The sequence below is a fragment of the Photorhabdus akhurstii genome, assembly GCF_018448925.1.
GTDB classification, from domain to species: Bacteria; Pseudomonadota; Gammaproteobacteria; order Enterobacterales; family Enterobacteriaceae; genus Photorhabdus; species Photorhabdus akhurstii.
This window is the reverse complement of the sequence record NZ_RCWE01000009.1, coordinates 1-115,343: the sequence shown is the minus strand read 5'-3', so window position 1 is coordinate 115,343 and position 115,343 is coordinate 1. Positions and strand designations below refer to the sequence as shown.

Genomic DNA, 115,343 nt, shown 5'->3' with positions numbered 1-115,343 from the left:
ATACAGCATGATTGCTAATTGAAATTAAATGTAGTGTTTCTTTATAGCATGGGACTGGTTTTATTAAAAACATAAATGTGTTTTCTACCAAATGCACCTAAAATTAGGAAGAACGTAAATATTTACGTTCTTCCTGTTACTATTTAAATAAATTATTTTGAAATTAAAGAGTCTATATCTTATAAATAAATGTGGTTTATTTTAGGTAATGTTTTAACGGTAATAATTATATAGCAAACAATCACATTAACTCTATTTTACAATCCTTAAATTTAATTCCTTTACAAATTTAAATGTCCATATATTATTGCTCGCAGACAAATTTATATTCTTATTTTAGAGTTATAAAATTACAGTGAAACTATAAAGTTGTTTTTTATATTATTACCTTGGTTGAACGTTTTATAACGGAAAAATAAATTTTTTAACAGTTTTTTACTGTTTTAAATAGCCAATATTATGGTTTGTTGTTGGATTTTTTAAGCGAGAAGATATGTAAATTCACAATATTATGTATGATGATATATTGAAATTGAATTTTTTCTAAGAGGTTTATATTGATGGAAATAGGGTCGCGATTAATACAATTGTTATAGTTTTAAAGCGACATAATATTAAAATATCAGGAGACGACATGCTTGATTCAAATGTAACAGATTGTAATAGTAAGAATACTTCCCCAGTTTGTTCTTTTAATGAATGGGACCCACTTGAGGAGGTTATTGTCGGTGTAGTTGATGGCGCCAGATTTCCCGGCTGGCATATGGCGATAGAGCCGATATTGCCACCGAATCAAATTACTAATTTTTATCGGTATGCAGGTCGGGCATTTCCGCAAGAACAAATTGATGCAGCATCTAGAGAGTTAGAAGAATTTGTCCATATTCTTGAAGGTGAAGGTGTGACAGTACGTCGTCCAGATCCGCAAGACCAATCTCAGGTATTTGGTGCGCCAGGCTGGAGTAGTACAGGGTTTTATTGTGCAATGCCTCGCGATGTGCTGTTAGTTATTGGAAATGATATTATTGAATGCCCGCTAGCATGGCGTTCCCGTTATTTTGAGACGGCGGCATATAAGACTTTACTTAAAGATTACTTTAAGAAAGGTGCAAAATGGAGCGCCGGGCCAAAACCACAGCTGATCGAGGAACAATATAATTTCGAATGGCATCAGCCTAATAGCGAGGAGCGTGTTCCCCTTGCGATAACTGAATTTGAACCGACTTTTGATGCTGCGGATTTTATCCGATGTGGGCGAGATATCATTGCTCAAAAGAGCCATGTCACAAATGAATTTGGTATTGAATGGCTTCGTCGTCATATAGGTGATGAATATCGTATTCATGTTTTTGAATTTAACGATGATAGCCCTATGCACATTGATGCTACCTTTGTTCCTATGGCGCCAGGAAAACTGTTGATTAACCCCAAAAAGGTGTTAAAAATTCCTGAATTGTTTAGGAACTGGGACGTATTACATGCACCTGACCCAGTTATTCCTGATGATCATCCTCTATATACCACCAGTAAATGGATCAACATGAATATTCTGATGTTGGATGAGCAGCGAGTGATTGTTGAAAAACAGGATGAGCCAATGATTGCTGCCATGAAACGTTGGGGCTTTACGCCTATTCCATGTAATTTCAGGAATTTTAATACCTTCGGTGGTTCTTTCCATTGTGCAACCGTGGATGTAAGACGGCGCGGAACTTTACAATCTTATCTTGACTAGGAGTAAAGATGGCTATCTGAAGATATTCCCTTTGGGATGCAGTAATGTTTGCATTAAGTATCTTGCATATGATAGCCACTGTTACACTGGTTGTGTATTGGAATGATTTCACTATTGTAAAAGTGATTGTGATATTGAAAGTTTCCCCAATATTTGACCATAGCTAAATATGCCTCTACATTTATATACGACTGATGTAAATGTTAGAGATAAATACCCGCATGCACACAGTTAAGATCAATCGCAGTGTGTGCATGCGTTTTGCTTGTATTTCTCCCCCCTCCTTCCTATCATTTCTATAATTATGAATAGTAACAGGTTATTTAATTCTGGATTTAAGTATGAGTTCTGAAATAATTGCTGGTAGTGAATCGCTGCCAGCATGAATTCATCTATTCCGATGAGTGACCGTAGTCACTTTCTGTTTCTCTTTATATATTAAATGATAATAGTTATTACTTGGATGTTGGTTATTTACGTCTTACAGTACTGCCCATATATATTGCTATCAGACTGCATATATATGTCTTGTTTTATAATTTTATATAAGGAAATTCATGATGAAATCGATGATATCTAAAGATAATATTCAGTTGTTTATCAATAAAATAGATGAATTGGTTAATGTTGAAAATGAAAAAAAAGGTGGGGCTCTCGCAGTCGCTATTATCCACGATGATAAGATAATTTATCAGCGTCATATCGGGCAAGCTAGCATTGAACATGCTGTTGCTATACAGACTAATACTAAATTCTATTTAGCGAGTGCTTCAAAACAATTCACGGCTTTTTGCATCGCCTTGCTAGAAAAAGAAGGAAAGCTTTGCGTCAAGGATAAAGTCAGACAATATTTGGATTATTTACCCGCACATTTCTCTGATATTACCATTGAGCATCTTATTCATCACACCAGTGGGTTACGGGATGTATTTTTGCTTTATAGTCTGGCAGGTAAAAACTCGAGTTTTGACTACTGCCATGCTGATTTAGTGAAAAAATTGATCCAACGACAACAGACACTTAACGCCCCCATTGGGGAATATAATATTTATAGCAACACGGGCTATTATTTACTAGGGGAAATCGTCAGCGTAGTTTCAGGAAAGTCGTTAAAAGAATATGCAGAAGAAAATGTTTTCGCTCCATTAGAGATGAAAGATACTATTATCTGTGATGATATAACCGAGATTATCTCTAATCGGGCGATGGGTTACACTTATAATGAAAATTCGCAACAGTGGATAAGAAGTGATATTAACAATTCTGTGATGGGTAGTGCAGCGGTTCACTCCACAGTGAATGATTTATGTCGTTGGGCTAAAGCGTTTTATTCGCCATCGATTGTTCAGGAGCTACTGCCTCAATTATCCCGTACACCAGATTTAACTAATGGCAATCGTAACAATTATGGTTACGGTTTGATTATCGACCAACGTGCGGGGCAAACGATAATACAACATAGTGGTACCTATGCTGGTTTCAGAGCTAGTATTTGTATTTTACCAAACGCTAAATTAGGTATCGCGATGACTGATGCACGCGATGTTGATGTTGGTAAATGGACGGATCAGTATATTGATATATTGCTTAATACTGATGTTGAGCCAGAAAAATCACATTGCCTAACCAGTGATATTGATATCACCGGTATTTTCCGAGGGTTAGAGCCTTATCCTTATATTATTACCAAAGAAGATGTTTATTTATTAGGTAATTTATTTACAAAAGGTAACCCGATTATTTTTAACTCTGACGGTACATTCCAAGAACAAGGAAGTAGAATCCAGTTCAGGCCAGTCATTGAAAATGACAGTGTTATCGCACTGGAACATATTGATGAAGTTGGTAACATTTTTTATTTGAAGAAGATGAACAATGAAAGTAGCGTCGATATTAAACTATTGTCAGGGCGCTATTATAGCCATGAAACAGAGGCGATAATTAATATTATATCGTCTGGTGATGACATTTATATTGATGGGATTATCCATCCTGTAAAAAAAGAGGCTTTGCGACATATTTATGGGAATAGTTATTTCTCACCCAGTGCTGAGTTTGTTGTTGATTTTAAATTTGATCCTGATACCAATAAACCTCGTCTCTATGTCGGTAATGCGCGTTGCTTGAATGTAGAATTCGTTGCAGTTTAATTGTCAGATTAGTAAATATAAATTTAGAACAGCATTTCATTAGCAGGATAGAACTAATGTTATTGAGGGCCTAAAGATATTTTCTATTAGATGCACTTTGTTCCAGACAGAACTATTATATTTATGTTCTGTCTGTTTTTTATAAATAAGGTTTTATAAATAAGGTTTTATAATAGTGCTACACTCATTTTTTGTCTTCCTGGCTTTTGCTGTGATGAAAACGATGCCAAAAAGTCATCAACATAATTAAGCAACTGCTACATAAATTGACAACAATAATTTCGCGTTATTGTCTCATGGAGCGATTGCCATAACCGTTCTATTTTATTTAGCCACGGTGAATAGACGGGTGAAAACAACAGGGTAAATTTGGGATGTCGTGCCGGCCAGTCCTGTTAGTCCGCGCCGATTTTCGGATTTAAATCAATATCTACCTATCTTCATAAAAAACGGGATGTTTTTCTGAAATATTCGCTTTGGCTTCCGTGATCTTTGCCATTTTTTCATCATATTCAGGATCGGGTTGTTTTACTGTTGTACCGCTCTGCGCCAGGCAATCCCCACCTGAGCAAAGTAACGATGAGGACATTTTGTGTCAGAGAGAGGTTGAGTCATTCATTAAGGGTATGAGTCATGAACTCAAGGCTCCAGCGAGAGCAAAGATAGCCGAACTCTTGGGGAGATTGCTGTAATAAACAAAGCAACAGGTTATAGAGAGGGGGAAGATCCCAGACAGCAGGTCGGCCAGCCGGTAAACTTTTGAGTCCTTCGAGTCCATATAATGTAAACCACTCAACCCAACGATTAATGGAATAACATGCTGAATGTTATGTTTTTTTAGACATAAATCACCATAAATCTCCTCATTGTTCATCAATAATGCCGTCAATCGACGGGAATAATTTTTATCACGGGTTTTATGGATAAGTTTTCTCATTTTCTGGCATTCATTTTAAGGTATGGGTACTATGATAGACATCACTCAGTCCGTGTTAGGGTTTGGGATTTTTCGCAATTGATCAGATCGCAAAAATCGGACTGAGTTCCCTTCCAACGATCTACTATTTTGAAAGTTTATTTATTAGGAGATTGATGATGAAACTGACAATATCCGCAGATAATATTAAACTCTTTATCAAGAAAATAGACGAATTAGTTAATATTGAGAATAAAAAAAAGGGGGGCGCTCTCGCCGTTGCGGTTATCCACGGCAATAAAATCATTTATCAGCGTCATATCGGAAAAGCTAGCATTGAACATGCTGTGGTTGTAAAACCTAAAACTAAATTCTATTTAGCGAGTGTTTCAAAACAATTCACGGCTTTTTGTATAGCTTTGCTGGAGAAAGAAGGAAAGATTAACGTCAAGGATAAAGTTAGACAATATTTGGATTATTTACCCGCGTATTTCTCTAATATTACTATTGAACATCTTATTCACCACACCAGCGGGTTGCGGGATATGTTTTTACTTTATGGTCTGGCAGGTAAAAACTCAGATTTTGACTACTGCCATGCTGACTTATTGAAAAAGCTGATCCAACGACAGCAGGCACTTAACGTCCCGTCTGGGGAATATTATCTTTATAGCAACACGGGCTATTATTTATTGGGGGAAATCGTTAGCCTGGTTTCAGGCCAGTCGTTGAAAAAATATGTAGAAGAAAATGTTTTCGTCCCATTAAAGATGAAAAATACCTTTATCTGCGATGATGTAACCGAGATTATCTCTGACAGGGCGATGGGGTACGCTTATAATAAGGATTCACAACGGTGGATAAGAAGCGATATCAACAATGCTGTGGTGGGTAGTGCAGGGGTTCACTCCACCGTGAATGATTTGTGTCGTTGGATGAGAGCATTTTATTCACCATCGATTGTTCAGGATCTGTTGCCTCAATTATTCCGTACACCAGATTTAACCAATGGTAATCGTAATAATTATGCTTATGGTTTGATTATCAACCGACGTTCAGGGCAAACGATAATACAACACGGTGGTACTTATGCTGGCTTCAGAGCAATTATTTGTATTTTACCGGATGCGGAATTAGGTATCGTGATTACCACTGCAACAGGTGTTGATGTTGCTAAATGGGTGGATCGGTATATTAATATATTGCTTAACTCCGATGTTGAGTCAGAGAAGTCGCATTATCTAACCAGTGATATTGATATCGCCGGTATTTTCCGTGGGATAGAATCTTATCCTTATATTATTACCAAAGAAGATGTTTATTTCTTAGGTAATGTATTTGATAAAGGTAATCCGATTACTTTTAACTCTGATGGTACATTCCAAGAACAAGGAGGTAAAACTCGATTCATGCCTATCATTGAAAATGACAATGTTATCGCACTGAAACAGATTGATGAAAATGGTAATATTTTTTATTTTAAAAAAATGAACGATGAGGGTAGTATCGATATTAAGCTATTGTCAGGGCGATATTATAGTTATGAAACAGAGGCGATAATTAATATTATATTGTCTGGTAAAGATATTTATATTGATGGGATTATCCATCCTATGAAAGGAGAGGTCTTACGGCATATTTATGGGAATAGTTATTTGTCAACAGGAACTAATCTTATTATTGATTTTAAGTTTTATCCTGATGAAAATAAATGTCGCCTCTATGTCAGTAATTCGCGTTGCTTGAATTTGGAATTCATTGCAGTTTAATGGACACGTTAGTAAATACAGATTTAGAGCAGTATTTAGCTAGCAAGATAGGATTGATGCTATTGTGAGAACTTGGAGATATTTTCTATTAGATACACTTTATTCTAGGCAGAACGGTTATATTTATGTTCTGCCTGTTTTTGTAAATATTAGATCCAAAATGATTTCTGAAAGAAAATAATGTTTATAAAATTTAGATAATTTTAATTTTCGTCCGCAGTTACTTTATATTGTCATTCACACATTAAATGATAGTCATTATTACTTGGATATTTCTTGTTTACGTCTTACAGTACTGCCCATATATGTACTTCTATCAAGTTGTATATATATGTTCTGTTTTGTAACCTTAAATAGGGAAATTAATGATGGAATCGATGATATCTAAAGATAATATTCAGTTGTTTATCAATAAAATAGATGAGCTGGTTAATATTGAAAATGAAAAAAAAGGTGGAGCTCTCGCAGTCGCTATTATCCACGATGATAAGATAATTTATCAGCGTCATATCGGGCAAGCTAGCATTGAACATGCTGTTGCTATACAGCCTAATACTAAATTCTATTTGGCGAGTACTTCAAAACAATTCACGGCTTTTTGCATAGCTTTGCTGGAGAAAGAAGGAAAGCTCAACGTTAAGGATAAAATCAGACAATATTTGGATTATTTACCCGAACATTTCGCTGATATTACTATTGAGCATCTTATTCATCACACCAGTGGATTACGGGATGTATTTTTACTTTATAGTTTGGTAGGTAAAAACTCAAGTTTTGACTACTGCAATGCTGATTTGATGGAAAAACTGGTCCAACGACAACAGACATTTAACGCCCCTGCTGGGGAATATTATATTTATAGCAATACGGGCTATTATTTATTGGGGGAAATTATCAATGTGGTTTCAGGTAAGTCGTTAAGAGAATATGCCGAAGAAAATATTTTCGCTCCATTAAAGATGAAAGATACCATTATCTGTGATGATATAACCGAGATTATCTCTAATCGGGCGATGGGTTACACTTATAATGAGAATTCGCAACAGTGGATAAGAAGCGATATCAACAATTCTGTGATGGGTAGTGCAGCGGTTCACTCCACTGTGAATGATTTATGTCGTTGGGCTAGAGCGTTTTATTCGCCATCGATTGTTCAGGATCTACTGCCTCAATTATCCCGTACACCAGATTTAACCAATGGCAATCGTAACAATTATGCTTACGGTTTGATTATCGAACAACGTGAAGGGCAAAGGATAATACAACATAATGGTACCTTTGCTGGCTTCCGAGCGAATATTTGTATTTTACCGGATGCTAAATTAGGTATGGCGATGACTTCTGCAACTGATGCTGATGTTGATCAATGGACGGATAAGTATATGGATATCTTGTTTAACACCCATATTGAACCGGAAAAACCATATTGCCTAACCAGTGATATTGATATCACCGGTATTTTCCGAGGGATAGAACCTTATCCTTATATTATTACCAAAGAAGATGTTTATTTTTTAGGTGATTTATTCGAAAAAGGTAACCCGATTATTTTTAACTCTGACGGTACGTTCCAGGAGCAAGGAAGTAAAATTCAGTTCAGACCCGTCATCGAAAATGACAGTGTTATCGCACTGGAGCATATTGATGAAAATGGTAATGTTTTTTATTTGAAAAAGATGAACAATGAAAGTAGTGTCGATATTAAGTTATTATCAGGGCGCTATTATAGTCACGAAACAGAGGCAATAATTAATATTATATCATCTGGTGATGATCTTTATATTGATGGGATTATCCATCCTGTAAAAAAAGAGGCTTTGCGACATATTTATGGCAATAGTTATTTCTCATCCAGTACTGAATCTGTTATTGATTTTGAATTTGATCCTGAAACAAATAAATATCGTATTTATATTGGTAATTCACGTTGTTTGAATCTGGAATTTGTTGCAGTTTAATTGGCTAGTTAATATACCCTATGGATTTCAAGATGGATCGCGACGTCAAGGGAACGAATCCCCGGGAGCATAGATAACTATGTTACCGGGGTGAGTGAGTGCAGCCAACAAAGAGGCAACTTGAAAGATGACGGGTATAAATATAAATTTAGAATAGAGTTTCACTAGCAGGATAGCATTAATGCTATTGAGAGATTAAAGATATTTTCTATTAGATGCACTTTGTTCCAGACAGAACTATTATATTTATGTTCTGTCTGTTTTCTGTAAATATCAGCTTCGGTAGTTACTTTATATTGTCCCTCATATATTAAATGATAATCATTATCGCTTGGATGTTTCCTGTTTACATTTTACAGTACTGCCCGCATATGTATTGCTATTAGATTGAATATATATGTTCTGTTTTATACCCTTAAATGAAATGAGGAAATTAATAATGGAGTTCACTATATCTACAGATAAGATTAAGTTGTTTCTCAAGAAAATAGACGAATTAGTTAATGTTGAAAATAAAAAAAGAGGTGGCGCTCTTGCCATTGCTGTTACCCACGGTAATAAAACCATTTATCAGCGTCATATCGGGCAAGCTAGCATTGAACATGCTGTAGCGATAAAACCTAATACTAAATTCTATTTAGCAAGTGTTTCAAAACAATTCACCGCTTTTTGCATAGCTTTATTGGAGAAAGAAGGAAAGCTCAGCGTCAAGGATAAAGTCGGACAATATTTGGATTATTTCCCCGCAGAATTCTCTGACATTACCATTGAACATCTTATTCACCATACCAGTGGGTTACGGGATGAATTTTTACTTTATCACCTGGCAGGTAAAAATTCAGACTTTGATCACCGCCATATTAATTTGGTGAGAAAACTGGTCCAACGGCAACAGGCACTTAATTTCATGTCTGGGGAGTATTATCTCTATAGCAACACGGGCTATAGTTTACTGGCGGAAATAGTCAGAGTAATTTCAGGTAAATCGTTGAGGAAATATGCGGAAGAAAATATTTTCGTCCCATTAAAGATGAAAGATACCTTTTTCTATGATGACATAACCGAGATTATTTCTGATCGAGCTATGGGTTGTGTTTATAACGAGAAGCTGCACCAGTGGGTAAGAGATGATATCAACAATTCTGCTGTGGGTGGCGGCGGGGTTCACTCCACGGTGAATGACTTGTGTCGTTGGATTAGAGCATTTTATTCACCATCGATTGTTCAGGATCTGTTGCCTCAATTATCCCGGACACCAGATTTAACCAATGGCAATCGCAATAATTATGCTTACGGTTTGATTATCAGTCAACGCGAAGGACAAAAGATAATACAACATGGTGGTGCTTATGCTGGCTTCAGGTCTCACATTTATATTTTACCGGATGCTAAATTAGGTATCGCAATTACCACTGCAACAGGTGTTAATGTTTCTGCATGGGTGGAGCAGAATATTGATATATTGTTTAACACCCATATTGAACTGGAAAAACCGCATTGCTTAACCAGTGATATCGATATCACCGGTATTTTTCGAGGGGAAGAACCTTATCCTTATATTATTACCAAGGAGGATTGCTATTTATTGGGTAATGTATTCGAAAAAGGCAATCCGATTACTTTTAACTCTGACGGTACATTCCAAGAGGAAGGGGGTAAAATCCGATTCAGACCTATCATTAAAAATGACCGTGTTATCGCATTGGAACAGATTAATGAAAATGGCAATGTTTTTTATCTTGAAAAGAGGGTTGATGAAGGTGGTGTCGATATTCAGCAATTATCAGGACGTTATTATAACGGTGAAACAGAAGCAACGATGATTGTTTCCGCTTCTGGCAATGGGATTTATATTGATGGAGTTGTCTATCCTGGTAAAAAGGAAGTCTTACGTCGGATTTACGGGAATAGTTATTTTTCTCCCAGCACTGAACTGATTATTGATTTTGAATTAGATCCTAATACTAATAAACCTCATCTCTATGTCAGCAATTCACGTTGTTGGAAGATAGAATTTATCACAGTTTAATTTATAAAGTGATAAATTAGAATGAAGAACGACATGGTTATAGCAGAATGGAATTAATGCTATTGAGGGACTAAAGATATTTTCTATTAGATGCATTTTACTCCAGGCAGAACTATTATATTTATGTTCTGTCTGTTTTTTTAAACATCATCTCCGGTAGTCACTTTATATTGCCCACCATATATTAAATGATAATCATTATCACTTGGATGTTTCCTATTTACGTTTTACAGTACTGCCTACATATGTATTGCTATTAGATTGAATATATATGTTCTGTTTTATAACCTTAAATAAGGAAGTTAATGATGGAAGTTACTATATCTACAGATAAGATTAAGTTGTTTCTCAAGAAAATAGACGAACTGGTTAATATTGAGAATAAAAAAAAGGGTGGAGCCCTCGCCGTTGCTGTTACCCTCGGCAATAAAACCATTTATCAGCGTCATATCGGACAAGTTAGCATTGAACATGCTGTTGCAGTAAAACCTAATACTAAATTCTATTTAGCTAGTGTTTCAAAACAATTCGCCGCTTTTTGTATCGCATTGTTGGAAAAAGCAGGGAAGCTTTGCGTCAAGGATAAAGTTGGACAATATTTGGATTATTTCCCTGCCGAATTCTCTGACATTACCATTGAACATCTTATTCACCATACCAGCGGGTTACGGGATGAATTTGGGCTTTATGAGTTGGCAGGTAAAAATTCAGACTTTGACCACCGTCATATTGATTTGGTGAGAAAACTCACTCAACGGCAAAAAGCGCTTAATTATACGCCTGGCGAATACTATCTCTATAGTAATACGGGCTATAATTTGCTAGCAGAAATAGTTAGAGTGGTTTCAGGTAAATCGTTAAGAGAATATGCGGAAGAAAATGTTTTTGCCCCATTAAAGATGAAAGATACTTTTTTCTATGATGACATAACTGAGATTATTCCTGATCGAGCGATGGGTTACGCTTATAACGAGGAGTTGCACCGGTGGGTAAGAGATGATCTCAACGATGTGGTAGTCGGTGGTTCAGGGCTTCATTCTACGGTAAATGATTTGTGTCGTTGGATGAGAGCATTTTATTCACCATCGATTGTTCAGGATCTGCTGCCTCAATTATCCCGTACACCAGATTTGACTAATGGTAATCGTAATAATTATGCTTACGGTTTTATTATCAGCCAACGAGAAGGGCAAAAGATAATACAACACGGTGGTTCCTATACTGGTTTCAAATCCCATGTTTGTATTTTACCGGATACTAAATTAGGTATCGCGATTACCGCTGCAACAGGTGTTGATGTTTCTGCATGGGTGGAGCAGAATATTGATATCTTGTTTAACATCGATATTAAGCCAGAAGAACCGTATTGCCTAACTAGTGATATCGATATTACCGGTATTTTCCGAGGGGCAGAGCCTTATCCTTATATTATTACCAAGGAAGAGACTTATTTGTTGGGTAATTTATTCGAAAAAGGCAACCCGATTACCTTTAACTCTGACGGTACATTCCAAGAGAAAGGTGGTAAAATCCGGTTCAGGCCAATTATTGAAAATGATAGTGTTATTGCATTAGAACAAATTGATGAAAATGGCAATGTTTTTTATTTTAAAAAAATGATTGATGAGGGTGGTGTCGATATTCAGCGATTGTCAGGGCGTTATTATAATCATGAAACAGAAGCAACGATGACTGTTTCCGTTTCTGGCGATGGGATTTATATTGATGGAGTTGTTTATATTGGTAAAAAGGAAGTCTTACGGCGAATTTATGGGAATAGTTATTTCTCGCCCAGTACTGAACTGATTATTGATTTTAAATTAGATCCTGATACCAATAAACCTCATCTCTATACCAGTACTTCACGTTGTTGGAGGATAGAATTCGTTGCAGTTTAATTTTCAAAGTGATAAATCAGAATGAAGAATGGCATTGTTATAACAGGGTGTAATTAATGCTATTGAAGGTCTAAAGATATTTTCCATTAGATGCATTTTATTCCAGGCAGAACTATTATATTTATGTTCTGTCTGTTTTTTGAAAATATCAGCTTCTGTAGTTACTTTATATTGCCATTCATATATTAAATGATGATGATTATCACTTGGATGATTTGCTATTTACGTCTTACAGTAATTACTTGTATATGATATTGCTATCAGATCGTATATATGTTCTGTTTTATAATTTTAAAATAAGGAAGTTCATGATGGAATCTACTATACCTACAGATAAAGTTAAGTTGCTCCTCAAGAAAATAGATGAATTGGTTGATATTGAAAATAAGAAAAAGGGTGGCGCTCTTGCTATTGCTGTGACCCACGGTAATAAAACGATTTATCAGCGCCATATCGGAAAGGCTAATATTGAACATGCTGTGGCTGCAAAACCTAATACTAAATTCTATTTAGCGAGTGTTTCAAAACAATTCACCGCTTTTTGCATAGCCTTATTAGAGAAAGAAGGAAAGCTCAGCGTCAAGGATAAAGTCGGGCAATATCTGGATTATTTCCCGGTAGAATTCTCTGATATTACTATTGAACATCTTATTCATCATACCAGTGGATTACGTGATGAATCTTTACTTTATCGTCTGGCAGGTAAAAACTCGCGTTTTGATTACCATAATATTGATTTGATAAGAAAGCTGACTCAGCGGCAACGAGCACTTAATTTTACACCTGGCGAATATTATGCTTATAGCAATACTGGCTATTATTTGCTGGCTGAAATAGTCAGTGTGGTTTCAGGTAAATCATTGAGAGAATATACAGAAGAAAATATTTTCGCTCCGTTAAAGATGAAAGATACTGCTTTCTATGATGATGTCACAGAGATTATTTTTGATCGGGCGATGGGTTACACTTATAACAAGGAACCGAACCGGTGGGCAAGATATGATCTCAATGGTTCCGTAGTAGGTGGCACAGGGCTTTATTCTACGGTGAATGATTTGTGTCGTTGGATCAGAGCATTTTATTCACCATCGATTGTTCAGGAGCTGTTGCCTCAATTATCTCGTACACCAGATTTAACTAATGGCAATCACAATAATTATGCTTACGGCTTGATTATCAGCCAACGAGAAGGGCAAAAAATAATACAGCATGATGGTTCCTATGCTGGTTTCAAATCTGATATTTGTATTTTGCCTGACGCTAAATTAGGTATCGCTATTACCTCTGCAACAAATATTAATGTCATTCAATGGATTGAACAGTGTCTTGATGTGTTGTTTAACACGAATATAATTGAACCGGAAAAACCACATTGTCTAACCTGTGATATCGATATCACAGGAATTTTCCGAGGGGCAACGCCTTATCCTTATATTATCACCAAGGAGGATTGCTATTTATTGGGTAGTTTATTTGGAAAAGGCGAGCCGATTACTTTTAACTCTGATGGTTCATTCCAACAGCAGGGAAGTAAAACCCGATTCAAACCTATCATTGAAAATAATAGTGTTATCGCATTGGAACAGATTGATGAAAATGGCAATGTTTTTTATTTTAACAAGATGACTGATGACGATATTATCGATATTAAGAGATTGTCAGGGAATTATTATAGTCATGAAATAGAAGCAACGGTGACTATTTCTGCTTCTGGAGATGAAATTTATATTGATGGGGTTACTTATCCTGAGAACAAAGAGGTTTTACGGCGGATTTACGGTAATAGTTATTTCTCCCCGAGTACTGAATTTGTTATCGATTTTGAATTGGACTCTGATATGAATAAGCCTCACCTTTATATCAATGACTGGGGTTGCTGGAGGGTAGAATTTGTTGCAGTTTAATTTTTAAAGTGATAAATCAGAATGAAGAATGGTATTGTTATAACAGGGTGTAATTAATGCTGTTGAGGGCCTAAAGATATTTTCCATTAGATGCATTTTGTTCCAGGCAGAACTATTATATTTATGTTCTGTCTGTTTTTTGAAAACATCAGCTTCCGTAGTTACTTTATATTGCCATTCATATATTAAATGATAGTCATTATCACTTGGATGTTTCCTGTTTACGTCTTATAGTACTGCCCATATATGTATTGCTATTAGGTTGAATATATATGTCCTGTCTTATAACCTTAAATAAGGAAATTCATGATGGAATCAACGATATCTGCAAATAATATTAACTCTTTTATCAAAAAAATAGACGAACTGGTTAATATTGAAAATAAAAAAAAGGGAGGCGCATTCGCTGTTGCTGTTACTCACGGTAATAAAACAATTTATCAGCGCCATATCGGAAAGGCTAACATTGGACATGCTGTTGCTGTGAAACCTAATACTAAATTCTATTTGGCGAGCGTTTCAAAACAATTCACGGCTTTTTGCATTGCTTTGTTGGAGAAAGAAGGAAAGCTTTGCGTTAAGGATAAAGTTGGACAATATTTGGATTATTTCCCCGCAGAATTCTCTGATATTACCATTGAACATCTTATTCACCATACCAGTGGATTACGTGATCAATTTTTACTTTATAGCCTGGCAGGTAAAAATTCAGCCTTTGACCATCGTCATATTGATTTGGTGAGAAAACTGACGCAACGACAACAAGCGCTTAATTTTACGCCTGGAGAATATTATCTCTATAGCAACACGGGTTATAATTTAATGGCGGAAATAGTCAGAGTAGTTTCAGGCCAGTCGCTGAGAGAATATGCAGAAGAAAATGTTTTCGTCCCATTAAAGATGAAAGATACCTTTTTCTATGATGATGTTACCGAGATTATTTTTGACCGGGCAATGGGGTACTCCTATAACGAGGACTCGAACCGATGGATAAGAGAAGATCTCAATGATGCGGCGGTAGGAGGTTCGGGGCTATATTCTACAGTGAATGATTTGTGTCGCTGGATGAGAGCGTTTTATTCGCCATCGATTGTTCAGGATCTATTGCCTCAATTATCTCGTACGCCAGATTTAACTAATGGCAATCGTAACAATTATGCTTACGGTTTTGCGATCAGCCAACGTGAAGGGCAAAAGATAATACGACATGATGGTGGTTATGGTGGCTTCAGATCAGAAGTTTGTATTTTGCCTGATGCTGAATTAGGTATTGCTGTTACTTCTGCAATGAATACTAATGTCTCTAAGCTTGTTCGACAATGTTTTGACGTATTGTTTAATCCCAATGGTACTAAACTAGAAAAACAGCCTTGTCGGACTGATGATATTGATATTACGGGTATATTCAAAGGAATACAACCTTATCCTTATATTATTACCAAAGAAGATTGCTATTTATTAGGTAATTTATTCGAGAAAGGCAACCCGATTATCTTTAATTCTGATGGAACATTCCAAGAGGTGGATGGGAAAATTCGGTTCAGACCTATCATTGAAAATGACAGTATTATTGCATTGGAGCAGATTAATGAAAATGGCAATGTTTTTTATCTAGATAAGATGATTGATGATGGTGGTACCGATATTCAGCTACTATTAGGATATTATTATAACCACGAAACAGAATCTGTGCTCACTGTTACAGCTTCTGAAGATGAGCTTTATATCGATGCCATTATTTCTCCTGAAAGAAAAGAGGTCTTACATCGGGTTTATGGGAACAGTTATTTTTCTCCTAGCACAGAGATTATTATTGATTTTGAATTAAACTCTGACACGAATGAACCTTATCTTTATCTCAGTAATGGTCGTTGCTGGAATATAGAATTCGTCCCAGTTTAATTGATAGTGTTGTGAACACGAGTTGAGAATAGTGTTTTTCCGGTAGAATTGATTGAATTATATTAGGCAGAATTTCCATATTATTATTCTGCCTTATCATACTGTATATATGTTATTTTTATATAACCTTAAATAAGGGAGTTAATGATGGAATCTACTATATCTAAAAATAAAATTAAGTTGCTTCTCAAGAAAATAGACGAATTGGTTAATATTGAAAATAAGAAAAATGGCGGTGCCCTCGCAGTTGCTGTTACCCACGGAGATGAAACCATTTATAAGCGATATATCGGGCAAGCCAGCATTGAACATGCTGTTGCCATAACCCCAAATACGAAATTCTATATGGCGAGTGTTTCGAAACAATTCACCGCTTTTTGTATAGCCTTGTTGGAGAAAGAAGGAAAGATTAACGTCAAGGATAAAGTTGAAAAATATGTGGATTATTTCCCGAAACATTTCTCTGGTATTACCATTGAGCATCTTATTCATCATACCAGTGGGCTACGGGATAAATATGTTCCTTATGGCTTTGCCGGTAAAAATTCAGATTTTGACCACCGCAGTATAGATTTATTGAGAAAACTGATCCAACGGCAACAAAATCTTAATTTTACGCCCGGGGAATATTTTCGCTATAGCAATACAGGCTATAATTTGTTGGCAGAAATCATCAAAGTGGTTTCGGGTAAATCGTTAAGAGAATATGCGAAAGAGAATATCTTTATTCCATTAAAGATGAATAATACCTCTTTCTATGATGATGTTACTGAGATTATCTCTGATCGGGCGATAGGTTATGTCTATAACGAAGATTCAAATCAATGGATAAGATATGATCACAACGATTCAACTATAGGTAGTGCGGGGCTGCGTTCTACAGTGAGTGATTTATGCCGCTGGATGAAAGCATTTTATTCACCATCGATTGTTCGGGATATGTTGCCTCATTTATCTCGTATGCCAAATTTAGCCAATGGCAATCGCAACAATTATGCTTACGGTTTGATGATCAGCCAACGTGAAGGGCAAAAGATAATACGGCACGATGGCGCCTATGGTGGTTTTAAAGCTGATGTTTGTGTTTTACCTGATGCTAAATTAGGTATTGTGATTACTGCTGCAACAGGTATTAATAGTGTTGAGTTTACTAATCAATGTCTCAATGTATTATTTAACACTGGTATGATTGAGTCAGAGCATTGCCTAACCAGTAATATTGATATTACCGGTATGTTCAAGGGGGCTGATCCCTATCCCTATATTATTACCAAGGAAGATTGCTATTTATTAGGTAATTTATTCGAGAAAGGTAATCCGATTATCTTTAACGCCGATGGAACATTCCAAGAGAAGGGTGGAGAAATCCGGTTCAGACCGATCATTGAAAATAACAGTGTTATCGCACTGGAACAGATTGATGAAAATGACAATGTTTTCTATTTGAAGAAGATGACTGGTAAAGGTGATATTGATATTCATCGATTATCAGGTCGCTATTATAATAACGAAACGGAATCAATTGTCAATATTGAAGCATCCGGTCATGATCTTTATATTGATGCGATTGTCTTGCCTGGAAAAAAAGAGGTCTTACGATGGGCTTATGAGAATAGTTATTTATCTACCAGTACTCAACTTATTATTGATTTCGAATTAAATCATGACACAAATAAACCTCGTCTTTATGTCAATGATTCACGTTGTTGGAAGATAGAGTTTGTCCCGGTTTAATTGATAGGGATGTAAATATGAACTAAGAACGATGTTTTTTGTAGGATGAAGAGGTTCGATTGAGAGCATAAAGATATTTTCTATCTAATCTATTTATTTTCAGGCAGAACTATTTTGATTATGTTCTGCCTGTCCGACACATTTTTATATTTTAATTGCTTCATGGATTGTTTTTGGTTTATATTCTCATCGTCTTTGATACGTCAGGGATACCTCTTCCCTCTAATTGGAGATATAATTTAGTCTTTATTATAATAGAATGGAGGTGAATTTACGAAAAAGGGTAAATTATGTAGTGTTAATTAATCTTTCCTAACTTGGTGTTAGAAGAATAGTTTAAATCGTAATGTACAGGGTATAGTAAATAAAAAATCTATATTTAGCTGCGAAATTATATTTGTTTGAATGTTATTATCCATTTTTTATAAATATAATTAATGGCTATTTTAAGTAGAGTAAAACGATAATAGGCAGAAATATTTAACATGATTAATATAAATAAAACATATCTATCTGAGAATAATCAGATGCTTTGTGATTTTGATTCTGAGGTCGTTATTGGGTTAGTTGGTGCTGTAGGAACGGATTTGGAAATAATTAAAGACTCTATAACACAGAAACTTAATGCGTTCAGGTATGATGTACAGGAGATAAGAATATCTTCTGAAATCATCTCGGTATTAAGAGATATTCCCTCAACAAAGAATAATTATGAGAGGATAAGTTGTTTAATGTCAGAAGGTAATTATTTACGAGAGACTAGCAAGGATAATTCTATATTGGCATTAGCTGCTGTGGCAGAAATAAATAAAAGAAGGAAAAAAAAGAATTTTTCATCAATACCATCTATTAGGAGGGCGTATATTATACATTCCCTCAAACACCCGGATGAAGTCAATGCATTAAGGGAGATTTATGCAAATGGGTTTTTCTTGATAGGTGTATATACGAGTGAATCTCAGAGATTAAGAAATCTTATCGTTGATAAATGTATTGATGAAGTAAAAGCTAGAGAATTGATTAATCGTGATTCCAATGAAGGGAATAAGTGGGGACAGCGTACTCGAGATACTTATGAGTTATCAGATTTCTTTATAAATTATGATGGAAATAAAAATAAGACCGATAATAATATATGGAGAATATTAGATCTTATTTTTGGTAACCCATATGTCACACCAACCTTTGATGAATACGCTATGTTTATGGCTTTTTCTGCTTCTTTGCGATCAGGAGATCTTTCCCGTCAGGTTGGTGCTGTGTTAACGAAAGATAAAAACATAATCTCAACTGGAGCTAATGATGTGCCACGATTTGGCGGAGGATTATATTGGCCTGATTATGTAGGAGATTCAATTGAAGATGTTGAAAATGGTAGAGATTATAAGATAGGTGAAGATTCAAATGCTAAAGAGAAAGGATTAATTATTGAAGATATACTTGGAGATATTGAAGAGGAACAAAAAGAAAAGTTTAGAGGATGTCTCCTAAATAGCAAGATAAAGGATATTACCGAATATGGTAGGGTTGTACATGCTGAGATGGAAGCTATCTTGGCATGTGCAAGAAGTAACATTAGCACTCATAATGGGATACTATATTGTACTACATTTCCTTGCCATAACTGTGCAAAACATATTGTCGCTAGTGGCATACGGCGGGTCGTATATATTGAGCCTTATCCTAAAAGTAAAGCTTTTGATTTTCACCCTGACTCTATTTCGACATTTGAAGAAGAGTCTTATGATAATAAAGTAATTTTTGAACCATTTGTGGGTGTTGGACCTCGCTGTTTTTTTAATTTATTTTCAATAAATCTGGGGATAGGATATAAAATAAAAAGAAAAAATAAGAATGGAAAAATTATTAGATGGCATAGAAAGGATGGAAGGCTGAGAATGAAGATGTTATCATTATCTTATATAGAAAAAGAAACCGAATCAGCAGCTAACGTAGATAACTTAATAAAGGAGTTAAAGAAATGACTAAGAGAGAGGAGTTTTTGGCTTATTTAAGTGAAGCGAGTAAAATAGTTGAACAATGGCCAGATTGGAAGAAAGGTGGATTGAGAGCCTATCGTAACCTACAGACATCTGGTGAAAATAAATCTAAGGATTATACGACAGGTGAGGCTGAAAATAAGTTGGCATAACCTATTATTATTTATTGGAAAATAAAAAGCCCGATAAAAATTTTATGTTTTCACCTCCAATTTATATATTAATAAATCAACTAAAATAATAAATTAAAATTTTAGCTTAAATTGAGCTTGTATATAAAGTTGTAGTCAATTGCTTTAACGTGGCTTCATCTAAATAAAGTAACCCTTTTTAGGGTTACTAGTAAATATAGTGAATAACTTAAATTCATTATTTATTTTCAAAAAACGCTCGTCTTAAACCTAATTCCAGACCACGAATTTCTGCCAAACCTTTTAATCGGCCAATGCAGGAATAACCGGGATTAGTCTGTTTTCTTAGGTCATCAATTATTTGATGGCCGTGATCAGGACGCATAGGTATCAAACGGTTATCTCCAGCTTGTTTACGGCGATATTCTTCACGCAGGATTTCCATCACTACGTTATACATATCCACATCACCTGCTAAATGAGAGGCTTCATGGAAAGTTTTGCTGTTCTCTTCCCGTTGGGTGGAGCGCAGGTGAGTAAAATAGATTCGGTTGCCATAACATTTAATCATTTCAACCAAATCATTATCACCACGAACACCGTAGGAGCCGGTGCACATGGTAATGCCGTTAACTGGGCTTGGTTCAATGGTGGTCAGCCATTCAATATCTTCAATGGTGGAAATGATACGTGGTAAGCCCAGAATAGGGCGGGGCGGATCATCCGGGTGAATTGCCAGACGTAAATTATATTCCTCACAAACAGGAACAATCTGGTGTAGAAAATAAGCCAAATGTTCACGCAGCTTATCGCGGGTAATATCTTTGTAGCGATCTAATTGCGCCTGAAATTCTGCTAACGTATATCCCTCTTCGGCCCCCGGCAGACCGGCAATAATATTAGTGGTGAGTTTCCTAATATCAGCAGCAGACATGTTGTCGTAATAGACTTTTGCCTGAGCTTGTTCTTCGACGGTGTAATCAGCTTCTGCATTTGGACGTTTGAGAATATAGATTTCAAATGCGGCAAAGGCAATTTGATCAAAACGTAAGGCTTTGGAACCATCAGGGAGTGAGTATTCCAGATCGGTGCGTGTCCAATCCAATACAGGCATAAAGTTATAGCAAACGGTATCGATGCCACATTCTGCTAAATTTTTCAGTGAAGTTTTGTAGTTATTAATCCATTGTTGATAGTGACCGGTCTGAGTTTTAATCTCTTCATGGACAGGCACGCTTTCAACAACTGACCAGATAAGCCCCTTATTTTCGATAAGGGCTTTACGGGCCAAGATTTCGTCTTTGTTCCAAACGTATCCGTTAGGCATATGGTGTAATGCGGTAACGATGCCGGTTGCACCAGCCTGACGAATATCATCTAAAGAAACAGGATCATTTGGGCCGAACCAACGCCAGGTTTGTTCCATTGTTATCTACCTTATATACAAACGCTAGAATAAAAACTTATTTACAGGGATATGAATTAAAGAGATAACCGTCGAAATAGGGATCGTCAACATCAGACAATTCCAGTAAACGTAATTTCACATTCTCTAAATGTTGCCACATTGCTTGTTTAGCTGCCGCCGGATCTTTCTTGATCATGGCGGATAAAATGATCTGATGGTCGTGCAGCCACTCTTTACGATAATCTTTATCGGTAATTCGCGTGTGCAGTTTCTGCCACATAGGATTATTTTCCCGCCATGCCCAAGATTGCTTAAGCAGCTCAACTAACATACTGTTATGGGTGGCTTCCGCAATCGCCAGATGGAACTCTCTGTCACCGGATTCATCTTCACCGGAGGCCAAATCTTCGGATTCTTTTTGCAATGCTCGACGCATATTAGCAATGTTATTTGGTGTCACTTGCATGGCGGCAAATTCGGCAATATTACTTTCCAGTAATTGGCGAGCTTGTAATAGTTCAAAAGGTCCCGCTGCGTTAACTGAGCATGAAGAAGAAGTTGGCAGGTGAGAACGGTTAATAATATAGATTCCGGAACCTTTGCGGACTTCAATAAGGTTTTCGAGTTCGAGCATAATTAATGCTTCACGCACAACCGTTCTGGAAACCCCTAATAATTCAGCAAGTTCTCGCTCCGGCGGTAGGCGATCCCCAATACGATATTTCTGGTTGGCAATCATCTCTCTTAATGTGATGCCGACTTCTTGATAAGGACGTTTTGGCTCAAATAAGTGCTTCATGGTGTCGCTATTGTTGTCATGATTATCGATGCTATTGTGTAGATAATAGTCAGAAATGGAAATTGGTCAACCAAAAATGCCGTTTAAAGGCGAAGGCCATTTGGCCTTCGCCAATGATTATCTGACTGCGCGGATACGTTCTACCATACGGTAAAGCATTGGATCGCTTTTCTTAATATCGTCATACATAGGTTTGACCGCTTCTTCAAACGATTTTTGATCCACATCGACGAACTGGACCCCAATTTTCTCTGCATTCTGGCGCTCTTTCTCTTCTGATTTTTCCCATAATTTGGTCATATATTCCGAAGAGTGGGTTGCCGCATTTATGAGGATTTTTTGTTGTTCTGATGACAGCTTATTTAGCGATTTAGTAGAAATAACAAGGACATCTGGCACCATCGTATGTTTATCCAGTGAGAAGTATCTGGCAACTTCACTGTGACGGCTCAGACTAAAAGAGGGAATATTATTTTCTGCGGCATCTACGACACCCTGTTGTAGAGCAGTATACAGCTCGCCGTAAGCCAATGGTGTTGGATTACCGCCTAAGTTTTTCACCATTGAAATGGCGGTTGGGCTAGGCTGAACCCGAATTTTCATACCTTTTAGATCATCAGGCGTGCGGATCGGTTTTTTGGCGTAGAAGCTGCGAGCGTCGGCTTCATAGTAGGTTATGCCAATAAAGCCGCGGTTTTTGCTGGATGCCAGAATCTCTTTGCCAATCTCGCCGTTTTTAATTTTTTCGTAATGGACTTTATCACGGAACAGATAAGGTAAGTTAAAAGCAGAATAAGCGGGCGAGAAAGCTTCCAGTTCTGCGGCATTGGATTTGACTAAATCCAGTGCGCCATTTTGCATCAGTTCCATCGATTCCCGTTGATTACCCAATTGTGCGTCTGGATAGATCCGAATACGAACATCACCATTCGTTTTTTGGCGAACTTCATCAGCAAACTGAGTCATTGCCTTGTGTACTGCATGGTCGCGGTTGTGGTTATGGCTGAGTTTTAATGTTGTTACTGCCATAACTTGTGACGCGCCTAAGGCAAATATCGCTCCGATTACAGTAGATAAAATACGCTTAGCATTGCTCATTATTCGTTCTCCAATTGTTGTAAATAGGTTACGGGCACAACTGAACTGACGGTCAAACCATAAGCATCACTTCGGATTTCGTCAAAAAGTAAAAGCAATTTGGTTGACCAATATCACAAAATAATCGGCACAATGGGTGAACCAGTCAGTTTGTGATCCCGCTCACTGGATGTTTTTTTGACCTGGATCTTATAATCCAAGCAACGTAAAGCTTCCTTTACTGATTTTGGTCAGACAGTTTGTCCATTTGGTCAATCAAATAGGGCATACATTGAGGCCAATAAGGATAAAGCCCCGTGAAAAACCTTGTGTATTGCATCAATAAAGGTTTGGCATTTTTTACCGTCAGCCTTTCCGTTTTTTTGGTGTTTTGTGTCACATGGCAGGTGGTTTCCCGCTATGTGTTTGGTGCGCCGAGTACGGTAACTGATGAGCTCGCTCGTTATCTGTTTATGTGGGTTGCCATGATTGGCGCGGCGTATACCACAGGTCAGCATCGCCATTTAGCTATCGACCTGTTAACGATGAAACTTAAGGGAATAGGCAAAAATAGTGTGGGTTTGGTGATCCAGGCCGCGATCGCGCTGTTTGCTTCGATCGTGTTGGTATATGGCGGATCGATATTGGTGATCTCAACTCTTAAAACCGGACAAATTACGCCCGCGCTAGGGCTACCGATGGGATATGTCTATTTATGTCTGCCAATTAGTGGTGTTCTGATGATTTGCTATGTGCTGGTAGACATTGTTGAGCTTATTCAGAATTTTTCAGGTAAAGACACGGTTGTTTCTGAAAATCAATAAAGTCACCAGGCGGAAGAGGATGAGCTTATGGATTGGCAAGTGGTTTTAGCGTTGTTCGGTAGTTTTGCTGTGTTGTTGGCACTGGGCGTACCGGTATCCTTTGCGATTGGTCTGTCATCATTACTGGCAATTATGATGACGTTGCCAATGGAGGCGGCGATTACGGTGGTTGCTCAACGTATGGCAGTAGGTGTTGATAATTTCTCTTTACTGGCTATTCCATTCTTTATTCTGGCGGGAAATATTATGAATCAGGGGGGAATCGCCGCCCGCCTGATTAATCTGGCAAAAGTTATGGGCGGCCGTTTGCCCGGCTCTCTGGTGCACGTCAATATTATGGCGAATATGTTTTTCGGCGCGATTTCAGGCTCAGCGGTGGCATCGGCTGCGGCGGTCGGCGGAACGATGGCGCCAATGCAGAAAAAAGAGGGTTACGAGCCGGAATACTCCGCTGCGGTAAACATTGCTTCCTGCCCTGCGGGTTTGTTGATCCCGCCAAGTAACACTTTGATTGTTTACTCACTGGTTTCTGGCGGCACATCAATTGCCGCACTGTTTTTGGCGGGTTATATTCCCGGCATTTTGATGGGCGTATCCTTGATGATTGTGGCGGCAATTATTGCCAAACGCCGAGGTTATCCGGTATCACCCAAGCCGACATGGAACGAGTTTTTCACCACATTGGTTCGCGCATTGCCTTCCCTGATGCTGGTTGTGGTCATTATGGGAGGGATCATTGCCGGTATTTTTACCGCCACAGAAGCCTCGGCGATTGCCGTGTTATACAGCTTTGTATTAGCAGTATTGATTTACCGTGAAGTCAGTATCGCCAAACTACCAAAAATCATTCTCGATTCTGCGGTGACTACCTCCATTGTTTTGTTGCTGATTGGTGCATCGATGGGAATGTCTTGGGCAATGGCGAATGCGGATCTGCCCTATTTGATCGCTGATGCGCTAATGGCGGTTTCTGAGAATCCACTGGTTATTCTGCTGGTCATTAATATCATTCTGTTGCTGGTCGGAACTTTTATGGATATGACTCCGGCGATTCTGATTTTTACGCCGATTTTCCTGCCGGTAGCGCAGAATATGGGGGTTGATCCGGTACATTTCGGTATCATTATGACCTTCAACCTGGCTATTGGTATTTGTACGCCGCCGGTAGGGAGTGCGCTGTTTGTGGGTTGTTCCATCGGTGATGTCAGCATTAATAAGGTATTGAAACCTTTGGTACCCATGTATTGCGCTTTGGTTATCGCGTTGATGTTGGTGACTTTTATACCGCAACTGAGCTTGTGGCTGCCTCAGATGTTACTGAATTACTAAGCATTTAAGTAATCTGCGTCAATAGAAAGGAACTATTTTATGCTCCGTAATATTGCTAATTGCAAAATTGATTCTGTTGTTCCTCTCCCTTCTTATGATCGCCAAAAATTGGTTACTCGTATTGTTCATTTGGGATGTGGCGCTTTTCATCGGGCGCATCAAGCGGTTTTTACTCACCATATGTTGGAAAAAACGGGCAGTGACTGGGGAATTTGTGAAGTTAGTTTATTCTCCGGTCATAAGTTGATTCAGCAACTTAAACAGCAGGATTGCTTGTGTACCATTGCGGAAAAAGGGGCGGAGAAAACCGAGCTAAAAATTATCGGCTCTATGATTGATGCTTTGCATCCTGAGTTTGTGGGTCAGCAAGGTATTTTGGAAACGATAGCGCAGCCGCAAGTGGTGATTATTTCTCTGACGATTACCGAAAAAGGGTATTGTATCGATGCAGCCAGCGGCAAGCTGGATGTGAATAATGTATTAATTCAACAGGATTTGGCTAACCCAACCGAACCAACATCGGCTATTGGTTATATTGTCGAGGCGATCCGTCTGCGTTATGAACGTAACTTGCCGCCATTGACGGTGATGTCCTGCGATAATGTCAGAGAAAATGGCAAAGTTGCCCGTGAAGCGGTGGTGGGTTTTGCCCGTTTACGTGATGAGAAGTTAGCCCAATGGATTGAACTGAATGTGACTTTTCCATGCACAATGGTTGACCGTATTGTTCCTGCGGCTACGCCAGAATCGTTGGAAGAGATAGCTGAACAGTTGGGGGTATACGATCCCTGTGCAATCACTTGTGAACCTTTCCGTCAGTGGGTGATTGAGGATAACTTTGCCAATGGTCGCCCAAACTGGGATGTGGCAGGCGCCCAATTCGTTAAAGATGTGGTGCCTTTTGAAACCATGAAATTACGCATGCTAAACGGTAGCCATTCATTTCTAGCTTATCTGGGCTATTTGGCAGGATATACGCATATTGCGGACGCAATGGCGAACCCCGATTACCGGCAAGCCGCTTTGGATCTGATGCTGAAAGAGCAGGCGCCAACTCTGACAATGCCGACAGGAACCGATCTTTTTCAATATGCTCACCGGCTAATTGAGCGTTTTAGTAACCCTAACCTTAAGCACCAAACCTGGCAGATAGCAATGGATGGTAGCCAGAAACTGCCACAACGCATGTTTGATTCTGTGGCTTATCATCTGGCAAATAGCAGTGATTACCGTCACTTGGCATTGGGTATCGCTGGCTGGATGCGTTATATCAGCGGTAAAGATGAACAAGGCAAATTGATTGATGTGCGCGATCCGTTGGTTGACCAATTTAAACCCATTTACCAGCAATATGGGTTGTCTGTTGATGTGGTGCCTGCATTGTTGGCGATTTTTGGCAATCCATTGTCAGCCGATCCGCATTTTGTTCGCGTAGTTACCGAAGCTTACCAGCTATTATTGGAGCGCGGCGCCTGCCACGCTGTGGCGACACTTTGATTTGGCTGACAGGAAAAAGATATGAAAAATTTTATGGGTGATGATTTTCTGCTGAACAATGAAACTGCCCATCAGCTATATCATGAGCATGCCGCCGATATGCCGATTTATGATTATCATTGTCATCTTAATCCGCGTGAAATTGCTGAAAATCGCCGGTTTGATAACCTTGGTCAGATTTGGTTAGAGGGTGATCACTATAAATGGCGGGCTATGCGCTGTGCGGGTATTGATGAATCGTTGATCACAGGTAAGCAAGCCCGTGATTATGGAAAATATCAGGCATGGGCAAAAACAGTACCGTTGACCTTAGGCAATCCGCTTTATCACTGGACACATCTGGAATTACGTCGTCCATTTGGTATTACCGGGAAATTGTTCGGGCCGCAAACCGCTGATGAAATCTGGCATCAATGCAACGAAAAGCTGGCAACACCGGAATTTTCAGTTCGTGGCATTATGCAGCAAATGAATGTACGTATGGTGGGAACCACGGATGATCCGGTAGATTCTCTGCAATATCACCGTCAAATTGCGATAGATGAGAGTTTCGATATCGAAGTATTACCAAGCTGGCGTCCTGATCGGGTATTTAAAATTGAGTTGGTGGGTTTCGTTGACTATATCAAACAGCTTGAGGCTGTAGCTGATGTATCGATCACTGCTTTTGCTGATGTGTTGAACGCGTTGGAGCGTCGCCTTGAGCATTTTGCTACTCATGGCTGCCGGGCGGCTGATCACGGTATAGAAAATCTGCGCTATGCTCCGATTCCTGATGAAACGGTATTAAATGGCATCCTGCAAAAACGGTTGACTGGGGGCACTCTCTCTGATCTTGAAATTGCGCAGTACACCACGGCGATTCTGGTATGGCTTGGCCGACAATATGCCGCCCGTGGTTGGGTGATGCAAATGCATATCGGCGCGATTCGCAACAATAATAGCCGGATGTTCCGCTTAATTGGCGCGGATAGCGGCTTTGATTCCATTGGGGATAACAATATCGCTTGGCCGTTATCTCGCCTGCTGGATAGCATGGATGTGACGGATGAGTTGCCGAAAACGATTCTTTACTGTCTGAACCCACGAGATAACGAAGTGATTGCTACGATGGCCGGTAACTTTCAAGGTGGCGGTATCGCCGGTAAAGTTCAGTTTGGTTCGGGCTGGTGGTTCAATGATCAGAAAGATGGCATGTTGCGTCAGCTTGAACAACTTTCCCAACTTGGGCTGCTAAGTCAATTTGTTGGGATGTTGACCGATTCTCGCAGCTTTCTTTCATACACACGGCATGAATATTTTCGTCGCATTCTGTGTAATTTGTTAGGTCAGTGGGCAGAAAAGGGCGAAATTCCTAACAACAAAGCAATGTTAGGGCAGATGGTTGAGGATATTTGCTTTAATAACGCCCGCCGTTATTTTGCCTTGCCGGGGGAAAATCCATGAAGCAGATTGCATTCCTTGGTGAATGTATGATTGAACTCAACGGCGCCCCTTTCGCTACCATGCATCAGGCTTTTGGTGGTGATGTCTTGAATAGTGCGGTTTATTTAGCCCGTGCAAGCCGACAGAAGATTGATGTTCATTTTGTGACTGCGTTGGGGATGGATTCCCTCAGTAAAGGAATGATTAAACGTTGGCAGGACGAAGGTATTCATACCCATCTGGTTTTGCGTGATCCGGCTCATCAGCCGGGATTGTATTTGATTCAACTTGATGAACAGGGAGAACGCACCTTTTTGTACTGGCGCAATGATTCCGCTGCCCGTTATATGGTGCGCCATCCTGATTTCTCTTCGGTTATTCAAGCGTTGCAGCAGATGGATGTCATTTATCTCAGTGGTATCAGCCTGGCTATCTTGCCTGCCGATGATCGAGAAAAGTTACTGAACTTGTTGGCTGAACTGGCTGCGCAAGGAAAAACCATTGTTTTCGACAGTAATTATCGTCCGGCATTGTGGGAAAGTGTGGCACAAACCCAAGTTTGTTATCAGAAATTACTCTCCTTTACCTCACTGGCACTGGTGACCGATGACGATGAATGCAAGCTGTGGGGCGATAAATCGGTTACAGCAACCATGACTCGCCTTAAACAAGCAGGCGTTAAAGAAGCCGTGATTAAAGCGGGTGCTGCCGGTTGTTATTATCAGCATTTGGTACAGGATACTCCGATTGAGCTGATCCCAACGGCGCCGGTTGTTAACGTAGTCGATACCACGGCGGCGGGAGACGCCTTTAATGCCGGGTTTCTGGCAGGATTTCTGACAGATTGCCCGATACAACAAGCGGCAATCATGGGGCATCGTCTGGCTGGTACCGTTATTCAGCATAAAGGGGCGATTATTCCAATTAGTGCAACTCAAGCAGTGACTGACAGTTTCTTTTAACAGCGGGGGAAAATCGATGAAACAGATGATTGAGCAGTTACGCCAATTGAAAATTGTACCTGTAATTACTGTTGAGCGTGCGGAAGACATTATACCGTTAGGTAAGGCATTAGCTGATAATGGCTTGCCGGTAGCGGAAATTACTTTCCGTTCTGCGGCCGCGGCGGAAGCGATTCGTCTACTGAAAGAGACTCTGCCGGATATGCTGATTGGCGCGGGTACTGTTCTGAATCGTGAACAGGTAGTTGCTGCAAAGCAGGCGGGCGCTGATTTTATGGTTTCTCCCGGTTTTAATCCAAATACAGTCAAAGCTTGTCAGCAATTGAATATTCCTATTATTCCAGGTGTGAATAATCCAAGCGCGATTGAAGGCGCGATGGAGTTGGGATTAAAACTGTTGAAATTCTTTCCGGCGGAACCTTCCGGCGGTTTGCCAATGATTAAAGCGATATTAGCGCCTTATACTGAATTGCAAATTATGCCGACTGGGGGAATCGGACCAAACAATATCCGCGATTATCTTGCTGTACCGCGTATTGTGGCGTGTGGTGGCTCATGGATGGTCAGTAAGGCGCTGGTGGATGACCGGAATTGGCAGGAAATTGGTCGTCTGACTCGCGAGGCGGTGGATTTGGTTAATACTTAAGGAATAGTGGTTCTTGTATTTATCAATGCGGCGATCAACATCCAGAGCAAGGGCACGAGAGAATTACAAGCGGCGGGACTCGTCGTCTCTGCCCACGGAGGCCAGCGTCAATCCGTCATAAAGACGGTGGCGGCCTGAGAAGTGGGAAGCCTCGCCGTTTTTTACGGCGGGGAGCAGTCACTTCTGTTTGCCTAATGGAAGCATTAGCGTGTATGGCTCCAACGGTGACTGGGCGAAGCCAAGACGCGTATAGAACGTTCGAGCGCTCTCATCAAGTGCGTGGACGATTATAGCTGAAATACCCACCTGTTCTGCCGTGCTGGCGACACGCTTCCAAGCATCTTGGAGAAGCAATGCCCCGAGCTTCTTCCCCTGATATTCCACATCGACAGCCAGACGGCCGAGAAGCACTACAGGGATAGGATCTGGCATATTGCGTTTAAGCGATGGTGTAGATTCAATATGATTAATTGAACCGGCGCTTAGACAATAATAACCGATAACGTCTTTTGTGCCTTTCTTGCAAATAACAAATGTGCGGCTCGCGCCGAGCTTATTATTTTTTAACGCCCGGCGTGAAAGCCATTCGTTTAATGTTTCATGCTGGCAATAAAAATCATTTATATTATGTTCAGCCGTTAATATTTCAGGTGTGCTTATTCCCACGGCGCTTTATATCCCATCAGTTTTTTAAAACCTTCATTATCAGAAAGTGGTTGCTCCAGCATCTGCATGAACGCATGGTATTTTTCGTCGTTAACGAAAAAGTGGCGCTGATCGAGTATGGCATCTTCGGCTGCGCGGCAGGCAGCATCCAAGATGAAATCAGTTCGGGTCTTTGAGAGCAGGTTTGCTGCATGGTCAATAAGCTCCCGCTGGAAGGCTTTCGCCCGGATGTTGATCGGTGTTTCTTTAGGTTGTGTTCTCATAAATCACCTGTGTAGCAAATTGGTAGACAGTCATTGTAGCAGTTGTGTAATTAATAGATATACATTTAGCGTCTCCATTTGAAATCTTATGAAACGTAAGCATGCTGGATATATCCAAAATATATATACCCGTTATCTTTCAAGCCGCCTCTTTGTTGGCTGCACTCGCTCACCCCGGTCACATAGCTATCTATGCTCCCGGGGATTCACTCCCTTGCCGTCGCGATGCAACTTGAAATCCATAGGGTATAGTGGCCGGTCTTCTGCTCCGTAAACACCAAATCATCCCAATCAAGGATATACTGTCAGAGCTCTATTACAGGATTGATACTTTTTTGCTGATAATAGCCCAGTCTGGGCTTGGTGTGATATAGGATAAAACAACCAGAAGAAGATAAAAATAAAGTAGGTCGAGATTCATGACTTTATACTCTGCAATGAGTTGTTACTTGAATAAAATCAGCAGATTCACCGATCTTTATTTCAACATTTACTTTTTTGACTTCATTGATATTATTTATGTGTGTGCCTCCGCATGGGATAGTGACTACCTTAGAGTCAATAGTCGATTTCCATAATCTAGTGTCATTAATCTCTTTTGATTTATATTCAATGGTTATTTCCGCACCCTGAGATAACCAATTGTTGAGTGTGTTATTAACTTCTCTATTAATTTTATCTAGATTTTCAATTAATATATTTTTATCAAATCCTTTCTTTTTGAGCGATTTACCAAAGCGATAAATATCAACGGATTTAAGTTCTGTAATAGAAGATTGGTAAATGGCGGCTTTATCTAAATTATAACTCCCTAAATCATCGGTATCGTATACTTTGGACCATATGTGATTAGTTGCTTTATTTAAAGCAAGGGACATAAAGTGGGCCATCGAGTGTGCGGCACTTACCTTATACCTTGTTTCATCGTTCACAGATAGAGTTACCGTTTTCCCTATGAGATCTCTTTCAGAGATTCCGTGTAAATCAGGTAAGTAGTGTGCTGGCATAATTTTGTCTGGAGACGTTGTTTGTTTCGTTATTTCCTGATCTATATATAAATGACTATCAATAAGACCAGCGGTGTAAACTTTTGTCACAGCAAGTTCTTTATCGCCTATTGAAATTATTCCATTATCATGTAGTTGGTCTGGCCACTTATAGTTCTTTGGGTAGAATGGACTATCTTGGGTTATCAAAAGGGTGCCATCTTCGTATCTCATAACCCCGATAATGTTGGATTCTAACGTCAGGGTTCCTAGCATAAATGAAGCTTCTGCTTTTAAGAGTTCATCAATATTTATATCAGTAGTCATGTAATATCTCACAAGTTATAATTTTGGGGCATCTATTGCTACCAGGTTGTTTGTTAAGTTCATTCCCTAAAAATAACTTAACAATTTGTTTTTATTTGAATTTTTATCTAATCAAAGATAGGGTTAAACAGTACCGATATGTATGTAACAGCTTTATTTATAGGTTATTTTAGGTATTGTTGCAAATGGAAAAGTCACATGTTTTAAATGTTTTGTTTACATGATCAATAGATATTTTCAGAGTAAAATCTGTTGATTAGTTATCACAATAATTTTTTGGATCAAAAAATAGACAATCGAACTAATGAGGTATATGATAAGGGGAAATAAATATGGTTGCTATGGTAAGAATTAATATAGATCTGCCAGAAGAAACAATTAGAAAGCTCGAGATTTTAAAGGAGCGTTCTCCCGATAAGTCACGTGCTGCACAGATCCGGAAAGCAATAGATGCTTACCTTGATGCTAATATTTCAGAACAGAATAACAGTGCTTTTGGTTTGTGGGGGGATAAAAAATTGGATGGATTGGAATATCAAAATAATTTACGCAAGGAATGGCAATGATTGCTATGAAGTCGTTATTTGATACTAATATATTGATTATTTAAATGGATATGAAAAAGCTAATGTAGATAACGGTTATGGTGGGAGCTAAGACTCTGGATAGGGACAAAGAAAATGTAACAAGAATCTAGGTAGTAAAACGTGCAGTAATTGTCTGTCATGAAAAAAAGATAAAGCTGCCTGATGCAATAATCTGGGCAACGGCTTAGAAAAATGGGTGGTTATTGATTACTAGAAATCCTAAATATGATAATTGGGTTATTCTTCTTTGAGAGCTGTTCGGTTGTTTTATACCTTATTCATGATATAAAATGTTCGATGAACTTATTCTGGGACTTTACGTTTCGATAAACAATGTTGTTGTTTGTTGAATAAGTTATTCGTTCTGTAGGGTGGAGATTATTTTTTTAATAAATGACTGGGGAATATTTAAATAACAAAATTATATTTGTCTATCTGATATCTGTAATTACAGTTAAGTTGAGCGTAAATAAGTAAAAAAATAGGCACAATATATAATTTTGCGCCTAAGTTTATATTAGCTATCTTTATATTGATTTAATTTTAACTCACAATGGCTTAGCATTCTCCGCCAGCCATGTTGCAATACGTTGTTTCTGTTCTTCTTTCAGCCACATACCCAATTTGGTACGGCGCCAGATTGCGTCATCTAGTTCAACAACCCACTCATTATCGGCCAGATAACGAAGCTCTGCTTCATACAGGCCGTGACCGAAGGATTCACCTAGATCTGTCAGATTATTAGCGCCTTGCAGAATCAGTTCGCTGTTACTGCCGTAAGTACGCGCATAACGTACCGCAACACCTTCCGGCAACCAGTTGTAACGTTTACGCAATAAACGGGCATAACCATCGCGATCGCACCCTTCCAAGTTACCACCCGGTAACTGACCATTTTTGGTCCAGGCTTTTCCGGCATTGGGATAGTACTGCATTAGCTTCTCGGTTGCGTGTTCCGCCAGCTTACGGTAAGTGGTTAACTTACCGCCAAACACAGATAGTAATGGCGCTTTGCCGTGTTCATCATGAATGTCAAGGGTATAATCGCGCGTAATGGCCTGAGGTGAGTCGGATTCATCATCGCACAGTGGACGTACGCCAGAATAGGTCCAGACGATATCGTCACGGCTAAGTTGTTTCTTGAAGTGATCGTTATAAACTCTCAGCAGATAATTAATCTCCTGATCGTCAATCTTCGCTTCTTTTGGATCTCCTTGATATTCCACATCGGTGGTTCCGATAATGGAAAATTCATCCATCCAAGGAATAACAAATACGATACGATGATCTTCGTTTTGCAGAATATAAGCTTGCGGCTCATCATGCACTCTTGGCACCACAATATGACTGCCTTTGATCAGGCGAATACCATAAGGTGATTTTAATTTCAGACCATCGTCAAAGAACTCTTTAACCCAAGGGCCGGTAGCATTAACCAGACCTTTTGCTCGCCAGGTATAGGTCTTACCTGTCCGCAGATCTTCGGCTTCAACCATCCAACCCTCTTGTTCGCGCCATGCACGGGTTACTTTTGTCCGGGTTCGAACTTCCCCGCCATGTTTTTTAACTTCCTGAGCGTTAAGGACAACTAAACGAGCATCATCAACCCAGCAGTCAGAATATTCGAAGCCACGGACCAATTCTGGTTTCAGAACAGAATTGGTACCGAATTTCAGCCCTTTACTGCGGGGTAGGCTGACACGTTTGCCTAGATTGTCATAAAGGAACAGGCCAATACGTATCATCCATGCTGGACGCAGATGTGGCTGATGCGGCAGGCGGAAACGCATCGGAAAAGCGATGTGTGGTGCAAGGTTCAGTAAAACTTCACGTTCTGCCAGCGCTTCGCCGACCAAACGGAATTCATAATGTTCCAGATAGCGTAAGCCGCCGTGGATCAGTTTTGAACTGGCGGATGATGTGGCTTTGGCTAAATCTTGTGCTTCCAGCAACAGAACAGAAAGCCCCCGGCCAGCAGCATCTGCCGCAATCCCGGCGCCGTTGATCCCGCCGCCGATCACAATCAAGTCTTTAGTTTCCATGCATCCCCCTAAAAATGTTCGAAACAGTTCTTTAATGCTCGTTTTCGCTCACGATTGTAATCAGAAATCGATCAATAGCCAACTATTTGTTAAGAAAAAACATGTTCACGTGATATAGATAACAAATATTGTCATGCCCATATAATTTACATGGTATTAATAAAGAAGTTTAACTATGGAGCGATAAGGGGAGGTAGGGGATAGTGTTATCCCCCGAATATAGAGAAAATTCTTAGCAGAGTTCGAGCTGTACGTTATGCTGCTCAATGACTTTATGGATGCTTGGCGGGGGAAGCTGGTCAGTAAATAGATGATCAATGAGATTCATATTGCCCAGATTGACCATAGCATTACGACCAAATTTAGAATGGTCAGTGACTAACATAACGCAACGGGAGTTTTCGATAATTGCGCGTTTTACGCGCACTTCATGGTAATCAAATTCCAGTAGTGAGCCATCCATGTCAATGCCACTGATGCCGAGAATGCCGTAATCGAGCCGAAACTGGGAGATAAAATCCAGTGTGGCTTCACCGATAATGCCGCCGTCACGGGAACGAATTTCCCCTCCCGCCAAAATTAAACGGAAGTCTTCTTTTGTCATCAACAGAGTAGCGACGTTGAGGTTGTTAGTGACAATCCGCAGATCTTTATGATTTAACAATGCGTGAGCGACAGCTTCTGGCGTCGTGCCAATATCAATAAACAGCGTTGCGCCATCCGGGATATGGCTAGCAACACGTTGCGCAATACGTGCTTTCTCTTCTGACCACATGATCTTGCGGTCGTGATAAGCAGTATTAACCGAACTTGATGGCAATGCGGCTCCGCCGTGATGCCGCTGTATTTTGTTTTTATCTGCCAAATCGTTCAAATCACGGCGGATAGTCTGGGGGCTGACATTAAAGTGTTCAACCAACTCTTCAGTGCTGACGTAGCCCTGAAGGCGCACCAGCTCAACTATTGCATCATGCCGTTGAGTTTGCTTCACGATAGTCCTCTAAGTGTCTAAAAGTGTCGGTTATTATTTTTGAATGTATGACGGTTATCCCACAACGCCATGAGTAAACCGATAATTAAACCGGAGAAATGAGCAGCGTTGGCAATAGATAGTCCAAATGCATCGAAGTATCCAACAATCAGCCAGAAGATTGAAAAAGCCATCAAACCACGGGGGATGCCAATACCCTGTCCGGGCGCCCGCTCACCGGTTAGCCAGACATAACCAATTAAAGCGTAAACAACCCCAGAAAGGCCGCCAAAATGAGAACCACTGAATAATGATTGCCCCCAGCCGCTGAAAACAGCGGAAACAATCATAATGACAAATAGTTTTCCTGTACCGAGGTGCTTTTCTGTTTGCCCGCCAAGATACCACCACCACATGAGATTAAAGATGATATGCAGCAGTGAGAAGTGTAGTAAGCCATGAGTGACCCAACGCCATAGCTCCATATGTTGGCTATCGTCAGGCCAGGCTAGCCAAGACATCACTTGATAATCCCCGGCAAATTGCATCCAGAGATAAACGACGATATTTAGGAGTAAAACGGTAATGGTTAATGGGCCAGCCTGACGACTTAAATATTGCCAATTCAGATTATTGTGGTACTTCAATGGGTGATTCACATCACCAGATTGCCAGCTGGCCGCTTGATAACGTTCATTTAGCGGATCGCGAGTAAATTGCTCCAGCTCTTGCTGAACGATAGTCAGTTTAGTGTCATCTTCTAGCCACAGTTCGACATGTTGCCCATCGTGGCTGGGACGCATAGTGAGATGGACCTGATGGGTTGCCATATAATCGATAAAGGCTTGCGCTAGACGCGGGTTTGAAATAGTGATTACACGGATCATAAGGTGTGTTATGCCGGATTAGATAAGGAGTCAACAGCGTGAGGATAGTCTCTACGCCAGGCTTCAAAGCCGCCATTAATGCTGTAGACAGTTTCAAAACCGATGTTTAATAAATACTGAGCGGCGCTCTGGCTGCTATGACCGTGATAACACATAACCATAACCGGCTGCTCGAAATTGGCCTGCAACATAAATTCATTCAATGTGTCATTAGTCAAATGAAAAGCGCCGCGGACATGGCCTGCCCGGAAACTTTGTGGATCACGAATATCCACCATAATGGCGAATTTATCTTGCCAGTGTTGATAAGCCTGCTCAGGGCTGATGGTTTGAAAATGTTCCATATATATTTTGACTTGCTCTTGAAAACTTAGAGATTATCCCGTTAGATTATTATTGTAATAATGTTTTCCCGACGATTATCCGAACGGGAAAATTTGTTATCAGTAATATGTTATTAGTAATACGTTATCAGTAATAAGAGTGTTCACCGCGCTGGTGTTCAGTTAAGTCTTTTACCCCTTTTAGTTCTGGGAACATGTTTAGCAACTCTTTTTCAATCCCTTCTTTCAGAGTGACATCAACCATTGAACAGCCATTACAGCCGCCGCCGAATTGAAGGATAGCGAAACCATTATCAGTGATTTCCATCAGACTGACGCGGCCGCCGTGACCGGCTAATTGTGGATTAATTTGTGACTGCAAAACGTATTCCACACGTTCGACAAGTGGGGCATCGTCAGAAACTTTACGCATTTTGGCGTTAGGGGCTTTTAATGTTAGCTGAGAGCCTAACTGATCGGTGACAAAATCAATCTCAGCTTCTTCAAGGAAAGGGGCGCTCAGTTCATCGACGTAAGCTGACAGTTGATCAAATTTCAGTTCAGTATCTGTCGCTTCAACGGCATCAGGCGGGCAGTAAGATACGCCGCACTCAGCGGTAGGTGTACCTGGATTGATGACAAATACGCGAATTTGTGTGCCTGGTTCTTGGTTTGCCAGTAATTTGGCAAAATGAGCTTGCGCTGCTTCAGTAATATTAATCATATCATTTGCTCAATAGTTGACTGCTATAGTTGGTTATAATACGCCCATTTTCGTATTGACTACAAGGTTCGACAAATCGCCCAAACCTGTACTGAACGGGCGCCAGCACGAATTAACAAACGGGAAATTTCAGTCATGGTCGCACCGGTGGTAATCACATCATCCAGTATGGCGACATGTTGTCCTGCGACTGGGCCACAAAGCTGAAATGCTTTCCTGAGATTAACCTTACGCCGTGCTGCCGATAAATTTCTTTGTGGTAGTGTAGCATGCGTCCGCTGTAGAAAGCTTTGCTGGTAATCGCATTGTAGCCATTCTGATAATAGCTTTGCCATTAATACACTTTGATCAAATCCTCGTTTCCATCGCCGGTGCCGATGCAGTGGCACACTGAGCAGAATGTTGGGTTTATGCCATCGTCCATCACGATAGCCCTGTTGCCAATGCAGCAGAAACAGACGCGCTAGCACTGACGCAAGTTGTGGGGTGCTGTGATATTTATAGCGACGAATTAGGCCGCTCAATGGTGGGCAGTAGTCGGTAATCGCTATCATATTCTCCCATAGAGGCGGTTTTTTGAGGCAGCGTCCACAAGGCAATGAAGGGAGTTCTGAGGGCAGAGCGCAACACGGGCACATGTTTGTCAACCGTTTCAACCGCTTGTTGCAAAAGCTGCATACTCCATGATGTGGAAACCAAAGAGGCTGACGGCATAGCCAACAGTACCCAACCATTGTTAGCATAGAGTTCTTCCTTGATGGCAAATAAAGTTGAGAATAACAATGGCTGATCTGTTTTGGCAGACTTCTGATGAAGGTTCACGTGATCTTGTGCTGTTGCACGGATGGGGGTTGAATGCGGAAGTCTGGCGTTCCATTGAAATGCGATGTGCTCCGCATTTTCGTTTACATTTGGTGGATTTGCCGGGTTATGGCCGTAGCCAGAAATATGGCCCGATGAATCTTGCCGATATGGCGGATGAAGTTTGGCGATATGCGCCTGAAAATGCGTTATGGCTAGGCTGGTCGTTGGGAGGATTAGTTGCCAGCCGGATCGCGCTTGACCATCAGGATAAGGTTGCCGGATTAATTACCGTGGCTTCTTCACCGCATTTCAGCGCAGAAAGTGACTGGCCGGGGATTAAGCCGGAAGTTTTGCGTGATTTCGAACATCAGCTTAGTGAAGATTTCCAGCGCACAGTGGAGCGTTTTCTTGCTTTACAGACGTTGGGCACAGATAGCGCTCGTCAGGATGCGCGGCTGCTGAAATCCGTTGTGCTGGCACAGCCGATGCCTTCTGTTGAAGTACTGCATGTTGGACTAGAAATTTTGCGTACAGAAGATTTAAGGGAGCCTTTGGCTGAACTTGCCATACCGTTCCTGCGGATTTACGGTTATCTGGATGGGTTGGCGCCAAGAAAAATCCTCAACATTCTTGATGAAAAATGGCCGCGTTCAGTTTCAGCCATGATGCGCCATGCCGCTCATGCGCCTTTTATTTCTCATCCTGATGAGTTTGTTGGGTTATTGACTGAATTTGTTAGTAGAGAAGCGCTGTGAGTTTGATGAGTTCTTAAAATAGTAAAGCGCCCGTCGCTTATGATGCGACGGTTCAGTTTTTACATGAAGACTATGCTGGAATTAACAGAGATCATAAGAAGCGGTTAGTTTTGGGAACTGCCGTTTCTGGTGTAGAACACGAAGAATTCTGATTACTCTCCCATCGAAGTCGTAATAAATGTTAAAGGGAACGGCTGTGAGTATGAAACATCTTCCCTTAACTCCTTCTTTACAGACGCCTGCGAGAGGACTTGATATTAAAATATCTTCGATGGATTCAATAATCTCATCAGTCTTATCTGCCGAAATAGGATTGAATTCATAGAGGTACTCAAAAATATTTTCCCGATCATTTAGAGCATCAAGCTCCCAGACTAGAGAAATATCGTCTTCCATGAAGAATCTCCTTACATTTCTTTGTCTTCAATAACCAACTTAAAAATGACTCCTCCATCTTTGTATAGGAGGCTGTCTTCGTCACATTCTCGTTTGATTGGAAGAAGTGTTTTCTCCTCAGTGAATCTCGTATGACCTTTCTTTAATGTATAACGGACCAATCCAGTGGCTGCTCCTTGTTTTCCTGAGATAGTAAATCCGTTATTTCCGCAAGGTTTAACCATCCATAGATCTTCTTCTTGGTCGTATAAAACATCAACCTTTCCACCAATTTTTGTTTTAATTGAATCTATAACATCTGACGAAATCCTTACGGATAATTCTTGAGAGTTTGTAGACTGCTTGTAGGTTTGTGAGACTACAATAGATGCAGATGATTTTCTTCGAGATGAAACTTTACTTTCTTGCAATTGACTTTTGAATGCCATAAATCCTCCATTTCTGAGTATAAATAAATGTTATAAAAAAATTTTCTCATTTTGAGCTATATTTGTATGGTAATTAATCTTGTAATTTTGTGTACTAATACTCTAAGAGTCCAAATGTAATCTACTAGAGTGGAAAAATAAATTTTTTAAATTCAATAAATTAGAAATATTTAAAATTGTAGAACTAGATTTTTTCCTCTAATAATGTGAAAAATAACTTTTTGTCATCACAATTGTGCTAACATCGGTGCACTCTTAGAAGGAGTTTTTTATGGAATCTCGTATTCAGTTCCGCATTGGTAATGAAACTAAAAAGCTGGCTCAACAATCAGCAGAGAGAGAAGGTGTAACACTCAGCGATGTATGTAGGAGATTTGTTGAGAGTCTTGCAGAAGGACAACGCAAATTAGGTGAACATGAGCAATGGTTAAAGACAGAAGTCGATACTGCCTTTGAAAAGTTAGCGGCAGGCGAATCACAATTTTTATCTCGTCAAAAAGCAAAATTGCGAATGGAAGAAAAGAAAGCTGCAATAAGATCTAAATGAAACGCATAACACCAATATAATTAAAGGATTAGTATCCCCCAGCGATCCGATAAACCGTCGCATCACATTTCTGTGTTTCAGGGCATTGTTTGCAACTGCCGCTTAGGCGAGCAGTTGTATCAACTTTTTCCAGTTTGTCCATTACGGTGATTTGTTCAAGTATCCCTTCATGGTGACAGTTTCTACTGGAACAGTGGAAGCTATATTGGCTGTTGCTGATAAAGATTATTCTAATCAATCAGTTAAAAAATCAGGGAAAAAAGTAATAATTCTGCATAAATCAAACGAGAAAGCCTGGTCTGAATGATCTCAAATAAATCGGACAATAATTTAATGGTACTATTTAAATGATTTTTAAAGGCGATAATGGAGATGTTAGGCGGTTAAAAAACATGAGTTGTTTCACAATAATAAAATTTTCACTTTAACATCTAATTTACATGGAGAAAGATTGTTGCTTATATTTAAATTCCCCCACGGGAAATAAGTAAATATCAACCTCTGGCTAGCCTCATGTGGGTGATAACCAATGAAAAAATACATTAGTATAGGTGTCCATGAACTTGATACTTATCTTGATTACGCTATTTTAAGCATCATAGCTATATATAGCCTTCATGCGACTCCATCCGAAATGGGGATATTGGGTGCTTGCTTCGCTGTTCCATTTCTGGTGGCAAGTGGATTATTCGGCAAGCTGTTTGACAACGGAAATGTATTAAATTGGAGGACATTGCTGTTCTTTATTAATGGCATTGTCATGCCTTTTTTATCTGTAGCTGATCCAATTATATTTCTTTATGTCATTACATTAATCAAAACAACCTGTCGGTGTGGGCTTGGAATATCAAACACAAAATTGAATGTAGATGATAGTGAATCTCAAAGATTTTATGAAATTTATGGATATATCATCAACTGTAGCAGAATAGCCATTCCCTTGTTTGTTGTATATTTAAACACGAACTATGGGTTATGGTTTGTCCTATTATTATCAATGACATTTAACCTGGTTGGCATGTTGACATCATACTTTGATGATACTTTTCGGCTTGATATAAATGCAAGCGTAAGTTCTGCTGCTGTAGAACGTTTTTCATTCATACAGCAATTAAAGAATAAACCGGATTTATATTTACTTGTTTCAGCTTATACTTTGTCAAACTTAGCCTTTTTTCTTAGCAACGATATGCTCGGTATCTTCTTTGAGAGGATTGGGCAAAATGAAAGTAGCATAGGCTACATAATTTCACTTCTCGGGGTTGGTGGCATAGTAGGAACACGAGTTTCTGGTTGGTTACTTAAAAAATTGTCAGCCAAGAATGTTTTGTTATTTTCCATTATGATTAATTTTGTGGCCTTTTGGGGATTTGGTTTTTTAGACGCAAAAACACATCATTATGCCACATACTATTTGTTGGTTTTCCTTGTTGGTACGGCCTCTGGTGTCACATTTTTCGCAATTAGATATGGTGTAAGAAATATCATTGGTTTTGAACACGTAGGGAAAGCGACTGGAGACATACAGAAGATTTCATCTGTAGTGGCAATTTTGATGCCAGTTATTGGTGGGTATACTGCAAAAATCATTTCTATCGAGTTTACTTTCAAATTAACAAGCATTCTGCTTGCGGTGATATTCCTGTATTTTTTATTTAAAAAGCATAAATTAACTGGGGAAAGGAGTAAATATGTACAATCCAAATAAGCTTAGCAAGATTGATTTTATCAATGCAAAACACTATGACTTGTACCTGAAAGGAAAAACTAAGCAAACATGGGATAGCAATCTGAATTGGGACTTGGCTGGGAAAGATTTAATCCCTGAGAATTTAAAGGCAGAAGTCAATGCTCCTTTGAGAAATTAGCGGCGAGCGAATCATAATTTTTATCTCGTCAAAAAGCAAAATTGCGAATGCTTCATGGCAGAGTTTTGTGTCAAAACTGGCCTATAAATCGGAACAGAAAGGCATTTATTTGGTCAAACTGGACTGGTGGTATGCGAGTTCTAAAAACCGCCAATGCTGCGGTCATAAAATGCCAGAAATGCCGTTAAAAGTGCGCCTCTGGTCATACCCAGCATGTGGAGTGGCGCATGATCGAGATATCAATGCGGCGTTAAACATCAAACAGAAGGATATTGATGAACTGAGAGTGGCGGGACTAGTCGAGTCGTTTCTGCTCACTGAGGCTTGTGTCAGACTGGTCAAGCATGAGCAACAGCCGATAACGTGAGACTTGCTGGTAGAGCGGTAAGCAGTCACATATTAGTTTAAAATAAGGAACAATCCTAAATTGATTAAATTATGATGATTTAGGAGTGTTATTCCTATCTGTCGATCTTTTCAACTCCTTCATGGCATAAGGTTTGAAGGGATATTTCAATAAAATTATTCGTTATCAATCATATGATTCAATTCGTAAGGTTTACTTATTTTTACAATTATTAACCGCTGGTTTAGTTGCATATCACTTTTTGTTCGTTTTACACTGCAAACGCTTTAGTTTATTTGTCTGAAAATTTAATTATTGGTGGATCATCTAATCAGCCTATATTGTGTATTCAGGTAAATGAAATGTGCTTATCTGTAGGACCTATTTTTTATCTAAAAGATTCAATGGATTAAATGACACAGGTTCCATTTGGCAAAAAAAAGAGATTAAAAATAGGTATGTAATAACAGGAATATCTGATGACAGAAATAGAGACACAAATTAATTATGATTTTTCTCCCGATATGATAAACCAGCAGAAAGTCTGTTTACTGACGGATCTAAATACAGTGTTTAATCAGCATAACGGGCAAGGGCTATTAATGGTTGATACGGCGGTTTTTCTGGATCGCCGTCAGGAAGAATGGTTTCCTAAGGCAGTCCTTAATCATCAGCCAGCGGCAATACCGACCCAAATAAATCATCTCCGTTATGCATCTCGTTATTCTCCCTGGCTGATACCGCTAGATATTAATCGGTCTGAGGATGCTGAATTGTTGGTGTTAAGCGTCACTCAAGCGTTACAGGAAGCTGATCCCGCAGAGTTGATCACCGGGCGTGGCCGGATGGTTTGCGGCTGGCTGTTCAGTACCAGTCCAGTCCCTGTGATTGCGCAACATATCAGCATGACTGCGGTACAGAAACTATCATCAGTACAGGAAATCATGCTGCGTTTTTATGATCCGGCTGTGAATAATGCCATATGGCCGATTCTGGATAGTTGGCAGCGCTCGCGTCTGCTGGGACCATTGACAGACTGGTATCTGGTTGATGGCGACGGTCAGTTACTGCATCGGGACAATGCACAGTCTGCGAGGGAACTTTACACCTTTTCACTGGGCCTCTCCTCGGAAGAAGTGACAGAAATAACTTGGTCAGGTCCGATGAACCGGGCACTGCGCCAATATCGTCAGGCACACCGTAACCGGTTACGCCGAACAGAGACTGAACTATTGGATGTCATACTGACCTTATTGCGTCGGATAACTAAGCACTATTCCTTTAGTGATGTTCTGGATCTGGAAGTTTGTGCATTGCATGGTTTGTTATATCACCCAGCGATTGATTTACACCCTCGGATACAGTCGCTGTTGTCTGCCGAAGAGGGTAATAGTACTGGTAGCTATATCGAGCGTACAGCCAGACTGACAGACGAAGAGTGGCAGGTTTTGGCCCATGAATGTTGCCATCTCAATGTTTCTACTATTCCTTCAAAGAACAAGGAGATTCTGTAATGGATCGACTATCGTGCCAGATGTGTGAAGTAACCGGACCGGCGCTTTTGCCCGTGCGTTATAGCGTGGTGCCTGATCGTGTTGGTGAAACTTTACCGATGTGGGCAGAAACTCTGACTCCCTCGGCTCAAGGCTACCATTATGCCCTGCGTGCCTTACGACAAGGGTTTTTATATGTTTATTACACCAACTCTGGACCCTTGGTTCAGTATTGCTGGGAAACCTGGAGCGTTAGCGAGGATGGTGCGCTGTGGAAGCAGCCAAATGCCTTTAGTGTGTTTGGTAAGAAAACAGCGGATTGTTATGCGCCGACCCATCAAAGTACTAATGTGGAATTTATTGTGTTGAGAGATATGGCTTTACGTCAAGATGTCTGGTTGGCCTTTTCTCCCTCTGTCTGGAGTCAAGAAACAATCCAGTACTATCACAACCACCCTGAAGCACGGCAAAAACGCATGCAGTGTGTGAAACCGTGGCAGTGGCGCGGAGTGCCTGAGGGTGTTGGCATCAGTCAGGCTACCGTGGATAACTTGAATACAGTGATGGATTACCATAAGGAGGATGACTCCGCCGCTAAATACATTCTGCCTTACAACCCTAAAGTGAGACGGATCAGCCGGACAAGTGAAAAAGCGCCATATTATACCTTTGACCCTAACACTGTTGGTCCACAGGGAACACTCTATCCGTGGAGTGAAAAGCGGTCAGGGAATGCAGAGGCTACCGTTAAAGCCATGCAAAAACGAGGATCGGCAGCGGATGATAGTTCGGTCTCTCCAGTGTTAATTGCTTTGCATGATCCGATTGGTATTGTTCATGAGCTGGCTGGGTGGAGTGATGACATCGCTGGAGAACACTCTGCTTGGTTAGATGACTTGTCGATTGAATTTATGACCCAGCAATCACTGAATGGAGCTAAGAATCAAATTCAGCAGGTTGAAAAAGCTAGGGTAGAGCAGCAGACGTTGGATGCTTATAAAAGTACGGCCAACTACGGTATGGACAAGGTTTTGGTGAAAATCCCCTCGGTGGCGATGTCACAGCGGCAAAGTACGCTTGATGCATTGATGGTGAAGGCAAAGCAAGTCGCGGAACAGGATGGGGAGATAGCACTGGCGACCAGTTGGAATAAATATGAGGCAGAACTGAATCTGGCTAAACGGCAGGCGTTTTCAGATTGTTATGACAAATTCTGCCATACGATCGCCAGCCAGTTAGAGTCTTTGGCTGAATTTCGGGTAAGCTGGTTAAAAGAAGAACGATTGATAACTCATTGCCATGATTTTTATTCAACTCAGGTCTCTGACAACCTTAGTTATCGGGAGGTAGTGGATTATGCAATGGCCTCACTTAATGTTACGGATAGCGGTAGTGCCTTTTTGGATGAATTAATAGGACAATATTCGGCAAAACCAGAGGGTAATTTTGTTTGGCGCTCTCTGTTATTGAATAACCCGGAAGTGATGGCTGAGACCGAAGCGTTGTTATATAAAATGAAGGCCAGCAAAAACAATACATTACCTGCTGCTGAATCTGATTATCTTTCTGTTGTGCAGAAATGTTTTGGCAAACTGGTTGATGCATATGATAAGGCGAATGAAGCACTGGAAGCGCCTATATCGTCAAACTCGTCTTTTTCTCGTGCTATGCTGGCATGTGATAGACGTTTATCCACGATTGGGCAGCGTGTATTTCGGCTTTCTGGTTTGGATAGTGCGCTGAATAGTTTGAATATATTACTGAATAAGACAATATTTTCTGTCGCATCTGGTGTACCGTTGGATAGAATTCAGGAACTTTGTCTTGCAGATATTCAAAGTGGTAATTCATGTAGACAGGCAATTTCTCGTGGTCTTCAGACTTATAAATCTTCGAAAGATCTTGAAAAACTAAATAATTATAAACAGCAATTTGATAAATTTGCACAAAGCGCCGAAGGCGAAAAAACCTTAAGAGCCTCACGAATAAAAATTCTGGTTCTGTTTTTTAACGGGATGGAGTTTGCTGATCAACTGAAAGAAAGTAAAGGAGATGTTAAGGGGTATGCTCAGGTTACTTCGGCGTTTCTAAGCACACTGAGCACGGTTGCTGATGTGATCAAACCAGCTATTGAATTCGGGATAAAAAATCAAGCAGCAACTAAGTCGATTAAATTTGTGGGAGCCAGCGCTGGAGCGGTAGCGTCTGTATTGAATTTAGGGATTGATGGTAGTGATGTTGTCAGAGAATGGAGAAAAGAAGATACTCGCTGGTCTTTCTTTGGGTTGTCTCTTCTAAAATCATCGGCGGATGTGGGTTTACTTGTGAAATCAATGAGTGGCTTATTAGAAGTGTTGGTTAAGCGTGAGTTTAGTAATAAGATAATAGAATTAGCATTTGACCAAATAGGTAAGATCGCGGCTTGGCGTATTATTGGATTCTTCGCTAGCTGGCAGTTCATGATAATAATATTTGTTCTTGATGAATTATATACTCTTTTTATTGATAATGATTTGCAGGATTGGTGCCGTAATAGTGTTTTTGGTAAAGAACCGGATAAATATCTCGTTTCAACTATATTGATTGAGACACAGGATAAACGTAATGAGCTTTATCAAAAACAAAGCGAAAAGTTAGGCGAAGCTTTGGGGGCAGTATTATGACTAAACGCAGAGAGATGAAAGAGTTTATTAATTTCGAAAAAATCAGAAACGAATTATCAGATGCAAAATTTTATATGGGATTAAGTTCTTATGGTAGTGTTGAGGAAAGAAATAAAGCTGCTGAAGCAGAGAAAAAAATTCCAGAATTAGAAGCGCTACTTGCTAAAGAGCCGCCACCGCCAGAATTACCCCCGAAAGTACCATTGATTAAAGTGACCGGAACTCTGGAAGAATTTAGTGTAATAAAAGTATGGGGTTATTTTACTGATCGTGAATATGATCCGGAGGGATTTGCACGGCAGGAAAAACGTGCTCAAGTAGGTGCATTACTACTTGCTATCGCAGGGAATGCCGCAGCAGCGGCAGTGACATCACAGAGTCGAGAAAGGAGGAGTGATCCTAGTGATTTTGTTCGTGGAAAAATTAACGGTATTCCATTTCATGGTTGGTTAGGGATGACCAATGCCAAAGTTGGTGATTATGTTGAATTAGCTGTAGCGCCTAAAGATAATCATTATGTTGTTTATGCCTTAGCTAATCCTTATACAAGGATTATTTCAATGACTCCTCGTTGTGAATGTGGTCTTGATGGATATATCAAGTTTGGTACGAAAGTTAATCATGGATTAGCATTGTTTTTATTTTTAATGACTCTTTCTTTCATGCTTTACGGGAATGCAGAAAAAGTGACAATGGTGGTTTTCTTGTCTCTTGTTTTTATCTTTATTCTTGTCGATGTTTTATTCTATTTTAAAGGTAAAAATCTTGAGAAAAAAGATCCAAAACCGACAATACTATTAGCTGAAAGAATATTTATAGCTTTGGGGTTTCCTGAACCATCTTTGGTTGATTTAAATATTTCAACTAAGAAAAAGCTTAAGGGTTTAAAACTACAAGGAAAATATGTCGATCCTGATAGTGACGAAGGGCAAAATATTCCTTGCAAATGGTATCGCCTGGAGTTTTTTTATTACTATTAATTAAAAGAAAAGTAAAAAGTTAGCAGAAGTTTTGGGGTAGTATTATGACCAAACTCAGAGAATGAAAGAGTTTATCGACTTTGGAAAAGATAGAAATCCACTAATCCCGCCGATAATTTGATGTTATCGCAGATGTTAGTTCGAGTAATCTATCGTATTTTTACGAGTCTAAATGGCGACTGTACATTGATTAGTCGTTTTAGACAATTTCAACACTCCCCAGCGATCCGATAAACCGCCGTATCACATTTCTGTGTTTCAGGGCATTGTTTGCAACTGCCGCTTAGGCAAGCAGTTGCATCAATTTTTTCCAATTTGCCCATTACGGTGAGTTGTTCAAGCATCGCTTCTACCATCGATAATGAAGCAGAAAGCTGGTGGCTCAACAACTTAGCATCTGCCTGTCCATTCAGCGCGACTGCATCCCTTACTTGTAATAGGCTAATCATTTTCAATTCCTAGTGACAGTTTCCACTGGAGCAGTGGCAGCTATTTCCCGGGGTGCTGATTAATTTCATGGTCACACGGCTGCGCGCCCGACGCAGGAAGTAGAACACCAGCGCGTTAAACATGACGACGGTCAGAATGGTAATCAGGCTGCTTTGTGGATGTTGTGAGAAAGTCACCATCTGGTAGAACAGCGCTGAAATTGAATAAGCCACATTCAGTCCCCACAGAATGGAGAATGTCATCCAACCACGGCTTGTTTCGCGAGCAATCGCGCCCATCACCGAAACACAAGGCACATATAACAGAACAAAGATTAGATAGCTGTAAGCTGAAATAGCGGAGCCAAATTTGGCGCTCATGGTTCCCATAGAACCGCTATCCATCTCACCGTCGCCTTTATTAGCTTCGATTGGGTTGGCAAGTACGCTCAGAGTAAATGTCTCTTTCAGGCTATCCCAGGTTTCACCAATTGCATCTTTCAGCTCATCAAGCAGGTTGAATTCATCTGCATTAAACGGCTCATTAGCAATGCTTTCTGCGGTATATAGGGTATTCAGCGTCCCAACCACCACTTCTTTTGCCATTGCACCGGTTATCAGACCCACAGTTGCTTGCCAGTTATCTGAGTGAACGCCAATTGGCTGTAATATTGGCGTAATAATCTTGCTAACCGAAGCCAGAGCGGATTGGTTGATGCTATCCACCGCCTTACCAGAGAATGAGAAACTGTTAAGAGCGCCGATGAACATACTGGCGATAACGATCACTTTACCGGCACGGATAACAAAACCTTTCAGACGTTGCCAGGTTTGCAGAAGCAGGGTTTTTAGATGTGGAATATGGTAAACCGGGAGTTCCATAACAAACGGTGAAGCTTCGCCGCGCATAATGGTGTATTTCAACATCAGGCCAGTCAGAATAGCGACGACAATACCCAATATATAAAGGGAAAAAACAAAAGTTGCCCCATTTTTGCCAAAGAATGCGGCGGCAAATACGGCAAAGATGGCTAATCGCGCACCACAAGACATAAAGGGCGCCATCATAATCGTGATCAAACGTTCACGCGGAGCATCCAGCGTTCTCGCCCCCATAATGGATGGCACGTTACAACCGAAGCCAACGATCAGCGGGACAAACGATTTACCCGGCAGTCCCAAAACTTGCATCAGACGATCCATGACAAAAGCCGCCCGCGCCATATAACCGGAGTCCTCAAGGAAAGAGAGGAATAGATACATCATGCCGATTTGTGGGACCAGCGGCAGAACGGTGTTGATACCGCCGCCGATACCTTGTGCGAGGAAAACCGTCAGCCATTCAGGAAAATTTAAGGTATGACCAAGCCATTGAACCCCATGAATGAAAACCGCGATAGAACCACTGTCAAAGATAGGTTGTAACGCACCACCGATATTAATTGCCAGTACGAACATTAAATACATGACAGCCAGGAAAATGGGTACGCCTAACCAACGATTGAGGATAATTTTATCGATTGCCTGGGTGAGTTTATTTGGCATGGCTTTTTGGGTATCAATCACGGCCATGCACAATGTGTTGATGCTTTGATAGCGCGCATCGGCAATCAACAGTTCGGGTTCTTCATATTGCTGTTGTTGCAAGCGTTGTTTGGATTCAGCCAGTGTTGAGGTAGTAAGGCCGGAACGTTCCAAGCTGTAAATATCCCCTTCAAGCATCTGAAGCGCTAACCAACGGCGTTGTTGAGTATGAAAATTTTCTGAAATCGCACCAGATAACGTCTCAACTTCTTGCAACAGGCAGTCAGGGTAGTGAATCAGTGACTGCCTGACATTCTGCTTATGACGATCAATCGCCTGTTTTAGCTCATTCACTCCAGTTGCTCGGGTCGAAACCATTGGAATGACTGGGCAGCCAAGGCGCTGTTCCAGTTCGGCAATATCAATGTGGATATGCTGACTATCTGCGATATCCAACATATTGAGCGCGACGATGCATGGAATGCCTAATTCCAACAGTTGTAACGTCAGATAGAGATTTCGCTCAAGGTTAGAAGCATCTACGACGTTAATCAGCATGTCAGCATCACCGCTCAGGATGTAGTGGCAGGCTATCTGCTCATCCAGTGATGTTTGTTCAGAAATCGTGGTCAGAGAGTAGGTTCCCGGCAGGTCAACTAACTCAATTTTATGTTCTGCGGTGGTAAAACGGCCAACTTTTCGTTCTACTGTAACGCCAGCCCAGTTGCCTACACGTTGTCGGGAGCCAGTAAGTTGGTTAAATAATGTTGTTTTGCCGGCATTGGGGTTGCCAATTAAGCCAATAGTCAGTGCTTTCATGTTTTTGGTGCCAGATTAAATTAGGAGTAACCGTTTCGTTGCTTGCAACGGATTATGCGTTGCATTGAGTGTTGTCTAATGTGAGAAATTCCAAGTCTTTTTTTCTCAGAATTAGGCTGACTCTGCGAGTCTCAATTTGTATCGGATCACCTAAAGGCGCTAAGCGGACAACATGAAAAGAAGAACCAGGCAACATACCTAATGACAGTAATTTCTGTCGGTAAGCTGGGCTGATCTTCGGAGAAAAGCCAATGATCTTGTAACTATGGTCTGGAAGAAGTTGCATATGACCTTCCGGGATATGTGATAAGTAAAGTAATACCGAGAATTAGTTGCACTCATTCATTATGAAGTGTAATTTTTAATCCAATTCATACTAATTGCAAATAAAAATAATAACCATCATTAATTTCAATGTTAATCCTATTTTCATTGTTGGTGTTAATTTGATCACTTAGTCACTCAGGTTGACATGAATCTTCTTTCTGACAGAAACGGTGAAATATGCACTGCCGAAGCAGTGCATCTGTTTATAGTGATAGAAGTTACAGCGATAGAAGTTTTAACGTTTTTTTCCGAATGCGGCGGCTAGTGCATCGCTCATAGCACTGTTTCCGGCTGAGATACCAGCTGAGATAGAAGAACGGGAAGTGTTACGGTTCCTGTCATTACGTTCAGGGCGGCGGTCAGTTTGCGTATTATTACTGCGACGTGATTGGGTTTCTCCCGGTTGTTCATCAAGACGCATGGTCAGAGCGATGCGCTTACGGTTCAGATCAACTTCCAGCACTTTTACTTTAACGATATCACCCGCTTTGACCACGGTGTGAGGATCTTCTACAAAGCGATCGGACAGCGAAGAGATATGCACTAAGCCATCTTGATGAACGCCGATATCGACAAACGCGCCAAAATTGGTCACGTTAGTGACGGCACCTTCCAGCACCATTCCCGGACGCAGATCATTCATAGTTTCCACGCCTTCCGCGAAAGTCGCGGTTTTAAACTCCGGACGTGGATCACGGCCAGGTTTTTCCAGCTCTTTCAAAATATCGGTAACGGTTGGAACACCAAATTGCTCGGTGGTGAAATTCTGAGGTTGCAGCCCACGCAGTGAAGCAGAGTTACCCATCAATTCCTGGAGTTTCTGCTCAGTGGCCGCCAAAATTTTTTCAACTATTGGATAAGCTTCCGGATGAACGGTCGATGCATCCAGCGGGTTATCACCGTGATTAATCCGCAAGAATCCAGCACATTGCTCAAAAGCCTTTGGCCCAAGGCGACTGACTTTCAGTAATTGTGTACGGTTATTGAAACGGCCATTCTCATCGCGCCAGTTGACGATGTTCTGGGCAATCATACGGGTCAATCCGGCAACTCTGGTTAGCAGTGGAACAGAAGCGGTATTGAGATCCACGCCGACGGCGTTTACACAATCTTCAACGACGGCATCCAGTTTTTTGGCAAGCTGAGTCTGGCTGACATCATGTTGATATTGACCCACGCCGATGGATTTCGGATCGATTTTCACTAATTCAGCGAGAGGATCTTGCAAGCGGCGGGCGATAGAGACTGCCCCGCGTAGTGAAACATCCAGGTCGGGAAATTCCTGTGCCGCCAGCTCAGAAGCAGAGTAAACCGATGCTCCTGCCTCACTGACAATCACTTTTTGGGCTTTTATCTCTGAGAACTGTTTTTGCACATCCGCGAAGAAACGTTCTGTTTCACGGGAAGCCGTTCCGTTACCGATGGCGACCAGTTCTACTTGATGTTTGATACACAATGCCGCCACGCTGGCGGCGGCTTTAGCCGCTTGCCCGGTGTGTGGATAGATCGTGTCTGTGGCAATCAGTTTGCCGGTTGCATCGATAACGGCCACTTTGACGCCGGTACGCAGACCCGGATCGAGCCCCATTGTTGCACGCATGCCCGCAGGTGCGGCCATCAATAGATCTTGCAGGTTGCGGGCGAATACTTTAATAGCTTCATCTTCCGATTTCTCACGCAAGGTACTCATCAATTCAGTTTCAAGATGCAGCAATACCTTGACGCGCCAGGTCCAATTCACCACGGCTTTGCGCCAGCTATCTGCCGGCGCATTGTTCAAGCGCAGATTAAGATGCTGCGTAATAATCTGTTCGCCGTAACTCTCTTTCGGTGGTTCATCAAACTGGGGATCGGCATTTAGGGAAAGTTGCAGTATGCCTTCATTACGGCCGCGGAACATAGCCAATGCACGGTGAGAAGGGATTTGTGCGATAGGTTCATGGTGATCAAAATAGTCGCGGAATTTAGCGCCTTCCTCTTCTTTTCCTGCAACGACTTTAGCGACCAGATGGGCATTTTTCCATAGATAGTCACGTACTTTTGCCAATAATGCGGCATCTTCGGCAAAACGTTCCATCAGGATATAACGCGCGCCATCCAGCGCAGCTTTGGTATCAGCGACACCTTTATCAGGATCAATAAAAGTAGCGGCAACCTGCTCCGGTTCTTGTTGTGGATCTTGCCACAAGGAATCCGCTAGTGGTTCAAGACCCGCTTCAATAGCGATTTGTCCACGGGTACGGCGTTTCGGTTTATATGGCAGATAAAGATCTTCCAGCTCTGTTTTGCTTAGAGTGCCATTAATGGCTGCGGCCAGTTCTGGGGTCAGCTTACCTTGCTCGTCAATGGATTTAAGAATGGTTTGGCGGCGGTCCGATAGTTCGCGCAGGTAACTAAGGCGGGTCTCAAGTTGGCGAAGTTGAGTGTCATCCAGACCGCCAGTGACTTCTTTACGATATCGTGCGATAAAAGGGACAGTATTCCCTTCATCAAGCAGGCTAATGGCAGAAAGTACCTGTTGTGGCTGCGCTTGTAGCTCACTTGCAATAATTTGGTTCAGAGATTGATTCATGTTGCGTTTTCTTCTGGTGGATAAGCTTCAAATTTCAAATATTCACAAAACTCCTTTATACGTTTTGAGAGGAATAATTTCCAGTTTACGTCTAATCTTATTTTGACGTATTGCGATATCATTCAACGAATTTGTTGCCGGTTACGCTATAGCAACTGCGATTGAACTCAAATGTGAAAAGTTATCGCTGGAACCATAGGCGTGTTACCGAACTTTCTATGAGCTGTTTCTGAATATACAAATTCAACTGAAAGAACGGCTAAAGTAGGAAAAATCTGAGCTTCATAGTGTTGCCCATGAAGTCAGTAAGCTAATGAATGATAAATCTACTTTCGACTTTCGTTAAAAATAGAGAGATTACCTAAAGAATTTATTTAATGGAATTGTTCTGACCTACTTAGATATTTATAACCAACTAAATGAATCTTATTTTAAAGTGATTTTATTGTTTTGTTAATTAAGGCTGGAAGATTATTTAATCTTCCAGCCTTATTGAATTATTTAGGCGAACATCGACTCCAGCTTAGTCAGCCATATAATGGCTCCAGGAATATATTCCTAATTTTGTGCACAATTCGACTCGTTTTAGCTGGCTTGGTAAAAATATGTCCTAAAATTTAAACGACATTGCAGCGAAAACCATTCCACCACTTCCGGCCCATCCCATGCAGAATTGGTCTTTCTCCAGTATGCCTTTATGAACAGCATCAATGATTCCAAAAGGAATAGATGTAGTAATAATGTTACCTGTTTTATGTCCAACGTGATGCATCTTATTATCAACCCCGATTGAATGTCCAAGCTTATGCCACATTTTAGGTGAACCTGTATGAATAAAGATTTTGTGAATATCGTTGCTGGAAACATTGTGCTGATTAAATACCCCGATTGCATCTTCCCAACCATATTCATTTAGCAAGGCTGCATATGAATTAAATAGATATTGTCCACCAAGCGGTGAAATGCGTTTGACATCAGAATCGTTACAAAACAGTTCCCAGCCCGGTAAGGAGATGGTCGACAAGTCGCTTAAATCTGGCCTGTTGATATAAGAAAACTTGAAATTATCAGGTGATTCATTACTCAGTATGGTGACGGCTGTGGCTTCTCCTATGGTAAAACTTGCAAATTTGTAAGCCAGTTCCGATGGAGAAGACAAAGAGAAGTTCTTTGGAAAGAGAGGTCCTCCATCGGACATACCAAATTCCATGTTAACGATAGCGGCATGGCGTATTTCACCTGCTTTCATTTTACTATTGATAATGTCCATCGCCGTCACCCAACCATTACAGGCGTCTGAAACGTCGTAATTCCTGCAATTTAATCCTAGAGCCTTTGCAATAAAAGTACTGTTGGCTGGTTCGGTGAAACCACGAGTGACATTGGGATAGAGTAAGAGATCAATTTCGGCTTTGCTTATATTAGCTTGCGCTAAAGCGCGATCAAACGCCGCTTCCATCAGTTGCATAGGCTTTTCACCCTTGTTTAGCCAATGCCGGGTTTTTATACCGCTTGTATCGAGTAACTTTCTGATCGTCTGTAAGGTTTTAGGTAAATTTCCCTGGAAGGTATTTCTTGAGTATTGATCAATTAAATCGATAACTTCCTGATTTGTAACCAGTCGTGACGGAAGTAATCCTGATATACCTGCTATTTTCATTTACACATTCCTCTGGATAAATATTTTTAATATTCTATTTTTATGGTGTCTTAATAATTACATTGAATTTAATTTCTACTTGCACAGATTTTTATTTAAAAAATTAGACACTCTATTTTCAGAAAGCCTAAATAAAATATTCACGTATCAGTGAGTTTTTTATAATGTTAATTTTCTCCATTGAAATAACTTGATGATTTATATTTCTATCATAATTTATATCTGATTCAAGGTATCGATACTATTTTTCATCCTTACATTTTGGATTTTTGTAAACTTTAAAATACATTTATTACTGTGCTGTTTTGTTTATATCAGTGATTATATTTTTATTAATTAAATATAATCAATTTTACCCATTGCAGCATGGCATGTGACACGTCGGCAAGAAAATGTTTTTCATTCTGATCCAACGAGGGAATACACTTTTGTTGTCAGCTATAAGTGCTAATCAGCACGTTTGTTGGTATTTCACGGTACTGAAATACCAGCCTGAATTGGCGTATGATTAGCCAATCATTCACTATCGTTGTTCTCAAGGAGGTTTCGATGTTAGCTCAGTTGCCACACACTGCAATACAACTAGAAACCGACGTTAAGCGTAAGAAATCCCCACGTAAAACGGCTGCTTTTGATGTGAAACGTGCAGCAGAACAGGGTGATAAGAATTTCCAGTATTTTCTTAAAAGCGGAAAGTTGCCAGTTTCCAGGTGAGTTCAATGGCCTGCGTATATATTTCTGACTTTATTTAAATGTCTTCTAATTAGGCGTCGTTTTTACACTGATTTTTATAATCATAAAATATGTGGCGATATAATTGATTATCTTGGTCGTGATGCTAAGAGTAAAACATAAGAATAAAACAATAGTACTATTTCACGTTCATTTAATTCTGGTCTCCTGTATTAAATTCCGCTTCGCAGAGTGAATGAATCGTTAGCGTGCGATTCATTCAGTTGTTATTCTTCGATATGTTGTTATTCTTCGATATATAGCGCTAACGACGTCATGTCGAAAGAGTATACCGGCTATTTCATGTATTCGATCTCGTTCACATACCACAATACTTTTCCAGTTGGTGTCTGAACGATTGCACTGTCTCCAACTTCTTTCTTCAATAAAGCTCGGGCCATTGGAGAATCGATTGATATGTAGTCTTTGCGACCAAAAATTTCGTCGTACCCAACAATACGGAAGCGTTTAATCTCGCCTTGATCATTTTCGATCTCGACCCATGCGCCAAAGAATACTCGCCCATCTTGTTGGGGGGAATAATCAACACACCGCAACTCTTCCAGGCTCTTGGTTAGATATCGGACTCTGCGATCAATCTCCCGTAGCCTCTTCTTGTTATATTGATAATCTGCGTTTTCACTCCGGTCACCGAGGCTTGCTGCCCAAGTGACTTTTTTAGTCACTTCTGGGCGCTCTTCACGCCAGAGATAATCCAATTCTTCCTTTAATTTGTTGTAGCCTTCGCGGGTTATCAGTTTAGTCTTCATTTTATGTTGATGTAGATACCGTAGTTAACCTCATAAATGTATAAAACAGCCCATTTTGGTAGATGTCAAATTAAGACTCGGTTTTTAGTCGTTAATCAATAAATCCCGGCTGTTTTGCAAGATTAACGTATTAGTTACATTCAGCTAGTCGTTGGTTGAATAAATTTATCACTGTTGATGGATTATCGGCTACATGGCAGCAAATATGACAGGCTCCCACTGCGATGAGTACGGGTTTAAAACGAGAGATAAGCGGTTAACAGACGGTTTCGAGTTAGCATTATCGGTAACAAGATTGCTTTACCTGTCCACTCATTATGATATTTGGCTCTAATATTTATAACGTTCATCATATAATTTATGGTTCTGTGTACTGAATAGTATGTATGCTGTGAATCTTGTTGGTGATGGGACAGGCTATTAAGGTTTAAGTGGAGAAAAAACAAGCGAAATTGTTTACTATAGTAACGAAAGGTGACGAAAAATCGACCGCTGAGTGGTTTCTTGCCCAAACGTTGGTGAGCTGAACATGATCGATCCAGATCCTCGTTAGTAAGGAATAGCCGAAAACCGTGGCGGTGGTAAGAAGGTAATATGCAGCAAAAGGCAATTTTCGTTTAGTCTGCCTGATGAATTTAATCCAACTAATAAATGGATTTCTATCAATTTGCCGGTCGCCAGGGCGCTAATTGATAGGTTGGCGGATGGCGAAATAGCGGTAGAAATTCGATAGTTGACAGTGAATTACTTTGTTCTCGTTGTCAGTAATAAACCACTAAATTAATCATTATAATTAATAACAGTGGAAATAAGTCCTATTAGGAATAGTCTCAAAATACAGATATCTGGTTTCTATCTTTGGGTTAATCTCTTTCAAAATGATAAATTTATCAAAGCATGTAGTGTTTTTTGGAGTTTGATAATGCAAGTAGATAACAAGATCCTTGTGGTGGATGATGACATGCGTTTACGAACGTTATTAGAGCGTTATCTAACAGAACAAGGTTTTCAGGTACGTAGTGCCGCTAATGCGGAGCAGATGGACCGTTTACTAACACGGGAATCTGTTAGCTTAATCGTATTGGATTTAATGTTACCAGGAGAGGATGGGCTTTCTGTTTGTCAAAGGCTGAGAAACCAAAGTAATCCGGTACCGATTATTATGGTGACGGCGAGGGGAGAAGAGGTAGATCGTATTGTTGGGTTGGAAATTGGCGCTGATGATTATATTCCGAAGCCATTTAATCCTCGTGAGTTATTGGCGCGTATCCGGGCGGTATTGCGTCGTCAGGCGAATAAGTTATTGGGTCTGCCGGTTGAGGATGATGCGATTATTAATTTTGGCAAGTTTAGCCTCAATTTGAGTACGCGGGAGATGTTTCAGGGAGATGAACATATTCAATTAACCAGTGGGGAATTTGCCGTATTGAAAGTACTGGTTTCTTATCCTGGCGTGCCACTGTCCCGTAATAAGCTGATGAGTTTAGCTCATGGTCGGGAATATAGCACGATGAAGCGATCTATTGATGTCTTGGTTTCACGTCTGCGCCGTGTGATTGAAGAAGATCCTACACATCCTCGTTATATCCAGACTATCTGGGGTCTGGGTTATGTCTTTGTGCCTGACGGAATTCGTGTATGAGATTATTGCGATTTTCCCCTCGCAGCACGTTTACCCATATTTTATTCCTGATTATGGCTATGCTGTTTATCAGTCTGGTAACCAGCTACTTGGTTGTTGTGAATTTCGTTATCATGCCAAGCTTGCAGCAATTCAATAAGGTATTAGCGTATGAAGTCCGTACCCTAATGGCTGAGAAGTTGAAGCTGGAAGATGGCTCTTTTCTGGTGATATCGCCGGTAGTTCGCCGGGAGATTTATCAAGAATTGGGTATTACGCTCTATTCTGAATCTGACGCGGAGATACAAGGTTTACGTTGGGCCAGACGTTATGATTTCTTGAGTGAGAAGATGGGCGAGTACCTTGGCGGCAAGGCTGATCTTCGTCTGGAAATAAACACAGATAGCCCTATACTTTGGCTTAATTCCTATCTGGCCCCCGATATTTGGGTCAGAGTTCCTCTGACTGAGATCGAACAAAATCAATTCTCGCCTATTTTCCGCTATACACTGGCAATTCTATTACTGATATTTGGTTGTATCTGGCTTTATATCCGTTTTCAGAATCGGCCTTTACTGGAAATGGAGTATGCGGCCAGGCAAACAGGTAAAGGTATTATGATGCCGTCGGTGCGGGAAGCGGGTTCTCTGGAAGTTCGAGCAGCCATTCGCTCATTTAACCAAATGTCCGCCGGGATAAAGTTATTGGAAAGTGACCGTACGATATTAATTGCTGGCGTAAGCCATGATTTGCGTACTCCGCTGACACGTATTCGACTGGCAACAGAAATGATGAGCAAGGAAGATGCTTATCTGTCTGAATCGATCAATAAAGATATTGAAGAGTGTAACGCGATTATTGAGCAATTCATTGATTATCTCCGTACCGGGCAAGAGATGCCAATGGAGTTCTGCGAACTGAACGCTATTCTCAAAGAGGTTATTTCCGCAGAGAATGGCTATGAGCAAGATATTGAAAACCATCTCTCTCTTAACCCAATAACCGTTAACGCCAATCCGATTTCTATTAAACGAGCGTTGGCTAATATGTTGGTTAATGCCAATCGTTATGGTAACGGCTGGATTAAAGTGAGTAGTGGTCAGACAAATAAATTTGCCTGGTTTCAGGTAGAAGATAATGGAGCCGGCATTAAGCAGGAAGATTTGCCACGGTTATTTCAGCCATTCGTTCGCGGCGAAAGAGCGCGCAGCAGCAGTGGAACAGGGTTAGGTCTGGCGATTGTTCAGCGAATTATTGATGCTCATGATGGAAAAATTGAAATGGGCGCCAGCCCTAGAGGGGGATTATCTATCCGTGTCTGTATTCCTGTCGTGGAAGATAATTTTTAACGGCTTGATAATCATCTCCTATATTCGATTTTAACGGTGTGTGGAGATGACAGTTTTATGTCAGTCTCAGGTTAAGCGACCATTGCGCTGTCATAAAAATGTCATAATTGAGACATTTTGCTGTAATTAAATTAATCTATTTTCCCTCCTGCACCTTATTTTGAATTTGACGAATAGATTTCTTTGTTGATTCTCAATATCCCATTAGGAGGGATTATGAAACTGATGCGTACCACCGTAGCCGGCATAATGGCAGCGACGTTTTCTTTGACAACCTTGTCTGTATTTGCTGCCACTAGCTTAACCGGGGCAGGTGCGACATTTCCTGCGCCGGTGTATGCCAAGTGGGCGGATTCTTATCAAAAAGAGACAGGTAATAAAGTCAATTATCAAGGCATTGGTTCTTCCGGCGGTGTAAAACAAATTCTGGCAAACACCGTTGATTTCGGTGCTTCCGATGCCCCTTTATCCGATGAAAAGTTAGCTGCTGATGGTCTGTTTCAGTTCCCGACAGTCATCGGTGGGGTGGTACTGGCGGTCAATATCCCAGGGATTAAAGCCGGTGAATTGACACTGGATGGTAAAACGGTGGCTGATATTTATTTAGGTAGAGTGAGAAAGTGGAATGATCCAGCAATTACGCAATTAAATCCGGGAGTCAAACTTCCGGAGCAAGATATTGCTGTGATACGTCGTGCTGACGGTTCCGGTACCTCCTTTGTATTTACTAGCTACCTCTCTAAAGTGAATAAAGAGTGGCAAGAAAAAGTTGGCGCCAGTTCCACCGTAAGCTGGCCTATTGGTTTAGGCGGTAAAGGTAATGATGGGGTTGCCGCATTTGTTCAGCGTCTGACGGGTTCCATTGGTTATGTTGAATATGCTTACGCGAAACAGAATCATTTGGCTTATACCAAACTGGTATCTGCTAACGGTAACGTGGTTAGCCCGACAGAAGAGAGTTTCAGTGCCGCAGCGAAGAAAGCGGAATGGCATAAAACCTTTGCTCAGGATTTAACAAACCAACAAGGTGAAAATGCGTGGCCGATGACTTCCACCACATTTGTTCTGGTTCATAAACAGCAAAAAGATGCAGTGAAAGGGGCGGAAGTATTGAAATTCTTTGATTGGGCTTATGAGAAAGGCAGTAAACAGGCAAAGGATCTGGATTATGCCACTCTGCCCAAAGAGGTGATTGAGCAAGTTCGCGCCGCTTGGAAAACCCAGATAAAAGATAGCAATGGTAAAGCCCTGTATTAAGTCGTGTTGATAGTGATTGTTTTAACTGTCGATTGTTTTGAATATCGATCGCTTTAAAGATCGATCGTTTTAAATATCGATTAAATTTGTCGTTTTAATTTCTCCCTCCATTTAAGGAGGGAGTTAACCCCGAATGAGAATAAGCTCTATGGCCGAACAAAAAACGGCAATGAAAGCACCCAGTAAAAATGGCGATATTATTTTCGGCGCACTGGTTAGGCTAGCTGCGCTGATAACTTTATTTTTGTTAGGAGGCATCATTATCTCGCTGATTATTGCCTCCTGGCCTAGTATTCAGCAGTTTGGCATCTCTTTCCTCTGGCAGAAAGCGTGGGATGCCCCGGCAGAGCAATTTGGCGCCTTAATACCGATTTACGGTACGTTGGTGACTTCGCTGATTGCGTTGATTATCGCCGTGCCTGTCAGTTTTGGGATTGCTCTGTTCCTAACGGAACTGGCGCCTAACTGGCTGAAACGTCCGCTCGGTATTGCCATTGAGTTACTGGCCGCCATCCCAAGTATTGTGTATGGCATGTGGGGGTTGTTTGTTTTTGCGCCGCTATTTGCCGCCTATTTCCAGCAGCCTGTCGGCAATCTCCTCGGCAGTATGCCGATTGTGGGGGAATTATTCTCCGGCCCTGCCTTTGGTATCGGTATTCTGGCCGCAGGCGTCATTCTCGCTATCATGATTATTCCTTATATCGCCTCGGTTATGCGTGATGTTTTCGAACAAACGCCGGTGATGATGAAAGAATCCGCTTATGGTATCGGTTGTACGACTTGGGAAGTGATCTGGCACATCGTGTTGCCTTACACCCGAAATGGGGTAATTGGCGGTGTCATGTTGGGCCTTGGTCGTGCGTTGGGGGAAACGATGGCGGTGACTTTTATCATCGGTAATACCTACCAGCTCGACAGTTTTTCACTGTTTATGCCCGGTAACAGCATCACTTCTGCGCTGGCGAACGAATTCGCGGAAGCAGAGTCTGGTTTGCATACCGCAGCATTGATGGAACTCGGTCTGATTCTATTTGTAATCACCTTCATTGTGCTGGCGCTGTCGAAATTGATGATTATGCGTCTGGCGAAGAATGAGGGGCGCTGATATGGCAACCATAGATAGACAAAAGCCTACTGATGTAGATGTACGTAGCCGTAAACAGGCATGGCGTCGTCAAAAAAATCGCTTCGCGCTACTGTTATCAATGGCGACCATGCTGTTTGGCCTGTTCTGGCTGGTGTGGATTCTGTTTTCGACCGTCACCAAAGGTTTCGACGGCATGTCATTGGCGTTATTCACCGAAATGACGCCACCACCGAATACGGAAGGCGGCGGCTTGGCAAATGCCATTGTCGGCAGTGGATTATTGATCCTGTGGGCGACGGTTATCGGTACGCCTCTGGGGATCATGGCGGGTATCTATTTGGCGGAATATGGTCGCCGCTCATGGCTGGCAGAGGTGATCCGCTTTATAAACGATATTTTGCTGTCAGCCCCTTCTATTGTCGTCGGTTTATTCGTTTACACTGTCGTTGTAACGAAAATGCAGCACTTTTCCGGTTGGGCGGGGGTGATTGCTTTGGCGTTGTTACAGGTGCCGATTGTGATCAGAACCACGGAAAACATGTTAAAACTGGTTCCTGATAGCCTGCGCGAAGCCGCTTATGCCTTAGGTACACCGAAGTGGAAGATGATTTCAGCCATTACGTTGAAAGCGTCGGTATCCGGCATTATCACCGGTGTACTGCTGGCTATTGCCCGAATTGCCGGAGAGACGGCGCCATTGCTGTTCACCTCCCTTTCCAATCAATTCTGGAGTACCGATCTAAGCCAGCCAATTGCGAACTTACCGGTCACCATCTTTAAATTTGCCATGAGTCCATTCTCCGAATGGCAGCAACTGGCGTGGGCGGGCGTATTATTGATCACCCTGTGTGTATTGCTGATTAACATTGTGGCGCGTGTGCTGTTTGCCAAGAAAAAGCACTGACTGATATTTTCAACAGAGAGAAGTAAATGAGCATAGTTAATGATATCGCTAGCAGCAAAATTCAGGTCCACAATCTGAACTTTTACTATGGCAAATTTCACGCGCTGAAAAACATAACGTTGAATATTGCAAAGAATAAAGTGACCGCTTTTATCGGCCCGTCGGGTTGCGGTAAGTCTACGTTGTTACGGACGTTCAACAAAATGTATGAACTGTATGGTGAACAGCGGGCGGAAGGTGAAATTTTGCTGGATGGCAATAATATCCTGACTGATAAACAGGACGTGGCGCTGCTACGAGCCAAAGTTGGCATGGTATTCCAGAAACCAACGCCATTTCCGATGTCTATTTACGACAATATCGCGTTTGGTGTCCGTCTATTTGAAAAACTCTCCAGAGCGGAAATGGATGAACGTGTTCAATGGGCTTTGACGAAAGCGGCATTATGGAATGAAACCCGGGATAAGCTATATCAAAGCGGATACAGTCTATCTGGCGGGCAACAGCAACGTTTGTGCATTGCGCGTGGCATTGCGATTCGTCCAGAAGTTTTACTGTTGGATGAACCTTGCTCAGCCCTCGACCCGATTTCTACCGGTCGTATTGAAGAGTTGATCAGCGAATTGAAATCTGAATATACCGTGGTGATTGTGACGCATAATATGCAACAGGCCGCGCGTTGTTCAGACCACACTGCGTTTATGTACCTTGGTGAATTAATTGAATTTAGTGATACAGACACATTGTTTACCACACCAAAAATGAAACAAACGGAAGACTATATTACCGGTCGTTATGGTTGATTACGGGGCGTAGCATGGACAATCTGAATCTCAATAAACATATTTCTGGTCAGTTTAACGCTGAACTGGCACATATCCGTACCGAACTGATGGCAATGGGTGGACTGGTGGAGGAGCAACTCACCAAAGCGATTACCGCGATGCACAATCAGGATGCCGCATTGGCGCGTGAAGTGATTGAGGATGACCATAAGGTCAATATGATGGAAGTGGCGATTGATGAAGCGTGTGTTCGCATCATTGCTAAGCGCCAGCCGACGGCCAGTGATCTAAGGCTGATTATGTCAATTTCGAAAACCATTGCTGAGTTGGAAAGAATCGGTGATGTGGCGAATAAAATTTGCCAGACGGCACTTGAGAAATTCTCACATCAGCATCAACCCCTGTTGGTTAGCTTGGAATCCCTTGGCTGCCACACCATCCAGATGCTGCACGATGTTTTAGATGCTTTTGCCCGCATGGATGTGGAAGAAGCGATTCGGATCTATCACGAAGATAAAAAGGTGGATAAAGAGTATGAAGGTGTTGTCCGCCAGCTTATGACTTATATGATGGAAGATCCCCGAACCATCCCAAGTGTACTGACCGTCCTGCTTTGTGCCCGTTCTATCGAACGGATTGGCGATCGTTGTCAGAACATTTGTGAATTCATTTTCTACTATGTTAAAGGGCAGGATTTCCGGCATGTAGGTGGTGATGAACTGGAAAAGCTGTTGACGAAAGATAACGAGTAACTTGCTGACAATGCTGGTATTATTGCCAGCATTTTTTTGTCTAATAATTCTTAATAGTTATAAATATAGTTATTTATATTATTTCATGCACTATAGTGAAATTGATAGCTTGTGATGATTAATAAAGAATTAATTACCGTCAGGGGTGTTTAATGAAATCTCGTATTCTTATTACGACGTTATTGGCTGGGTTAGCACTGGTTACCGGTGCCGCGAAAGCGGATAAACTGGATGATATTAAAAAAGCCGGCACAGTGCGGATCGCTGTTTTCGACAGTAACCCGCCGTTTGGTTTTATTGATCCGCAGACCAAAAAACTGGCGGGTTATGATGTGGATATCGCAAACGCGATTGCCAATGATCTGGGTGTTAAATTAGAGCTGCGTCCGACTAACCCGGCAAACCGTTTACCTCTGTTGGCATCAAAGAAAGTTGACTTGATTGCCGCCAACTTTACCGTCACTAATGAACGTGCTAAACAAGTTGATTTTTCAATCCCTTATTTTGCCACCGGGCAAAAATTTATTGCCCGTAAAGGTGTTTTAAAATCGCCCGAAGACATCAAAAACTTACGTATCGGCGCTGATAAAGGAACAGTACAGGAGATTACACTGCGCGAGCATTATCCGACAGCCAAAGTGATCTCGTATGACGACACGCCTCTGGCCTTTGCTGCGCTACGTAACGGCAATGTGCAAGCCATCACGCAGGATGATGCTAAGTTAGTCGGTCTGCTGGCTAATGTACCGGAAGCCCAGAAAGCCGAGTTTGAGATCTCTCCTTTTAGCATCACCCGTGAATATCAGGCAGTGGCTGCGGCGAAAGGACAAGAGCGCTTGGTTGAGGCGGTGAATCAAACTTTGCTGAAACTGGAAAAAGAGGGTGAAGCCGCGGAAATTTATAACCGTTGGTTTGGCCCGGAAACTAAGTCCGCCCAACCGCGAGGTGACTTTAAGTTTGCGCCGTTGGAGCAGCAAACAGAGTCCTAATAAGTGATAAACCCTTGGTAACTAGCCTCGCCTGTTGTTGCGGGGCTTTGTCATTGGTAATACCTGGTAATCGTAAGATATGTTTGAGTTATTTGTTACAGAACAGTTGCTTGCTCCCCAATACTTGGGGTGGCTTTGGCAAGGTTTCCTGATTACGCTGTGGATATCCGCTTGTACCGTTGTAGCTTCCACCTTGCTAGGGTTTGCACTGGCTGCTGCCCGTGATAGCCAACTGAAAATTCTCCGTTGGTCGGTAACTGCTTACACCACGCTATTTCGCAATACGCCTTTGCTGGTGCAACTGTTTTTCTGGTATTTCGCCTCAGGGCAAATACTGCCGCAAGAGGTGATGCTTTGGCTGAACACGCCTCATGAAATTAATTTGTTAGGTCTATCATTGGTCTGGCCTTCATTCGAATTCCTGGCTGGATTTATTGGCTTAACCCTCTATTCAGCACCATTTGTAGCGGAGGAGCTACGTGCTGGTATTCAGGGGGTAGGGCGTGGGCAAAAGTATGCAGCTCATGCATTGGGACTTACCGGCTGGCAGGCAATGCGTTATGTGGTGTTGCCGCAAGCGTTGAAGATCGCAACGCCGCCATTGCTGGGACAATATATGAACATTGTGAAAAACTCGTCACTGACAATGGCAATTGGCGTGGCTGAGTTGTCATATGCTTCGCGTCAAGTAGAAACCGAAACATTGAAAACATTTGAAGCATTCGGTGTGGCGACAGTGCTATATATCGCCACCATTGCCGTCATGGAAGGCTGGGGGCAATGGCGTCAACAACAAGCTATAGCGAGAGGACATTAAAATGGATTTTTCAGTCATTGTAGAAAACTGGCGCTATCTACTGTTAGGTACGTTTCCTGATGGTCCTCTTGAAGGGGCGGCGTTGACAGTGGTTATTAGCCTGATGGCTGGGGCGATTTCAATTGTATTGGGTACGGTTGCCGGTATTGCTTTGGCAATGCTGAAAGGCTTCTGGGTTAACCTGTTAGCGGCAGTGTTGGGCTTTTTCCGGGCAATTCCCGTCATTATGTTGATTTTCTGGACTTACTTCCTGTTGCCGGTGATGCTTGGTATGGAAATTCCAGAAATTACCACAGTGGTTTGCGCTCTGGCGTTGATCACATCGGCTTACTTGGCTCATGGGGTGAAAGCGGGGATTATTGCGATTGGCGCCGGTCAGTGGCAAGCAGGGCTATCATTAGGTTTCAATCGCTGGCAGGTACTTTGGTACATTGTGTTGCCACAAGCGTTGCGTATGATGGTACCTTCCTTTATTAATCAGTGGATTGCGCTGATAAAAGATACCTCTCTGGCTTATATCGTTGGCGTGGCGGAACTGTCATTTCTGGCGACTCAGGTTAATAACCGCAGCATGGTTTACCCGACAGAAGTCTTTTTATTTGTCGCGTTAATTTATTTCGTGATGTGTTTGGCACTGGAATTGACAGCAAACTATCTTGTTCGTCGCTTCACTCTACAACGTAGGAAAATATCTCTTTTCCGTTTCTGGCGAAAAGAAAAATTAGTGTTGGCTCCCCAATGTTAGTTTTTCTCTTTACTTAATTATCTAAGATATAATCTCCCTATTTTAACGATAGGGAGATTGTTAATGTTAATTTATTCGCCGGTTAAAAACATTATTAAAGTCGGCTCATTTTTTTAAATATATTGTTTGATTATCTGATTCACATTTTCATCCGTCTTTTTACGGATAAAAAAGAATTAATAAAGTCAATTTTTTCTCATTTTTCACTAATGGTTTTATAGTAGTCAGGTTTTGAACTGTTATGAAAAGCGATTATTTTAACCTTTTGTTTTAATCGGCATCAGGTTTTAACCGGGTTTTTACCACTGTTAACATCTGATTTTTATTAATTTTAATCATCATGGAATATTGTGTTTTACATTTAAATAGCCTCGCTTTTTATCTTTATAAATCAACTGGTAAATAGCTTGATGATATAAAGACACCACTTTGTTATTTTTCGGATAATTCCCTTTTTTCAGGGCTTAAATCATGCAAGATTAACCGTTTTTCCCGTTTTTTATTATGTTATTTTTATGGCTGGCTTCGTAAAATAACGCAGAGAGCGTTTAAACATCAATTTGTGTGGATGATATTATTTTTGTTGTGATTTCTTTTCAATTCTTTGTTAACGGTTAATGGAGTTCGATTAAATGCAATTAACTGTCATTTTAAAAAATCACACTTATAGTTAAATCTAAATCTAAATCTAAATCTAAATCTAAATCTAAATCTTAAATAAAAAATTTAATATTTCTGTATTTGTGCTTTTAAATGGTGGTGGTAGGTTAGGTAAATGTGACATTAACTGAGGTAATAACCTCCGATACATGCATTAAACATAGCTGTGAATAGGAGGAGTAATCACTCTTCACCTTTTAAAAATCTGACATTAATGAGGGGTATGCTTTTTGGCTAATCATCGAAAAAAGTAGCTTGCGATCGCTAAAAAAGGGAAAACCAGTAAAAAGAGAAAGTGAATCTTTGTTGTTTAAAAAACTCTACCATATTACCAACAGCACCCTTATTCGGCTGATAAGGTTGTTTATTCTTCCTAACAATCGAAGCAACCGAAGCCTTACCGCCGATAGCACCACCAATACTGGCAGATTCTACCGCCTCTTTGGCTATCAGTGCACCTTTTTCCCAAGCGGGCAACGAGTTATACAGCAGCCTTAAATCGTTTTGATTTTCTGCCGTCACAAACTGGCTGATATGGTGGGTATCTTCTTCTGACAGGCCAAACATCCATCTCAGACCACTGATGGCATCCGCTGTTTTTGTCCCACCTTCCATTTCGGCCTGATAGGTCAATGTACATAACCCACCATTCCCGGCACAGTGAGACAACATTTCTGCCCGTTGCGCAGCGCTCAGTTTGTTGTATTTGTTCCAGATTGATGCGCGACTGAACTATTGGATGAGCTAAACCTACTTTTAGCAATTACATTTTCAGAACCATTGGGAACCTTATATCCATTTGACGTTATCCTCTTTCCGACTAAGGCTAAAGCCTTTGCGCCATAAGTCATGGAACCGATGGTAGCGGCGGTGCTGGCGGTAACTTCCCTCTATCACTGTAGCCTCCGTAATCGTAATGACTGCAAAACAACTAGATTCAAAGAAGGGAAAGAGCCCGACTCTCTGGTCGGGATCTAATCTATTATAAAGTCCGTTTAACTGCGGCTAGCCAATCTTCCCACATAGCTGGGTCTGCTGGGCCAATTGAATCATCCCAGATCGTCCAATCCATTGATCCCAATAAACAACCGATATCATCTGACTTCGTTAATTCGTATTCATGCTCCAAAAAATAAAACATAGCTTTGTAAGCTTGTTCTATTGTAATCATCTTATTGTCCATTTTTACTACCTCTTGGTTTTAGTGAAGATAGTCCTGTTTGAGGGTCATATGATTTAGGTGGATTATTTATCCCAGCATTTATTACTGTATCCCCACGAGTTTGAACCCAAGCTTGAGTTCCATCCGGCAACGTGCGTGCAGACCAACTGTTACCATAACGATCACCACCTAAAATAGCCGTTTTATCATTTGCAACATCCAATATTAATTTTCTGTTTTCAGGAGTATCAGCAATGTGTCCTTCCGCTTTGCGGAAAATATGTCCAACTCGTGACTTAGGAATAGTTACCTGATTATTTGGTCTTACAGATGATTCACTATTAATACGTACATTACTTTCTTTCCCTATGTTAGTTGATTTATTTCCTCCAACAATCGAAGCAACTGAAGCTTTACCGCCGATAGCACCACCAATACCGGCAGATTCTACGGCCTCTTTGGCTATTAGTGCATCTTTTTCCCAAGCTGGCAGCGGGTCATATGATTGTTCAAAGGTTAAAAAAAATCCTAGCATTGAATGCTAGGATCTTTCTGGTTTAAGGGAGTTGAGCAAGTAAGGATTTTACTTGCTCTGTATCTTCTGGATGTAATTGAAGATATTTCTCACAGGCTAGTTTTATATATTCAAAGCCGATGGATTCAGGAACGATAACTTCGCCTTCCCACACACCGAACATTATCCCTTCAAAATGGTATTCAGGATCTGGATCTGTTAAGTCTGGGAAGATGCAATAGGTTTCATTTACTCCACATCCTGTTTTATTTAAGAGAAAAGGGAGGGTCCATAATAATTTATCTTTCAAATTCAGTGAGTTAAAGAAATCCTTCACAACCCACTCGGGGTCATTGTCATAATCTATTTTTTTAAAAATATATTCGTTCATTACTTTGTCACCGGAAAGAAATTAAGCACAGTACCTGTTTTTTGATCCAAATAAACTTGGAACTTTACGCCACCCGCTGTTGATGTGTATTCTCTAACACCAGAAGTTATAGCAGATTTATAACCATTTATTGCAGCTTGTTGCCCAAGAGCCAACATCTGCTGGTCAGAGAAAATTTTTGGATCATAAACTGTTTTAGTAAAGACTTTTTCTTTATATCCAATAACATTTCCAGCTCTGTCATAGGCTGGGATTTGATATGAAATTTCAGTAATACCATCTATTGAACCGGGTGTTTTTCCTATAATTTTTACACCATTAGCAGATGTCATTTGATTAAATACGTCAGCATTATGTGTACCACTTATCCCTTTTTAGAAAGGGAACGACAAGAAATTTAAAATTTGTTTTTTTAAGACTTATTGTTCATCAAATCCATATATATATCATAATTATCTTTCTCATAACATATAATATTGATTTTAGAAATGTGAGGAGCCTTGTTTAAATATGAAGAAATTGTGTCTAAAGCAATTTTAGCCGCCAGCTCTTTAGGGAATTTATAGGTTCCAGTACTAATATTGGGAAAAGAAAGTCTTTTGGCATTGTAGATCTTAGATAATTCAAAACAACTTAAATAAGATCTTTCTAATAATGAAAATTCATTATTATTACCGCCATTCCAATGTGGACCTACAGTATGGATCACGTATTTAGCGGGCAAATTACCCGCACTTGTAATCACTGCTTCACCAACTTTGCAGCCACCCTGTTTAGCTCTAATTTTTTGACATTCTTCTAAAATAATTTTTCCACCTACTCTATGTATTGCTCCATCAACTCCACCACCACCAAGTAAAGATGTATTAGCTGCATTAATGATAGCATCAACAGCAACTTTTGTTATGTCACCTAATATAATTTCTACTTTATTTTTCATTTAGTAATATCCTTAAAAACACCTCTACTCCAGTTTTGCAAGATTGTTTTTCTTCTGGTGAATATATGACATTCATTACCTGCTTATCTAAAATACAATCATATATGTCTATACTTAGCCAGCCATTAGACCATATATCAATAGTCCCTAGTTTTCCACAGCCCTCAAATTCAATTCGCTCAAGATTACCAAATTCACCATCAGCAAAAAATGAATATTCAAAAGAATAATTTCTTAAAAGAGGTTTTATATTTTTATCAAAGTCATGTATGTTCATTTAATATCCTCATTTTATATCAACAATGGTAATATTCTTAATTTCAGGTAGTTGTTGACCGCTTTGTTTATTCAGTAAAGATTGTTGTGATTTACTTGCATCAGGACCAATCATTTTAAACCATCCATCTTAAGCCACTAATAGCATCCGCTGTTTTTGTCCCACTCCTCTTTTTAAATAATTTTCTCTGATAAGTAAGTAGTAATTGGCCGATAAATAAGCCCCAGCCGTCGCTGGGGGTATGAGTTATTTGTTTTGAGGATAGTTATAATGATCAGGTATTTTGTAATCTTCTGGAATTTCAGGCCACAAGTTCTGACTGTTTATTGATACAACATCGTCGATAATATCTGCATATAGATTAGACAGATTCAATGATGTAATCCGAACTCTTGTCAGCGCACATTGAATAGCTATTTGATCATTTTCTTCAATAGTTCTATTAAGTAACATCACTGCCTGTTTAAAATCATAAATATATTCCTTGTATTTTTCGGTAATATTAAAATTCAGATTTAACTCAGCTTGGATATTTTTCCTAAGTGAGAGTAAATTAATACAATAGCTAAGTTTGTTTAGAGTTTTCATCATTTTAATTTTCTCCCTTCCGCAGCTTTCGTTTTAGCATCATTAATTGAACCATCCAAGTTAAGCACAACTCTAAAATTTCCTCTTTTATCAAAAATTTCAAGATGATTCTTATGATCACCATCTAAGTAAATCTGGTCGCCTTTTTTGATATATTTATCAATGTCACTTTTTGCAGAATAAATACTTTGCCCATCATACATTTTACTAGTTTTTTGAGTATTTCCTTTAATCTGGCTCCCAAAACCGGATTGTTTTAGGAATTCATTCATATTACCAACAGCACCCTGATTCGGTTGATAAGGTTGTTTATTCTTCCTAATAATCAACCGACTGGCTGATATGATGGGCTATAAATTCCCCGTGTTAGCATATTGCTAACACGGGAGGATAATCATTCCATTGATAAGAGAGCACACAGATCCATTTGCAAGCTCTTAAATTTTACAAATATTCTTTAGGTATATTTGATATCTGCTCCTCTAGCGACCAATCTTCTGGCTTGGATTTTTCAGAGTTCCATTTTGCGCCTTTATCCAACCATTTGGATCTGTAATTCTTTAATGCTGCTAAAGTAGCGTCTTCGTAGCCAAACTCCACACCACAGCAGTCACAGATATCAAATGTTGGTGAGTCACCATCTGCACCCCACGGAGGATCTAACTGTTCTGCGCCACACACACGGCATACATACAATCTATTATTTTTGTGCATTGAAGTAATCCAAATTTGTTTCATATCCATGATCTACTGGATTTGGTTTAAACATTGTTTTCGGGACGCCATCCACATTTTTTACTGCAAAAATATTTGTTTTTGGATTGTAATACAAGGTATCACCATTAGCTCGGGTTTTGATTAAAGTTTCTTTTGGAGGATTTTTAATAAAGTCATGGGTGGCTTCGACATATTGTTTTGAATTTTGATATTCAGGGAATTCATTTTTATGTTTATCCCAGTGACCATAAGCATTTGCTACAGGTTCTTTTTTCTTTGTCTCTGTCCATATCTGAGTTTCTTTCGTTTTGCTTGAACCTACTGTGTTGCCAACATTACGGTTCTTCCCAACAATCGAAGCAACTGAAGCTTTACCGCCGATAGCACCATTAGTTACTTAAGAGAGCCTCTTCGGAGGAAAAATTTGGATAGTTCTAACATAGAGGCAAACTCTTATTGGAACAAAATACCGACTAAAAATCAGCACCTTGTTAATAAGCTGAACCCCAGCTTTTTAGCTGGGGTGATTGTTATTACTTCTTTTCAGGATAATTATAATGGTCTGGGATCTTGTAGTCTTCGGGGATTTTCGGCCAATCATATCGATCTGTCCAGCCGATCATTTCTATATCCTCACATATATTCCCGAAAAAATTGCTTAGATCCATTGAGTTAGCTCGTGCTCGATTTAAAGCAGCTTGAACAGCAATCATATCTTTCTGATCAAGTGCTTTTTGTAATAAAGAAAAATCACCCAATAATCGATTGAGACTGAGATTCAGTTCCTCATCCAGATTGAGTATGTAATCTACATTTCCTTCATCATATAATTCATGTTGGGGAATATTACAGACTTGAGCCAGTCTAACTAACGCTTCTTTTAATTCGTTCAATGAACTGATTCTAGTCAACTTTCAACCTCCTTCCCTTTCCTGCACGAGTTTTATCATCGTTTATAGTACCATCCAAGTTAAGAACGAACTTGAACTTATCTTTACTATCAAATACTTCTAAATGATTCTTGTGTGACCCATCTAAATATATTTGGTCACCTTTACTAATATTGTCGCCCATTTTGGTTTTAGCTTGATAAATACTCTGCCCCTGATATCGCTTGCTGGTTTTAAGTGTGCCGTCTTTAATCTGATTCCCAAACCCTGGTTGAGTCAAGAATTCTCCCATATTACCAACTGCCCCCTTGTTTGGTTGGTAAGGCTGTTTATTTTTCCCAACAATCGAAGCAACTGAAGCTTTACCGCCGATAGCACCACCAATACCGGCAGATTCTACGGCCTCTTTGGCTATTAGTGCACCTTTTTCCCAAGCGGGCAGCGAGTTATATAACAGCCCTAAATCGTTCTGGTTTTCTGTCGTCACAAACTGGCTGATACGATGGGCATCCTCAGCCGATAAGTTAAACATCCATCTTAAGCCACTAATAGCATCCGCTGTTTTTGTTCCACCTTCCATTTCGGCCTGATAGGTCAGTGTGCATAACCCACCATTCCCGGCACAGGCAGACAACATTTCTGCCCGTTGCGCGGCGCTCAGTTTGTTGTATTTGTTCCAGATTGCTTCGGTAGGCGTTCCTTGCTTATTGGCTTCCTGTAGCTCTCTGACCAGATTGTAGGCATTCATGGAGTTCAGGTGGTTAAAGAGAATAACAATTTCTCCGGCATTAGCCCCACTGTTAGCGCCTTTGGCGCTGTTGGTCGCAATGGCGCCTGCGACGCTGCCGATGATTTTTCCGCCCGCCTGAATTTTCATTGGATCATTGAATGTTTTATCCAATGTTATCGCGGCCAGTTCTGCCGCTAATGCCCCGGCAGCAGCCCCTTTGGCATCACCGCCGCCAATTTCCGCAGCAAGGGCAGAAACCGCCGCATGGCTGATAGCTTTTCCGGGTAAACCTAACACCTGACCGTTATTTCCAATCAATCCGGCTCCTTCGGCGTTAATCTGGTTGCCAATATTGGCAAGTAATGCGGTGGTGAAGTTGTCCTTGAAACTACCGCCATTAATGGCTGTACCCAGGCTGGAACTGATAATGGATTGACCTGCGATCCGTTGAGCCACTTTGCTCCAGTCGCCATTGCTCAGTTTAGGCAATGTCACTTTTGCCGGGTCAATTTGAGCGCCATTGGCGGCTTTATCCCATCCCATGACGTTATCAAAACCCGCCAGTGCGCCACCAATCGCCATCGATGTGATAGTTGATTTAACGGTGTTGCTGCTTCCCATCACTTTTAAGGTTTTGGATAAGTCACCTTGGTTATCCACCAAAGCTACCGCTGCCTGAGAAGCGAGTGCGGCCATGCCGGAAGCCGTCGCGCCGTAAGCGACTGAGCTCATGGCGGCGGCAGTGCTGGCAGTAGCGCCCGCTGCCGTCGCGGCTGAACCCGCGGTACTTGCGGCTGACCCGGCAACCGAAACCGTTAATCCGGCTCCCGCTGTCGCAGCGGCGACTGCAATCGCGATAACCGCAGAGACCACCGGATTCAGGTGCTGGCTTTTATAATCCCAACTGTCATAGGCATCTTTAACTAAATTCCATTGAACGTCTTTACGTTCGTTGAGTCCTTTCAGCCAGGCGGTTTCCGGCGTATTGCCGAATACTGACACCGCATTCTGTAACGATTGACCATTTTTGGCTTTGATATCCGCGCTAACCCCTTTGGCCGCCTCCACAGTAAATCTTCCGCCGATATGAATAGCAGGAAGAACCCATTTGTTTTCGGTATAGCCTTTATTCGTCTGCTTGATATAAAAGCCTTTGGAATGGGTAATAGTCTGCTCAAAGGTGCTGTTTTTGACCGCTTTAAAATTGACTTTACCGTGAGTACTGGTCAGTTTGGCATTTTTATTGGTGGCGATTTTACTGGCTTCATAGGTGCTGTCATCCCGGCTTAACAGATTGATATCACCGCCAGCAGTAAATTCAGTGACTTTGTTGGTGACATCATGACGGGTGCGTGTGGTGGTTTTCTTTTTACCATACCACCTACGTTTGGTTTCTGTTTTTTTATAATGGCTGGATTCTTCCATTGCCTGTGCGTACAGATAACCCCCTTTCGCCGAGACATCCATTGCACCTTTAGCCGCCAGTTTAGTGGCTTGAAAAAGAATACTGCCGTTTGAAAGGATGGTTAACACACCACCACTGGTTAATTCAGTACTTTGTTGAGTATAAGTTTCTGTGATGCTGTTATCTTTGAAATAATCAGCGCGATCTTTGTAGAAGTGATTACGAGCCGACTCAAAACGTATATCTCCACCAGAGGTAATCGTTATATCACCATCAGAAAGTAGCTTTGAACCCACGATGGTAATGGCTCCATTGGCAGCCACTGTCAGCTTTTTAGTACCACGGATTTGTGCGCCATAATTTCTGTCATCTTTATGTTCATCATAATGCTCAGGTCTGTCATCGTCATTGTAAGCAATTGCAGAGTAAAGCAGGGGCAGGAGTGTGATATTCCTTCCAGAAGATAATAATGCGTTATCGTTTGCATGTATCTGAACCGCCTTTCCGTTAATATCTGTGCCGCTGATGACACTGATATTATTTCCTGCGGTTAATCGGCTGCTTAATTCTCCTGAACGTGATGAAGGGAATAATTTACTCAGTGAAGGAGATAATTCACGGGGAGCCAGATCAATACTTTTTGCAGAAGTTAAACTGATGTCTTTTTCTGCGGAGAAACTAATACTCTTAGCCGATAAATTTCCACCGGCATTAATTACAATAGAACTTTTTGCATCCAGCTTACCCACTTTAGATAACATGTGATTAAAAAGTTCCTGCTCTTTAATGTAAGCGATAATACTGCCAATTCGTTTATGTGATAACAGTACTGCATTGTTATTATCAATGGTAATGTCATTATTTGCCGTCAAGGTAATATTATTACTTTTAGTTAAAAGCACATCCCGCAGAATAATATTTTTACCTGCGTTTAGCAATAAATCACCTGTTGCCGCAATGCTGCTGATTATTCGATTGCCGTCATGGTTGAAATATCCGGCAGTCTCATTGCTTTGCAATTTCAAATCAGCATTACGGCTGATAACAGTAATGTTCTTTCCCTTGATTTTACTCTGCAATACATCAATGTTATTAGCGGCGATCATAGATACATCACCACCAGAAATAACTTCCCCTGTGTTTAATGTAACAACGTCAGTTGCTAAAATAGTGATATCGTTATTAGCTTTAATAATATTGTTGTTGTTGATTTTACCTGAGTTTAAGACAATATTTTTAGCAGATAATGTATCATAACCGCCTGCAACAGTGATTTGGGACATTTCATTTATGTCATATGGCAGTGGTGTGCGAATATTAATATTATCTTTAAAATCAGCGACAAGATTACCGGCAGCAACAACACTGGCTGGTTCAATAATATTGCTTTTATCCTCCCATGTTTTAACGTTTCCTGATCTGTCAAAGTATGTTCTAATATATACGTCGCCACGGGAAGATACATTACCTTTGGTGTCCTTCTCAGTATATACAATATAATTATTTAGCATGCCGGTTATTTTGCTTTCATTAATAAAATTAATTCCTGTCAAGAAAATATCTTTACCGGCACTAATCTTACTGACAAAATTCAATAGCTCATCACTGTTGATATAAATGTTCTTTCCAGATGCTATCACTCCAGGTTGCTTGCTGTCAGAAATGATGGTTTCATTTCTGGCGTGATTTATATGAATTCCCCCATCTGTAGTATTATCTCTGCCAAAATCAACACGTCCAAACCATTTATCAGGAAGTGGAGTGATTAATTCAGCCTCATGAATAACCGGGTCTCCAAAATCACAGGTTTCCGTTTCATGAATAATCAGGTTTTTATCTGTTGAATCTGGCGTTAACTCATTATTTTTAACAATAAAAACATCGCGTGTATTATTAAGTTTTTGGGTCCTGATAACTAAATCTCCCTTTACCGTCTTTATCGCCGCAGACTTATTCTCAATCAGATTACTTTTATTTCCTTGAGCGTCCTTCTGTAACCACATATTATTGTTGGCTTGTAGTAACGCTTTATTACCGCTATTACGCACAGTATCGCCAAATATTCTCATATCCCGGGCCGCAGTCACGCTGCCTTTATTATCCAGTGTGGTATTTTCTAGGATAATATCCCGTCCCGCTTGTACTTTAATATTGGGCGCAATATGTGTTTCTTTGCCAACAATATTCAGGTCTGTTTTAGCGTTAATATTTCCCAATTCAATTTTGCCATTGGCATTTAAAGTAATATCACGCTGATTACTGGTTAACTCTTTCAGATTAACGCCAATGCCATCTTCAGTGGCAACCAGTCGGATTTTATTGGCGTACATGCCGCCTAACGCTTTGGTGTCAATGGCTAATTGTGGTTTAGTGCCTTCTCCAGCGACAGGTTTAACTGTGCCATCTTTTAAGCTGATTCGGTTAGCGCCTTGTGTCAGAGACAGGTTATTGGCCTGAATTTTTCCATTTAATTCCGTTGCCCGGCTGATAATATCGACATAATCTGTCGCTTTGCCATCTAACCCTTTGCTACCAATGATGATTTGGCCTTTTGTTACTTTCAGGGCTTCAAGTGCACCTTGTTTATCAAATTGGGGTTTACCCGTGGTCAGTGTTGCGCTTGAAGTATTAATAAAACCACAGCCATCACAAGTAATGCCATTAGGGTTAGCAATCATCACATTGGCTTTATTGCCGAAAATCTCCAACTGGCCTTGCAGGTTAGATCGTCCGTTGCCGGTCACTTCATTGATAATCAGTTCCGCCGCTTTTCCATGCAGATTAGGGTTAGCGTTAAGTTGCCCCGCCAGTTGTGATTTAGCCGCTTGCGTGGCGTTATTGAGAACGGCGCCTTGAGTGGCGACATTGAACTCTTTATAGGTGTTGTGGGATATCCCCGCATTATTCGGCGTGGCAATATTGACAACCGGGATATTGCCTTGGTTTTGTACCTGAGTATGGTTATTGTCCGGTGTTATTCCCGCGGCAATCGCCGGGTGTAGCGGCTGAATTGCGGTAAGGTAAATTAAAAGATAACTCGTGACTCTCGCCACCGAGTTGTTGCGTTTATTCATCGCATTTTCCCTTTTTCTTAATTTAAGTGTTACAAAGTGAGTGATATTGACCAATAAGTGACCCAGTGATCCGGTTTTAGGTGATCAGGGTGAATGAGGGGTTTCCCAATAGTGATGGTCTGGTTGAATCCCGGGTGAGTCAGTGATAAGCCCAGAGCCGCGCCGGTGACATTGCCGCCCTCGATTTGTCCGGTTTTTTTCTGTAGCCAGCCGGTATCCAGCGCTCCGGTTAAAGCGAGTTCCCCCAGAATAGGAAGCTCTGATACCCGCCAGTTCAGCTCGTTGCGCCAATATCCGCCGCGGTTGCCGGTGAGATATTGCTCTTTGAATCCCCGAACGGAATATTGCCCGCCCAGCGAGAGACGTTCGCTGGCGTAAAGGTTGTCTGGCGTGGTCTGGCCGTAAATCGATGAGAGGTAATAAACGGAGTCTGTGACCGGCATGAAATAGCTGGCGCTAAGACTGAATTTGCGAAATTGACTACGTGGCGCATCTGGAAAACGTGGATCATCTTTGGTGGCGCCAAATGCTTGTAAACCGTGGCTCACTGTCGGGTTAAAAGTGACATAGCTCCCCGCCAGCACGGTGCTGTAATTAACGCCAAGATTGATGATGCTCAGTGTCGGGCTGCTGATGGATAATGTTTCTTCTGCCAGTAAATTGGTGGTCCGACGGCGTGTCAGCCCCATATCCAATGCCAGTTTCTGTTTTCCATCACGATATAGCGTCCGGTTTACTGCCAGCCGGTGAGTCTGGCTGTCACCTGTGTAGCGATAGGTTTGTGAACCCGTCGGGATATTTTGAAAAGAATCATTCCATGCATATTGATAACTGAATAACCAGTAACCATAAGGAACCGTCACATTGGTGGAGAGGCTGCGGCTTTGATGGCTATTGCGGAAGTCACTGTTGTGGCTGGCAGATAATGACCACTGGTCTGCAAGGTGTAATGGATTATCCAGATTCACGCTGGTATTGATTTGCCCGACGCCGGTACTTTTTTGACCACTATTATCCGCTCCCAAACTGGCACTAATGGGTAAGCGAATCGATGTTCGTTTTAAAATAACTGCGGAATAACCCGATTGTTTTCCCGGCTGAATATCAATGGTCACTTGTTGAGACGGCAGGCGATTTAAACGCTCCATGCCTTGTTCAATATCTCGCAGGTTAAGCGTTTTACCCACTATGCTCGGAAAAGCCATTTTCAACGAGAGAGGTGTTTCACCGTCCAGGCTGACTGATTCAACTTTGCCTTCATTGACCGTAATAATAAGAACGCCGGAGGATAAATCCTGTGCTCTGAGTTCGGCCCGGGAAGTGACATAACCCCGTTCAATATAGGCATGAGTGGTTTTTCGCACCAATGCATTAATGTCCTGCAAAGATAAGCAGTGGGATAAATAAGGGTGGGTTAAGTGCTCTTTGACTGATCGAGGCAGGCTTTTTGCGCCGTCAAATTCAATCCGGTGAATGGTGTGGCAGATAGATTCTGCTGTACTCGGCGCCACATCGGGTAATGGAGATAAGGTGATGCTGTTGCGCAGCGTTTCCCGTTGCTGCCGGGCTTGTTGCAGCAATGCTTTTTGTTGTTGCGTGATCGCTTCTTGAGCCGCAGGGTTGATCGGTGTTGAAGCATGGGCTAGTTCAGAGATTGCTAGCAGCATAAGCCCTATTAGGCTTCGGTGATAAAGAAAACGGCTTCCCATAGATAATCTTGATAGTTTAATAATAACATAATTAAACTATTCTAATGTGGTATTATTTTCTTGTCTGGAAGAGATAGTATAAAATGTGATCGAGATCGGTTATTTAATCCTGCTAATGGGGAATCTGATATATTAAATTCCGAAAAGTGGCGACAGGGATGGAGATATCATCTCCTTACTCCAACCCGAGTTCTTTTAACTTCCGTGTAATAGTATTGCGTTTCCGACCTGGCAGTCGTGCAGTATCAGCGCGAGCATTATCCGACAGCCAAAGTGATCTCTTATGACGACACATCTCTGGCCTTTGCTGCGCTACGTAACGGTAATGTACAAGCCATTACGCAGGATGATGCTAAGTTAGTCGGCCTGTTGGCTAATAGCGCATGAAAAGTTGAAAGCCTGTTAAGATCAGGCTTTCAATTTGCAGAGAAAACTACTGATATTTTTCCGGTGACACAAAACCTACACAGACTATTGTTGGCTTAGTTTCAGGTTCGGGCTGGAAAAGGAATTCTTCCTTACTATTTATTCTTAATTTTGACCAGTCTTGCAAAACACTGTGAAAATCTTCTTGCTCGCAGGTTTTTCCCTTTGCGCCTACCAGAATAGCGCCGTCACGTGCAATATCGCTTTCCTTAACATGGCGGTTGTAGATATTCGGCGCCTGTTCTTCTAACGTCCAAGGTTGGATCGTTTCTGGCTGACTTGGTGCGTAGACAGTCAGCCACTGATGCAAGTACTCACCTCCGACATAATGGAGCGGAGTTGGATAGAGTTGATGCCAGCGTTGTTCCAGTTGCCGGGAAAAGTCTTTGATGCCTTCGAATTTATGGCCCGCACCGCGAACATTGGTTGCCATAATCAGCACATATCCCATCGCAATCAATATTGCGACGACAATCAGCCCTCTCAGAGTATTGCGTAATGATTTCTGTGGAAATCGGGTAATTGAACCCACCAACAACGCTGATGAAACAGACATAAAGGGATGCAGCCATTCTGTCATTCTTCCCCCTTTATTGAATGAGAACCAGCAGTAGATAATCAGTAATGGCAACAGAATAACAATGTTTACCAGTCGGTTCGGTTGTTCCTTCGGCCAGCTAATACGGCCGCCAAGCTGATAAATAATCATGCCAACGATAATCAGTGGATAAAATACTGATAATAGCGATCGGGTGGTATGTAGATTAAATCCGCTATCTATTTGTGAATCTACCCATTTGAATGCGGCAAAATCATTGTGCCACAACCACCAGAAGTTAGGCAGGACCAGCATAAACCAGATAACCAAGGCGATATAAAGCGCGGGTTGGCGGTAACATTGGCGAACTTTAGGTACAAATAGCGTCAACAGAAAAACCGAGCCAACCAATGCCAATGTGGAATATTTTCCCATTGTCGCCAGCCCGGAACTGAGAGCAAATGCCAGCCACCAACGTGGATTCTCATACACGGCTCGCAGAAAGAACAACATAATCCACGGCCAGAGCATAATTAGCAGATAATTATCGTTATATGGGATGATATCGAAGTTAATAATACCGGACAGGTTCAATGTCAGCATAGCGAGCCATGCCAGCTCTTTTTTCCCTGTCAGCCGAAATGCCAGGTGCCATACACCGAGCATGCCAATCGCGATAGCGGTAAAGTGAATGAAATACCAGTAAAAACTCAATGAAACACCGCTTATATGGATAGCAGGCAGCATCATTACACCAACTAACCACGGATTTTTAGGTGAACCCCATTCGCCGTTTTTCCCCCAATTCAATGCTTCGACGGCATCATAAGGCACGGTTGGATCGAATGAATAACTCACTATCATCCATAACAAAGCATAACTAACTACCCACAAGTAAACGGATTTATAACAAGAAGTATCAAAAATAGGCATATCGATTGATCATTTATTGAAGGTTAAGATTAATAGGATATTCGTTGGTGATTAAACCATGCATGAATGATAAGAGATTTTGGCTATATTTTTTTAAAGATAAAGAGCTATTCGCGGCGCTTTTCTATACGTGCGGTTTCTGTTAGATTCCGGCGCAGCAATACCCTGATAAACCAAATTGAGTAACAGGCTATGAACTCGTTAAAGAAAAAAGCACCAGCCAAAGCATCTGCTGGTAAACAGAAAAGAAAAAGTCGCGAAGAATTAAATGCGGAAGGGCGTGCACGTAAGCGTGAGAAAAAACATCGTGGCAATTCGCCCGGTAATCGCTATCAGGAGCAAAGTGGTGATAAACATCAGTCAGGTAAGCAGCAACGTGATCCACGTCTTGGCAGTAAAGTACCTGTTCCGCTGATTGTTGGGGAACAACCGACAAAACCTGTCGTTGCTAATAAAGTTGAGACAAAACCACGTTTGTCGCCACAGCAAGAATTAGCCATGTTGGAAAATGACGATCGTCTGGATGCATTGCTGGAACGTCTGGAAAATGGCGAAAGTCTGTCTAAAGAAGAGCATGACTATATTGATACCACGCTAGATCGAATTGACGCTCTAATGGAAGAGTTGGGGATTCAACTGGATGAGGAAGAGAACGAAGAAGAGCGGCAGGATGACATTATGCAACTGCTGAAAGGTAAATAATTTAATCTCCCATGATCAAAGGCGGATTAACCCTAATAACCATACTCATAGTATGTTATTTGCTATGGTTATTGGGTAAACTATGGCGATTATCGCGGCGTAAAACCCGGCTGCGCAGCGTCACAACAGCGCAACATATTAAGCATATGAAAGCGTTACGTTTTGGTGGGCAAAAACATCGGAAGGAATAAACATGTCTGAGCAAGCCATCGTTTGGGATCTGCCTTTGATCCAGAAGTACAATTATTCCGGTCCCCGTTACACTTCATATCCGACGGCATTGGAATTCAATCAACAGTATGATAATGCGGCATTTATCCAGGCTGCTACCCGTTACCCTGAACGACCGCTTTCTCTCTACCTCCATATCCCGTTTTGCCATAAGCTCTGTTATTTCTGCGGTTGTAATAAATTGGTCACCCGTCAAAAGCATAAAGCGGATGAATATTTGCAATGGCTTGAACGGGAAATTCATGATCGGGCGAAGTTGTTTTCTGATCGTAAAGTGAGTCAGATGCATTGGGGCGGTGGTACGCCAACTTATCTTAATAAAAACCAAATCAGTAAATTGACGGGATTGTTGCGCCAACATTTTGATTTTCTGCCCGATGCTGAAATTTCTATTGAAATTGATCCGCGTGAAATTGAACTGGATATGATTGATCACCTGTGCGGTGAAGGTTTTAACCGTCTGAGCATGGGGGTGCAGGATTTCAATAAAGAAGTACAGCGTCTGGTGAATCGTGAACAGAATGAAGAGTTTATCTTTGCTTTGGTTGCCCGTGCTCGCGAAACGGGTTTTCATTCCACCAGCATTGATCTGATCTATGGTTTGCCGAAACAGACGCCAGAAAGTTTTGCTTTCACTCTGGAGCGAGTATTAGCGTTATCACCGGACAGAATGAGTATTTTCAATTATGCTCATTTGCCGAATTTATTTGCCGCTCAACGTAAAATTAAGGAACATGATTTACCGAGCGCTGAGCAAAAGCTGGATATATTGCAAGAAACAATCGCAACGTTGACAAACAATGGCTATCAGTTTATCGGCATGGACCATTTTGCTCGCCCGGATGACGAACTGGCGGTAGCTCAGCGAGAAGGGAAATTACATCGCAATTTTCAGGGTTATACCACTCAGGAAGAGTGTGACCTGCTGGGTTTAGGTGTTTCTGCTATCAGTATGTTGGGCGATAGCTATTGCCAAAATCAAAAAGAGTTAAAAACCTATTATGCGGAATTAGAAAAACAGGGGCATGCCTTATGGCGTGGTTTAACGCTGTCCCAAGATGATTGTATTCGCCGTGATGTTATTAAAGCGCTAATTTGTCATTTCCGTCTAAATTTTGCCGATATTGAGCAGCAATATGGGCTGAGTTTTACCCGCTATTTTGCGGAGGATTTGCAATTATTAGCGCCATTGGTTGAAGATGGACTGGTTGAAGTGAATGAGAAACAGATCTGGGTAACGCCGCGAGGCCGGTTACTGATTCGTAATATTTGTATGTGTTTTGATATTTATTTGCGCCAACAGGTTCGCCAGCATCAGTTTTCAAGGGTGATTTGATTGTTCAGAGCGTGGTTTTTAAATAAAAAGGTTTTAACCTCGTTAAAGTCTTTTTATTTTACATTTGAATATCCGGTTTTACGGTTTTCATTTAACCTCATTTACCTAATATCTGTTTAAATAAAATGGCAATTACACAATTTAAATTACAGTCTCAAAGAAAAAAACGTTATTTTCAACGAGGTTTGTCAGCGGTCTGAGCTAAGCGTATATGCTTAGCTTTTTTTTCTTTCACTTAAATATGTAAGAACAAGAAATAGAACGACAATTACAATACTTCCTATTAAAGATGCAATCCACCATTCATCTGGGAAGAAATACACTGATACAATCCCACATATAAAAATGGCTATAACGGGCATATTTGACCACAATAATTCTTTAATAAATACATAAAAAAGATTTTTGAACCACCTTTTGCTAAATATTTTATTTTTCATATATAAATTCAATCATCCATCATATGTGCAAGTACGCGAGCAACTTCTTCTTCGCTGACCTGCTGATTCCTAAAAGTCTGATGTATTATATTTCAGGCTTTTGGTGAGTACGCAATAAGCTAAAACAACAATAACCGGCCAAATAAGTATAAGGACCGAAACCCATAATGACCAATGCCATACATTTACCACCAAAACTAAGCTACATATAAAAATAGCAATAATAAGAGGCAAAAACTTAACAAGTAGACAAAAAACGTAAAGAGATGCTATAACAGCGGCCACTTTGGCTGGAATCTCCCACAATCCAAAGTAATCACGGAAAACATAAAAATTGATCGACAATACTTGCATCATCCCAACGAAAAGAGAGTAAAACAAAATAATCGCAAAAATAATCCGGCACCACTTCATCATCTTAAACCAACCTTATAATTACTAGTCTGAATATAAATCACAACAGAGGTTGTGATTTTTTTAAATTAAGTTTTTACTCATTTAATGAGGCAATAACAGTAGCTTGAAATATTGCGTATTTCTTTGAGTATTTTTTATTGCGCGATACGGACACACAAAACACCTCCATATTCGGTCAGAGTTAAATCGCTACATACTCCTTGCTTTGGTTGTGTGTCCTACATTCTCAATTAGGTATATCAGGATTTCTGAGGTTACTGAGTTTCTCCTTATCAAGAAGCGCTATTCTTTTAGATACGCTCTGTTCACTTGGACAAAATTGTCGTTTTCAATTGGAGGGTGATAGATACTGCTCAATCTTGCCTTTTGTCGATTCTATTATCTCGATTGATCGTAAATTAATCACGTTTGATACTGGTTTTATCAGATAAAATACAGCCAGTCAATCAGTTATGACGATCCCTAACTTGCCGAATTGTTGACACGGCATTCTGTATTGGTCAGCCTTATCTGGTTAAATTTTTTAAAATCGGATTATACGGTTGATGCTATTATTGTTCAGGTTCATAATTGGGAAAATTTTTACACCGGTTTATAAGGTGGTACGTAATGGGCCAAGAGGCATACGAAGCTATTCAGGAAAAGCGCCTAAAGCCTTGGAAAGGTGAAGAGGAAGTTCGATACATTTGGATGAAGGCGATAGAAGATGCTACTGGATTTCATTTGAATGCTGAGCGCGGGCGTAAAGACTCAAGCTATAATCACGTAATCATTGAATTCAAAGCGCCGGGTTTGTTTCGTGGCAAGAAGGATAGCGCTGGCTTCAAAAATGCCATAGAAGAACGACTTCTGCCATATATACAGTGTGAGTCAACGAAAACAGGAATTCCCGAATCTGATTTCATTGGAATAGCTATTGACGGTGAGCACATTTGTTTTGCTCAGGTCCATGGTGATCAGATTCATACTCAACACTTGATTCCCTTTTCAACCTATGCGGTCGATTTGGTGATTGACGCTTTTGTCTCCGATACGCGAAAAGCCTTAACAACTGAGAACCTATTAGCCGATTTTGGACATGGGTCAGCAAATGCCCGTGAATTTATGCAAGCTATGTCTGATGGTTTGCTTTACTACTTAAAACAGCAAGGCAACAACAAAGTTAAAATGCTTTTTGAGGAGTGGAGAACTTTGTACGGCCAAGTTGCTGATATGTCGATTTCACAAACAGAGGCTATTAACAAAGAGATTGCATTTATCTGGAATGGTTGGCCGGAAGATTCTACATCCGCACGGCTATTTGTCATTCATACTTACAATTCGATTCTCATTAAACTGTTAGCTGCCGAGATTGTATCAGCACACGGATTAACATCATCGACTCAACCTGCTCAGAGTATGTCGGCGCAAAAAGATGATGATGAGCTGGTTAATTATTTAGACTATTCTGTCGAGAAATCGGCCATTTTCAGGGAAGCGGGCATTAACGGTTTTGTCGAAGAGGCTATTTTTAGCTGGTATATTGGCCTTGCTAGAAACAAGGTTGTTCCGGCGTTACTACCTTCCTTGAGGCGGTTGCTTTCGGTTCTATCGTTATATCGGCTTGATCATTTATCTAGGACAAGGGATGTTTTGCGAGATCTATACCAAGGTCTTGTTCCTGGCAAACTCCGGCAGAGCCTTGGTGAATTCTACACCCCAGATTGGTTAGTTGATTTTACGCTTCAGAGAGCTGCTGACGACACATTATTGGAGCAGCGTGTGTTAGATCCTACCTGTGGATCTGGGGCATTCTTACTGGCGGTGATCCGTAAAAAGCGTGAGCTGGCGGCAATACAAGGATGGAGTGTGTCTAAGGTCATCAAAAACCTATGTGATAGTGTATGGGGTTTTGATTTGAACCCGCTTGCTGTTCAGACTGCTCGTGTAAATTTCCTGATGGAAATTGCAGACCTTCTCGCTGCATGCCCAGGAATGGATATTGAGGTTCCTGTACTAATGGCTGATGCCATTTATTCACCTGCGGAGATCCCCTCTGGAAAAAATAGAATTGTTGAATACAACATCGGAAGTCAGGTAGCCAAACTGAATATTCACTTGCCTGTTGAGTTAGCCTTAAACAGGGAACGTCTCGATTTTGTTTTTGAACGAATGGGCAAAGACGTTGTGCAGGGACTAGAGTTTGATAAATCCAGTCAAAAACTGATAGCAGCAAGTATAGTCACCCAAGAAGAGTTATTAAACTGGTACAAGCCACTCCGACACACCTATGATCAAGTGTTAAATCTACACAGAAAGCAATGGAACGGTATTTGGTTCCGGATTGTCAGGAACTTCTTCTGGTCAGCGGCAGCAGGTAAATTTGATTTAGTTATTGGCAATCCTCCTTGGGTTAGATGGTCAAAGCTACCTGACCTTTATCGTGAACGTGTTAAACCAACGTGTGAAGACTATGGTATTTTTTCTAAGACCAAGCGTCATGGTGGGAATGAACTTGATATATCTGCCATGATAACCTACACAGTCTCCGATAAATGGCTGGATATAGGTGGCAAACTAGCGTTTGTCATCACTGGCACACTTTTTAAGAACCCATCGTCAGCAGGTTTTAGAACATTTAAATTAGATTCACAGCGAGAGGATTCTCTTTATCTTCAACCATTGTCTGTTGATGACATGAAGGAATTGAAACCATTTGAAGATGCAAGCAATCACACGTCTGTTGCTCTGTTTCGAAAATCCATCGTCTCTGTACAATACCCCGTGGCTTACAAGGTATGGTCAGCTAATCCTGGTCACAGGAAAGCTATTAGGCCCTGCACACCTCTTGATGACGTGCTGAAAGCTATTTCTCATACGACAAAAGAAGCATTTCCGGTTGGTGATGAAGGTTCTCCGTGGGCAATTCTTGCTCCTGGGCGCTTCAACGCGATTAAATATCTATCATCACCGTGTAAATGGACTAAAGGACGGAAAGGGATCACCACGGATCTTAACGGAGTTTATTTTGTTCCAATCTTGCAAAACAACGGCGCTCTCGTTCAGATTCAAAGCCGCCCGGAGGCTGGACGGAAAGACATTGGGCCACAGAAAACTCAGTGGGTAGAGCCCAATATGCTTTATCCTTTAATTAAGGGAGCAAGTGATTTTGATGAATGTTACTTGAAACTTGATGCTCCAGACTACGATGATGTTGAACAAAGACTGTTTACGTTCGTACCAAACACAGGTATTTCAAATGCAGAGTACGAGAGTGCGGATGTACAGTTGAATTCCCCTAAGATGAAAAAAACCTTAGCATGGTTTAAAGGGTTCGAGAGACTGTTACTGGAACGTTCTACCTATCGTCGTCAAATGAAAGGCGCTCCTTACCATGCTGTTTATAATGTTGGCGATTACACCTTCAAACCATGGAAAGTGATATGGCCAGAAATGTCCTCATCGTTTTATGCAGCGGTTGCAAGCTTTCAGAATGTACCTGTTGTTGGTGAACGTGTTTATATTCCAGATCACAAAGTATACTTTGCGTCCTTTGATAACAAAGAAACAGCATATTATTTGTGCGGATTATTGAATTCATTAACTGTTCAAGAATGGATTAACAGCCACAATGTATCCATTCAAGTTGCGGATGTATTCAAACATCTATCATTACCTAATTTTGATATTACTAACACGATGCATACTAACCTTGCAGAGCTTGTTGAAGAGGCTCATCAGTGTCACGATAAAACAGAACGCCAGAAAATTATCAAGCGAATAAAATCGGTCGCGGAGGATGTTTTGATCACCTGGAGTGTAACGCTCGTAGAATAACTGACAAAGATAAGTTGGCTATTATGGCAAACATCCTTAACTGGCCTGATTATATCGTCCTGTCTGTCTCCGAACTGGAGCATGATTACCGGGTACATGTAGGGACGGCCAACCCACCTACTCACTGCATCCACTGCAAGCATCCTGAAATCGTTGGTTTTGGCCGTCGTGATGAGGTGATCATGGATACTCCTGTCAATGGCAAGCGGACAGGGATTATACTGAATCGCCGCCGCTACCGTTGTCAAATATGTTGTAAGACGTTTATGGAACCAGTACCACACAAGGATGGTAAGCGGCAAATGACTCACCGTTTGATCCAATACATTGAGCGTGAGAGTCTACGCCGCACCTTCTCCAGCGTAGCAGAGGACGTAGGTGTGGACGAAAAGACGGTTCGTAATATATTTCACGACTCCTGCGAGAGACTGGAAAAGACCTTTAATTTTGAAATGCCTAAATGGCTGGGTATTGATGAAATCCATATCATAAAACCCCGGTGTGTTATCGCCAATATCGAGCTGCAAACCATTGTTGATATGCTTGATAACAATAACAAAGCCACTGTTATGCGCTACCTAACTAAACGAAAAGATCGCTATCAGGTGCGTTATGTCGCTATGAATATGTGGCGACCATACAGAGAAGCAGTGGCTACTATGATCCCTGACGCTACGGTTATCATAGATAAGTTTCATGTTGTCCGTATGGCGAATGAGTCACTAGAAAGAGCACTAAAGGCCATCAGAAGCGGCTTGACAGCTCAGCAGCGTCGAAAACTGATGAAAAATCACTTTGTGTTGCTGAAACGTCGCCATGAGCAGACAGATGCTGAATATATGCGATTCTCTGACTGGATACTCAACTATCCCGACTTGGGTTATGCTTACGAGTTGAAAGAGTCATTTTTCGGCATATGGGACTGCAAAAATAGGTATGAGGCACAGCAAGCCTACTATGTTTGGCTTAGACAGATAACACCTGAAATGAAGGTGTATTTTGACCCACTCGTTAAAGCTATAGATAACTGGCATGATGATGTTTTTGCTTACTTCGACCACCCGATCACTAATGCTTATATAGAGAATCTGAACAATTTGATTAGAGTGGTGAACCATGTTGGTCGTGGTTACAGTTTTGAAGCATTGCGAGCTGAAATACTGTTTACTAAGGGCTTTCAGCAGAGCAAGAACCCCCACTATCAACATCAACGGATTCCTGAGCAGGCATGCGGACCAGAGTCGGAAACGTCAATAAATTACGGTGTAGATATATCAGCACTGGTAAGAGAGATAGAAATGGGGCGATTATAGCCCTGTTTCAACCATAAAATTGGGGTATCCATAAATAGGCAATAGCCTGATTTGCGAATATATCCTTACTCCAACCCAAGTTCTTTTAACTTCCGTGTAATAGTATTGCGTCCCCAACCTAGCAATCGCGCAGCTTCTTGTTTATGGCCTTTGGTATGCTTAAGTGCACAATCAAGTAAGGTACGCTCCAATAACGGTAATGCTTCAGATAGCAGATCCTGCTGACCATTTTCCAAGGCATTTGTTGCCCACTGGGCAAGGAGCTGCGACCAGTTTTCCGGTATTGTATGTGTAGGTGTTGTATTTGCGGGTACGGTATTTATAGGTGTTGTGCTTACAGATGTTGTTGCGCCGGTTTCGGTATGGTGGGGGTCAAATAATTCAGGCGGCAAATCTTGTACCAGCACCTCCTGGCTTGCGGCCATCACAGTCAGCCAACGGCAGATGTTTTCCAACTGGCGAACATTGCCCGGCCAGGGTAAACGCATTAAGGCCATTTCTGCGTCAGGATGGAGAATTTTTGTGTCTACGCCTAGCTCTTTGGCCGTCTGTTGCAGGAAATGGCGAGTCAGGCGAGGGATATCCTCCACTCTGTCGCGTAAGGGCGGTAATTGCATACGAATAACGTTGAGGCGGTGGTAGAGATCTTCACGGAATTTGCCTTTCTGTACTAAACGTTCCAGATCCTGATGGGTTGCCGCGATAATCCGTACATCCACTTTCACCGGAGCATAGCCGCCAATCCGGTAGAACTGGCCTTCTGCCAATACCCGTAACAGACGGGTTTGAATATCCAGAGGCATGTCGCCAATTTCATCAAGAAACAGTGAGCCATGATTGGCTTGTTCAAACCGGCCATGACGTACCTGATTAGCGCCGGTAAAAGCCCCTTTCTCATGACCAAATAGCTCTGACTCAATCAAATCTTTAGGAATGGCTGCCATGTTAAGGGCAATAAATGGCTCATTGGCCCGTGGGCTGTGGCGGTGCAATGCATGGGCCACCAGCTCTTTACCGGTACCGGATTCGCCATTAATCAAGACGCTGATAGAGGAACGGGAGAGGCGGCCGATAATGCGGTAAACATCCTGCATGGCAGGCGCTTCGCCTATCATGTCTGAAACAGAGGTGATGATCTGTGGACTTTTAATTGATTGATTCTGATCGCGGGAGTGGCTAAGCGCTCGTTCCAGCAAGGCAACGGCTTCATCAATATCAAAGGGTTTTGGTAAATAATCAAAAGCCCCTTGCTGATAAGCACTGACTGCGGCATCCAAATCAGAATGGGCGGTCATGATAATGACCGGCAGTAACGGATTGCTCTGTTTGATATTATTCAGCAGGTTTAGTCCATTCATCCCCGGCATACGGATATCCGAAATCAGTACATCAGGAGTGTTTTGGGCCAGTGCGGTCAGTGCGCTGTCAGCGTCTGCAAAACTGGTACATTCCATCCCCGCGTTACTTAACGCCCGCTCCAGTACCCAGCGGATTGAACTGTCATCATCGACGATCCAGATTTTTCCCTGTTGCATCGTTATCCTCTATTTCTTAATTGGTAAGTAGATAGAAAATTCTGTGTGCCCCGGCCAACTGGTAAATTCTATTTTGCCGGAATGTTGGTCTATTAAATTGCGAGCAATGGATAGGCCAAGACCTGTTCCACCTTCATGGGCGCTGACCATTGGGTAAAACAAGGTGTCCTGAATTTGTGGCGGGATACCTGGCCCGTTATCTTCCACGTCAATTCTGGCAGCCAGACGATAGCGCTTACCATGCAAGGTAATTTGAAAAGCAGTACGAGTGCGAAGGGTAATAGTCCCTCCCTGTTTTCCTAGCGCTTGCAAGGCATTACGGGTGATATTCAGTAGCACCTGTTCAATTTGATCAGGGTAGTGGGCCAGTTCTGGCAAACTGGGATCGTAATCTTTTACCAGTGTGACGTTATCCGGCATTTCCAGTGAGACTAACTGAGACACCCGTTCAGCGACATAATGAATGCTTTGTTTAATTCGTTCACCCGGATGCTGTGGGCCAAGCAATCTGTCTACCAGATGGCGTAATCGGTCGGCTTGTTCAATAATCACTTGGGTGTATTCCTGCAACGCAGGGTCAGGCAGTGCTTTTGACAGTAATTGCGCGGCTCCCCTCAATCCACCAAGGGGGTTTTTGATTTCGTGCGCCAGCCCCCGAACCAATTCCCGTGCGGCTATCTGCTGAGCTTGTTGTACCTGCTCTTGGCTTAACCGGCGTTGACTGTCCATAGGCGCCAGTTCCAGCAAGATGAACTGCTCGGAAATCGGTTGGGCACTGAGCGACATAATGTGAAAGCGGTTATCAACCACTAACGTTACTTCGTTATCAGTAAAACTCTGGCCGCTGACCAGACTAGAGCGCATCAATTCTGTATTCAGTGAGAAATAACTAAACAGTACCGGAAGAGGTGTACCGAATAGTTTACGGGCACTCTGAGCAAATAATTGTAGTGCTGCATGGTTGGCATAACGGATGACGAGATCCGTATCCAGCACCAATACACTGTTAATGAGTGAATTTAATATTTGCCCGCTGTCGGGCAGATTTTCCGTTTTCATCCACACTCCTGCACCTTTTTGGTGCACTTTATCATGTTCGAGCATGAAACCCAGTCAAAGCCTGAAATTTAGATAGCAGGAAAAGGGCCCATCCGAAGATGGGCTAAAGGTTTCACGGCAACAAAAAATGATCAGCGGAAACGGCGCTGCTAATTACACACTGTAATAGAGTTCAAACTCCAGTGGATGCGGTGTCAGACGGACACGTTCTATTTCACTGTTTTTCAAGTCAATATAAGCATCAATGGCGTCATCGGTGAATACACCGCCACGGGTCAAGAATTCACGATCGGCATCCAATGCCGCCAATGCGTCCTCTAGAGAAGAAGCGACAGTAGGGATCTCTTTGGCTTCTTCCGGTGGCAGGTCATACAGGTTTTTATCCATCGCATCGCCCGGATGGATTTTGTTGATGATGCCGTCAAGGCCAGCCATCAACTGAGCAGCGAATGCTAGATAAGGGTTAGCCGCCGGATCAGGGAAACGTATTTCAATACGGCGAGCTTTAGTGCTGGCAACAACGGGAATACGGATAGACGCCGAACGGTTACGGGCGGAGTAAGCCAACATCACTGGGGCTTCATAGCCCGGAACCAGACGTTTATAAGAGTTGGTTGTCGGGTTGGTAAACGCGTTCAGTGCACGGGCATGTTTGATAATACCGCCAATGTAGAACAACGCTAGTTCGGACAAACCACCGTATTTGTCACCGGCAAACAAGTTAGTGCCGTTTTTGGACAGAGACATATGGCAGTGCATACCCGAGCCATTATCGCCGACCAGAGGTTTTGGCATAAAGGTGGCGGTCTTGCCGAAATTGTGCGCGACATTATGTACGACGTATTTGTAAATCTGGGTTTCGTCAGCTTTTTTGGTCATGGTGTTAAAGCGGGTCGCGATTTCATTTTGACCCGCTGTTCCCACTTCATGATGGTGAGCTTCCACAACCAACCCCATCTCTTCCATTGTCAGGCACATCGCTGAACGTAAATCCTGAGAAGAATCAACGGGAGGCAGCGGAGCATAACCGCCTTTTACCGCAGGCCGATGGCCTTTGTTGCCGCCTTCGTACTGCGTCCCGGAATTCCATGCAGCTTCGATATCATCGATGTGATAGTAAGAATGGGACATGGCACTACTGAAGCGTACGTCATCAAACAGGAAAAACTCAGGTTCTGGTCCGCACAGGACAGTATCTGCAATGCCGCTTGAACGCAGGAAGTTTTCAGCACGTTTGGAGATGGAACGGGGATCGCGGTCGTAGCCTTGCATAGTGCCTGGTTCCAGAATGTCACAACGTAAAATAAGTGTGGCATCGTCAAAGAAGGGATCAAGCATGGCGGTGCTGGTATCTGGCATTAGCACCATGTCGGATTCGTTAATCCCTTTCCAACCGCTAATTGAAGATCCGTCAAACATTTTGCCATCTTCAAAGAAGTCTGCATTAACCTGATGAGCAGGGATGGTCATATGTTGTTCTTTGCCTTTGGTATCAGTGAAACGCAGATCGATAAACTTCACCTGATGCTCTTCAATCATGGTTAAAACATGTTCAACGGACATACTCGGTTTCTCCTGGTTTGTGTTGGTCTTGATAAAATTGTCGTGATTAAGACTAAAAGAAAACACAATCACATCGTTTTACCTTAACAAGGCTATTTATACGTTTGCAATCACGAAAAACGTTTGCGAAAAGCATGCCAACTTTTTAACACCTTGCAATATACTGTATCGTGGGTATCCCGGTGATGGGATACCGGAATATTTGGAGAAATTGCACTGTATTGGTGCAACCATATAACTGAGACGCACAATATTAGTGCGTTTATGTCAAAAATGCGTCTATTTATGGGCGTGAAAGGGATCACAATTTCATTGTTATCAAGTTGTTAAGCATAGATTATTGTGATCCTGTTTAGTCCTTCGACCAATGTGTGTACAATAGCGCGCCATTTCTATAAATGCCTGAGGCAAAGTTTGTGATCGAAAAATTGCGTAATATCGCCATTATCGCGCACGTTGACCACGGTAAAACGACCCTGGTTGACAAGCTGCTGCAACAATCCGGTACTTTCGGTGACCGTGCGACAGCGACAGAGCGTGTGATGGATTCCAATGATTTGGAGAAAGAGCGTGGAATTACTATCCTCGCAAAAAATACCGCCATTAAATGGAATGACTACCGTATTAATATCGTAGACACTCCGGGACATGCCGATTTCGGCGGTGAAGTAGAACGTGTTATGTCTATGGTCGACAGCGTATTATTGCTGGTCGATGCTATGGACGGGCCAATGCCTCAGACCCGTTTTGTGACACAGAAAGCGTTCGCTCATGGTTTGAAACCGATTGTGGTCATTAACAAAGTTGACCGTCCTGGCGCCCGCCCTGATTGGGTTGTGGATCAGGTGTTTGACCTGTTTGTTAACCTGGGCGCCACTGATGAACAACTGGATTTCCCTATTATCTATGCATCGGCATTGATGGGAATTGCCGGTATTGATCATGAAGATATGGCGGAAGATATGACGCCGTTGTATCAGGCGATTGTCGATCATGTAGAGCCGCCGAAAGTTGACCTGAATGGCGCATTCCAGATGCAGATTTCTCAGCTTGACTATAATAACTATGTTGGTGTTATCGGCATTGGGCGTATCAAGCGCGGTACTGTTAAGCCAAACCAGAACGTCACGATTATTGATGGCGAGGGTAAAACCCGGAACGGTAAAATCGGTAAGGTACTGGGCCACTTAGGGCTGGAGCGTATCGAGAGTGAGCAAGCGGAAGCGGGCGATATCGTTGCGATTACCGGTCTGGGTGAGCTGAATATTTCCGATACGCTGTGTGATACGAATGCTGTTGAAGCACTGCCGCCGCTGGCGGTTGATGAGCCGACGGTGAGCATGTATTTCTGTGTTAACACCTCTCCTTTCTGTGGCCGTGAAGGCAAATATGTCACCTCACGCCAAATCCTTGAGCGTTTGAAGAAAGAGCTGGTTCACAATGTCGCCCTGCGTGTTGAAGAGACAGAAGATCCGGATGCGTTCCGTGTTTCTGGCCGTGGTGAATTACACTTATCTGTTCTGATTGAGAACATGCGCCGTGAAGGTTTTGAACTGGCGGTATCCCGTCCGAAAGTTATCTTCCGTGAGATCGATGGTCGCAAGCAAGAACCTTTCGAGCAGGTGACGCTGGATATTGAAGAGCAGCATCAGGGAGATGTGATGCAGGCGTTGGGTGAGCGTAAAGCGGATCTGCGCGATATGCTGCCAGACGGTAAAGGCCGTGTGCGCCTTGATTATGTTATTCCAAGCCGTGGTCTGATTGGCTTCCGTACTGAGTTCCTGACGATGACCTCTGGTACCGGTCTGCTGTATGCGACATTCAGCCACTATGATGATATTCGCGCGGGTGAAATCGGTCGCCGTCAGAACGGCGTGATGATTTCCAATGGTCAAGGTAAAGCGGTTGCTTATGCACTTTACAGCTTACAGGATCGCGGTAAATTGTTCCTTGGTCATGGCGCGGAAGTGTATGAAGGTCAGGTGATCGGTATTCATTCTCGTTCTAATGACCTGACAGTTAACTGTCTGACAGGTAAGAAACTGACTAACGTCCGTGCATCTGGTACTGACGAAGCGACAACCTTGTCTCCACATATTAAGAAAACCCTGGAGCAGGCTCTGGAGTTTATTGATGATGACGAGCTGGTGGAAGTGACTCCTGTGTCTATTCGCCTGCGTAAACGCCATCTGACGGAAAATGAACGCCGTCGTGCGTATCGCAGTAAAGAAGCATAATCTTTCCTGTAATACCCATGCTTAGGGCGCCGATGGCGCCCTGAGTTTTTTTAACAAACGAATTATTTACCGAGCAATTGATAGAACGTTGGGTTGTCATCACACTGCCCACCGCCACACTCCAAAATGGTGGAGATTAAATTTGCGGTAATTAATATGACAAATAATCCGATGATAATCTGACCGATAACAGACGTTTTTTGTTTTGCTTCGGTTGTTTTCTCCAGGCTTTTCAATATCAGCATGACGGATATGCCGATAATCGCGATAACTGAGCAAATAAGGGCCCAAGTATAGAAATGTATACCAAAAAGGGCGGAACCATAACCGAGATCACCGGGGGTGATATGTAAAAACACTTGTCGGATCGCAACAATGCCAGTCACGATACAGCCAAGCAGTGACAAGGCATAATGTGCGCTTTTGATACCAAAACACAGATTAAACAGGAAACCAAACCCTATCATGATCATGCCCGCTCGCTGTAGCAGACACAATGGACAAGGGAGTTCTGAAAGGACCAATTGATAATAGAAGGCAAGGGTTAGAACAGCACTGATAGCAAATAACCCAATGAGGTTAAATATCATGCCGTAGCTGATCTGTTGTTTTGTTGCTAATACCTGATTCATCAGATTGTCTCCCGTTAAAAAGATAGATTTAACGAATCAGTTGCATGATGGATAAACCAAGCTACAGTCGTCACCAAAAGAAGACCCCACAGGGTATAACTGGTTTTATACTTTCCATATAAGGTGGTGATAGCCGCAAATAATGCGAGTAAAAAAGGTAAAAACATATACATGGTTGATTCTCCAGTTTTCTACAAACATTCAAGACCTTTCCCCGTATTCAGGGTAGGGAATTCATCAAGCTCAGTTTAGGATCGTTTACTTCGATACAAGCGACCAATTATCCAAAGGCAAGTTGTCCATTAATGGGTGTCACTCTCTTTGGTATCGCATTTGAAAACGTACAAACCTACATTTATTAAAGCATGGTATTCGAACGGTGTATAATTTAACCCACTATTCGTAGTGTGCTGCTAATAACAATTGTAGTCAATCTTATTTATGTCTGCCACTATTCAGTAGGATCTGCGTGATTATCATTTGGCGAGAGTTTCGATGAGTTGTTTTTTATTTAATAGTTAAGCAGGAAACGATTAGAAACAACGAATCGTACCTTTGCCTGGAAACTTCCTAATTTAACGACTATTCATAGATTTGCTTTTAAAGGGCTTAAACTATCCAATTTTCTACAATTAACCCTCTACCCAGATGAATTCTTTTTCATTGTTTGCCACTATTTTTGTCACTATTTAGTGGGCATTAAGCTTTCATAAAGAAGCTATCCCAGACATTCTCTATGGGGAAATGATACTTTCTTCACTCATTTTTCTGGTCGTAACACTTAAACTGTCAATATTCATGTGATGTTTCGTCTGATATTTGCGGGAGGAGTAAATGTTTTTTGTCACGATAAATGGAGATCGGCAATTAAAACCCCTCGACTTTTTATCGTGAGGGGCGGTTGTGATATTTAATATCTTCTTGGGTTTTTACTCATTTAATGCTTCGGCGTTTATATTATCGGAAGCCGATTGAGAGCGGATTTTCACAAAGAAAGCAATTGTGACAACCGCCATTGCTGCCAGTCCGATAACAACGGAGATATTCCAGTTTAGCGCAAAACCTTCTGGCGCAAATGCCAGATAGGTGAAGCACACTGCGGTCATAAACATGGCAGGCAGGGTGGTAATCCAATGGAATTTATTGCGACGCAGCAACCATGCTGAGGCAGCCCATAGCATGACCATTGCTGTGGTTTGATTTGCCCAGCCAAAGTAACGCCAGATAATATTGAAGTCAGTTTTGGTGATCAGATAGCCGACAATAAACATTGGCACACTTAATAACAGGCGTTTAGCCATTTGTTGCTGAGGAATATTCAAGAATTCAGCAATAATCAGCCGGGCGGAACGGAACGCGGTATCGCCAGAAGTAATGGGTAAAATCACTACGCCGAGGATTGCCAGAATACCGCCGACAGTACCTAACAGAGAAGTTGACACTTCGTGAACAACCAGAGAGGCCGTACCCTGATCAATCACGGCTTGCAACGCGTTAGTATCTTCATAGAAACTCAGGCCCAATGTACACCAGATCAGTGCGATAATACCTTCGCCAATCATTGCGCCGTAGAAAACGAAGCGACCATTTTTTTCATTTTGCATACAGCGTGCCATCAGCGGAGACTGAGTGGCGTGGAAACCTGAAATAGCGCCACAGGCAATCGTGACGAACAGCAATGGCCAAATAGGCAGATCTTTCGGGTTAAAGTTAGTGGTGAAATCCAATCCTTGAGAATAGAAAGGCTTGTCGCTCATCGCTAAACCGACCATCAGCGCGACAGACATAAACAGCAGCAATGCACCAAACAGTGGGTAAAGGCGACCAATGATTTTATCAATAGGAACCAGCGTTGCGAGAATATAGTAAGCAAAGATAATACCGACCCAGATAGCAATGTTATCCCAACCCATTGCCTCTTTCAGCAAGTTATTCAGTAAGCCGGCTGGACTCAAAACAAAGACGACGCCAACTAGCATCAGCAGAATAACAGCAAATATATTCATGAAATGCTTCATGGTTTTGCCCAGTTCGTTACCAACGATAACGGGCACGGATGCGCCGCGGGCACGCACACTGAGCATACCGGAGAAGTAATCGTGTACGGCACCGGCAAAGATACAGCCGAATACAATCCACAGCATAGCGAGCGGGCCATAGAGGGCGCCAAGAATTGGACCGAAAATAGGGCCAACGCCAGCGATATTCAGTAACTGAATTAACCAAACTTTTGGGGTGGACATAGCCACATAATCAACACCATCAGCCATAGAAAGAGCGGGGGTTTTTCTTTCTGGCCGAATAGTGAATATCTTTTCGACAATTTTGCCGTATATGAAATATCCAGCCAGAAGAAGGCCGATACAGAGGAGGAACCACAACATAAATATAACACCTTACTCGACTTTTTTAATCTGGGTGCTACTTTATCGTTTCGTAAGAAAAATACCGTGAAGTGATTCGCTTTTTACTGGTCCGTACTGTTTTCTAATTGAAAATACGATTAAAGTAAAAAGTTATTAATTAGCCAGGGGGTAATTATGTTATATATCTTCGATATGGGTAATGTGATTATTGAGATTGATTTTAAAAGAGTTTTAGCGGTATGGAGTAATTTGAGCGGGACACCTCTTGCGACTTTGACTAAAAGTTTCTCTATGGGAGAAACGTTTGAAAAACATGAGCGTGGTCAAATTACTGATCTGGAATTCGCTGATACTTTATGTCAGGAAATGAATATTTCACTCAGTTTTGAGCAGTTTGCTACGGGATGGCATGCTATCTTTATTGATATTCGGCCTGAAATCATTCAAATAATGAAGAAATTACGTGAAGCGGGACACCGGGTTGTGGTGTTATCCAACACCAACCGTTTACACCTGGATTACTGGCCGCATAATTATCCTGAAATTGCGGCATCCGCTGATTATCTCTATTTGTCGCAGGATTTGGCAATGCGTAAGCCTGAACCCGATATTTTCAAATATGTGCTTCAGACAGAAGGTTTTTCACCGGATCAAACCGTGTTTTTTGACGATGTGCTGGAAAATGTGGAAGCAGCCAGGGCGTTAGGGATCAATAGTGTTCATGTTGTTGATAGGCAGACCGTGCCGGATTATTTCGAAGCAAGCGGTTTTTCTGAACAAAATGAAGGATTGAATGGATAATATACCCTATGGATTTCAAGATGGATCGCGACGGCAAGGGAGCGAATCCCCGGGAGCATAGATAACTATGTGACCGGGGTGAGTGAGTGCAGCCAACAAAGAGGCGACTTGAAAGATGACGGGTATAGAAGATAGTGTGCTGATGCGACTATCTAAATAAAGGAAAAATATGATCGCGTTAATCCAGCGGGTAACACAGGCAAATGTTGTTGTTAAGAACGAAGTCGTTGGGGAAATTGGTCACGGCCTGCTGGTGTTGCTAGGCGTTGAGAAAGGAGATGATCAACAGAAGGCAAAACGGTTGTGTGAGAAGGTGATAGGATATCGGATATTCAGTGATGAACAGGACAAAATGAACTTGAATATCCAACAAATCGGAGGCAGTTTGCTAGTTGTTTCTCAGTTTACACTGGCTGCCGATACTCAAAAGGGCATGCGACCCAGTTTTTCTGGCGGCGCCGCCCCAGATAAGGCCGATGAATTATATCGCTATTTTGTTGAACAATGCCGCCAAAGTGGTGTAAAAACAGAAATCGGGCGGTTTGCTGCCGATATGAAAGTCAGCCTGACAAACGATGGGCCAGTCACTTTCTGGTTGCAGGTCTAGCAACCAAAAATAGCCAGTAGAACGCAACCATCCCCGATTAAACATCATGAGCAAAAGAAAGGGGCAGTTTCTATGTATCATCTGCGAGTACCTGAAACAGAACAAGAACTGGAAGCATATTATCGATTTCGTTGGGAAATGCTGCGTAAACCATTGCATCAGCCTGTAGGCTCTGAGAAAGATGGTTATGACACGATGGCTCATCACCAGATGGTGGTGGATGAGAAAGGTAATCCGGTGGCGGTAGGGCGTTTATATATCAATGCGGATAGTGAAGGGGCAATCCGCTTTCTGGCAGTGCATCCTAACGTGCAAGGTAGAGGGTTAGGAAAATTAATTGCAATGGCTTTGGAATCTGTTGCCCGTCAGGAAGGTGTTAAACGGGTCGTGTGCAGTGCTCGTGAACATGCGGTGGAGTTTTTCAGTAAATTGGGGTTTGAAAACCGTGGGCCAATTACTAGCCCGCAAACAACCCCGGTTCGCCATTTTCTGATGATAAAGCCGGTCGCGACACTGGATGATATTCTTCATCGGCCAGATTGGTGCAACGAACTGCAACAAGCTTGGTACAAACATATTCCCCTCAGTGAAAAAATGGGGGTACGCATTTCTCAATATACCGGTCAGAGCTTTATTACCACCATGCCGGAAGCCGGGAATCAAAATCCTCACCAAACTATCTTTGCCGGCAGTCTGTTTTCTCTGGCAACCCTGACCGGTTGGGGATTGATCTGGCTGTTGTTACAGGAACGTCAACTAGGTGGTGATATCATTCTGGCTGATGCCGATATCCGTTACAAAAAACCGGTTATCGGCAGGCCAAAATCTGTTGCTGATCTTAAAAATATGAGCGGCGATTTGGCTCGTCTGGCGCAAGGCAGTAAAGCGAGAGTGAAGTTGGATGTGATTGTCAGCGGTGATCAGGGAATCGGTGCGGTATTTACTGGCACTTATATGGTATTGCCGAATGCTTATACGGCTATCGCTTAGATTTTTCAGTGGCATTAGATATGCCACTGGTGGTATTTCTTATATCATCAGTAGCAATAATAAGAGTCGTTTTTATAAAATTAAGCTTCGTTGAGTACACGCAGCATAAAGTCATCAAGTTCACTGCGGAAATTGGCTATATTGCTCCATTGATATTGCGCATGTTCAGGCGAAAGCTTAACTTCACCTGTGCATTTGACATTAAAATTTACCTGGAGGCATCGAGCCTCCTTAATAGAATATTCCACCGCGCTGAGAAAACCAATAACATCATCAAGCAGTAGTCCGGTCTCCTCTTCTATTTCGCGAGATAGTGCTTGTAATAGATTTTCTCCTTTTTCTACACCGCCGGAAGGAATTTCCCAGAGATTTGGCGGCGATTCATCAGTCGCTCGTTGTAAGAACAGAATATTGCCATTTTGATCTCTGATGATGCCGCCGACAACAATACGGTCATAATTTTGCAGCGTGTTTTCAATAGATTCAGGCAGTATACACATGATTTATTGTACCTTATCACAACTTCAATGGGTAAAATTTAATTGCGTTTTTAACATATCAATATTAATACGGTTTTTCGGCTGATACTGATCGGAGATTTTATTAATGGATTGAAATAGGAAATAACTATTATAAGATTGAATCGGGCACATATGTACCCGAATATTCGTTACTATAGCTTAACAACCGGACAGGTTTCACAGTTTGGTATGGATATTTGCCCCTTATTAATAATTTGAGTTTCGCTGCCTGACTGTTTATTCGTGGCAGTCAATGAACCATCGATAGTACTTTTAATATCATCAGCAGCAAGATCTCCCTGTATTAACAGCGTGAAATTGCCTTTACCCTGTAATTTCAACGGCACCCACCGCCATTGAGGCAAAATCGCTAAATCTGCATTTATCCCCCGGAAATCTAACGTGAATGGCTTCTGTACCTGTTGATCTACTGTGCCTTTCACTTTCAGCAATCCATCATCAACGGAAGCATCTAATTGGTCGATGATCAGTTTATTTCCCTCTGTATGTAATTTAAGGTAAGGGCGACGTAATTCAACTTTGTTAAATGTTGCGCTGGTGGCACTGAGATTTGAAGAACCACGCCAGATCCCCCATTTCCCTTCTTTCAGTAACTCCATGTCATAGATATAACCGCTGAGAGCGGTAAGCTGGAATGGAAAATCGGGGTTAATATCAATCAACAAGCTGTTATTAATCGTCAGCTCGTTAATGGAAAATCCGGATATCCATTCAGGCAATGATTTTTTCAACAACTGATGCCAGTTTTGCGGCAAGGTATAAATTAAACCGGCAACCGTTGCATTGGCGATGTTGAATTGCTTTGTTTGGTGATTCCATTGTCCTTTGACGTGGAATAATCCCTTTTCCCAACGGGAAGTGAGATTAGAAATAGTGAGTTCATTGCCTGCGAGAAGAAGGTGACCAATAACATCGGTGAAATGGAGATCATTTAGCGTCGTATCCATGACATTGAAATCAATGATGCCCTCTTTTGCTTGCCAGCGTCCGTTAGCCAAACCGACATTTTTGACTGAGGCATCCAGATAATTAGCAGACCAGTTTTTACCTTCCAGCTTGGCATTAGTCAGGCTGAGATCTTTGATGCTGACTGCGGGTAATGTGTTCGCTTTTAGCAATAACTCTTCAAGTGCCATTGGCGTTTGCCAACGAATATTGCTGATAAGTAAATTGCCCCACTGCCAGCTACCATCAGGCCGGCGTTGCCCATTACCCGATATCGAACCTTGTGCCAATGTTGCACCAAATGAACGAATAGTCAGGGTATTTTGCTGGTTATCTCCTCGCATAATGACTTTTTCAAGAGAAATATCATTGAAATTCAGTTTGTCAGCACTGAATTGGAATTCCCCATTCCCTGTCAGCTTATTTGATGGTGGGTTCCAGGGGGTGATACCGCCGGTGATGTTTTGCCCTTGAATTTGCCAGTCCGCATTTTCTGACTGAATAGTCATCTGATTAAGTTGCAGAATATTGGCGCTAAAAGGGAGCGATTGTGGCTGGCCTTTGATGGTTAATTGGCCCTGTTGCAATAACAGACGCTGAAAATGACGTGGGGAAGTGAGTTGCTGCCAGTTGAAATCGAATGCGGCAACTTGAGCCGCTAAAATGAAAGTCTGTTGCTGATTGCTAATGGCAATATTGGAAAATGCCAAAGTGCCCGGCTGTGACCAGCTATGTTCGATATTGCCGATTTGAACCTGATAACGGCTGTGATGACTCAGCCATTGACTGATCTGATGCGCTCCCCAGTTTGTCTGCATCATGACATAAACAGCGATTACGGCCAGGATTAGCAGTAATAACAGAGTAACCAGCGATTTTCTTAACCATCTCATCATCAGACTCCAATTTAATCGGCTTATAGCTTCCTTTTATGCCGTAATTTTGGCGTTCACTCAAGAGATGGTGAATAAAAGTTATGAGCGAGGAGAAATTATTATTTGTAACATTTGTATAATTTAACAATAGAAATACCAATAAGTCACTATGCTGGTTGTTATTTCTAATAATTTCAGGGTATGAAATGAGGGGAATAATAAATTATTTGTTATCGTTTTATTCTATTAAAATAAACTTAAGAGATTAATCTTTGTTTAATTGTATTTTAATTTTCATGCTAAGTTTTTATTATTAGTAACTTATAGTGTTTGTATGAATTTGTTAATAATTATATTGTGTGATTAATATAGTAATTAAATCTATATTTTCTTGCATGACAATATAGCCAATGACATCTGAATGAATTAATGTATTAATGGATGGCTATAAATGGAATAATGATGTTTTTTCGTCATTCCTTTCTATTCCTTTCTCAATTTGATTGATGCTTGAAATAACACTACATAGTTTATTTTCACCCATCTTCCGGCAAATAAGTAATGTAAGGGATCTTCTATGTCAGAAAACATGAAACAAAAATCGTCGAATGGAGGTAGTATCCGCACAACCCGCCCACTTACAGGAAAGGAATTTCTGGATGGGCTAAACGATGGTCGGGAAGTCTGGGCTTATGGTGAACGCATTCAGAATGTTGCCAACCATCCTGCTTTCCAAAATCCAGCCCGCGCTATTGCGAAACTTTACGATGCTTTGCACGATCCTGCTCATCGTGATGTACTGACTACGGCTACAGATACGGGAAGTGTTGGTGTGACACATCCCTTTTTCCGTATACCGCACTCACAGCAGGATTTAATTGCTGATCGTGATGCTATCGCCGCATGGGCCCGCATGAGTTATGGTTGGTTGGGTAGAAGCCCTGATTATAAGGCTTCGTTTCTTACCTCACTTGGCGTAAGACCGGATATTTATGGTGATTTTGCTGATAATGCAAGAAACTGGTATATCCGCTCACAAGAAAACGTGTATTACTGGAATCACTCGATTATTAATCCGCCAATAGATCGTCATTTATCACCTGATGAAATTGGTGATATTTGTGTTCATGTTGAAAAAGAGTGTGATGATGGATTAATTGTCAGCGGCGCTAAAGTTGTTGCCACGGGATCGGCGATGTGCCATTACAACTTTATCGGTCATTACGGTTTACCAATCAAGAAACGGGAATTTGCGTTGGTCTTTACTGTGCCGATGAATTCGCCAGGAGTGAAATTAATTTGTCGTCCTTCTTACTCAATGGCGGCAGATAAAATGGGCAGTCCTTTTGATTATCCGCTCTCGTCCCGATTTGATGAGAACGATACGATAATGATTCTGGATAAAGTAAAGGTTCCTTGGGAAAACGTATTTATCTATGGGGATATAGATAAAGTTTCGTTATTTTTTGCTGAATCGGGTTTTTTTCATCGGGCTATGTTGCATGGTGTAACCCGATTGGCGGTTAAACTTGATTTTATTTCTGGATTGCTCCTTAAGGGTGTTGAAGCCACAGGTACGAAGGATTTTCGTGGCGTGCAAACACGGATTGGTGAAGTATTGTCATGGCGTAATCTGTTTTGGGCGCTCGGTGATGCGATGATTAAATCTCCGGAGCCTTGGGGTGAAGATGCCCTATTGCCTCGATACGAGTATGGGATAGCTTATCGTTGGTTTATGACGCAGGGTTACCCGAAGGTAAAAGAAATTATTGAACAGGATCTGGGCAGTGCCTTGATTTATATTAACTCTCATGCCCGCGATTTTTCCAACCCCGAACTGTCTCCTTATCTTGATAAATACATGCGTGGCTCCAATGGTTACAGCGCAGTTGAGCGAGTCAAGCTCATGAAACTAATTTGGGACTCTATTGGTACGGAATTCGCTAACAGGCATGAATTATACGAGCTAAATTATGCCGGCAACCATGAAATTACCAGACTTGATGTATTATGGGCTTCTCAAGCCTCGGGCTTGGTGGATCAATTGAAAGGGTTTGCTGAGCAGTGTATGAGTGAATACGATCTTGATGGTTGGGTTGGTAACGATTTTATTTGGCCTTCTAACTATTAATAGGTAGTAGGCGATAAATCATCATCACGCGCGATGATGAAATATATACCCTATGGATTTCAAGATGGATCGCGACGGCAAGGGAGCGAATCCCCGGAGCATAGATAACTATGTGACCGGGGTGAGAGAGCGCAGCCAACAAAGAGGCAACTTGAAAGATAACGGGTATACGTGCGTGATGAATTGATGATGTATAACCCGATATCAGATTATTAGAGAGATTGTTTTTCCTGAGGAAACACCAGATTAAGAGTGATCGCTGTCAAACCACCGGCGGCAATACCGGAAGAGAGTAACGTTTTCAGCCAGTCTGGAGCGAACTGTAAAATTAGCGGTTGTTGGGCAACGCCCATACCAACCGCTAAAGATAGCGCGATAATCATAATTGCCCGGCGGTTAAGCGCCTCTCTGGAAACGATACGGATACCAGACGCGGCAATCGTACCGAACATCACGATAGTGGCGCCGCCCAATACCGGCTCAGGGATCTGTTGCACAAATCCTGCCACCGCAGGAAATAAACCTAACAGCGTCAACATTAGCGCCACGGCATAACCTACACGGCGGCTGGCGACGCCGGTTAATTGGATAACCCCGTTATTCTGCCCAAAACAAGAATTTGGAAAGGTATTAAATACGGCGGAAAGCATAGAATTTAGACCATTAGCTAAAACACCGCCTTTAATACGCTTCATATATAGAGGGCCGCTGACCGGTTGTTCAGAAACATCAGACGTCGCGGTAATATCGCCGATGGTTTCCAGTGAAGTCACCATAAAAATTAGCATCAACGGGATAAGCAGATTCCAGTCAAAGGAAAGACCATAATAGAGTGGCGCGGGAATTGTCATGAGTGAACTATTTTCCTGTACCGTTGCTGGCGGCAGCATACCCATTAGCCAGGCGACAACATAACCGACCGCCATTGCAATCACCAGAGAAGCGACACGCAGATAAGGATTACGCTGGCGGTTCAACAAAACAATGACTGCCAACACAACACCAGCCAGAAACAGATTCTCTGGAGAGCCAAAAGTGTGATTTTCGATAGCAGAGAATCCACCGCCGATAGAGGTCAATCCAACCTGAATCAGAGACAAACCGATAATCATCACCACAACACCGGAAACCAACGGGGTGATAATTCTCCGGGCCAGATGCAATATGCGGGATAACAGAATTTCGGTAACGGATGCCGCCATCAAAGTACCGAATAACGCTGCCATCATGGTAGGAATGTCGGCCCCGCCGTTTTTTAATGCCAGCCCGCCCATAATCAATGGGGAAACAAAGTTAAAACTGGTCCCTTGGATGGAAAGCAAACCAGAACCGACAGGCCCCCAAGTTCGAATCTGAATTAATGATGCCAATCCTGAAGCAAACAGAGACATACTGATAATCCGCTGCGTATCGTGAGCAGGCAACCCTAGCGCTTGGCAGATCAAGATTGCTGGCGTGATGACCGCGACAAACATTGCCAGTAAATGCTGACAGGCAGCAAACAACGTTTGTGGCAATGGTGGCCGATCTTCTAAGCGATAAATCAATTCACTAGTTGGTTTTTTCGGGGGTATTGTTGCCGCTTGTTCGGGGGATGAGCTAAGCATGGTGTGAAATTCCGGACTGACAAAGAACGCATTTTAATGATCAATTGTGTAAAAGCAATCGTTTGCTTAAAAATCCTGTTAGCTGCTGTGATTCGCTCTGGTCACATTTTTATATGTTTTAACTTGTGTTTGTTGCAGATTTTTTTTCTAATCCAGCGTTGCCTGCTTTTGGCGTTCTCTAAAGGATGAGTATAACGTCGTAATAACTTACATAATTTTAACAATATAGCTGGGGTACATAGATGTATCATCTTGATGTTTATGGCACGCTCGTTGCGTCTGCATTAGTACTATTACTTGGACGCAAACTTGTACAATCAGTCCCATTTCTTGAAAAATACACCATTCCTGAACCTGTCGCGGGTGGCCTGTTAGTTGCTCTGATTCTTTTAGCGGTTAAACAAACAACAGGCTGGGAAATCAACTTTGATTTATCTCTTAAAGACCCTTTGATGTTAACTTTCTTCGCCACTATCGGCTTGAATGCCAATCTTGCCAGCCTGAGAGCGGGTGGTAAGGTCCTGTTCACGTTTGTTTTCGTCGTTGTTGGCTTGCTGCTGGTTCAGAACACGGTGGGTATCGCTCTGGCTGAACTGTTAGGTCTGGACCCATTAATGGGCCTGTTGGCGGGTTCTGTTACGCTGTCTGGCGGTCACGGTACAGGCGCAGCTTGGGGTAAGCTGTTTAGTGAGCGTTATGGTTTTGAAAATGCAACAGAAGTGGCGATGGCTTGTGCGACTTTCGGTTTAGTACTGGGTGGTTTGATTGGTGGCCCGGTCGCGCGTTTCCTGGTGAGAAATACAAAAACTCCGGGATTAAGGGGCGATGATACCGAAGTGCCGACGGCATTTGAAAAACCTTATACCGGGCGGATGATCACAGCGTTAGTGATGCTGGAGACGATCGCACTGATTGCTATCTGTTTGATGGCTGGTAATTTTGTGTCTGAATTTCTGCAAGGTACATGGTTTGAATTACCGACGTTCGTCTGTGTGTTATTTATCGGGGTTATCCTCAGTAACAGTCTGTCGGTGCTAGGTTTTTACCGAGTTTTTGACCGAGCGGTGTCTGTACTGGGTAACGTGAGCCTTTCCCTATTTCTGGCAATGGCGTTAATGAGCCTGAAATTGTGGCAGATGGCATCGCTGGCATTACCGATGCTGGTCATTCTCACCATCCAGGCTATCGTGATGGCGCTGTATGCAATTTTTGTCACCTATCGGGTGATGGGTAAAAACTATGATGCAGCGGTTCTGGCGGCGGGTCACTGTGGTTTCGGTTTAGGAGCGACACCTACCGCTATTGCGAACATGCAGGCGATTACTGATCGCTTTGGGCCATCCCATGTGGCGTTTCTGGTGGTGCCGATGGTCGGGGCATTCTTTATCGATATCGTTAACGCGATTGTGATTAAACTCTATCTGCTACTGCCGGTATTCCCTGCTGTGTAGGGATAAATTAGCAAGGTACTGCGCCAGCTATGTAGTTGGTGCAGTATTGTCTTTGTGTTCTGCTGTAATGCATAATTCAAATTTTCCACTACTGTTCAATTTTGTTACTAATGTAATTGAGGCGATAACTATGACGGTAGTAGGGGAAATATTTTTGCAGAATACCTAACTTTACTTTGGTTGTTTTTCTGAATTTATCGTCAATTTTTGGAATATTTTATCCAAATGTTCTGCCAAAGAATTTCCCTGTACACTAACGAGCATTAAGGATTGTGTTGCTCCTGTTTCCAGAAGAGGAATCGCTACCAAGCCGTGGGCAATTTTCGCGACACTGGCAGGTAGGATTGCTACACCAAGGTTAGCGGAAACAAAGCAAATCATATTGGCAATATTGGGCACTTCAAGAAAATGTGATAGTGAAAAGCCCGTCTTTTCTGATAATGACTCTATTTGGCGCCGTAAAAAAGTCCTGTGACTGGCTGGTTGTAAAAGCAATCGTTCTCCTTGTAGTTCATGAAGTTTAACTCCTTTTGCAGAGGCTAGAAAGTGCCCCTCAGGTAGTAGCACATAAAGTGGTTCCATTCCTAAATAAAGAATCCTTAACCCTTTAACCGATTCATTACTTAAATCAGCTCTAAGTATTGCTGCATCAATATTCCTTGAGCGTAAAGCGGTCAAATGCGTAAATGCATTACCTTCGCAGAGCTGCAATTCAAGCTTGGGGCGCTCCTTCAGCAAAACAGATAAAGCAGAGGTTAAAGCAGATGAAAAGATTGAACTGGCAGAATATCCGACGCGCAAGACACCAATTTCCCCAACTTTTGCTTGTTTGGCTCTATTGATACTACGTTGGGCGGCGGCCAAAACATCCAGAGCTTCATCTAAAAAAACCTCACCTGCTTTGGTTAATTGGACACCGTGAGTATTGCGGTGAAAAAGTTTCACATTCAAAGACGATTCAAGGGATTTAATACTTTGGCTGAGAGGGGGTTGTGTGATATGCAAGCGTTCCGCTGCACGTCGAAAATTTAAAGTTTCCGCTACGGCGACAAAATAACGTAATTGCTTAAGTTCCAACGCCTAACTCCTTTGATTATTCTGGCTTGAGAGTAAACTTATCTTGTTCTCGGTTTTACCCTTATTCTTACGTTTTGGCTATCACCGTGATTGAATATTAGACTTTCCGATTTTAAATGATCTCATATAGATTGTTCCCATCATTGATTTCATTTTATTCAATAAACTATGCGATTACTTCGACTTATCTCTTCATATTAAAATTATTTGTAATAAGGAGTATTAAAGTGAAAGATCAAGATTGGCACCCAGCGGATATCATCGCAGCATTGAAAAAACGGGGAACATCATTAGCGGCAGTTTCAAGAGAGGCTGGATTAGCATCATCTACTTTTGCTAATACCCTGCAACGCCGCTGGCCCAAAGGTCAGAAACTTATTGCTGCTGCTTTGGAGTGTGATCCCGCCGAGATATGGCCTTCAAGGTACGTAGATAATTGGTTGTAAATCCCAATGGAATAATTCATTGTTAAGAATGGAAACCAGAGGTTATTTGTGAATTCTTAAGGGATGTTGATAAGCCTGAGAACCATATAGAAATGCAGCTTGAGGAAGACAGCGCGATCTTTGTGAATAACCATGAATTATTACACTATCGCAGTAGCTTTATTGATTATCAACGGCATTTAATGAGAATTTGGATAAAAGTGTAAGTTGTTAACGAGTATCTGGGTTTGCCGAATTAACACAGATACTTGTTTAATCTGTGATTACTCCTTTCGAATAGTGTATTTTATCGTGTTGTCTCTGAAGTGAATCCGCTTTAGAGTTTTTTACATTCAAGATTGTGAATTAGAGTTTGGCAATGATGAAGCTTTTCAACACGTTGGGATTTTGTTGGGACAGATCTTTAGTTCCTCTTATTGTTCCGATTCATTCTATTGAGCGGGTATGCTTTCGTTTTCACCGGATGCTACCGGAGTTTGTTTGGGATGCCAGCGTGCTTGAAAGCAATCCTTTTACTTTCCCAGAAGTGAAGACATTATTGGATGGTGTCACTGTCGGTGGTAGAAAAGTTTCTGATCAGGAGCAAGTACTGAATCTCGCGGAAAGTGCCAAGCGCCTGTTATCTCTGGTGGAAAAAGGTCAATTTGAGTTGACCAAGGCTACGTTTACTGAACTTCATAGTATAGTTGCTCGCAATGAAGTCTTGGAGTGGGGAACATTTCGCGGGGAAGGCCGAGAGATAAACTACACTCCAGATGTCGGATTAGGTGAATATGGTCGGCATATTCCGTTACCTACCGTATCAGGCGCGTCAGAATTGAACCGCGTTTTTCAAGAAGGTATTGCTTCACTAGATGAGTGTCAGCCTTTCGAAAAGGGGATTACATTCTTCCTTTTTGGTGCGTTACAGAAATTCTTTTTTGACGGTAATAAACGTACTTCCCGTTTCATGATGAACGGTATTTTGATGTAAAACGGTATAGACGCCATCAGCGTGCCTGCGGCGAAAATACATGAGTTCAACGAAAAGATGGTCCGCTTCTACCGGAGCAAAGATGCCACTGAGATGATGGCGTTCCTAGTGGATTGTCACCCGGATGCAGAGCAAATTCGAGCGGCGAATACACGAAATTAGCGATCACTGCGCTTGGACTGTTTGGGATTCGTCCCGATATGTTTTCAATCATACATTATCATCATGTATGAGTTCAGGTAATCAACGGCTAAAGCCAACTTTCTCAGGGCTGTTATAAACAGCCCTTTCTGTCTAATTATGGGTATTCCTCAGCGCTTTCATCATTAAACATGATGCGGGTGCTGTACTGGCGTAAACAGGCTCGTTAGACGAGTTAAATCTATTTCCTGTTTAGCTTGCGCCAGGCTATGCGCTTCCTGGAGTCTCAGCCACATTTCCGGCGTACTGCCGATCACGTTGGCTAAACGCACCGCCATTCTTGGCGTTACCGCTGCGCTACCTTCAACCACACGCCCAATAGTTGACGGAGAGACATCAAGCGCACGTGCAAGCACTCTAAGACTAATATTTAAATGCTTCATCTCGTCAGAGATGTAGCGCCCCGGATGGGGCGGCATATAATTATTGTTTGCGCCCTATTGCGTTACGAGAGGCGTTATAACGCATATCGAGTGTCGCGCAACAATCTTTTTTGCGTAAAGCCGCCTTTGTCGAATTTGTCAAAATATTGGTGAGATTTGCCATGACGCAATGGATAGAAAAATATGTCTCCACCCCCTAAAGCGTGTTTTGAAAGACTTAATTCTTAAGATCCTATATATGATAAGAATAATAGTTTCCACAAAACATATCATAGGTGTTTTATATTTATCTTATTTCCTCATATTTATCCAAAAATCAACCAGCATTAAAAAATTATATCTAATTCATCGCTAACGCATTAATATAAATAACGTTTCATAATTCTGCCATACACAACCTTATTAACCCATTGTTATACATGGAATTATGAATGATATAAACGTAGAGCTATTTTGGAATATTATTTATAACAAGAGAAAAACTTTCAGTAATTATTAATTCGTACTAAATAATATATTTCTTCGATAAATAGAGTATTTTGGCCTTTAGCTAAGGATAACAACATGAAAGATAACGCTTTATATGACCCTATTGCACATCTTTACGAGAGCTTTTCAGATGCTACTGACCATATCAAAGTAGAAATCAGAACTATCTTCGATCTGGCAGGGGATATACACGGGAAATCAGTGTTGGATTTAGCCTGTGGATATGGCCTCTTTAGTCGAGAATACAGAAATCGTGGCGCGTCGAAAGTCATTGGAGTCGATATATCAGAAAACATGATAGCGATTGCGAAAAGCAAATCACAACAATACGGTGACGATATCGAATTTCACGTAAGAAATGTCTGCAAGATGGAGTCGGAGTCATTTGGCAAATTTGACATAGTTAATGCAGCCTGGTTATTTTGCCATGCAGAATCTCTTGAAGACCTTGAAACTATGTTCCGTGTCATTGCCGCTCATCTCAAGCCTTCCGGTAAACTAATTGCGTATACCTTTGAACCTGATTATCGATTAGAGAAAGGGAATTATGAGAATTATTGTATAAAAGTTTTGAGTGAAGAGCCGGTGAAAGACACCACTCTCGTGAAAGCTGAATTTCTTACCACACCCCCTAGCCCTTTCACTATGTATCGTTGGAGTCGTGAACAATATCAAGCAGCGATCCAAAAGGCAGGGTTCAAACAATTTAGATGGCAAAAACCCATGTTGTTAGAAAGCGATATTGAGGCTCATTCCCCAGGTTTTTGGGATGATTATCAACGAAATTGCCTTGATACCGCTCTTGTTTGTCAGTTTTAACAAAATAATCCCCGAGATCTGTTGTCTTTCTTATACAAATCCCCCGATGAAAATCGAGGGATTTTTTTGAATTTCCCTCGTTCTGCAAAACAATTCTTCCTGACCTCCAGCCGGGATTCAGGTTTCTGAGGAAAACGGCGCTCGGGTAACTCAGTACGCCAAAATAAAGATCCTCACTGCGATCACGACCGGGGGATGGGTGACGATCAAGAATTTCCGTCATAGTCACACGTAACGAAGTTGAATAAGCTTCCGCGACATTCGCCCGCATCGGCGCATAGAATAGAGTTTGATTGCACGAATATGCTCTCTGGCTTTCTTCGTAAACCGGACACTTATCCGTGACTGCTCCCCGCCGTAAAAACGGCGAGGCTTCCCACTTCTCAGGCCGCCACCGTCTTTATGACGGATTTACGCTGGCCTCCGTGGGCAGAAACGACGAGTCCCGCCGCCTGTAATTCCTGTATGCCCTTGCGCTCGATGTTGAGCGCCGCGTTGATATCACGATCATGTTCGACACCACAGCAAGGACATGGCCAGAGCCGCTTACGCAGCGGCATTTCCAGCATTTTGTGACCGCAACAGTGACAGGTTTTCGAACTGGCGAACCACTGATCCAGTTTGACCAGATGGACGCCTGCCGCTGCGGCTTTGTATTCCAGTTTCTTGATGAAGCCATGCCAGCCCGCATCGCCGATAGCGCGAGCCAGCCTGGGATTCTTCATCATGTTGGCCGATTTCAGCGTCTCAACAATTATCGCTTGGTTTTCGTCAACCATTGAACGAGACAGTTTGTGTTGAAAATCGGCGCGGGCATTCGCTACCCGCTCGTGTACGGCGGCAAGCCTCTGTCGTGCTTTACGGCGGTTGGCGCCGCCTTTTTGTTTCCGGGAGAGGGCCTTCTGTTTACGCCTCAGATTACGGCCGGCATTGATAAGATGACGGGGATTAGCCATCTTATCTCCGCTGGATTTGACAGCGTAGTGAGATAGTCCCATATCCAAACCTGTCATCTGGGTTATCAAAGCGGGCTTCGCGGGCGCGGCCAGGCCGTCATCACAGAGTATCGAGGCGTAGTATTTACCGGTGGCTGAACGGCTCAGCGTAATGCTTTTCACC

Annotated in this window: 98 protein-coding genes and 5 pseudogenes; 54 read left to right on the top strand and 49 right to left on the bottom strand. The window is 41.7% G+C overall.

The genetic code is table 11. From position 1 onward, the window contains the following. Positions 1 to 634 precede the first annotated feature (634 nt). Positions 635 to 1,735 carry an amidinotransferase gene (locus tag EAE93_RS12360; RefSeq protein ID WP_036778981.1) on the top strand — a complete coding sequence of 367 codons (1,101 nt, stop codon included), beginning with the start codon at positions 635 to 637 and terminating at the stop codon, positions 1,733 to 1,735. Between the two features lie 557 nt (positions 1,736 to 2,292). Beyond that, entirely contained in the window at positions 2,293 to 3,885 is a 1,593-nt protein-coding gene (locus EAE93_RS12355) for a serine hydrolase domain-containing protein (RefSeq protein ID WP_214039779.1), read from the top strand. Positions 3,886 to 4,052: 167 nt separating this feature from the next. On the opposite strand, the pseudogene EAE93_RS12350 reads toward EAE93_RS12355, so the two are convergent. Then, positions 4,053 to 4,822, bottom strand: a pseudogene (locus tag EAE93_RS12350) (transposase). A gap of 155 nt (positions 4,823 to 4,977) precedes the next feature. Between EAE93_RS12350 and EAE93_RS12345 the strand changes: the two are divergent. The 9 genes from EAE93_RS12345 (at position 4,978) to EAE93_RS12305 (ending at position 20,147) form a co-directional block, all read left to right on the top strand. Then, entirely contained in the window at positions 4,978 to 6,570 is a 1,593-nt protein-coding gene (locus EAE93_RS12345; protein ID WP_044467051.1) for a serine hydrolase domain-containing protein, read from the top strand. 365 nt (positions 6,571 to 6,935) lie between these two features. Continuing rightward, the gene (locus tag EAE93_RS12340) at positions 6,936 to 8,528 is read left to right on the top strand and encodes a serine hydrolase domain-containing protein (RefSeq protein ID WP_214039778.1); all 1,593 of its coding nucleotides are present in this window, start codon (positions 6,936 to 6,938) and stop codon (positions 8,526 to 8,528) included. A 439-nt stretch (positions 8,529 to 8,967) separates the two neighbouring features. Next, on the top strand, positions 8,968 to 10,557 hold the full coding sequence (locus tag EAE93_RS12335; protein WP_214039777.1) for a serine hydrolase domain-containing protein: 1,590 nt from the start codon (positions 8,968 to 8,970) through the stop codon (positions 10,555 to 10,557). 305 nt (positions 10,558 to 10,862) lie between these two features. Continuing rightward, on the top strand, positions 10,863 to 12,455 hold the full coding sequence (locus EAE93_RS12330) for a serine hydrolase domain-containing protein (protein WP_181148307.1): 1,593 nt from the start codon (positions 10,863 to 10,865) through the stop codon (positions 12,453 to 12,455). Positions 12,456 to 12,763: 308 nt separating this feature from the next. Continuing rightward, positions 12,764 to 14,359, top strand: a complete 1,596-nt coding sequence (locus EAE93_RS12325) for a serine hydrolase domain-containing protein (RefSeq protein WP_214039776.1) — start codon at positions 12,764 to 12,766, stop codon at positions 14,357 to 14,359. Between the two features lie 306 nt (positions 14,360 to 14,665). Beyond that, a complete protein-coding gene (locus tag EAE93_RS12320; protein WP_044467188.1) occupies positions 14,666 to 16,261 on the top strand; it encodes a serine hydrolase domain-containing protein in 1,596 nt (531 codons plus the stop codon). 144 nt (positions 16,262 to 16,405) lie between these two features. Beyond that, the gene (locus EAE93_RS12315) at positions 16,406 to 17,995 is read left to right on the top strand and encodes a serine hydrolase domain-containing protein (RefSeq protein ID WP_214039775.1); all 1,590 of its coding nucleotides are present in this window, start codon (positions 16,406 to 16,408) and stop codon (positions 17,993 to 17,995) included. A 485-nt stretch (positions 17,996 to 18,480) separates the two neighbouring features. Next, complete coding sequence (locus EAE93_RS12310) at positions 18,481 to 19,980, top strand: anti-phage dCTP deaminase (protein WP_214039774.1); 1,500 nt, start codon at positions 18,481 to 18,483, stop codon at positions 19,978 to 19,980. Then, entirely contained in the window at positions 19,977 to 20,147 is a 171-nt protein-coding gene (locus tag EAE93_RS12305) for a hypothetical protein (RefSeq protein ID WP_157297590.1), read from the top strand. The genes EAE93_RS12310 and EAE93_RS12305 overlap by 4 nt, the downstream gene beginning before the upstream one ends. Before the next feature lie 217 nt (positions 20,148 to 20,364). Here the strand turns inward: EAE93_RS12305 and uxuA are convergent, their stop codons facing one another. From uxuA to EAE93_RS12290, 3 genes are all read right to left on the bottom strand, one after another. Beyond that, positions 20,365 to 21,552, bottom strand: coding sequence for a mannonate dehydratase (gene uxuA, locus EAE93_RS12300; RefSeq protein ID WP_040153665.1), 1,188 nt, complete (start codon positions 21,550 to 21,552; stop codon positions 20,365 to 20,367). Between the two features lie 37 nt (positions 21,553 to 21,589). After that, complete coding sequence (locus EAE93_RS12295) at positions 21,590 to 22,333, bottom strand: FCD domain-containing protein (protein WP_036812695.1); 744 nt, start codon at positions 22,331 to 22,333, stop codon at positions 21,590 to 21,592. A 117-nt stretch (positions 22,334 to 22,450) separates the two neighbouring features. Then, on the bottom strand, positions 22,451 to 23,431 hold the full coding sequence (locus tag EAE93_RS12290; RefSeq protein ID WP_214039773.1) for a TRAP transporter substrate-binding protein: 981 nt from the start codon (positions 23,429 to 23,431) through the stop codon (positions 22,451 to 22,453). 296 nt (positions 23,432 to 23,727) lie between these two features. Here EAE93_RS12290 and EAE93_RS12285 point away from each other — a divergent pair, with 296 nt between their 5' ends. From EAE93_RS12285 to EAE93_RS25550, 7 genes and pseudogenes are all read left to right on the top strand, one after another. After that, positions 23,728 to 24,234 carry a TRAP transporter small permease gene (locus EAE93_RS12285; RefSeq protein ID WP_214039772.1) on the top strand — a complete coding sequence of 169 codons (507 nt, stop codon included), beginning with the start codon at positions 23,728 to 23,730 and terminating at the stop codon, positions 24,232 to 24,234. A gap of 27 nt (positions 24,235 to 24,261) precedes the next feature. Further along, the gene (locus EAE93_RS12280; protein WP_105396369.1) at positions 24,262 to 25,563 is read left to right on the top strand and encodes a TRAP transporter large permease; all 1,302 of its coding nucleotides are present in this window, start codon (positions 24,262 to 24,264) and stop codon (positions 25,561 to 25,563) included. 39 nt (positions 25,564 to 25,602) lie between these two features. Further along, a complete protein-coding gene (locus tag EAE93_RS12275) occupies positions 25,603 to 27,060 on the top strand; it encodes a fructuronate reductase (protein WP_214039771.1) in 1,458 nt (485 codons plus the stop codon). Between the two features lie 21 nt (positions 27,061 to 27,081). Continuing rightward, positions 27,082 to 28,506, top strand: coding sequence for a glucuronate isomerase (gene uxaC, locus EAE93_RS12270; RefSeq protein ID WP_214039770.1), 1,425 nt, complete (start codon positions 27,082 to 27,084; stop codon positions 28,504 to 28,506). After that, on the top strand, positions 28,503 to 29,447 hold the full coding sequence (locus EAE93_RS12265; RefSeq protein WP_214039769.1) for a sugar kinase: 945 nt from the start codon (positions 28,503 to 28,505) through the stop codon (positions 29,445 to 29,447). The genes uxaC and EAE93_RS12265 overlap by 4 nt, the downstream gene beginning before the upstream one ends. A gap of 16 nt (positions 29,448 to 29,463) precedes the next feature. After that, positions 29,464 to 30,093, top strand: a complete 630-nt coding sequence (locus tag EAE93_RS12260; RefSeq protein ID WP_105399259.1) for a bifunctional 4-hydroxy-2-oxoglutarate aldolase/2-dehydro-3-deoxy-phosphogluconate aldolase — start codon at positions 29,464 to 29,466, stop codon at positions 30,091 to 30,093. A gap of 21 nt (positions 30,094 to 30,114) precedes the next feature. Next, a pseudogene (locus tag EAE93_RS25550) lies at positions 30,115 to 30,231 on the top strand (RNA-guided endonuclease InsQ/TnpB family protein); the annotation flags it as partial. 39 nt (positions 30,232 to 30,270) lie between these two features. Here the strand turns inward: EAE93_RS25550 and EAE93_RS12255 are convergent. From EAE93_RS12255 to EAE93_RS12245, 3 genes are all read right to left on the bottom strand, one after another. Next, entirely contained in the window at positions 30,271 to 30,759 is a 489-nt protein-coding gene (locus EAE93_RS12255) for a GNAT family N-acetyltransferase (protein ID WP_040154170.1), read from the bottom strand. Continuing rightward, positions 30,750 to 31,022 (bottom strand): type II toxin-antitoxin system TacA family antitoxin, encoded by a 273-nt coding sequence (locus EAE93_RS12250; protein ID WP_036815115.1) that lies wholly within the window; start codon positions 31,020 to 31,022, stop codon positions 30,750 to 30,752. The genes EAE93_RS12255 and EAE93_RS12250 overlap by 10 nt, the downstream gene beginning before the upstream one ends. A gap of 425 nt (positions 31,023 to 31,447) precedes the next feature. Further along, positions 31,448 to 32,335: an alanyl-tRNA editing protein gene (locus EAE93_RS12245; protein WP_214039768.1), complete on the bottom strand. Its 888-nt coding sequence runs from the start codon at positions 32,333 to 32,335 to the stop codon at positions 31,448 to 31,450. 332 nt (positions 32,336 to 32,667) lie between these two features. Between EAE93_RS12245 and EAE93_RS12240 the strand changes: the two genes are divergently transcribed. Next, a complete protein-coding gene (locus EAE93_RS12240; protein WP_229000188.1) occupies positions 32,668 to 32,901 on the top strand; it encodes a ribbon-helix-helix protein, CopG family in 234 nt (77 codons plus the stop codon). A 569-nt stretch (positions 32,902 to 33,470) separates the two neighbouring features. On the opposite strand, the gene glpD is transcribed toward EAE93_RS12240, so the two are convergent. The 6 genes from glpD to gntX form a co-directional block, all read right to left on the bottom strand. Next, the gene (gene glpD, locus EAE93_RS12235) at positions 33,471 to 34,964 is read right to left on the bottom strand and encodes a glycerol-3-phosphate dehydrogenase (protein WP_214039767.1); all 1,494 of its coding nucleotides are present in this window, start codon (positions 34,962 to 34,964) and stop codon (positions 33,471 to 33,473) included. Between the two features lie 232 nt (positions 34,965 to 35,196). Further along, the gene (locus EAE93_RS12230; RefSeq protein ID WP_036815103.1) at positions 35,197 to 35,955 is read right to left on the bottom strand and encodes a DeoR/GlpR family transcriptional regulator; all 759 of its coding nucleotides are present in this window, start codon (positions 35,953 to 35,955) and stop codon (positions 35,197 to 35,199) included. Positions 35,956 to 35,972: 17 nt separating this feature from the next. Continuing rightward, positions 35,973 to 36,821, bottom strand: coding sequence for a rhomboid family intramembrane serine protease GlpG (gene glpG, locus EAE93_RS12225; protein ID WP_214039766.1), 849 nt, complete (start codon positions 36,819 to 36,821; stop codon positions 35,973 to 35,975). Positions 36,822 to 36,829: 8 nt separating this feature from the next. Then, a complete protein-coding gene (glpE, locus tag EAE93_RS12220) occupies positions 36,830 to 37,165 on the bottom strand; it encodes a thiosulfate sulfurtransferase GlpE (protein WP_214039765.1) in 336 nt (111 codons plus the stop codon). Positions 37,166 to 37,292: 127 nt separating this feature from the next. After that, positions 37,293 to 37,868, bottom strand: coding sequence for a Fe-S biogenesis protein NfuA (gene nfuA / locus EAE93_RS12215; RefSeq protein WP_046396408.1), 576 nt, complete (start codon positions 37,866 to 37,868; stop codon positions 37,293 to 37,295). 59 nt (positions 37,869 to 37,927) lie between these two features. Continuing rightward, positions 37,928 to 38,611: a DNA utilization protein GntX gene (gene gntX / locus EAE93_RS12210; protein ID WP_105396363.1), complete on the bottom strand. Its 684-nt coding sequence runs from the start codon at positions 38,609 to 38,611 to the stop codon at positions 37,928 to 37,930. Between the two features lie 39 nt (positions 38,612 to 38,650). Here gntX and bioH point away from each other — a divergent pair, with 39 nt between their 5' ends. Further along, on the top strand, positions 38,651 to 39,427 hold the full coding sequence (bioH, locus tag EAE93_RS12205) for a pimeloyl-ACP methyl ester esterase BioH (protein ID WP_214039764.1): 777 nt from the start codon (positions 38,651 to 38,653) through the stop codon (positions 39,425 to 39,427). An 81-nt stretch (positions 39,428 to 39,508) separates the two neighbouring features. Here the strand turns inward: bioH and EAE93_RS12200 are convergent, their stop codons facing one another. Continuing rightward, on the bottom strand, positions 39,509 to 39,823 hold the full coding sequence (locus tag EAE93_RS12200; RefSeq protein ID WP_214039763.1) for a type II toxin-antitoxin system RelE/ParE family toxin: 315 nt from the start codon (positions 39,821 to 39,823) through the stop codon (positions 39,509 to 39,511). Between the two features lie 11 nt (positions 39,824 to 39,834). Beyond that, the gene (locus EAE93_RS12195; protein ID WP_065390946.1) at positions 39,835 to 40,251 is read right to left on the bottom strand and encodes a hypothetical protein; all 417 of its coding nucleotides are present in this window, start codon (positions 40,249 to 40,251) and stop codon (positions 39,835 to 39,837) included. Positions 40,252 to 40,522: 271 nt separating this feature from the next. Here EAE93_RS12195 and EAE93_RS12190 point away from each other — a divergent pair, with 271 nt between their 5' ends. Then, positions 40,523 to 40,798, top strand: a complete 276-nt coding sequence (locus EAE93_RS12190) for a damage-inducible protein J (protein WP_046396403.1) — start codon at positions 40,523 to 40,525, stop codon at positions 40,796 to 40,798. 28 nt (positions 40,799 to 40,826) lie between these two features. Here EAE93_RS12190 and EAE93_RS24545 read toward each other — a convergent pair whose 3' ends face one another. Then, positions 40,827 to 40,940 carry a hypothetical protein gene (locus EAE93_RS24545; protein ID WP_219847432.1) on the bottom strand — a complete coding sequence of 38 codons (114 nt, stop codon included), beginning with the start codon at positions 40,938 to 40,940 and terminating at the stop codon, positions 40,827 to 40,829. Between the two features lie 27 nt (positions 40,941 to 40,967). On the opposite strand from EAE93_RS24545, the gene EAE93_RS12180 reads away from it, so the two are divergent. The 7 genes and pseudogenes from EAE93_RS12180 (at position 40,968) to EAE93_RS12150 (ending at position 48,148) form a co-directional block, all read left to right on the top strand. Next, positions 40,968 to 41,105 (top strand): hypothetical protein, encoded by a 138-nt coding sequence (locus EAE93_RS12180; RefSeq protein ID WP_161786708.1) that lies wholly within the window; start codon positions 40,968 to 40,970, stop codon positions 41,103 to 41,105. Positions 41,106 to 41,327: 222 nt separating this feature from the next. Continuing rightward, positions 41,328 to 42,506 (top strand): MFS transporter, encoded by a 1,179-nt coding sequence (locus EAE93_RS12175; RefSeq protein WP_036813653.1) that lies wholly within the window; start codon positions 41,328 to 41,330, stop codon positions 42,504 to 42,506. Continuing rightward, positions 42,490 to 42,666 (top strand): hypothetical protein, encoded by a 177-nt coding sequence (locus EAE93_RS12170; RefSeq protein WP_161786709.1) that lies wholly within the window; start codon positions 42,490 to 42,492, stop codon positions 42,664 to 42,666. Before EAE93_RS12175 ends, EAE93_RS12170 begins: the two co-directional genes overlap by 17 nt. Positions 42,667 to 42,706: 40 nt before the next feature. Continuing rightward, a pseudogene (locus tag EAE93_RS12165) lies at positions 42,707 to 43,033 on the top strand (zinc ribbon domain-containing protein); the annotation flags it as partial. Positions 43,034 to 43,491: 458 nt separating this feature from the next. Continuing rightward, complete coding sequence (locus EAE93_RS12160) at positions 43,492 to 44,526, top strand: DUF4123 domain-containing protein (protein WP_214039762.1); 1,035 nt, start codon at positions 43,492 to 43,494, stop codon at positions 44,524 to 44,526. Beyond that, on the top strand, positions 44,526 to 47,168 hold the full coding sequence (locus EAE93_RS12155) for a T6SS effector BTH_I2691 family protein (protein ID WP_214039761.1): 2,643 nt from the start codon (positions 44,526 to 44,528) through the stop codon (positions 47,166 to 47,168). The genes EAE93_RS12160 and EAE93_RS12155 overlap by 1 nt, the downstream gene beginning before the upstream one ends. After that, positions 47,165 to 48,148: a putative type VI secretion system effector gene (locus EAE93_RS12150; protein ID WP_214039760.1), complete on the top strand. Its 984-nt coding sequence runs from the start codon at positions 47,165 to 47,167 to the stop codon at positions 48,146 to 48,148. The genes EAE93_RS12155 and EAE93_RS12150 overlap by 4 nt, the downstream gene beginning before the upstream one ends. A 209-nt stretch (positions 48,149 to 48,357) precedes the next feature. Here EAE93_RS12150 and EAE93_RS12145 read toward each other — a convergent pair whose 3' ends face one another. The 5 genes from EAE93_RS12145 to EAE93_RS12125 form a co-directional block, all read right to left on the bottom strand. After that, positions 48,358 to 48,597 carry a FeoC-like transcriptional regulator gene (locus tag EAE93_RS12145; RefSeq protein ID WP_214039759.1) on the bottom strand — a complete coding sequence of 80 codons (240 nt, stop codon included), beginning with the start codon at positions 48,595 to 48,597 and terminating at the stop codon, positions 48,358 to 48,360. Positions 48,598 to 48,606: 9 nt separating this feature from the next. Continuing rightward, complete coding sequence (feoB, locus tag EAE93_RS12140) at positions 48,607 to 50,919, bottom strand: Fe(2+) transporter permease subunit FeoB (protein ID WP_214039758.1); 2,313 nt, start codon at positions 50,917 to 50,919, stop codon at positions 48,607 to 48,609. A gap of 52 nt (positions 50,920 to 50,971) precedes the next feature. Beyond that, positions 50,972 to 51,205, bottom strand: coding sequence for a ferrous iron transporter A (gene feoA, locus EAE93_RS12135; protein ID WP_036813666.1), 234 nt, complete (start codon positions 51,203 to 51,205; stop codon positions 50,972 to 50,974). A 276-nt stretch (positions 51,206 to 51,481) separates the two neighbouring features. Then, a complete protein-coding gene (locus EAE93_RS12130; protein WP_214039757.1) occupies positions 51,482 to 53,818 on the bottom strand; it encodes a Tex family protein in 2,337 nt (778 codons plus the stop codon). A 610-nt stretch (positions 53,819 to 54,428) separates the two neighbouring features. Beyond that, on the bottom strand, positions 54,429 to 55,478 hold the full coding sequence (locus tag EAE93_RS12125) for a 3-oxoacyl-[acyl-carrier-protein] synthase III C-terminal domain-containing protein (protein WP_214039756.1): 1,050 nt from the start codon (positions 55,476 to 55,478) through the stop codon (positions 54,429 to 54,431). Positions 55,479 to 56,027: 549 nt separating this feature from the next. On the opposite strand from EAE93_RS12125, the gene EAE93_RS12120 reads away from it, so the two are divergent. Then, positions 56,028 to 56,192 carry a hypothetical protein gene (locus EAE93_RS12120; protein ID WP_181147758.1) on the top strand — a complete coding sequence of 55 codons (165 nt, stop codon included), beginning with the start codon at positions 56,028 to 56,030 and terminating at the stop codon, positions 56,190 to 56,192. A 314-nt stretch (positions 56,193 to 56,506) separates the two neighbouring features. Here the strand turns inward: EAE93_RS12120 and greB are convergent, their stop codons facing one another. Further along, the gene (gene greB / locus EAE93_RS12115; protein WP_036813674.1) at positions 56,507 to 56,980 is read right to left on the bottom strand and encodes a transcription elongation factor GreB; all 474 of its coding nucleotides are present in this window, start codon (positions 56,978 to 56,980) and stop codon (positions 56,507 to 56,509) included. A 922-nt stretch (positions 56,981 to 57,902) separates the two neighbouring features. Here greB and ompR point away from each other — a divergent pair. The 10 genes from ompR to EAE93_RS12065 all read left to right on the top strand — a co-directional run bounded on the left by ompR (position 57,903) and on the right by EAE93_RS12065 (position 67,286). Then, positions 57,903 to 58,622, top strand: a complete 720-nt coding sequence (gene ompR, locus EAE93_RS12110) for an osmolarity response regulator transcription factor OmpR (protein ID WP_036813676.1) — start codon at positions 57,903 to 57,905, stop codon at positions 58,620 to 58,622. Then, a complete protein-coding gene (gene envZ / locus EAE93_RS12105) occupies positions 58,619 to 59,950 on the top strand; it encodes a two-component system sensor histidine kinase EnvZ (RefSeq protein WP_040153393.1) in 1,332 nt (443 codons plus the stop codon). The genes ompR and envZ overlap by 4 nt, the downstream gene beginning before the upstream one ends. A gap of 216 nt (positions 59,951 to 60,166) precedes the next feature. Continuing rightward, on the top strand, positions 60,167 to 61,207 hold the full coding sequence (gene pstS / locus EAE93_RS12100) for a phosphate ABC transporter substrate-binding protein PstS (protein WP_214039755.1): 1,041 nt from the start codon (positions 60,167 to 60,169) through the stop codon (positions 61,205 to 61,207). Positions 61,208 to 61,355: 148 nt separating this feature from the next. Then, on the top strand, positions 61,356 to 62,312 hold the full coding sequence (pstC, locus tag EAE93_RS12095) for a phosphate ABC transporter permease PstC (protein ID WP_105397664.1): 957 nt from the start codon (positions 61,356 to 61,358) through the stop codon (positions 62,310 to 62,312). A 1-nt stretch (position 62,313) separates the two neighbouring features. Then, positions 62,314 to 63,198, top strand: coding sequence for a phosphate ABC transporter permease PstA (gene pstA, locus EAE93_RS12090; protein WP_036813688.1), 885 nt, complete (start codon positions 62,314 to 62,316; stop codon positions 63,196 to 63,198). Positions 63,199 to 63,224: 26 nt separating this feature from the next. Further along, complete coding sequence (gene pstB / locus EAE93_RS12085) at positions 63,225 to 64,001, top strand: phosphate ABC transporter ATP-binding protein PstB (protein ID WP_036813691.1); 777 nt, start codon at positions 63,225 to 63,227, stop codon at positions 63,999 to 64,001. Between the two features lie 14 nt (positions 64,002 to 64,015). Then, entirely contained in the window at positions 64,016 to 64,735 is a 720-nt protein-coding gene (phoU, locus tag EAE93_RS12080; RefSeq protein WP_036813694.1) for a phosphate signaling complex protein PhoU, read from the top strand. A gap of 152 nt (positions 64,736 to 64,887) precedes the next feature. Beyond that, positions 64,888 to 65,724 carry an ABC transporter substrate-binding protein gene (locus EAE93_RS12075; RefSeq protein WP_040153401.1) on the top strand — a complete coding sequence of 279 codons (837 nt, stop codon included), beginning with the start codon at positions 64,888 to 64,890 and terminating at the stop codon, positions 65,722 to 65,724. Between the two features lie 79 nt (positions 65,725 to 65,803). Then, the gene (locus EAE93_RS12070; protein ID WP_036813699.1) at positions 65,804 to 66,541 is read left to right on the top strand and encodes an amino acid ABC transporter permease; all 738 of its coding nucleotides are present in this window, start codon (positions 65,804 to 65,806) and stop codon (positions 66,539 to 66,541) included. 1 nt (position 66,542) lies between these two features. Further along, positions 66,543 to 67,286, top strand: a complete 744-nt coding sequence (locus EAE93_RS12065; protein ID WP_036813701.1) for an amino acid ABC transporter permease — start codon at positions 66,543 to 66,545, stop codon at positions 67,284 to 67,286. Between the two features lie 924 nt (positions 67,287 to 68,210). On the opposite strand, the gene EAE93_RS12060 is transcribed toward EAE93_RS12065, so the two are convergent. The 14 genes and pseudogenes from EAE93_RS12060 to EAE93_RS12000 form a co-directional block, all read right to left on the bottom strand. Next, the gene (locus EAE93_RS12060) at positions 68,211 to 68,618 is read right to left on the bottom strand and encodes a hypothetical protein (protein WP_036813703.1); all 408 of its coding nucleotides are present in this window, start codon (positions 68,616 to 68,618) and stop codon (positions 68,211 to 68,213) included. Between the two features lie 310 nt (positions 68,619 to 68,928). Then, positions 68,929 to 69,129, bottom strand: a complete 201-nt coding sequence (locus EAE93_RS12055; protein ID WP_036783417.1) for a hypothetical protein — start codon at positions 69,127 to 69,129, stop codon at positions 68,929 to 68,931. Further along, on the bottom strand, positions 69,119 to 69,643 hold the full coding sequence (locus EAE93_RS12050) for a hypothetical protein (protein ID WP_110086694.1): 525 nt from the start codon (positions 69,641 to 69,643) through the stop codon (positions 69,119 to 69,121). Before EAE93_RS12050 ends, EAE93_RS12055 begins: the two co-directional genes overlap by 11 nt. A gap of 22 nt (positions 69,644 to 69,665) precedes the next feature. Continuing rightward, positions 69,666 to 70,013 carry a ribonuclease toxin immunity protein CdiI gene (gene cdiI, locus EAE93_RS12045; RefSeq protein WP_214039754.1) on the bottom strand — a complete coding sequence of 116 codons (348 nt, stop codon included), beginning with the start codon at positions 70,011 to 70,013 and terminating at the stop codon, positions 69,666 to 69,668. Next, positions 70,013 to 70,345 (bottom strand): CdiA family toxin C-terminal domain-containing protein, encoded by a 333-nt coding sequence (locus EAE93_RS12040; RefSeq protein ID WP_214039753.1) that lies wholly within the window; start codon positions 70,343 to 70,345, stop codon positions 70,013 to 70,015. The genes cdiI and EAE93_RS12040 overlap by 1 nt, the downstream gene beginning before the upstream one ends. An 80-nt stretch (positions 70,346 to 70,425) precedes the next feature. Continuing rightward, a complete protein-coding gene (locus EAE93_RS12035) occupies positions 70,426 to 70,953 on the bottom strand; it encodes a macro domain-containing protein (protein ID WP_214039752.1) in 528 nt (175 codons plus the stop codon). Continuing rightward, positions 70,943 to 71,230, bottom strand: a complete 288-nt coding sequence (locus EAE93_RS12030) for a hypothetical protein (RefSeq protein ID WP_214039751.1) — start codon at positions 71,228 to 71,230, stop codon at positions 70,943 to 70,945. Before EAE93_RS12030 ends, EAE93_RS12035 begins: the two co-directional genes overlap by 11 nt. Before the next feature lie 246 nt (positions 71,231 to 71,476). Then, on the bottom strand, positions 71,477 to 71,821 hold the full coding sequence (locus tag EAE93_RS12025; RefSeq protein ID WP_036813713.1) for a hypothetical protein: 345 nt from the start codon (positions 71,819 to 71,821) through the stop codon (positions 71,477 to 71,479). Beyond that, entirely contained in the window at positions 71,818 to 72,090 is a 273-nt protein-coding gene (locus tag EAE93_RS12020; protein ID WP_214039750.1) for a hypothetical protein, read from the bottom strand. Before EAE93_RS12020 ends, EAE93_RS12025 begins: the two co-directional genes overlap by 4 nt. A 172-nt stretch (positions 72,091 to 72,262) precedes the next feature. Then, complete coding sequence (locus EAE93_RS12015) at positions 72,263 to 72,556, bottom strand: hypothetical protein (RefSeq protein WP_235319498.1); 294 nt, start codon at positions 72,554 to 72,556, stop codon at positions 72,263 to 72,265. After that, positions 72,519 to 72,848, bottom strand: a pseudogene (locus EAE93_RS25310) (VENN motif pre-toxin domain-containing protein); the annotation flags it as partial. The gene EAE93_RS12015 and the pseudogene EAE93_RS25310, both read right to left, overlap by 38 nt. A 220-nt stretch (positions 72,849 to 73,068) precedes the next feature. After that, complete coding sequence (locus tag EAE93_RS12010) at positions 73,069 to 73,446, bottom strand: hypothetical protein (protein WP_036813719.1); 378 nt, start codon at positions 73,444 to 73,446, stop codon at positions 73,069 to 73,071. Continuing rightward, positions 73,439 to 78,634, bottom strand: coding sequence for a DUF637 domain-containing protein (locus EAE93_RS12005; protein ID WP_250151004.1), 5,196 nt, complete (start codon positions 78,632 to 78,634; stop codon positions 73,439 to 73,441). Before EAE93_RS12005 ends, EAE93_RS12010 begins: the two co-directional genes overlap by 8 nt. 29 nt (positions 78,635 to 78,663) lie before the next feature. Beyond that, positions 78,664 to 80,343, bottom strand: coding sequence for a ShlB/FhaC/HecB family hemolysin secretion/activation protein (locus EAE93_RS12000; RefSeq protein WP_214039749.1), 1,680 nt, complete (start codon positions 80,341 to 80,343; stop codon positions 78,664 to 78,666). A 249-nt stretch (positions 80,344 to 80,592) separates the two neighbouring features. On the opposite strand from EAE93_RS12000, the pseudogene EAE93_RS11995 reads away from it, so the two are divergent. Beyond that, positions 80,593 to 80,721 (top strand): annotated as a pseudogene (locus tag EAE93_RS11995) (amino acid ABC transporter substrate-binding protein); the annotation flags it as partial. 55 nt (positions 80,722 to 80,776) lie between these two features. Here the strand turns inward: EAE93_RS11995 and EAE93_RS11990 are convergent. Continuing rightward, on the bottom strand, positions 80,777 to 82,240 hold the full coding sequence (locus EAE93_RS11990; protein WP_214039748.1) for an ArnT family glycosyltransferase: 1,464 nt from the start codon (positions 82,238 to 82,240) through the stop codon (positions 80,777 to 80,779). Between the two features lie 192 nt (positions 82,241 to 82,432). Here EAE93_RS11990 and yihI point away from each other — a divergent pair, with 192 nt between their 5' ends. From yihI to EAE93_RS11970, 4 genes are all read left to right on the top strand, one after another. Next, positions 82,433 to 82,942, top strand: a complete 510-nt coding sequence (gene yihI / locus EAE93_RS11985; protein ID WP_036778455.1) for a Der GTPase-activating protein YihI — start codon at positions 82,433 to 82,435, stop codon at positions 82,940 to 82,942. A 193-nt stretch (positions 82,943 to 83,135) separates the two neighbouring features. Continuing rightward, positions 83,136 to 84,509: an oxygen-independent coproporphyrinogen III oxidase gene (gene hemN / locus EAE93_RS11980; RefSeq protein WP_214039747.1), complete on the top strand. Its 1,374-nt coding sequence runs from the start codon at positions 83,136 to 83,138 to the stop codon at positions 84,507 to 84,509. 1,466 nt (positions 84,510 to 85,975) lie between these two features. After that, positions 85,976 to 89,182, top strand: a complete 3,207-nt coding sequence (locus tag EAE93_RS11975) for an Eco57I restriction-modification methylase domain-containing protein (RefSeq protein WP_214039746.1) — start codon at positions 85,976 to 85,978, stop codon at positions 89,180 to 89,182. 23 nt (positions 89,183 to 89,205) lie between these two features. Further along, positions 89,206 to 90,495 (top strand): ISL3 family transposase, encoded by a 1,290-nt coding sequence (locus EAE93_RS11970; RefSeq protein WP_036778447.1) that lies wholly within the window; start codon positions 89,206 to 89,208, stop codon positions 90,493 to 90,495. A gap of 65 nt (positions 90,496 to 90,560) precedes the next feature. Here EAE93_RS11970 and glnG read toward each other — a convergent pair whose 3' ends face one another. The 3 genes from glnG to glnA all read right to left on the bottom strand — a co-directional run bounded on the left by glnG (position 90,561) and on the right by glnA (position 94,652). Next, entirely contained in the window at positions 90,561 to 92,030 is a 1,470-nt protein-coding gene (glnG, locus tag EAE93_RS11965; RefSeq protein ID WP_214039745.1) for a nitrogen regulation protein NR(I), read from the bottom strand. 9 nt (positions 92,031 to 92,039) lie between these two features. Next, positions 92,040 to 93,089: a nitrogen regulation protein NR(II) gene (glnL, locus tag EAE93_RS11960; RefSeq protein WP_046396383.1), complete on the bottom strand. Its 1,050-nt coding sequence runs from the start codon at positions 93,087 to 93,089 to the stop codon at positions 92,040 to 92,042. A gap of 153 nt (positions 93,090 to 93,242) precedes the next feature. Further along, a complete protein-coding gene (gene glnA, locus EAE93_RS11955) occupies positions 93,243 to 94,652 on the bottom strand; it encodes a glutamate--ammonia ligase (protein ID WP_036778441.1) in 1,410 nt (469 codons plus the stop codon). A 398-nt stretch (positions 94,653 to 95,050) separates the two neighbouring features. Here glnA and typA point away from each other — a divergent pair, with 398 nt between their 5' ends. Next, complete coding sequence (gene typA / locus EAE93_RS11950) at positions 95,051 to 96,889, top strand: ribosome-dependent GTPase TypA (protein ID WP_040151299.1); 1,839 nt, start codon at positions 95,051 to 95,053, stop codon at positions 96,887 to 96,889. A 62-nt stretch (positions 96,890 to 96,951) separates the two neighbouring features. Here the strand turns inward: typA and EAE93_RS11945 are convergent, their stop codons facing one another. From EAE93_RS11945 to EAE93_RS11940, 3 genes are all read right to left on the bottom strand, one after another. Further along, positions 96,952 to 97,521: a disulfide bond formation protein B gene (locus EAE93_RS11945; RefSeq protein ID WP_036778436.1), complete on the bottom strand. Its 570-nt coding sequence runs from the start codon at positions 97,519 to 97,521 to the stop codon at positions 96,952 to 96,954. Positions 97,522 to 97,535: 14 nt separating this feature from the next. Continuing rightward, entirely contained in the window at positions 97,536 to 97,688 is a 153-nt protein-coding gene (locus EAE93_RS24535) for a DUF5993 family protein (protein ID WP_036778468.1), read from the bottom strand. A gap of 762 nt (positions 97,689 to 98,450) precedes the next feature. Then, the gene (locus tag EAE93_RS11940) at positions 98,451 to 99,905 is read right to left on the bottom strand and encodes a carbon starvation CstA family protein (RefSeq protein ID WP_105397653.1); all 1,455 of its coding nucleotides are present in this window, start codon (positions 99,903 to 99,905) and stop codon (positions 98,451 to 98,453) included. Positions 99,906 to 100,061: 156 nt separating this feature from the next. Between EAE93_RS11940 and yihX the strand changes: the two genes are divergently transcribed. From yihX to fabY, 3 genes are all read left to right on the top strand, one after another. Next, the gene (gene yihX, locus EAE93_RS11935) at positions 100,062 to 100,688 is read left to right on the top strand and encodes a glucose-1-phosphatase (RefSeq protein WP_036813763.1); all 627 of its coding nucleotides are present in this window, start codon (positions 100,062 to 100,064) and stop codon (positions 100,686 to 100,688) included. A 169-nt stretch (positions 100,689 to 100,857) separates the two neighbouring features. Next, positions 100,858 to 101,295, top strand: a complete 438-nt coding sequence (dtd, locus tag EAE93_RS11930; protein ID WP_036778428.1) for a D-aminoacyl-tRNA deacylase — start codon at positions 100,858 to 100,860, stop codon at positions 101,293 to 101,295. A 72-nt stretch (positions 101,296 to 101,367) separates the two neighbouring features. Next, positions 101,368 to 102,285: a fatty acid biosynthesis protein FabY gene (gene fabY, locus EAE93_RS11925; protein ID WP_036813768.1), complete on the top strand. Its 918-nt coding sequence runs from the start codon at positions 101,368 to 101,370 to the stop codon at positions 102,283 to 102,285. An 80-nt stretch (positions 102,286 to 102,365) separates the two neighbouring features. Here fabY and EAE93_RS11920 read toward each other — a convergent pair whose 3' ends face one another. Continuing rightward, complete coding sequence (locus EAE93_RS11920; protein ID WP_250151003.1) at positions 102,366 to 102,785, bottom strand: NUDIX domain-containing protein; 420 nt, start codon at positions 102,783 to 102,785, stop codon at positions 102,366 to 102,368. Positions 102,786 to 102,958: 173 nt separating this feature from the next. Continuing rightward, on the bottom strand, positions 102,959 to 104,665 hold the full coding sequence (locus EAE93_RS11915; protein ID WP_214039744.1) for an AsmA family protein: 1,707 nt from the start codon (positions 104,663 to 104,665) through the stop codon (positions 102,959 to 102,961). A gap of 571 nt (positions 104,666 to 105,236) precedes the next feature. Between EAE93_RS11915 and EAE93_RS11910 the strand changes: the two genes are divergently transcribed. Continuing rightward, complete coding sequence (locus tag EAE93_RS11910; protein WP_415186289.1) at positions 105,237 to 106,778, top strand: 4-hydroxyphenylacetate 3-hydroxylase family protein; 1,542 nt, start codon at positions 105,237 to 105,239, stop codon at positions 106,776 to 106,778. 212 nt (positions 106,779 to 106,990) lie between these two features. Here EAE93_RS11910 and EAE93_RS11905 read toward each other — a convergent pair whose 3' ends face one another. Next, positions 106,991 to 108,385 carry a uracil-xanthine permease family protein gene (locus tag EAE93_RS11905; protein WP_214039743.1) on the bottom strand — a complete coding sequence of 465 codons (1,395 nt, stop codon included), beginning with the start codon at positions 108,383 to 108,385 and terminating at the stop codon, positions 106,991 to 106,993. Positions 108,386 to 108,627: 242 nt separating this feature from the next. On the opposite strand from EAE93_RS11905, the gene gltS reads away from it, so the two are divergent. Further along, positions 108,628 to 109,836, top strand: coding sequence for a sodium/glutamate symporter (gltS, locus tag EAE93_RS11900; protein ID WP_040151290.1), 1,209 nt, complete (start codon positions 108,628 to 108,630; stop codon positions 109,834 to 109,836). A gap of 171 nt (positions 109,837 to 110,007) precedes the next feature. On the opposite strand, the gene EAE93_RS11895 is transcribed toward gltS, so the two are convergent. Beyond that, positions 110,008 to 110,913 carry a LysR family transcriptional regulator gene (locus tag EAE93_RS11895; protein WP_214039742.1) on the bottom strand — a complete coding sequence of 302 codons (906 nt, stop codon included), beginning with the start codon at positions 110,911 to 110,913 and terminating at the stop codon, positions 110,008 to 110,010. A gap of 227 nt (positions 110,914 to 111,140) precedes the next feature. On the opposite strand from EAE93_RS11895, the gene xreR2 reads away from it, so the two are divergent. From xreR2 to EAE93_RS11880, 3 genes are all read left to right on the top strand, one after another. Further along, the gene (gene xreR2 / locus EAE93_RS11890; protein ID WP_214039741.1) at positions 111,141 to 111,359 is read left to right on the top strand and encodes a cell morphology transcriptional regulator XreR2; all 219 of its coding nucleotides are present in this window, start codon (positions 111,141 to 111,143) and stop codon (positions 111,357 to 111,359) included. A gap of 44 nt (positions 111,360 to 111,403) precedes the next feature. Further along, entirely contained in the window at positions 111,404 to 111,565 is a 162-nt protein-coding gene (locus tag EAE93_RS25545; RefSeq protein WP_415186288.1) for a TauD/TfdA family dioxygenase, read from the top strand. Positions 111,566 to 111,717: 152 nt separating this feature from the next. Then, positions 111,718 to 112,332 carry a Fic family protein gene (locus EAE93_RS11880; RefSeq protein ID WP_415186287.1) on the top strand — a complete coding sequence of 205 codons (615 nt, stop codon included), beginning with the start codon at positions 111,718 to 111,720 and terminating at the stop codon, positions 112,330 to 112,332. 326 nt (positions 112,333 to 112,658) lie between these two features. Here EAE93_RS11880 and EAE93_RS11875 read toward each other — a convergent pair whose 3' ends face one another. After that, positions 112,659 to 112,952: a HigA family addiction module antitoxin gene (locus EAE93_RS11875; RefSeq protein ID WP_214039740.1), complete on the bottom strand. Its 294-nt coding sequence runs from the start codon at positions 112,950 to 112,952 to the stop codon at positions 112,659 to 112,661. 528 nt (positions 112,953 to 113,480) lie between these two features. On the opposite strand from EAE93_RS11875, the gene EAE93_RS11870 reads away from it, so the two are divergent. Continuing rightward, positions 113,481 to 114,224, top strand: coding sequence for a class I SAM-dependent DNA methyltransferase (locus EAE93_RS11870; RefSeq protein WP_214039739.1), 744 nt, complete (start codon positions 113,481 to 113,483; stop codon positions 114,222 to 114,224). A 383-nt stretch (positions 114,225 to 114,607) separates the two neighbouring features. On the opposite strand, the gene EAE93_RS11865 is transcribed toward EAE93_RS11870, so the two are convergent. Further along, positions 114,608 to 115,343: RNA-guided endonuclease InsQ/TnpB family protein (locus EAE93_RS11865; protein WP_214039738.1), on the bottom strand; the 736-nt coding region annotated here is incomplete at its 5' end.

Bases quoted from the DNA above. Each gene is read 5' to 3' on its own strand.
- EAE93_RS12145 (WP_214039759.1), bottom strand. From the start codon at position 48,597: ATGATTAGCCTATTACAAGTAAGGGATGCAGTCGCGCTGAATGGACAG.
- EAE93_RS12290 (WP_214039773.1), bottom strand. From the start codon at position 23,431: ATGAGCAATGCTAAGCGTATTTTATCTACTGTAATCGGAGCGATATTT.
- EAE93_RS12015 (WP_235319498.1), bottom strand. From the start codon at position 72,556: ATGAAACAAATTTGGATTACTTCAATGCACAAAAATAATAGATTGTAT.
- typA (WP_040151299.1), top strand. From the start codon at position 95,051: ATGCCTGAGGCAAAGTTTGTGATCGAAAAATTGCGTAATATCGCCATT.
- nfuA (WP_046396408.1), bottom strand. From the start codon at position 37,868: ATGATTAATATTACTGAAGCAGCGCAAGCTCATTTTGCCAAATTACTG.
- EAE93_RS11905 (WP_214039743.1), bottom strand. From the start codon at position 108,385: ATGCTTAGCTCATCCCCCGAACAAGCGGCAACAATACCCCCGAAAAAA.
- EAE93_RS12065 (WP_036813701.1), top strand. From the start codon at position 66,543: ATGGATTTTTCAGTCATTGTAGAAAACTGGCGCTATCTACTGTTAGGT.
- EAE93_RS12330 (WP_181148307.1), top strand. From the start codon at position 10,863: ATGATGGAAGTTACTATATCTACAGATAAGATTAAGTTGTTTCTCAAG.
- envZ (WP_040153393.1), top strand. From the start codon at position 58,619: ATGAGATTATTGCGATTTTCCCCTCGCAGCACGTTTACCCATATTTTA.
- pstA (WP_036813688.1), top strand. From the start codon at position 62,314: ATGGCAACCATAGATAGACAAAAGCCTACTGATGTAGATGTACGTAGC.
- EAE93_RS12295 (WP_036812695.1), bottom strand. From the start codon at position 22,333: ATGAAGCACTTATTTGAGCCAAAACGTCCTTATCAAGAAGTCGGCATC.
- glpG (WP_214039766.1), bottom strand. From the start codon at position 36,821: ATGATCCGTGTAATCACTATTTCAAACCCGCGTCTAGCGCAAGCCTTT.
- bioH (WP_214039764.1), top strand. From the start codon at position 38,651: ATGGCTGATCTGTTTTGGCAGACTTCTGATGAAGGTTCACGTGATCTT.
- EAE93_RS12130 (WP_214039757.1), bottom strand. From the start codon at position 53,818: ATGAATCAATCTCTGAACCAAATTATTGCAAGTGAGCTACAAGCGCAG.
- EAE93_RS24545 (WP_219847432.1), bottom strand. From the start codon at position 40,940: ATGGACAAACTGGAAAAAGTTGATACAACTGCTCGCCTAAGCGGCAGT.
- EAE93_RS11875 (WP_214039740.1), bottom strand. From the start codon at position 112,952: ATGCCGCCCCATCCGGGGCGCTACATCTCTGACGAGATGAAGCATTTA.
- EAE93_RS12190 (WP_046396403.1), top strand. From the start codon at position 40,523: ATGGAATCTCGTATTCAGTTCCGCATTGGTAATGAAACTAAAAAGCTG.
- EAE93_RS12320 (WP_044467188.1), top strand. From the start codon at position 14,666: ATGATGGAATCAACGATATCTGCAAATAATATTAACTCTTTTATCAAA.
- pstC (WP_105397664.1), top strand. From the start codon at position 61,356: ATGGCCGAACAAAAAACGGCAATGAAAGCACCCAGTAAAAATGGCGAT.
- EAE93_RS11970 (WP_036778447.1), top strand. From the start codon at position 89,206: ATGGCAAACATCCTTAACTGGCCTGATTATATCGTCCTGTCTGTCTCC.
- EAE93_RS12000 (WP_214039749.1), bottom strand. From the start codon at position 80,343: ATGGGAAGCCGTTTTCTTTATCACCGAAGCCTAATAGGGCTTATGCTG.
- EAE93_RS12335 (WP_214039777.1), top strand. From the start codon at position 8,968: ATGGAGTTCACTATATCTACAGATAAGATTAAGTTGTTTCTCAAGAAA.
- EAE93_RS12305 (WP_157297590.1), top strand. From the start codon at position 19,977: ATGACTAAGAGAGAGGAGTTTTTGGCTTATTTAAGTGAAGCGAGTAAA.
- glpE (WP_214039765.1), bottom strand. From the start codon at position 37,165: ATGGAACATTTTCAAACCATCAGCCCTGAGCAGGCTTATCAACACTGG.
- EAE93_RS11915 (WP_214039744.1), bottom strand. From the start codon at position 104,665: ATGAGATGGTTAAGAAAATCGCTGGTTACTCTGTTATTACTGCTAATC.
- pstB (WP_036813691.1), top strand. From the start codon at position 63,225: ATGAGCATAGTTAATGATATCGCTAGCAGCAAAATTCAGGTCCACAAT.
- EAE93_RS11990 (WP_214039748.1), bottom strand. From the start codon at position 82,240: ATGCCTATTTTTGATACTTCTTGTTATAAATCCGTTTACTTGTGGGTA.
- glnA (WP_036778441.1), bottom strand. From the start codon at position 94,652: ATGTCCGTTGAACATGTTTTAACCATGATTGAAGAGCATCAGGTGAAG.
- phoU (WP_036813694.1), top strand. From the start codon at position 64,016: ATGGACAATCTGAATCTCAATAAACATATTTCTGGTCAGTTTAACGCT.
- EAE93_RS12310 (WP_214039774.1), top strand. From the start codon at position 18,481: ATGATTAATATAAATAAAACATATCTATCTGAGAATAATCAGATGCTT.
- uxuA (WP_040153665.1), bottom strand. From the start codon at position 21,552: ATGGAACAAACCTGGCGTTGGTTCGGCCCAAATGATCCTGTTTCTTTA.
- EAE93_RS12075 (WP_040153401.1), top strand. From the start codon at position 64,888: ATGAAATCTCGTATTCTTATTACGACGTTATTGGCTGGGTTAGCACTG.
- cdiI (WP_214039754.1), bottom strand. From the start codon at position 70,013: ATGAACGAATATATTTTTAAAAAAATAGATTATGACAATGACCCCGAG.
- EAE93_RS12360 (WP_036778981.1), top strand. From the start codon at position 635: ATGCTTGATTCAAATGTAACAGATTGTAATAGTAAGAATACTTCCCCA.
- EAE93_RS12325 (WP_214039776.1), top strand. From the start codon at position 12,764: ATGATGGAATCTACTATACCTACAGATAAAGTTAAGTTGCTCCTCAAG.
- EAE93_RS12150 (WP_214039760.1), top strand. From the start codon at position 47,165: ATGACTAAACGCAGAGAGATGAAAGAGTTTATTAATTTCGAAAAAATC.
- fabY (WP_036813768.1), top strand. From the start codon at position 101,368: ATGTATCATCTGCGAGTACCTGAAACAGAACAAGAACTGGAAGCATAT.
- EAE93_RS12345 (WP_044467051.1), top strand. From the start codon at position 4,978: ATGATGAAACTGACAATATCCGCAGATAATATTAAACTCTTTATCAAG.
- glpD (WP_214039767.1), bottom strand. From the start codon at position 34,964: ATGGAAACTAAAGACTTGATTGTGATCGGCGGCGGGATCAACGGCGCC.
- EAE93_RS12200 (WP_214039763.1), bottom strand. From the start codon at position 39,823: ATGGAAGACGATATTTCTCTAGTCTGGGAGCTTGATGCTCTAAATGAT.
- glnG (WP_214039745.1), bottom strand. From the start codon at position 92,030: ATGCAACAGGGAAAAATCTGGATCGTCGATGATGACAGTTCAATCCGC.
- EAE93_RS11940 (WP_105397653.1), bottom strand. From the start codon at position 99,905: ATGTTGTGGTTCCTCCTCTGTATCGGCCTTCTTCTGGCTGGATATTTC.
- greB (WP_036813674.1), bottom strand. From the start codon at position 56,980: ATGAAGACTAAACTGATAACCCGCGAAGGCTACAACAAATTAAAGGAA.
- yihI (WP_036778455.1), top strand. From the start codon at position 82,433: ATGAACTCGTTAAAGAAAAAAGCACCAGCCAAAGCATCTGCTGGTAAA.
- EAE93_RS12275 (WP_214039771.1), top strand. From the start codon at position 25,603: ATGCTCCGTAATATTGCTAATTGCAAAATTGATTCTGTTGTTCCTCTC.
- EAE93_RS12315 (WP_214039775.1), top strand. From the start codon at position 16,406: ATGATGGAATCTACTATATCTAAAAATAAAATTAAGTTGCTTCTCAAG.
- EAE93_RS12195 (WP_065390946.1), bottom strand. From the start codon at position 40,251: ATGGCATTCAAAAGTCAATTGCAAGAAAGTAAAGTTTCATCTCGAAGA.
- hemN (WP_214039747.1), top strand. From the start codon at position 83,136: ATGTCTGAGCAAGCCATCGTTTGGGATCTGCCTTTGATCCAGAAGTAC.
- EAE93_RS12355 (WP_214039779.1), top strand. From the start codon at position 2,293: ATGATGAAATCGATGATATCTAAAGATAATATTCAGTTGTTTATCAAT.
- EAE93_RS12025 (WP_036813713.1), bottom strand. From the start codon at position 71,821: ATGATGAAAACTCTAAACAAACTTAGCTATTGTATTAATTTACTCTCA.
- EAE93_RS11945 (WP_036778436.1), bottom strand. From the start codon at position 97,521: ATGAATCAGGTATTAGCAACAAAACAACAGATCAGCTACGGCATGATA.
- EAE93_RS12170 (WP_161786709.1), top strand. From the start codon at position 42,490: ATGTACAATCCAAATAAGCTTAGCAAGATTGATTTTATCAATGCAAAA.
- EAE93_RS12055 (WP_036783417.1), bottom strand. From the start codon at position 69,129: ATGGACAATAAGATGATTACAATAGAACAAGCTTACAAAGCTATGTTT.
- gltS (WP_040151290.1), top strand. From the start codon at position 108,628: ATGTATCATCTTGATGTTTATGGCACGCTCGTTGCGTCTGCATTAGTA.
- EAE93_RS12240 (WP_229000188.1), top strand. From the start codon at position 32,668: ATGGTTGCTATGGTAAGAATTAATATAGATCTGCCAGAAGAAACAATT.
- uxaC (WP_214039770.1), top strand. From the start codon at position 27,082: ATGAAAAATTTTATGGGTGATGATTTTCTGCTGAACAATGAAACTGCC.
- EAE93_RS12260 (WP_105399259.1), top strand. From the start codon at position 29,464: ATGAAACAGATGATTGAGCAGTTACGCCAATTGAAAATTGTACCTGTA.
- EAE93_RS12265 (WP_214039769.1), top strand. From the start codon at position 28,503: ATGAAGCAGATTGCATTCCTTGGTGAATGTATGATTGAACTCAACGGC.
- EAE93_RS12155 (WP_214039761.1), top strand. From the start codon at position 44,526: ATGGATCGACTATCGTGCCAGATGTGTGAAGTAACCGGACCGGCGCTT.
- EAE93_RS12005 (WP_250151004.1), bottom strand. From the start codon at position 78,634: ATGAATAAACGCAACAACTCGGTGGCGAGAGTCACGAGTTATCTTTTA.
- pstS (WP_214039755.1), top strand. From the start codon at position 60,167: ATGAAACTGATGCGTACCACCGTAGCCGGCATAATGGCAGCGACGTTT.
- EAE93_RS12340 (WP_214039778.1), top strand. From the start codon at position 6,936: ATGATGGAATCGATGATATCTAAAGATAATATTCAGTTGTTTATCAAT.
- feoA (WP_036813666.1), bottom strand. From the start codon at position 51,205: ATGCAACTTCTTCCAGACCATAGTTACAAGATCATTGGCTTTTCTCCG.
- EAE93_RS11975 (WP_214039746.1), top strand. From the start codon at position 85,976: ATGGGCCAAGAGGCATACGAAGCTATTCAGGAAAAGCGCCTAAAGCCT.
- EAE93_RS12035 (WP_214039752.1), bottom strand. From the start codon at position 70,953: ATGAAAAATAAAGTAGAAATTATATTAGGTGACATAACAAAAGTTGCT.
- EAE93_RS11880 (WP_415186287.1), top strand. From the start codon at position 111,718: ATGATGAAGCTTTTCAACACGTTGGGATTTTGTTGGGACAGATCTTTA.
- EAE93_RS11910 (WP_415186289.1), top strand. From the start codon at position 105,237: ATGAAACAAAAATCGTCGAATGGAGGTAGTATCCGCACAACCCGCCCA.
- EAE93_RS12125 (WP_214039756.1), bottom strand. From the start codon at position 55,478: ATGAAAATAGCAGGTATATCAGGATTACTTCCGTCACGACTGGTTACA.
- EAE93_RS12175 (WP_036813653.1), top strand. From the start codon at position 41,328: ATGAAAAAATACATTAGTATAGGTGTCCATGAACTTGATACTTATCTT.
- EAE93_RS12050 (WP_110086694.1), bottom strand. From the start codon at position 69,643: ATGCTAGGATTTTTTTTAACCTTTGAACAATCATATGACCCGCTGCCA.
- EAE93_RS12070 (WP_036813699.1), top strand. From the start codon at position 65,804: ATGTTTGAGTTATTTGTTACAGAACAGTTGCTTGCTCCCCAATACTTG.
- EAE93_RS11870 (WP_214039739.1), top strand. From the start codon at position 113,481: ATGAAAGATAACGCTTTATATGACCCTATTGCACATCTTTACGAGAGC.
- EAE93_RS12250 (WP_036815115.1), bottom strand. From the start codon at position 31,022: ATGAGAACACAACCTAAAGAAACACCGATCAACATCCGGGCGAAAGCC.
- EAE93_RS12020 (WP_214039750.1), bottom strand. From the start codon at position 72,090: ATGAATGAATTCCTAAAACAATCCGGTTTTGGGAGCCAGATTAAAGGA.
- EAE93_RS12040 (WP_214039753.1), bottom strand. From the start codon at position 70,345: ATGACATCTGCTAATGGTGTAAAAATTATAGGAAAAACACCCGGTTCA.
- yihX (WP_036813763.1), top strand. From the start codon at position 100,062: ATGTTATATATCTTCGATATGGGTAATGTGATTATTGAGATTGATTTT.
- EAE93_RS12280 (WP_105396369.1), top strand. From the start codon at position 24,262: ATGGATTGGCAAGTGGTTTTAGCGTTGTTCGGTAGTTTTGCTGTGTTG.
- EAE93_RS12030 (WP_214039751.1), bottom strand. From the start codon at position 71,230: ATGAACATACATGACTTTGATAAAAATATAAAACCTCTTTTAAGAAAT.
- EAE93_RS12120 (WP_181147758.1), top strand. From the start codon at position 56,028: ATGTTAGCTCAGTTGCCACACACTGCAATACAACTAGAAACCGACGTT.
- EAE93_RS12245 (WP_214039768.1), bottom strand. From the start codon at position 32,335: ATGACTACTGATATAAATATTGATGAACTCTTAAAAGCAGAAGCTTCA.
- EAE93_RS12060 (WP_036813703.1), bottom strand. From the start codon at position 68,618: ATGTTGTCTCACTGTGCCGGGAATGGTGGGTTATGTACATTGACCTAT.
- EAE93_RS12160 (WP_214039762.1), top strand. From the start codon at position 43,492: ATGACAGAAATAGAGACACAAATTAATTATGATTTTTCTCCCGATATG.
- EAE93_RS12180 (WP_161786708.1), top strand. From the start codon at position 40,968: ATGGTGACAGTTTCTACTGGAACAGTGGAAGCTATATTGGCTGTTGCT.
- EAE93_RS24535 (WP_036778468.1), bottom strand. From the start codon at position 97,688: ATGTTTTTACCTTTTTTACTCGCATTATTTGCGGCTATCACCACCTTA.
- glnL (WP_046396383.1), bottom strand. From the start codon at position 93,089: ATGAAAACGGAAAATCTGCCCGACAGCGGGCAAATATTAAATTCACTC.
- EAE93_RS11920 (WP_250151003.1), bottom strand. From the start codon at position 102,785: ATGTGTATACTGCCTGAATCTATTGAAAACACGCTGCAAAATTATGAC.
- ompR (WP_036813676.1), top strand. From the start codon at position 57,903: ATGCAAGTAGATAACAAGATCCTTGTGGTGGATGATGACATGCGTTTA.
- feoB (WP_214039758.1), bottom strand. From the start codon at position 50,919: ATGAAAGCACTGACTATTGGCTTAATTGGCAACCCCAATGCCGGCAAA.
- gntX (WP_105396363.1), bottom strand. From the start codon at position 38,611: ATGCTAACAATGGTTGGGTACTGTTGGCTATGCCGTCAGCCTCTTTGG.
- dtd (WP_036778428.1), top strand. From the start codon at position 100,858: ATGATCGCGTTAATCCAGCGGGTAACACAGGCAAATGTTGTTGTTAAG.